The sequence below is a fragment of the Paraburkholderia sp. BR14320 genome (assembly GCF_040948665.1).
GTDB classification, from domain to species: Bacteria; Pseudomonadota; Gammaproteobacteria; order Burkholderiales; family Burkholderiaceae; genus Paraburkholderia; species Paraburkholderia youngii.
The window spans coordinates 1-114749 of sequence record NZ_JBFPKG010000017.1; the positions used below are offsets into that span (position 1 = coordinate 1).

General features: G+C 64.3%; 102 protein-coding genes, 1 tRNA gene and 2 pseudogenes (1 of these 105 running past the window's edge). 55 read left to right on the forward strand and 50 right to left on the reverse strand.

The features are described 5' to 3' along the window. The 3 genes and pseudogenes from AB3X89_RS17575 to AB3X89_RS17585 form a co-directional block, all read left to right on the forward strand. A partial coding sequence (locus AB3X89_RS17575) for a putative PEP-binding protein (RefSeq protein ID WP_368584404.1) occupies positions 1-805 on the forward strand: 805 nt, incomplete at its 5' end. 179 nt (positions 806-984) lie between these two features. Beyond that, positions 985-2243, forward strand: a pseudogene (locus AB3X89_RS17580) (PTS transporter subunit EIIC); the annotation flags it as partial. 87 nt (positions 2244-2330) lie between these two features. Next, positions 2331-2729 (forward strand): PTS transporter subunit EIIB, encoded by a 399-nt coding sequence (locus AB3X89_RS17585; protein WP_368584511.1) that lies wholly within the window; start codon positions 2331-2333, stop codon positions 2727-2729. A gap of 90 nt (positions 2730-2819) precedes the next feature. On the opposite strand, the gene cydX is transcribed toward AB3X89_RS17585, so the two are convergent. The 5 genes from cydX to rpoH form a co-directional block, all read right to left on the reverse strand. Next, entirely contained in the window at positions 2820-2936 is a 117-nt protein-coding gene (gene cydX / locus AB3X89_RS17590; protein WP_368584405.1) for a cytochrome bd-I oxidase subunit CydX, read from the reverse strand. Between the two features lie 37 nt (positions 2937-2973). Continuing rightward, positions 2974-4110 carry a cytochrome d ubiquinol oxidase subunit II gene (gene cydB / locus AB3X89_RS17595; RefSeq protein WP_368584406.1) on the reverse strand — a complete coding sequence of 379 codons (1137 nt, stop codon included), beginning with the start codon at positions 4108-4110 and terminating at the stop codon, positions 2974-2976. Positions 4111-4144: 34 nt separating this feature from the next. Beyond that, entirely contained in the window at positions 4145-5737 is a 1593-nt protein-coding gene (locus AB3X89_RS17600) for a cytochrome ubiquinol oxidase subunit I (protein ID WP_368584407.1), read from the reverse strand. Then, a complete protein-coding gene (gene cydP / locus AB3X89_RS17605) occupies positions 5727-5987 on the reverse strand; it encodes a cytochrome oxidase putative small subunit CydP (protein ID WP_368584408.1) in 261 nt (86 codons plus the stop codon). The genes AB3X89_RS17600 and cydP overlap by 11 nt, the downstream gene beginning before the upstream one ends. Positions 5988-6402: 415 nt before the next feature. Continuing rightward, on the reverse strand, positions 6403-7338 hold the full coding sequence (gene rpoH / locus AB3X89_RS17610) for an RNA polymerase sigma factor RpoH (protein ID WP_368584409.1): 936 nt from the start codon (positions 7336-7338) through the stop codon (positions 6403-6405). 354 nt (positions 7339-7692) lie between these two features. Between rpoH and AB3X89_RS17615 the strand changes: the two genes are divergently transcribed. Next, the gene (locus tag AB3X89_RS17615) at positions 7693-8256 is read left to right on the forward strand and encodes an acyloxyacyl hydrolase (protein WP_368584410.1); all 564 of its coding nucleotides are present in this window, start codon (positions 7693-7695) and stop codon (positions 8254-8256) included. 41 nt (positions 8257-8297) lie between these two features. Next, positions 8298-8681 carry a nuclear transport factor 2 family protein gene (locus AB3X89_RS17620; protein ID WP_013088304.1) on the forward strand — a complete coding sequence of 128 codons (384 nt, stop codon included), beginning with the start codon at positions 8298-8300 and terminating at the stop codon, positions 8679-8681. Between the two features lie 191 nt (positions 8682-8872). On the opposite strand, the pseudogene AB3X89_RS17625 reads toward AB3X89_RS17620, so the two are convergent. Continuing rightward, positions 8873-9859 (reverse strand): annotated as a pseudogene (locus AB3X89_RS17625) (2-isopropylmalate synthase); the annotation flags it as partial. Positions 9860-10236: 377 nt separating this feature from the next. After that, positions 10237-11208: a DNA-binding protein YbiB gene (ybiB, locus tag AB3X89_RS17630; protein WP_368584411.1), complete on the reverse strand. Its 972-nt coding sequence runs from the start codon at positions 11206-11208 to the stop codon at positions 10237-10239. 222 nt (positions 11209-11430) lie between these two features. Here ybiB and AB3X89_RS17635 point away from each other — a divergent pair, with 222 nt between their 5' ends. Next, entirely contained in the window at positions 11431-12129 is a 699-nt protein-coding gene (locus tag AB3X89_RS17635) for a fumarylacetoacetate hydrolase family protein (RefSeq protein ID WP_368584412.1), read from the forward strand. 34 nt (positions 12130-12163) lie between these two features. Then, positions 12164-12808 carry a maleylacetoacetate isomerase gene (gene maiA, locus AB3X89_RS17640; protein WP_368584413.1) on the forward strand — a complete coding sequence of 215 codons (645 nt, stop codon included), beginning with the start codon at positions 12164-12166 and terminating at the stop codon, positions 12806-12808. Positions 12809-12929: 121 nt separating this feature from the next. On the opposite strand, the gene ftsY is transcribed toward maiA, so the two are convergent. Beyond that, positions 12930-14072 carry a signal recognition particle-docking protein FtsY gene (gene ftsY / locus AB3X89_RS17645; protein WP_368584415.1) on the reverse strand — a complete coding sequence of 381 codons (1143 nt, stop codon included), beginning with the start codon at positions 14070-14072 and terminating at the stop codon, positions 12930-12932. Positions 14073-14321: 249 nt separating this feature from the next. On the opposite strand from ftsY, the gene rsmD reads away from it, so the two are divergent. Then, entirely contained in the window at positions 14322-14936 is a 615-nt protein-coding gene (gene rsmD / locus AB3X89_RS17650; protein ID WP_368584416.1) for a 16S rRNA (guanine(966)-N(2))-methyltransferase RsmD, read from the forward strand. Between the two features lie 100 nt (positions 14937-15036). Then, entirely contained in the window at positions 15037-15546 is a 510-nt protein-coding gene (gene coaD / locus AB3X89_RS17655) for a pantetheine-phosphate adenylyltransferase (protein WP_368584417.1), read from the forward strand. A gap of 57 nt (positions 15547-15603) precedes the next feature. Here the strand turns inward: coaD and AB3X89_RS17660 are convergent, their stop codons facing one another. Continuing rightward, on the reverse strand, positions 15604-15951 hold the full coding sequence (locus tag AB3X89_RS17660; protein WP_368584418.1) for a winged helix-turn-helix domain-containing protein: 348 nt from the start codon (positions 15949-15951) through the stop codon (positions 15604-15606). Between the two features lie 983 nt (positions 15952-16934). Between AB3X89_RS17660 and AB3X89_RS17665 the strand changes: the two genes are divergently transcribed. Further along, on the forward strand, positions 16935-17564 hold the full coding sequence (locus AB3X89_RS17665) for a hypothetical protein (RefSeq protein ID WP_368584419.1): 630 nt from the start codon (positions 16935-16937) through the stop codon (positions 17562-17564). Between the two features lie 102 nt (positions 17565-17666). Next, positions 17667-17924, forward strand: a complete 258-nt coding sequence (locus AB3X89_RS17670) for a YfhL family 4Fe-4S dicluster ferredoxin (protein ID WP_090802933.1) — start codon at positions 17667-17669, stop codon at positions 17922-17924. Positions 17925-17999: 75 nt separating this feature from the next. Here AB3X89_RS17670 and hisC read toward each other — a convergent pair whose 3' ends face one another. The 8 genes from hisC to AB3X89_RS17710 all read right to left on the reverse strand — a co-directional run bounded on the left by hisC (position 18000) and on the right by AB3X89_RS17710 (position 25264). Then, positions 18000-19079, reverse strand: coding sequence for a histidinol-phosphate transaminase (gene hisC, locus AB3X89_RS17675; protein ID WP_368584420.1), 1080 nt, complete (start codon positions 19077-19079; stop codon positions 18000-18002). Positions 19080-19123: 44 nt separating this feature from the next. After that, the gene (gene pth, locus AB3X89_RS17680; RefSeq protein ID WP_368584421.1) at positions 19124-19729 is read right to left on the reverse strand and encodes an aminoacyl-tRNA hydrolase; all 606 of its coding nucleotides are present in this window, start codon (positions 19727-19729) and stop codon (positions 19124-19126) included. A gap of 148 nt (positions 19730-19877) precedes the next feature. Then, positions 19878-20495, reverse strand: a complete 618-nt coding sequence (locus AB3X89_RS17685) for a 50S ribosomal protein L25/general stress protein Ctc (protein ID WP_013088318.1) — start codon at positions 20493-20495, stop codon at positions 19878-19880. 163 nt (positions 20496-20658) lie between these two features. Continuing rightward, positions 20659-21615: a ribose-phosphate pyrophosphokinase gene (locus AB3X89_RS17690; RefSeq protein WP_008921698.1), complete on the reverse strand. Its 957-nt coding sequence runs from the start codon at positions 21613-21615 to the stop codon at positions 20659-20661. Between the two features lie 75 nt (positions 21616-21690). Further along, positions 21691-21767, reverse strand: a tRNA-Gln gene (locus AB3X89_RS17695). 52 nt (positions 21768-21819) lie between these two features. Next, complete coding sequence (ispE, locus tag AB3X89_RS17700) at positions 21820-22701, reverse strand: 4-(cytidine 5'-diphospho)-2-C-methyl-D-erythritol kinase (protein WP_368584422.1); 882 nt, start codon at positions 22699-22701, stop codon at positions 21820-21822. An 89-nt stretch (positions 22702-22790) separates the two neighbouring features. Next, on the reverse strand, positions 22791-23423 hold the full coding sequence (gene lolB / locus AB3X89_RS17705) for a lipoprotein insertase outer membrane protein LolB (protein WP_368584423.1): 633 nt from the start codon (positions 23421-23423) through the stop codon (positions 22791-22793). Continuing rightward, positions 23423-25264 (reverse strand): tetratricopeptide repeat protein, encoded by a 1842-nt coding sequence (locus AB3X89_RS17710; protein WP_368584424.1) that lies wholly within the window; start codon positions 25262-25264, stop codon positions 23423-23425. The genes lolB and AB3X89_RS17710 overlap by 1 nt, the downstream gene beginning before the upstream one ends. A gap of 87 nt (positions 25265-25351) precedes the next feature. On the opposite strand from AB3X89_RS17710, the gene mutM reads away from it, so the two are divergent. Next, a complete protein-coding gene (gene mutM, locus AB3X89_RS17715; RefSeq protein ID WP_368584425.1) occupies positions 25352-26182 on the forward strand; it encodes a bifunctional DNA-formamidopyrimidine glycosylase/DNA-(apurinic or apyrimidinic site) lyase in 831 nt (276 codons plus the stop codon). Positions 26183-26189: 7 nt separating this feature from the next. Continuing rightward, positions 26190-27323, forward strand: coding sequence for an A/G-specific adenine glycosylase (gene mutY / locus AB3X89_RS17720; protein ID WP_368584426.1), 1134 nt, complete (start codon positions 26190-26192; stop codon positions 27321-27323). A gap of 21 nt (positions 27324-27344) precedes the next feature. Here the strand turns inward: mutY and AB3X89_RS17725 are convergent, their stop codons facing one another. From AB3X89_RS17725 to kdsD, 11 genes are all read right to left on the reverse strand, one after another. Next, a complete protein-coding gene (locus AB3X89_RS17725) occupies positions 27345-27980 on the reverse strand; it encodes an LON peptidase substrate-binding domain-containing protein (RefSeq protein ID WP_368584427.1) in 636 nt (211 codons plus the stop codon). 39 nt (positions 27981-28019) lie between these two features. Beyond that, a complete protein-coding gene (gene rapZ / locus AB3X89_RS17730) occupies positions 28020-28913 on the reverse strand; it encodes an RNase adapter RapZ (protein ID WP_041734268.1) in 894 nt (297 codons plus the stop codon). A 99-nt stretch (positions 28914-29012) separates the two neighbouring features. After that, entirely contained in the window at positions 29013-29981 is a 969-nt protein-coding gene (gene hprK / locus AB3X89_RS17735) for an HPr(Ser) kinase/phosphatase (protein ID WP_008921706.1), read from the reverse strand. Positions 29982-30061: 80 nt separating this feature from the next. Continuing rightward, a complete protein-coding gene (locus tag AB3X89_RS17740) occupies positions 30062-30577 on the reverse strand; it encodes a PTS sugar transporter subunit IIA (RefSeq protein WP_013088326.1) in 516 nt (171 codons plus the stop codon). 341 nt (positions 30578-30918) lie between these two features. Beyond that, entirely contained in the window at positions 30919-31275 is a 357-nt protein-coding gene (gene raiA, locus AB3X89_RS17745) for a ribosome-associated translation inhibitor RaiA (protein ID WP_008921708.1), read from the reverse strand. 170 nt (positions 31276-31445) lie between these two features. Next, positions 31446-32963 carry an RNA polymerase factor sigma-54 gene (locus tag AB3X89_RS17750; protein WP_368584512.1) on the reverse strand — a complete coding sequence of 506 codons (1518 nt, stop codon included), beginning with the start codon at positions 32961-32963 and terminating at the stop codon, positions 31446-31448. A 189-nt stretch (positions 32964-33152) separates the two neighbouring features. Next, positions 33153-33929, reverse strand: coding sequence for an LPS export ABC transporter ATP-binding protein (gene lptB / locus AB3X89_RS17755; protein WP_176110652.1), 777 nt, complete (start codon positions 33927-33929; stop codon positions 33153-33155). A gap of 17 nt (positions 33930-33946) precedes the next feature. Continuing rightward, entirely contained in the window at positions 33947-34618 is a 672-nt protein-coding gene (lptA, locus tag AB3X89_RS17760) for a lipopolysaccharide transport periplasmic protein LptA (RefSeq protein WP_176109615.1), read from the reverse strand. Positions 34619-34657: 39 nt separating this feature from the next. Then, the gene (gene lptC / locus AB3X89_RS17765) at positions 34658-35245 is read right to left on the reverse strand and encodes an LPS export ABC transporter periplasmic protein LptC (protein WP_368584428.1); all 588 of its coding nucleotides are present in this window, start codon (positions 35243-35245) and stop codon (positions 34658-34660) included. Further along, positions 35242-35802 (reverse strand): KdsC family phosphatase, encoded by a 561-nt coding sequence (locus AB3X89_RS17770; protein ID WP_368584430.1) that lies wholly within the window; start codon positions 35800-35802, stop codon positions 35242-35244. Before AB3X89_RS17770 ends, lptC begins: the two co-directional genes overlap by 4 nt. Next, a complete protein-coding gene (kdsD, locus tag AB3X89_RS17775) occupies positions 35802-36785 on the reverse strand; it encodes an arabinose 5-phosphate isomerase KdsD (protein WP_368584431.1) in 984 nt (327 codons plus the stop codon). The genes AB3X89_RS17770 and kdsD overlap by 1 nt, the downstream gene beginning before the upstream one ends. 205 nt (positions 36786-36990) lie before the next feature. Between kdsD and AB3X89_RS17780 the strand changes: the two genes are divergently transcribed. The 5 genes from AB3X89_RS17780 to purU all read left to right on the forward strand — a co-directional run bounded on the left by AB3X89_RS17780 (position 36991) and on the right by purU (position 42312). After that, positions 36991-38988: a cation:proton antiporter gene (locus tag AB3X89_RS17780; RefSeq protein ID WP_368584513.1), complete on the forward strand. Its 1998-nt coding sequence runs from the start codon at positions 36991-36993 to the stop codon at positions 38986-38988. Positions 38989-39069: 81 nt separating this feature from the next. Further along, positions 39070-39636, forward strand: a complete 567-nt coding sequence (locus AB3X89_RS17785; protein ID WP_368584432.1) for an adenine phosphoribosyltransferase — start codon at positions 39070-39072, stop codon at positions 39634-39636. 159 nt (positions 39637-39795) lie between these two features. Then, positions 39796-40410, forward strand: a complete 615-nt coding sequence (locus tag AB3X89_RS17790) for a LysE family translocator (RefSeq protein ID WP_368584434.1) — start codon at positions 39796-39798, stop codon at positions 40408-40410. A gap of 70 nt (positions 40411-40480) precedes the next feature. Then, entirely contained in the window at positions 40481-41359 is an 879-nt protein-coding gene (locus tag AB3X89_RS17795) for a DUF4743 domain-containing protein (RefSeq protein WP_368584435.1), read from the forward strand. Positions 41360-41442: 83 nt separating this feature from the next. Beyond that, positions 41443-42312, forward strand: a complete 870-nt coding sequence (gene purU, locus AB3X89_RS17800; RefSeq protein WP_368584436.1) for a formyltetrahydrofolate deformylase — start codon at positions 41443-41445, stop codon at positions 42310-42312. 58 nt (positions 42313-42370) lie between these two features. Here purU and AB3X89_RS17805 read toward each other — a convergent pair whose 3' ends face one another. The 3 genes from AB3X89_RS17805 to uvrA form a co-directional block, all read right to left on the reverse strand. After that, entirely contained in the window at positions 42371-43597 is a 1227-nt protein-coding gene (locus AB3X89_RS17805) for a PepSY-associated TM helix domain-containing protein (protein ID WP_368584437.1), read from the reverse strand. A gap of 267 nt (positions 43598-43864) precedes the next feature. Then, positions 43865-44950 carry an AI-2E family transporter gene (locus tag AB3X89_RS17810; protein WP_368584438.1) on the reverse strand — a complete coding sequence of 362 codons (1086 nt, stop codon included), beginning with the start codon at positions 44948-44950 and terminating at the stop codon, positions 43865-43867. 34 nt (positions 44951-44984) lie between these two features. Continuing rightward, on the reverse strand, positions 44985-47858 hold the full coding sequence (gene uvrA, locus AB3X89_RS17815) for an excinuclease ABC subunit UvrA (RefSeq protein WP_368584439.1): 2874 nt from the start codon (positions 47856-47858) through the stop codon (positions 44985-44987). Between the two features lie 314 nt (positions 47859-48172). Here uvrA and AB3X89_RS17820 point away from each other — a divergent pair, with 314 nt between their 5' ends. Both AB3X89_RS17820 and AB3X89_RS17825 read left to right on the forward strand, forming a co-directional pair. Then, a complete protein-coding gene (locus tag AB3X89_RS17820) occupies positions 48173-49360 on the forward strand; it encodes an MFS transporter (RefSeq protein WP_368584440.1) in 1188 nt (395 codons plus the stop codon). Positions 49361-49506: 146 nt separating this feature from the next. After that, positions 49507-50037 (forward strand): single-stranded DNA-binding protein, encoded by a 531-nt coding sequence (locus tag AB3X89_RS17825; RefSeq protein ID WP_368584441.1) that lies wholly within the window; start codon positions 49507-49509, stop codon positions 50035-50037. 142 nt (positions 50038-50179) lie between these two features. On the opposite strand, the gene AB3X89_RS17830 is transcribed toward AB3X89_RS17825, so the two are convergent. Continuing rightward, positions 50180-50980, reverse strand: a complete 801-nt coding sequence (locus AB3X89_RS17830) for a hypothetical protein (protein ID WP_368584442.1) — start codon at positions 50978-50980, stop codon at positions 50180-50182. Between the two features lie 261 nt (positions 50981-51241). Between AB3X89_RS17830 and AB3X89_RS17835 the strand changes: the two genes are divergently transcribed. After that, complete coding sequence (locus AB3X89_RS17835; protein ID WP_368584443.1) at positions 51242-52888, forward strand: methyl-accepting chemotaxis protein; 1647 nt, start codon at positions 51242-51244, stop codon at positions 52886-52888. Between the two features lie 173 nt (positions 52889-53061). Here AB3X89_RS17835 and AB3X89_RS17840 read toward each other — a convergent pair whose 3' ends face one another. The 8 genes from AB3X89_RS17840 to AB3X89_RS17875 all read right to left on the reverse strand — a co-directional run bounded on the left by AB3X89_RS17840 (position 53062) and on the right by AB3X89_RS17875 (position 60004). Continuing rightward, the gene (locus tag AB3X89_RS17840) at positions 53062-53211 is read right to left on the reverse strand and encodes a hypothetical protein (RefSeq protein ID WP_368584444.1); all 150 of its coding nucleotides are present in this window, start codon (positions 53209-53211) and stop codon (positions 53062-53064) included. A 42-nt stretch (positions 53212-53253) separates the two neighbouring features. Beyond that, positions 53254-54060: a cytochrome c gene (locus AB3X89_RS17845; protein ID WP_368584445.1), complete on the reverse strand. Its 807-nt coding sequence runs from the start codon at positions 54058-54060 to the stop codon at positions 53254-53256. Next, entirely contained in the window at positions 54057-55682 is a 1626-nt protein-coding gene (locus tag AB3X89_RS17850) for a b(o/a)3-type cytochrome-c oxidase subunit 1 (protein ID WP_368584446.1), read from the reverse strand. Before AB3X89_RS17850 ends, AB3X89_RS17845 begins: the two co-directional genes overlap by 4 nt. Then, positions 55669-56241 (reverse strand): cytochrome C oxidase subunit II, encoded by a 573-nt coding sequence (locus AB3X89_RS17855; protein WP_368584448.1) that lies wholly within the window; start codon positions 56239-56241, stop codon positions 55669-55671. Before AB3X89_RS17855 ends, AB3X89_RS17850 begins: the two co-directional genes overlap by 14 nt. Positions 56242-56243: 2 nt before the next feature. Further along, the gene (locus tag AB3X89_RS17860; protein WP_368584449.1) at positions 56244-56420 is read right to left on the reverse strand and encodes a hypothetical protein; all 177 of its coding nucleotides are present in this window, start codon (positions 56418-56420) and stop codon (positions 56244-56246) included. Between the two features lie 52 nt (positions 56421-56472). Beyond that, positions 56473-57813, reverse strand: a complete 1341-nt coding sequence (locus AB3X89_RS17865) for a cytochrome c (protein WP_368584450.1) — start codon at positions 57811-57813, stop codon at positions 56473-56475. Then, positions 57810-58535, reverse strand: coding sequence for a cytochrome c (locus tag AB3X89_RS17870; protein WP_368584451.1), 726 nt, complete (start codon positions 58533-58535; stop codon positions 57810-57812). The genes AB3X89_RS17865 and AB3X89_RS17870 overlap by 4 nt, the downstream gene beginning before the upstream one ends. Positions 58536-59086: 551 nt before the next feature. Beyond that, the gene (locus tag AB3X89_RS17875) at positions 59087-60004 is read right to left on the reverse strand and encodes a LysR family transcriptional regulator (RefSeq protein ID WP_368584452.1); all 918 of its coding nucleotides are present in this window, start codon (positions 60002-60004) and stop codon (positions 59087-59089) included. Between the two features lie 94 nt (positions 60005-60098). On the opposite strand from AB3X89_RS17875, the gene AB3X89_RS17880 reads away from it, so the two are divergent. The 8 genes from AB3X89_RS17880 to AB3X89_RS17915 all read left to right on the forward strand — a co-directional run bounded on the left by AB3X89_RS17880 (position 60099) and on the right by AB3X89_RS17915 (position 71413). After that, positions 60099-61430 carry an MFS transporter gene (locus tag AB3X89_RS17880; protein ID WP_368584453.1) on the forward strand — a complete coding sequence of 444 codons (1332 nt, stop codon included), beginning with the start codon at positions 60099-60101 and terminating at the stop codon, positions 61428-61430. A gap of 265 nt (positions 61431-61695) precedes the next feature. Further along, entirely contained in the window at positions 61696-62364 is a 669-nt protein-coding gene (locus AB3X89_RS17885; RefSeq protein ID WP_368584454.1) for a response regulator, read from the forward strand. A gap of 136 nt (positions 62365-62500) precedes the next feature. Beyond that, a complete protein-coding gene (locus AB3X89_RS17890) occupies positions 62501-63190 on the forward strand; it encodes a response regulator (RefSeq protein WP_368584457.1) in 690 nt (229 codons plus the stop codon). 108 nt (positions 63191-63298) lie between these two features. After that, complete coding sequence (locus tag AB3X89_RS17895; protein WP_368584514.1) at positions 63299-63943, forward strand: response regulator; 645 nt, start codon at positions 63299-63301, stop codon at positions 63941-63943. A 247-nt stretch (positions 63944-64190) separates the two neighbouring features. Continuing rightward, positions 64191-64937 carry an aquaporin Z gene (gene aqpZ / locus AB3X89_RS17900; protein ID WP_368584459.1) on the forward strand — a complete coding sequence of 249 codons (747 nt, stop codon included), beginning with the start codon at positions 64191-64193 and terminating at the stop codon, positions 64935-64937. Positions 64938-65053: 116 nt separating this feature from the next. Then, the gene (locus AB3X89_RS17905) at positions 65054-69517 is read left to right on the forward strand and encodes a transporter substrate-binding domain-containing protein (protein WP_368584461.1); all 4464 of its coding nucleotides are present in this window, start codon (positions 65054-65056) and stop codon (positions 69515-69517) included. A gap of 361 nt (positions 69518-69878) precedes the next feature. Further along, positions 69879-70313, forward strand: coding sequence for a CHRD domain-containing protein (locus tag AB3X89_RS17910; RefSeq protein WP_368584463.1), 435 nt, complete (start codon positions 69879-69881; stop codon positions 70311-70313). A gap of 131 nt (positions 70314-70444) precedes the next feature. Beyond that, positions 70445-71413 (forward strand): alpha/beta hydrolase, encoded by a 969-nt coding sequence (locus AB3X89_RS17915; protein ID WP_368584465.1) that lies wholly within the window; start codon positions 70445-70447, stop codon positions 71411-71413. On the opposite strand, the gene AB3X89_RS17920 is transcribed toward AB3X89_RS17915, so the two are convergent. Continuing rightward, on the reverse strand, positions 71380-72219 hold the full coding sequence (locus tag AB3X89_RS17920; protein ID WP_368584467.1) for an EcsC family protein: 840 nt from the start codon (positions 72217-72219) through the stop codon (positions 71380-71382). The genes AB3X89_RS17915 and AB3X89_RS17920 overlap by 34 nt on opposite strands. 137 nt (positions 72220-72356) lie before the next feature. Between AB3X89_RS17920 and AB3X89_RS17925 the strand changes: the two genes are divergently transcribed. Beyond that, positions 72357-73952 carry an MFS transporter gene (locus tag AB3X89_RS17925; RefSeq protein WP_368584468.1) on the forward strand — a complete coding sequence of 532 codons (1596 nt, stop codon included), beginning with the start codon at positions 72357-72359 and terminating at the stop codon, positions 73950-73952. A gap of 31 nt (positions 73953-73983) precedes the next feature. Further along, positions 73984-74487 carry a MarR family winged helix-turn-helix transcriptional regulator gene (locus tag AB3X89_RS17930; protein WP_176125033.1) on the forward strand — a complete coding sequence of 168 codons (504 nt, stop codon included), beginning with the start codon at positions 73984-73986 and terminating at the stop codon, positions 74485-74487. Between the two features lie 112 nt (positions 74488-74599). Here the strand turns inward: AB3X89_RS17930 and AB3X89_RS17935 are convergent, their stop codons facing one another. After that, positions 74600-75877 carry an amino acid deaminase gene (locus AB3X89_RS17935; RefSeq protein ID WP_368584469.1) on the reverse strand — a complete coding sequence of 426 codons (1278 nt, stop codon included), beginning with the start codon at positions 75875-75877 and terminating at the stop codon, positions 74600-74602. Positions 75878-76032: 155 nt separating this feature from the next. On the opposite strand from AB3X89_RS17935, the gene AB3X89_RS17940 reads away from it, so the two are divergent. The 3 genes from AB3X89_RS17940 (at position 76033) to AB3X89_RS17950 (ending at position 78867) form a co-directional block, all read left to right on the forward strand. Further along, complete coding sequence (locus AB3X89_RS17940) at positions 76033-76923, forward strand: MurR/RpiR family transcriptional regulator (RefSeq protein WP_368584470.1); 891 nt, start codon at positions 76033-76035, stop codon at positions 76921-76923. 3 nt (positions 76924-76926) lie between these two features. Next, entirely contained in the window at positions 76927-78408 is a 1482-nt protein-coding gene (locus AB3X89_RS17945; RefSeq protein WP_368584471.1) for an amidohydrolase family protein, read from the forward strand. A 72-nt stretch (positions 78409-78480) separates the two neighbouring features. Further along, entirely contained in the window at positions 78481-78867 is a 387-nt protein-coding gene (locus AB3X89_RS17950) for a RidA family protein (RefSeq protein ID WP_008923846.1), read from the forward strand. 86 nt (positions 78868-78953) lie between these two features. Here AB3X89_RS17950 and queF read toward each other — a convergent pair whose 3' ends face one another. The 3 genes from queF to ilvA are packed head-to-tail and all read right to left on the reverse strand — an operon-like array spanning position 78954 to position 82227. Beyond that, entirely contained in the window at positions 78954-79778 is an 825-nt protein-coding gene (gene queF, locus AB3X89_RS17955) for an NADPH-dependent 7-cyano-7-deazaguanine reductase QueF (RefSeq protein ID WP_368584472.1), read from the reverse strand. Next, the gene (locus tag AB3X89_RS17960; RefSeq protein WP_368584473.1) at positions 79775-80680 is read right to left on the reverse strand and encodes a 5'-nucleotidase; all 906 of its coding nucleotides are present in this window, start codon (positions 80678-80680) and stop codon (positions 79775-79777) included. The genes queF and AB3X89_RS17960 overlap by 4 nt, the downstream gene beginning before the upstream one ends. A gap of 23 nt (positions 80681-80703) precedes the next feature. Further along, on the reverse strand, positions 80704-82227 hold the full coding sequence (ilvA, locus tag AB3X89_RS17965; protein WP_368584474.1) for a threonine ammonia-lyase, biosynthetic: 1524 nt from the start codon (positions 82225-82227) through the stop codon (positions 80704-80706). 543 nt (positions 82228-82770) lie between these two features. On the opposite strand from ilvA, the gene AB3X89_RS17970 reads away from it, so the two are divergent. The 18 genes from AB3X89_RS17970 to AB3X89_RS18055 all read left to right on the forward strand — a co-directional run bounded on the left by AB3X89_RS17970 (position 82771) and on the right by AB3X89_RS18055 (position 105262). Further along, positions 82771-86877: a DUF3683 domain-containing protein gene (locus AB3X89_RS17970; protein WP_368584475.1), complete on the forward strand. Its 4107-nt coding sequence runs from the start codon at positions 82771-82773 to the stop codon at positions 86875-86877. 33 nt (positions 86878-86910) lie between these two features. After that, on the forward strand, positions 86911-87339 hold the full coding sequence (locus AB3X89_RS17975; protein WP_368584476.1) for an HIT family protein: 429 nt from the start codon (positions 86911-86913) through the stop codon (positions 87337-87339). 97 nt (positions 87340-87436) lie between these two features. Then, positions 87437-87850: a gamma-butyrobetaine hydroxylase-like domain-containing protein gene (locus tag AB3X89_RS17980; protein WP_013088372.1), complete on the forward strand. Its 414-nt coding sequence runs from the start codon at positions 87437-87439 to the stop codon at positions 87848-87850. Positions 87851-87916: 66 nt separating this feature from the next. Next, positions 87917-88648: a bifunctional demethylmenaquinone methyltransferase/2-methoxy-6-polyprenyl-1,4-benzoquinol methylase UbiE gene (gene ubiE / locus AB3X89_RS17985; RefSeq protein WP_368584477.1), complete on the forward strand. Its 732-nt coding sequence runs from the start codon at positions 87917-87919 to the stop codon at positions 88646-88648. A gap of 38 nt (positions 88649-88686) precedes the next feature. After that, positions 88687-89691 carry a TIM44-like domain-containing protein gene (locus tag AB3X89_RS17990; RefSeq protein WP_368584478.1) on the forward strand — a complete coding sequence of 335 codons (1005 nt, stop codon included), beginning with the start codon at positions 88687-88689 and terminating at the stop codon, positions 89689-89691. A 174-nt stretch (positions 89692-89865) separates the two neighbouring features. Beyond that, positions 89866-90510: an SCP2 domain-containing protein gene (locus tag AB3X89_RS17995; protein ID WP_176122427.1), complete on the forward strand. Its 645-nt coding sequence runs from the start codon at positions 89866-89868 to the stop codon at positions 90508-90510. Positions 90511-90525: 15 nt separating this feature from the next. Then, positions 90526-92103, forward strand: a complete 1578-nt coding sequence (ubiB, locus tag AB3X89_RS18000) for a ubiquinone biosynthesis regulatory protein kinase UbiB (RefSeq protein ID WP_176109573.1) — start codon at positions 90526-90528, stop codon at positions 92101-92103. A gap of 96 nt (positions 92104-92199) precedes the next feature. Continuing rightward, on the forward strand, positions 92200-92823 hold the full coding sequence (locus tag AB3X89_RS18005; protein WP_368584479.1) for a methyltransferase domain-containing protein: 624 nt from the start codon (positions 92200-92202) through the stop codon (positions 92821-92823). 171 nt (positions 92824-92994) lie between these two features. Then, positions 92995-93327, forward strand: coding sequence for an FmdB family zinc ribbon protein (locus tag AB3X89_RS18010; protein ID WP_368584480.1), 333 nt, complete (start codon positions 92995-92997; stop codon positions 93325-93327). A gap of 75 nt (positions 93328-93402) precedes the next feature. After that, positions 93403-94059: a DUF502 domain-containing protein gene (locus AB3X89_RS18015; RefSeq protein ID WP_368584481.1), complete on the forward strand. Its 657-nt coding sequence runs from the start codon at positions 93403-93405 to the stop codon at positions 94057-94059. Positions 94060-94134: 75 nt separating this feature from the next. Beyond that, positions 94135-95934, forward strand: a complete 1800-nt coding sequence (aspS, locus tag AB3X89_RS18020) for an aspartate--tRNA ligase (protein ID WP_176109570.1) — start codon at positions 94135-94137, stop codon at positions 95932-95934. A 179-nt stretch (positions 95935-96113) separates the two neighbouring features. Next, positions 96114-96629, forward strand: coding sequence for a dihydroneopterin triphosphate diphosphatase (gene nudB, locus AB3X89_RS18025; RefSeq protein WP_368584482.1), 516 nt, complete (start codon positions 96114-96116; stop codon positions 96627-96629). A 29-nt stretch (positions 96630-96658) separates the two neighbouring features. Further along, complete coding sequence (gene clsB, locus AB3X89_RS18030; protein ID WP_368584515.1) at positions 96659-97885, forward strand: cardiolipin synthase ClsB; 1227 nt, start codon at positions 96659-96661, stop codon at positions 97883-97885. Between the two features lie 213 nt (positions 97886-98098). Beyond that, entirely contained in the window at positions 98099-98698 is a 600-nt protein-coding gene (locus AB3X89_RS18035; RefSeq protein WP_368584483.1) for a TetR/AcrR family transcriptional regulator, read from the forward strand. A 98-nt stretch (positions 98699-98796) separates the two neighbouring features. Beyond that, complete coding sequence (locus tag AB3X89_RS18040) at positions 98797-100584, forward strand: acyl-CoA dehydrogenase C-terminal domain-containing protein (protein WP_368584484.1); 1788 nt, start codon at positions 98797-98799, stop codon at positions 100582-100584. Positions 100585-100707: 123 nt separating this feature from the next. Next, positions 100708-103143: a 3-hydroxyacyl-CoA dehydrogenase/enoyl-CoA hydratase family protein gene (locus tag AB3X89_RS18045; RefSeq protein ID WP_368584485.1), complete on the forward strand. Its 2436-nt coding sequence runs from the start codon at positions 100708-100710 to the stop codon at positions 103141-103143. Between the two features lie 31 nt (positions 103144-103174). Then, positions 103175-104374: an acetyl-CoA C-acyltransferase gene (locus AB3X89_RS18050; protein ID WP_368584486.1), complete on the forward strand. Its 1200-nt coding sequence runs from the start codon at positions 103175-103177 to the stop codon at positions 104372-104374. A gap of 117 nt (positions 104375-104491) precedes the next feature. Further along, positions 104492-105262, forward strand: coding sequence for an enoyl-CoA hydratase (locus AB3X89_RS18055; RefSeq protein ID WP_368584487.1), 771 nt, complete (start codon positions 104492-104494; stop codon positions 105260-105262). 68 nt (positions 105263-105330) lie between these two features. On the opposite strand, the gene fdhD is transcribed toward AB3X89_RS18055, so the two are convergent. Next, a complete protein-coding gene (gene fdhD / locus AB3X89_RS18060) occupies positions 105331-106215 on the reverse strand; it encodes a formate dehydrogenase accessory sulfurtransferase FdhD (RefSeq protein ID WP_368584488.1) in 885 nt (294 codons plus the stop codon). Between the two features lie 158 nt (positions 106216-106373). On the opposite strand from fdhD, the gene AB3X89_RS18065 reads away from it, so the two are divergent. Both AB3X89_RS18065 and AB3X89_RS18070 read left to right on the forward strand, forming a co-directional pair. Next, the gene (locus tag AB3X89_RS18065) at positions 106374-106850 is read left to right on the forward strand and encodes a nitrate reductase associated protein (protein ID WP_013088389.1); all 477 of its coding nucleotides are present in this window, start codon (positions 106374-106376) and stop codon (positions 106848-106850) included. A 208-nt stretch (positions 106851-107058) separates the two neighbouring features. After that, positions 107059-110226 carry an EAL domain-containing protein gene (locus AB3X89_RS18070; RefSeq protein ID WP_368584489.1) on the forward strand — a complete coding sequence of 1056 codons (3168 nt, stop codon included), beginning with the start codon at positions 107059-107061 and terminating at the stop codon, positions 110224-110226. 63 nt (positions 110227-110289) lie between these two features. On the opposite strand, the gene AB3X89_RS18075 is transcribed toward AB3X89_RS18070, so the two are convergent. Together AB3X89_RS18075 and AB3X89_RS18080 are read right to left on the reverse strand one after the other, a co-directional pair. After that, positions 110290-110901 (reverse strand): glutathione S-transferase family protein, encoded by a 612-nt coding sequence (locus AB3X89_RS18075; protein WP_368584490.1) that lies wholly within the window; start codon positions 110899-110901, stop codon positions 110290-110292. A gap of 122 nt (positions 110902-111023) precedes the next feature. Continuing rightward, on the reverse strand, positions 111024-111419 hold the full coding sequence (locus AB3X89_RS18080; RefSeq protein ID WP_013088392.1) for an acyl-CoA thioesterase: 396 nt from the start codon (positions 111417-111419) through the stop codon (positions 111024-111026). 205 nt (positions 111420-111624) lie between these two features. Between AB3X89_RS18080 and AB3X89_RS18085 the strand changes: the two genes are divergently transcribed. Then, entirely contained in the window at positions 111625-113523 is a 1899-nt protein-coding gene (locus AB3X89_RS18085) for an ABC transporter ATP-binding protein/permease (RefSeq protein ID WP_368584491.1), read from the forward strand. A 3-nt stretch (positions 113524-113526) separates the two neighbouring features. On the opposite strand, the gene murU is transcribed toward AB3X89_RS18085, so the two are convergent. Continuing rightward, the gene (gene murU / locus AB3X89_RS18090) at positions 113527-114240 is read right to left on the reverse strand and encodes an N-acetylmuramate alpha-1-phosphate uridylyltransferase MurU (protein WP_368584492.1); all 714 of its coding nucleotides are present in this window, start codon (positions 114238-114240) and stop codon (positions 113527-113529) included. A gap of 3 nt (positions 114241-114243) precedes the next feature. Then, positions 114244-114749, reverse strand: the end of a protein-coding gene (locus tag AB3X89_RS18095; protein WP_368584493.1) for an aminoglycoside phosphotransferase family protein. 562 nt of this gene lie beyond the right edge of the window; 506 of the gene's 1068 nt are visible here — the last part of the coding sequence; its start codon lies beyond the right edge, outside the window; the stop codon is at positions 114244-114246.

A 114749-nucleotide genomic window follows, 5' to 3' on the forward strand; every position in this document is an offset into this window, starting at 1 on the left:
GTTCATCCACCGCCCGGCCGCGCCGAGCGCGGACGAGCATCGCCACAGCTATCAGGCGATCGTCGATGCGTTGCGCGGCCGCACCGCGATCATCCGCACGCTCGATGTCGGCGCGGACAAGGAAGTCGACTATCTGACGCTGCCGCCCGAGCCGAACCCCGCGCTCGGCCTGCGCGGCGTGCGCCTCGCGCAGGTGCGCCCCGATCTGCTCGACGACCAGCTGCGTGGCCTGCTCGCGGTGCGTCCGATCGGCGCCGTGCGCATCCTGCTGCCGATGATCACCGACGCGGGCGAACTGATCCGCATCCGCAAGCGTATCGACGAACTCGCACGCGAAGCGGGCAGCACCGAGCCGGTCGAAGTGGGTGTGATGATCGAAGTGCCGTCGGCTGCATTGCTCGCCGATCAGCTCGCACAGCACGCCGATTTCCTGTCGATCGGCACCAACGACCTGACCCAATACACGCTCGCGATGGACCGCTGCCAGCCCGATCTCGCGGCGCAGGCGGACGGCCTGCATCCGGCGGTGCTGCGGCTGATCGCGGCGACCGTCGAAGGTGCAGCGAAGCACGGCAAATGGGTCGGCGTGTGCGGCGCGCTCGCCGGCGACCCGCTCGCGATGCCGCTGCTGGTGGGCCTGGGCGTGACCGAGCTATCGGTCGACCCGGTCTCGGTGCCCGGCATCAAGGCACGCGTGCGCACGCTCGACTATCAGTTGTGCCGTCAGCGTGCCCGCGATGCGCTCGCGCTCGACTCGGCGCTGTCGGTTCGAGCCGCAAGCCGCGCGACGTGGCCGCTCGATTGACAGACTAATCAATTGGAGAACCCGCACGCCGTGCGTCCGGCAGTACGGCTGCCTTCACGCGCGGCGCGCTTCTCCGCATCGCTGCACTACTCACCGAAGACGTACCCCCCGAGACAAAACTGGAGATACCGATGGATGCAAATCCGTTTCTGAAGATACAGCGCCTGGGACGCGCGCTGATGCTGCCGATCGCGGTGCTACCGGTCGCCGGCCTGCTGCTGCGGCTCGGCCAGCCCGACGTGTTCAACATCAAGATGATCGCCGATGCGGGCGGCGCGATCTTCGACAACCTGCCGCTGTTGTTCGCGATCGGCGTGGCGGTCGGCTTCGCGAAAGACAATAACGGCGTCGCGGGTCTGGCTGGCGCGATCGGCTATCTGGTGCAGATCGCGGTGATGAAGGACATCAACGACAAGCTCAACATGGGCGTGCTGTCGGGATCATCGCGGGGATCGTCGCGGGGCTGCTGTACAACCGCTACAAGGACATCAAGCTGCCCGACTACCTGGCGTTCTTCGGCGGCAAACGCTTCGTGCCGATCGTGACAGGGGTGGTCTGCGTGGTGCTAGGGATCATATTCGGCCACGTGTGGGCACCGGTGCAGAGCGCGATCGACCTGGCCGGCCACTGGCTCACGACGGCCGGCGCGCTCGGCGCCTTCGTGTTCGGTGTGCTGAACCGCTTGCTGCTCGTCACGGGCCTGCATCACATCCTGAACTCGCTGACGTGGTTCGTGTTCGGCAGCTTCACGCCGGCCGGTGGCGCGGCGGTCACGGGCGACCTGCACCGCTTCTTCGCCGGCGACCCGACCGCGGGCACCTTCATGACCGGCTTCTTCCCGGTGATGATGTTCGGCCTGCCGGCCGCGTGTCTGGCGATGTTCCACGAGGTGCCGAAGGAGCGTCGCGCGGTGGCCGGCGGCCTGCTGTTCTCGATGGCGCTCACGTCGTTCCTAACCGGTGTGACCGAGCCGATCGAGTTCAGCTTCATGTTCCTCGCGCCGGTGCTGTATGCGATCCACGCGCTGCTGACGGGGCTGTCGCTCGCGATCTGCTCGGCGCTCGGCATTCACCTCGGCTTCACGTTCTCGGCGGGCTTCATCGACTACGTGCTGAACTTCGGTCTGTCGACGAAGGGCTGGTGGGCGATTCCGCTCGGCCTCGTGTACTCGGTCGTGTACTACGGTCTGTTCCGCTTCTTCATCCGCAAGTTCAACATGGCGACGCCGGGTCGTGAGCCCGCCGCTGCGGAAGAGCAAGTCGAGTCGTTCGCGGCGGGTGGTTTCGTCGCGCCGGCGGCCGGTGCGGCCGTGCCGCGTGCGCAGCGTTATATCGCGGCGCTCGGCGGGGCGGCGAACCTGTCGGTCGTGGATGCATGCACTACGCGTCTGCGTCTGTCGGTCGTCGATGCGGACAAGGTCTCCGAAAGCGAACTGAAGTCGATCGGCGCGCGTGGCGTGCTCAAGCGCGGCGCGAACAACGTGCAGGTGATCATCGGACCGGAAGCGGACATCATCGCCGATGAGATGCGTACGGCGATCGCGCAGGGGCAGGGCGACGCAGTGAAGGTGGCTGCTTCTGTAGCGGCGCCGGCTGCTGCCGCGCCGGTCGCGCGAAACCTTGGGCACACCGATGGCGCGCAAGGCGGTCCGCTCGACCCCGATCCGCTGCGCTGGCTCGCCGTGTTCGGCGGCGCGGGCAACGTGGTATCGCTCGATGCGGTGGCGGCGACGCGTCTGCGCGTGGTCGTGCGCGATCCGTCGGCGGTCGATCGTCAGCGTCTCACGACGCTCGATACGGCATGGGTGTCGACCGACACGTTCCATATCGTCGTCGGCGAGGCCGCGCAGCGCTATGCGCAGAAGCTGGCCGAGCGCCTGTCGTCGCAAGGCGGTGGCGCGGGCGCGGCGCCGGTGCCGGCTTGATCGGTTGATGGCTGTCGGCGATTGTTGAGATAAGAAAGCGGCACCTTTTCCCAAGGTGCCGCTTTCGCGTTTACGACCAAAGCGTGCCGCCTAGCGAGTCACCTGTTTTGCCGAGCGCGCCAACTCGCGCGATTCGAGCCACATCACATTGACGACACCGAACGCCAGTGCGACGCCAACGCCGAGAATCCAGCTGAAATACCACATCACGAACTCCTGTTTTCCTGTTGGAGCATGGTGCCGCTCAATACATCGAATGGTGGTTTTCCTTGATCGCCGCGGCGGTCACCTTGCCGCGCATCACGCGATACACCCAGCCGGTATAGAGCAGGATGATCGGCAGGAACAGGATCACCGCGAACAGCATGATCTCGAGCGTCATCTGGCTCGACGTCGAATCCCACATGGTCAGGCTGCTGCGGCCGTCGAGTGATGAAGGCATGATGAATGGGAACATCGCGAAGCCCGCGGTCAGGATCACGCCAACGACCATCAGCGACGTCGACAGAAACGCCGTCGCCTCGAAGCGCGAGCGCGCGAGCAGCACGGCGAGCACCCCGCCGACGAGACCCGCGAGCGGCGCGATCGCCGTCCACGGATAGAGCGCGTAGTTGTTCAGCCACAAACCCGGCGCGCCGATCACGGTCTTCATCAACGGATTGGAGACCGCGTCGAGCGGCGGCATGTCGACGATCTGATAGCCGCCGATCATCGTCGCGACGAGCGCGCCCGCGACGAGAAACAGCACCAGCGTGCACAGCGCCGCGAGCCGCAGCGCCTTCGACGCGCGCTCGTGAACCTCGCCATCGGTCTTCCACTTGACGAACGCCGCGCCGTGCGCGGCCAGCATCGACACGCTGACGAGACCCGTCAGCAGCGCGAACGGATTGAGCAGGCCGAAGAAGCTGCCGTGATAGGTGACGCGCAGATCGGTATCGAACGAGAACGGCACGCCTTGCAGCAGATTGCCGAACGCGATGCCGAACACCAGCGCCGGCACGAAGCCGCCGATGAAGAGGCCCCAGTCCCACGCGTTGCGCCAGCGCGGATCCTCGCGCTTGCCGCGATAGTCGAAGCCGACCGGGCGGAAGAACAGCGCGAACAGCACCAGCAGCATCGCGAAGTAGAAGCCCGAGAACGATGCCGCATAGGCGAGCGGCCACGCCGCGAACATCGCGCCGCCCGCGGTCACGAACCAGACCTGGTTGCCTTCCCACGTCGCGCCGACCGTGTTCACGACGATGCGGCGCTCGGAGTCCGTTTTGGCGATGAACGGCAGCAGGATCGCCGCGCCCATGTCGAAGCCGTCGGTGAGCGCGAAGCCGATCAGCAGTACACCGATCAATACCCACCAGATCAGTTTGAGGGCTGCGTAGTCCATATGGCTTATTCCTCTGAGGCGGTGTGGCGGCGCGTCACGCGGCCGTGTTCGACAGCGGCTGCGACACCTGCTGCTCGATCTCGTGGTGATAGCGGCCCGTATGCAGCGACGAAGGGCCGAGCCGCGCGTACTTGAACATCAGCATGATCTCGATGACGAACAGCCCCGTGTAGAACAGCACGAAGCCGGCGATGCTCAGGTACAGATCGCGCGGCGTCAGCGTCGATGCGGCCAGGTTGGTCGGCAGAATGCCCGCGATGCTCCACGGCTGGCGGCCCATTTCCGCGACGATCCAGCCGAGTTCGGCGGCAAGCCACGGCAGCGGAATCGCGATGACCGCCCAGCGCAGGAACCAGCGACGCTTTTCGAGCAGCAGCGTGCGCTGCGCGCAGAACCAGAACGCGAGCACGAAGGTCGCGAGGAACAGCAGGCCCAGGCCGACCATCATGCGGAACGAGAAGAACAGCGGCAACACTGGCGGAATCGTGCTCTTTGCCGCGGCCGCGATCTGCTCTGGCGTCGCATCAGTGACGTTCGGCGTGAAGCGCTTGAGCAGCAGGCCGTAGCCGAGATCGTCCTTGTACTTGTCGAACGCGGCGTGCGCTTCGTCGCTCGAGTCGCCGCCTTTCAACTTCTGCAGCGCCGAGAAGGCGAGCATGCCGTTCTTGATGCGCCCCTCGTTTTCGGCGATCAGGTCGCGCAGGCCGACCACGGGTTCGCTCAGCGAGCGCGTCGCGATGATGCCGAGCGCGTACGGCACGCGGATCGCGTAGTCGGTGCGCTGCTCCTTTTGGTTGGGAATACCGAATACCGTGAACGGCGCCGGCGCGGGCGCGGTCTCCCATTCGGACTCGATCGCGGCGAGCTTGACCTGCTGCACTTCACCGGTGCGATAGCCGGATTCGTCGCCGAGCACGATCACGCACAGCGCCGACGCGAGGCCGAAACCGGCGGCGATCGCGAACGAGCGCAGCGCGAATTCGGTGTCGCGGCGCTTCAATAGATACCACGACGACACCCCGAGGACGAACATCGCCGCGGTCACGTAACCGGCCGACACCGTGTGCACGAACTTCACCTGTGCGACCGGGTTGAAGATCACCGCGCCGATGCTGTCGAGCTCCATGCGCATCGTCTGGTAGTTGAACTTCGCGCCGACCGGATTGTTCATCCAGCCGTTGGCAACCAGAATCCACAGCGCCGACAGGTTCGATCCGAGCGCGACACAGAACGTGACGATCAGATGCTGCACTTTCGACAATCTGTTCCAGCCGAAGAAGAACAGACCGACGAACGTCGATTCGAGGAAGAACGCCATCAGTCCTTCGACGGCGAGCGGCACGCCGAAAATGTCGCCGACGTAATGGGAGTAATAGGCCCAGTTGGTGCCGAACTGAAACTCGAGCGTGAGGCCGGTCGCGACGCCCATCGCAAAGTTGATGCCGAACAGCTTGCCCCAGAACTGCGTCATGTCCTTGTAGATCTGCTTGCCGGTCATCACGTAGACCGACTCCATGATGACGAGCAACCAGGCGAGGCCGAGCGTGAGCGGCACGAACAGAAAGTGATAAAGCGCCGTGATGGCGAACTGGAGCCGCGACAGTTCTACGACTTCGCTAACGGGCATGTTGATCACCTCCGGACGGATGCGGGGCGGGCACCGACAGCAGCGCCTGCGTGACCTGCTGAGGCGGCAGCATCATGTGCTCCGCCTGCGGATGACTAAAGAATGTGAACTTGAGCGCCAGCAGTAGAGCGAACTTGATGGCGAGGATGATGGCAATATCGCGCGCCAGCGTGGGACCGCGCACCCACCTGGTGAACCCGCCGCACAAGCGCGACCGGACAGTGCTGCTGCGATTGAGGGCTAGGGTCATGATCGGTCGAAAGACGACTTCACGCCGGAGAGTCCGGCCGGATCCAGACCGCCCTTGCCGTCAGGCAGTCTGGCGAATGCATGCCGATTGTAGGAGGGGAACCTCGCGCGCTCAGAGTTAGCCATGCGGCATCAGGTCGCGAAACTTGCTGCGTCTGTGCAGTATTGCTACCGGACTTGCGATACGTCAAGAAAGGCTTACCGGCCTCGACAGGCCGGCTTGGGGATAGGCCGACGCGAATGCGCGCCGGCCGGGGGGCGCACGAATGGGCGAAAGGAATGAAAAAGCCCCGCCGTCTTGCGAGGGCGGGGCTCGAGTGCGATGGCCGCTAAATAGTACGCGACCGGCTACCGTGCGTCGCTTTTACCGATCTCTTGGGCAGGACACATTCGACGCGCGCATGGCTTCGACGCATTTACGCGTATTCGGTCAGCGCGCCGCGCATCTTCTTCATCGCGCTGGCTTCGATCTGCCGGATACGCTCGGCCGACACGCCGAACTCGTCGGCCAGCTCGTGCAGCGTGGAGCCGCCCGAGCCGTCGTCGGCCACCTTCAGCCAGCGCGCTTCGATGATGCGGCGGCTGCGCGGATCGAGCGCGTCGAGCGCGCTTGCGATGCCGTCGCTTTGCAGCCGGTCGCGCTGACGCGAAGCCAGCACGGCGGTCGGCTCGCTATGCGAGTCGGCCAGGTAGGCGATCGGCGCGTACGACTCTTCACCGTCTTCGACCTGACCTTCGAGCGCGATATCGCCGCCCGACAGACGCGTTTCCATCTCCGCGACCTCTTCGCGCTTCACGTTCAGTTCCTTCGCGAGACCTTCGATCTCGTCCGGCGTGAACGCGCCGAGGCCCTGCTTGTGGCTGCGCAGGTTGAAGAACAGCTTGCGCTGCGCCTTGGTCGTGGCGACCTTCACCATGCGCCAGTTGCGCAGGATGTATTCGTGGATCTCTGCCTTGATCCAGTGCATCGCGTACGACACGAGGCGTACGTTTTGCTCGGGATCGAAGCGCTTGACCGCTTTCATCAGGCCGATGTTGCCTTCCTGGATCAGGTCGGCGTGCGGCAACCCGTAACCCAGGTAGTTACGCGCGATCGACACGACGAGTCGCAGGTGCGACAGCACGAGGCGGCGTGCGGCCTCCAGATTGTCGTGTTCGCGCAATTCGGTGGCGAACTGGCGTTCTTCCGCCGGCGTCAGCATTGGAATCCGGTTGACCGCCTGAATGTAGGCGTCGATGTTGCCCAGTTGACCGGACAGCAGCGAGGAATGCGAGAGCGCCAGTGCACCTGCCGGAGCGGCCTTAGCCGACGACGGGCTCAAAGTACTCGGAAGGGTCATTGCATGGCTCACGTGTGAAGCTCCTTTGGAATCAGACAATAGCGTACTCAGTAAACGACTCCAGCGATGGATGTTAGCACTCAGATCTGCCGAGTGCTAATACTTAGAGGTCGCAGGGGTATCCAAGTTCCCGAAAATCCTATTGAATCTTGACTTCTGATAGCCATCATACGCTCTATTTGCGCTGTGTGTTGAGCCTGTACAAATTACCGTTCGAGGCGGCTGCAGACTCATGATCGACTGACGTCGTCCGGTTTCAGGGAGAATAATTGCCGTTCGGGCGCATTAACTGGAACATACTTGCCCCGGAATCCATGCTTGGAATAAAGGGGGCGCTCGCTTAATAGTCATCAGTATGGGGGCCGAATGAACAAGAAGAATCTTGTGGTCCGTAGACTTACTCTAAAAAGTGCGTTGGCCGTTCTGCTGCTGGGTGCGGCGGGCGCGTCCCAGGCTGACCGGTTCGGCGTGCAAGTGGCCGCCGGCGTCGGTGATCGTCACGTCAAGAGGCTCGATCTCGGCGCGGTCTGGGACCCGAACCTCACCTGGTGGCAGATCGGCGACTGGCATTTCGCGCTGATCGGCGAGGCGCACGTCGCGTGGTGGCACACCAATGAAGGAAACGTTCACGACAACATCGGCGAGATCGGCGTGATGCCGGTGATCCGCTTCGTCAAGTCGTCGGGTTCAGTGCGGCCATTCATCGAGGTGGGTGCCGGTGTCGGATTGCTGACCAGTCCGCGCATTTCTTCCGACTTCACGTTGGGCACCGCGTTCCAGTTCACCGAGATGGCGGGCGTTGGGCTGCAGTTCGGCGCTCATCAGCAGTATGCCGCCGGCTACCGCTTCCAGCATGTTTCCAATGGCGGTATCAAAGAGCCGAATCCTGGTATAAATTTCAGCCAGCTATATTTGCAATATCACTTCTGACCGTGGCCCCTTGCGGCTCACGGTGTTCGAGGGGCTCTGCAATGGCGGCAAAGATGATCGAAGCGATTCGCGGGCTCGAGCGAGAGCGATTTCGCGCGATGGTCGACGGCGACGGGCAGTCGCTCGACACGCTGCTCGCGGACAACGTGAGCTACGTCCATACGAACGGCAAACGCGAGACGAAGCGACAGTTCATCGACGGGATCACCGCGGGGCGCCGTCGTTATCGGCAAATCGAAGTGCAGTCGCAGGAAGTTTTGCCGGCCGGGCGCGAAACCTACGTGGTCACGGGACGCGCGCTGATCGAGATGGAAGCGAACAACGGCGCGCTGCTGTTCCCGATTGCTTATACCGCGATCCACACGCACGAAGACGGCCAGTGGCGGCTGATCGCATGGCAGGCGACGCGTTGCGCGCTGGAGTGAGATTCTCATCGCGCGGGCGCGCCTCGTGAGCGCGCCCATCCTGGCGGCGGAATGCGGGGTGCGCACTCCTCCGCCGCAAGCTCAAGTCGGATTTACGCGATTACGCAATCGTCAGCTTTATCGCGGCTGTTTGCGCCGTATTCATCGCGCTCGGCATCTGCGTCGCGCGGCTCGCGTGTGCCGCGCATCGCCACTTCTCCCGCATATGGATGCCGCGCGGCCACGGGAAGCCCCGTGCAGTGCTCCGCCACACGCCGGATCGTCGCGAGATCCGAGAAATCCAGACCGCTGTCGATACCCATCGTGTCGAGATTCATCGCGAGCGTGACGAGATCGACGTTGCCGGTGCGTTCGCCATTGCCGAACAGACAGCCTTCGATGCGATCCGCGCCCGCCAGCAGCGCGAGCTGCGCCGCGGCCACCGCGGTGCCGCGATCGTTGTGCGGATGCACCGACAGCACAATGCTGTCGCGGTAGCCGAGGTTGCGGTGCATCCATTCGATCTGGTCGGCGAATATGTTCGGCGTGGCCGCTTCGACGCTCGCCGGCAGGTTGACGATCATCTTGTGATGGCGCGTCGGCCGCCACATTTGCGCGACCGCGTCGCACACCTCGCGTGCGAACGGCAGCTCGGTCGTGTTGAAGGTCTCGGGCGAGTACTGGAAGATCCAGTGTGTGCCCGGCCGCGCCTGCGCATGTTCCTTGATGACGCGCGTGCCTTCGACTGCGAGCGCCTTGATCTCGTCCTTCGATTGCTGAAACACGATGCGCCGGAACGACGGGCAGATCGCGTTATACAAATGCACGATCGCGCGCGGCGCGCCGTCGAGCGCATCGAACGTGCGTGTAATCAGCTCCGCGCGCGACGGCACGAAGACCTCGATCGTGACGTCGTCGGGAATGCGCCGCTCGTCGATCAGCTTGCGCACGAAGTCGAAATCGGTCTGCGACGCCGACGGAAAACCCACTTCGATTTCCTTGAAACCGATCGCGACCAGCATCTCGAAGTACTCGAGCTTCTGCGCGGCGTTCATCGGTTCGATCAGCGCCTGGTTGCCGTCGCGCAGGTCGGTGCTCATCCAGACGGGCGCGGCGTCGATCGTGCGACTCGGCCACTTGCGACCGGTCAGGCGCACGGCGGGAAAGGGGCGGTACTTTTCAGCGGGACTGCGCAACATGGTGAAGTGCCTCATTCGTGGTGTCGTCGGCGGAGGTTGGGACGTCGAGCGGTTGGCCGACTGTCACGCATGCACGATGCGGATGCCCGAGGCAACGTGCATTTGATCCTCTCGCTTCGTCCGCGCGGTAAACGGACGAATACAAACGACGACAAGGTTGTGGAGAACTACGACGGGGTGAAGCGAAACTGCGGGAACTACCGGGAGGACCGCCGACGGCAACCGGAGCTGCCAGCGCGCGGCGCTACGCGTGACTTACGCCAGGCGTAGCGATAGGGGCCGCGCTAGGCGGCCGGAGATAATTCGGAGGGTGTTCGGAAGGGAACGCATGGGGCCAAATGTATGACGGCGTGTGCCGGCCTGTCAACCCGCGACCGTCAGGCCGCCGTCTTCGCGATATCGACGATCAGCTCGACCTGCCGTCCGATCGCGCCCGGCGCCGGTGCTTCGCCGCGCAGCACGGCGTCGATCCAGGCGGCCGTGGTCGCGGCGTCGCGCGCTTCGGGCAGCTCGACTTCGGGCGCATCGGGCGACGAGCGCTCGTGCGGCAGCCGCGTCTCGCAGATGCCGTCATGCAGCCAGTCGACCTGCACCTGGCGGCGCGTATCTGCCACCGCCTCGCCTTCGGTGCCGCGCGCGAGCAGCGCACCGCCGACGGCCGCATCGGGATGCGTGATGAACAGCTGCGTAAGGCTGTCGCGATACGGCGGATGCGTGTAATTCACGAGCCGCAGCCCCGCGGGCGCGAATGGCTGCAGCAGCTTCACCAGCGTATGCGTCGAGTTGCGCACACCCATGCGCCGGCGCAGCGCGAGCAGGCGCGCGAGCTTGGGCGCGAGTACGTCGATCGACGCGAACGCGACGCGACGCTCGGCGAGACCCGCTTCTATCTGCGCGTGCGACTGCGCATGGGCGATGCGCAGATGCGTGAAGATTTCCGCGCTCGTCACGCGACCCGGATCTTCGGTGACGCCGTGCACGAGCACCGGCACGCCTTCGCGCGCGAGCAGCAGCGCAAGCAGCGGCACGAGGTTCGGCTGCTTGCGCGCGCCGTTGTACGACGGAATCGACACGGGCCGAAACGCGCCGTGCGGCAGCCGCACCGGCTCGAACGACATATGCGCTGCGGCCAGCATCGCGGCGAGTTCGTCGGCGGTTTCGCCTTTCACGCGATACGCGAGCAGCACCGCGCCGAGCTCGAGATCGTCGACGCGGCCGTCGAGCATCGCGGTGTAGAGCGCGCGGGTGTCGTCGGCGGTCAGCGCGCGGGCGCCGTTCGGGCCGCGGCCGATTTCCTTGATGAAGCGGGCGCAGGGGAAGGGAGAAGTCGTAGTGGTCGAGTCGGTCATCGTGCGCAGAGGGCGGGTGGCGTGCCGCGCTTGGGCGTCGGCTACGGCATTCGGGAAGCTATTCGGTGTGAGTATCGCATCTATGGCGAGCGGGCGAACAGCGGCGCAGCGGGCACGCGATGACGCGCGACCGCCCGTCTGACACGCACTCGCGCCGTGCCGCGCGTTACACTCGATGTTTCTCGCCGCCTCGGCGGCGCCCATCGAAAAACGGAGAACGGGATGAGTTACGTGTTTGCACCCGCACCGCAGGTCGCGGTGCCGGTCGTCGGGTCGAGCGAGCAGTTCGCGGTGCGCCGCATCTATTGCGTGGGGCGCAACTACGAAGCGCATGCGCGTGAAATGGGCCACGACCCGGACCGCGAACCGCCGTTCTTCTTCTCGAAGCCGGCCGATGCGGTCGTCTACGTCGCGCCGGGCACGACCGGCGAATTCCCGTATCCGTCGCAGACGAAGAACGTCCATTTCGAAATGGAAATGGTCGCGGCGATCGGCGAGGGCGGCAAAGACATCCCCGTCGAGCGCGCGCTCGACCACGTCTACGGCTATGCGCTCGGTCTCGACATGACGCGTCGCGACCTGCAAGGCGAAGCGAAGAAACTGGGCCGTCCCTGGGATACCGCCAAGGGCTTCGATCACTCGGCGCCGTTGGGCCCGATCCATCCGGCTTCAGCAGTTGGTCACATCGGCAAGGGCGCGATCTGGCTTTCGGTGAACGGCGAGGACAAGCAGCGCGCGGACGTGTCGCAACTGATCTGGTCGGTGGCCGAGACGATCGCATATCTGTCGACGCTGTTCGAACTGCGGCCCGGCGACCTGATTTTCACGGGCACGCCGGAAGGCGTCGGCGCGGTCGTGAAGGGTGACCTGATGAAGGGCGGCGTGGACGGACTCGGCGAGTTCAGCGTGCGCGTCGTCTGAGACGGCTTGCGAGCAGGTGGAGGAGGCAGACAACATGAAGCTCTACAGCTATTTCCGTAGCTCGGCGTCGTATCGTGTGCGCATTGCGCTGAACGTGAAGAACCTGTCGTACGACTATGTGCCCGTGCACCTCGTGCGCGAAGGTGGCGAGCAGCTGAAGCCCGAGTATCGCAAGATCAACCCGGACTGCATCGTGCCGACGCTCGCCGACGGCAGTCATTTGCTGCCGCAGTCGCTCGCGATCATCGAGTATCTCGAGGAGACGCATCCGGAGCCGCCGCTGCTGCCGAAGGCGCCGCTCGATCGCGCCTATGTGCGCTCGGTGGCGCTGCAGGTCGCGTGCGAGATTCATCCGCTGAACAATCTGCGCGTGCTGCGCTATCTGAAGCACACGCTGCGAGTCGACGACGACGCGAAGGACGCGTGGTACCGGCACTGGATCGATGCAGGCTTCGCGACGCTGGAGGCGCATCTCGCCGGCGAGGCGCGCACCGGCAAACTGTGTTTCGGCGACACACCGACACTTGCCGACGCGTGCCTGATTCCGCAGGTTTTCAACGCACAGCGCTTCAAGGTCGACACCGCAAAGTTTCCGACGATCCAGCGCATCTACGACTACGCGATGCAACTCGATGCGTTCGCGCGCGCCGCGCCGGGCGTGCAGCCGGATGCGGAGTGAGCGCGGGATCGCGTGACACGGCGACGGCCGCTCGAAACGAAAAAAGGGCACTCTCTGGAGTGCCCTTTTCCTTTTGTTCGCCGCAAGCGGCGAGCGCCGCAGCGCTCACACGTTCGCGCGATCAGCCGCCCAGCAGCGCGTCCGAAAACTCCTCCGCGCTGAACGGCTGCAGATCCTCGACCTTTTCGCCGACGCCGATGAAGTACACCGGAATCGGCCGCTGCCGCGCGATCGCCGCGAGGATACCACCCTTCGCCGTGCCGTCGAGCTTGGTGACGATCAGGCCGGTGAGGCCGAGCGCGTCGTCGAACGCCTTGACCTGCGTGAGCGCGTTCTGGCCGGTGTTGGCGTCGATCACGAGCAGCACTTCGTGCGGCGCGCCGTCCTGCGCCTTGCCGATCACGCGCTTCACCTTGCGCAGCTCTTCCATCAGATGCAGCTGCGTGGGCAGGCGGCCGGCCGTGTCGGCCATCATCACGTCGATCTTGCGCGCGCGCGCGGCGCCGACCGCATCGAAAATCACAGCGGCCGGATCGCCGCTTTCCTGCGCGACCACGGTCACGTTGTTGCGCTGGCCCCAGACGGCGAGCTGCTCGCGCGCGGCGGCGCGGAAGGTGTCGCCGGCGGCGAGCAACACCGACTGGTGAAAGCTCTGCAGATGCTTCGCGAGCTTGCCGATGCTGGTGGTTTTACCCGCGCCGTTGACGCCGGCGATCATCATCACGAGTGGCTGCGCGCGGCCGAGCATTAGCGATTTTTCGAGCGGCTTCAGCAACTCGACGAGCAGCGCGCGCAATGCGGTTTTGACCTGCTGCGGGTCCGTCAGGCGTTCGGTGCGCACTTTCTCGCGCAGCGATTCGAGCAGGAATTCGGTCGCCTCGACGCCGGCGTCCGACATCAGCAGCGCGGTTTCGAGTTCCTCGTACAAGTCCTCGTCGATCTTCGTGCCGACGAAGATGCCGGTCAGGTTCGAACTGGTTTTCGCGAGGCCGCTCTTCAGGCGCGTGAGCCACGAGCGCTTCGCGCCGGCGTCCTGCACGGGCGGCGGGACGATTTCGACGCTGTCGAGGTCGGCGTCTTGCGGTTCGGGCTGCGGCTCGATGATGGTCGTGACCACAGGCGGAGCGGGGGGCGCGGTAGGCGTGACGGGTTCGACGGGCGCAACCTCGGCCTCGTGCGTCGCGTCGTCTTGCGCCGCCAGCGTTTCGTCTGCGGCGGTATCGGACTCTTTCGAACCCTTGAATCGTTTGAAAAAGCTGAACATGATCTGACGTATGGGAGAGCGCGACGATGCGCGCAGCCGGCACGGGACCGGCGAAGCGGTGGGCAGCGCCGGGATGCGAAAGGGCGGGCGCTGGCAGCCGCACATTTTATCAGGCGTGCCGCGGCGCGTCGTATTGGCCGGTCGGCCAGGCTGGACGCGCGCCGCCCCTGTGGTAACGTGGGCGCTCCGGCCCGCGCGCATCGGCGTCGCGGGCATATTCACCACCTAGCTGAAACTGCACGATACTGCATGCCTCGTTTAGCACCTTCACGCGCCGCTGGCGCTTCGTCCAAAGGCGGCAAGCCGCATGCCATTCGCATCATCGGCGGCGACTGGAAACGCACGCCGCTGCCCGTGCTCGATCTGGACGGCTTGCGCCCGACGCCCGACCGCGTCCGCGAAACGCTGTTCAACTGGCTCGGCCAGCGCCTGGACGGCCAGCACTGTCTCGATCTGTTCGCCGGCAGCGGCGCGCTCGGCTTCGAGGCCGCGTCACGCGGCGCGGCGCGCGTGCTGATGGTGGAGCGTCATGCGCGCGCCGCCGGCCAATTGCGCGCGAACCAGCAGCGGCTCGATGCACACGTGATCGAAATTGCCGAGGCGGACGGCCTGCGTCTTGCGGCGAGCCTCGCGCCAGGCTCCTTCGACGTCGTGTTCCTCGATCCACCGTTCGATGCCGACCTGCTCGGCAAGGCGCTCGCGGTGGCCGTGCCGCTCGTGCGCGCCGACGGCTATCTTTATGTCGAGGCCGGCGAAGCGCTCGAACCGACCGCTCATCAGTCGCTCGCGGGCTGGGAGGTCGTGCGGCAGGGCAAGGCGGGCGCAGTGCACTTTCATTTGCTGCAGCGCGAAAATAAGGAATAATGCGCGTTCCAAAAAAGGGCCGGGCGGTTTATCGTCATCCGCGCCGGTGCCAAATGCGTCGCTTGGACGTGCCCTTTTGTCTGAAAAGAGGAGAAGTCTCATGGTAGTCGCCGTGTACCCGGGCACGTTCGACCCGCTGACGCGCGGTCACGAGGACCTCGTTCGGCGCGCGTCGAGCATTTTCGACACGCTGGTGGTGGGTGTGGCCGACAGCCGTGCCAAGAAGCCGTTTTTCACTCTCCAGGAGCGCCTCGCGATCGCGCACGAGGTGCTCGGCCACTACCCGAACGTCCAGGTGATGAGCTTCAAAGGGCTGCTTAAGGACTTCGTGCGGAGCAACAACGCACGGGTGATCGTCAGGGGTCTGCGCGCGGTATCGGACTTCGAGTACGAGTTCCAGATGGCGGGCATGAACCGCTATCTGCTGCCCGACGTCGAGACGATGTTCATGACGCCGTCCGATCAGTATCAGTTCATCTCGGGCACGATCGTGCGGGAGATCGCGCAACTGGGCGGCGACGTCAGCAAGTTCGTATTTCCGTCGGTCGAAAAATGGCTGAAGGAGAAGGTCGCGTCGCTGGATCCGCAGGGCGGTGCCCAGGGGGCGTGAGCCAGAGTCGCGCGAATGGCCGGTTTTGACGGATCATTTAACCGACGCAGTGCAATGTCAGCTACCCTTCGCGGCCTTGGCGAATGCCTCGGCAAGTTTGTCGAAGTGTCGGAGGGCGGCGGGCGTTAGCTCGACCTGTTTGCGGCGAGCATCTTCGGTGTCGTTGAGTAGGAGCCAGCCTTTTTCGCGCATTGACGTGATGCGGGCATGCAAGGTGGCCGGAGACCCGAGCGCGCTTTGGGCCATCATGTCTCGAACCGACAGGCGTTCGTTTTTTTGCCTCATGCGAGCTACGAACTCCAGGATCTTTTCTTCGAGCGGATCGAGCGCGGGAAGTGAGGGAAGACCTCGCAGTGCCTCGGTCAATTGAAGAAATCGAAGATAGATATCAGCAGGGCGGGTCATGACCATCGCTCCAACGAAAACGCCGCTCACCCGAGCGCGAAAAGCGAACCTTTGATACTGCCCAGCGGCAACCGGGCCTCTTTATTTTATCTCCATGTCTAGCTTGGGCGGGCGCTGACGGCACTTCAGGGGCGCGATGGCGACACGCTCATATCGCCTCTCTACGGAGTGCGTATGGCCCTATGGTCGTCGACCAGGGGGCGAAGGCCGTACGGTGCTACGTGCTCGTAGAGGATCGGCCAATCGACAGCGAGTAGCGGAATCGTCGGGTCTTTCCGGCACCAGTACGCGACAAACTGCGCCCAGCTCCCGAGGAATATTCCTTCGCCGGAACTCAGCAAACACGGAGGGCGCGCGACCGGCGGAACCAGCATCCGCGGCATTCCCGCCGCGAGGATTTCAAGGGCGTCCGACGATTCGCGTGACGCCAGCAGACTGTCCTCGGTGCCGGCCAAGTATCGACGTACTTCTTCCGCTACGCGTGTGCTGCGAAGCTCAAGGTAAGAAGCCCGGATTTCATCGAGAACGGAAGTGGGCACACGCGAATAATTGGAGTCCCCCAGTCTTTCCAATGCGGCGCGCCTGACGAAGTGAGGAAGCGCCCCCAACGTTGTTTCGCTGCCAAGCAACGCGTCCTGAAAGACGGAATAGCACGCGAGCCATGGAGCAGGCGCGAGGCCCACGGGGCGGCGTGCAGATGCCCACCGGTTCGACCGGCTAGCGCTTTCCGTTCCAGTCTGCTCTCTCAGGTTCATTGCTATAAAAAACATATCGATATGGACGTGACTCTACACTCTTGTCGAGCCCGGCATAAAGCTATACATGGGTTTTCGGTCGCATCGCGCCGAACTTAAGGGCTCCGCGAAATTTTTCCGTGAGCGTCGCGATGACGCTGACCTAAAGCCTGCTGCCTGTCCTCGCGAAATGCCATATATGCACGCTATGATGCCTTCGGCAAAAGCAACCGAGGATGGCTCACCGCAATGTCTAGCTTACGTTTGCATTTTTGGTCGATCGTTGGGACTGTGATTGCGTTCCTGGTGTCACTGTGGATCAATCAGGAGCTGTTCGCGCACACGTCTTTCGTGCGAGGAGTCAACTGGGTTTACCTGCCGTCTGGTGTTCGGCTTCTCAGCACGTTGCTGCTTGGATTCGATGGTGCGATTGGCCTGCTGCTTGCCGGACTGATTACCGACTTTCTCTACTGGTTTCCGCATGACCCGGTGCGTGCAACAGCAGGCGCTTTGCTTGGGTCTTTGGCGCCGTATCTGGTGTACCGATTTGCGCTCGAGTATTACGATCTGCGCGCATCGCTGACGAACCTGACGCCGAAGCGGCTTCTCGTTCTGGCTGTCGCCTATTCGGTGGCAAATCCGCTGTTTCATCACCTGTGGTTCGCGCTGACCGGTACGACGAAGAACTGGTTCGAGAGCTTCTTCACGATGTTCGTGGGCGATCTGACCGGCGCGCTGATCATGCTCTATGTGATGAAGTGGCTGCTGGCCTTGTTGCCGAAACAGCCCGGCAATTCCCGCATATCGAATGGCATGTTCAGCATCCAGTTGGCGTTGTACAGCGCATACGCGAACCAGTTGGCAACCAAATCGACCTAGCCAGGCAGCACAGTCGCCCATGATGCTGGCGCGGGATTGCACGACCGTGCGGAGGCGAAAAAGCTATAATGTATTGTTTTATCTAGCAAAGTTGGTGGCAGCATGGCCCTGATGATTACCGACGAGTGCATCAATTGCGACGTCTGCGAGCCCGAGTGCCCGAACGACGCGATTTCGATGGGTCCGGAAATCTATGTGATCGATCCGAAGAAGTGCACCGAGTGCGTCGGTCATTTCGACGAGCCACAGTGCATCCAGGTGTGCCCGGTCGAGTGCATCCCGCGTGACCCTAATCACCTGGAAACGCCCGAAGGTTTGATGGCGAAATATCACGCGTTGCAGGCCGCCAAGGGCACCTGACGTGCGCGGGTGACGCGCAAAAGAAAACGGCGAAGGCCTGCGGGCCTTCGCCGTTTTTTTCCGGCCGCGTTTCCCTTATCCGACGTAAGCGCTGAAAATACCCCGCAACGCGTCGAGCAGGATGTCGCATTCGGCGTCGGTGCCGACCGAGATCCGCAGATGCTGGTCAATCCGCGGTGCGTTGAAGTGCCGCACGAAAATTTCCTTTTCCCGCAGCCGCGACGCGAGCGTCGCTGCGTCGTACCCTTGATGCCGCGCAAACAGCAGATTCGCGGCCGACGGCACCACCTCGAAGCCGAGCGCGGTCAATTCCGCCGCGAGCCGTTCACGGCTCGCGATCACCTTCGCGCAGCATTCGCGAAACCACGCGTCGTCTTCGTACGCGGCGGTGGCGGCGGCTTGCGCGAGGCGATCGAGCGGGTACGAATTGAAGCTGTCCTTCACGCGATTGAGCGCATCGATCAGCGCCGCATCGCCGAACGCAAAGCCGACGCGCATGCCGGCGAGCGAACGTGACTTCGACACGGTCTGCACGACGAGCAGATTCGGATAGCGGTCGATCAGCGCAATCGCCGACTCGGCACCGAAGTCGACATAGGCTTCGTCGATCACCACGACCGAATCAGGACGGCTCGCGACGAGGCGTTCGATTTCCGCCAGCGGCAGCGGCCGGCCGGTCGGCGCGTTCGGATTCGGAAACAGGATGGCGCCATTGGGCACCGTGTAGTCGTCGACGTTGATCGCGAAGTTCCCGTCGAGCGGGACGGTGCGGTAGTCGACCTCGAACAGCTTCGCGTAGGTCGGATAGAAGCTGTACGTGATATCGGGAAACAGCAGCGGCTTGTCGTGCTTCAGCAAGGCCTGAAATGTCAGCGCGAGCACTTCGTCCGAGCCGTTGCCCGCGAATACCTGGTCGGCGCGGATACCGTGATACGCGGCGACCGTTTCGCGCAGCTTGCGTGCGCTCGGATCGGGATAGCGGCGCAGTGTGTCGGCCGTATCGCCAAGCTCGCGGCGGATCGCGTCGAGCACGCGCGGCGACGGCGGATACGGATTCTCATTGGTGTTCAGCTTCACCGGATGCGCGAGCGCGGGCTGCTCGCCCGGCACGTACGGCGTCAGACGGTGAACGATGTCGCTCCAGTAGCGGCTCAAGCGATTCTCCTCGCGGTTGCGGGTTTCGATGGATGTGGCGCGCGTCAGCTGTTGTTGCGATGCAGTTGCATCATTGCGCGTTCGAGCTCGCCTTTGATGATCTGCGGCATCACCGCGAGCGCGCGCTCGATCGACGCGTCGATGACCTCTTGCTCTTCTCGCCGCGGCGGCTTCAGCACATAGTTCGCGACGTCCGGCTTCGCGCCAGCGCGCGCGGTGTCGGGAATCAGGTCGCGCGGATGGCCGATGCCAATCCGCAGCCGCCAGTATTGCTGCGACGACAGATGCGCGCTGATGTCCTTCAGGCCATTATGCCCGCCGCTGCCGCCGCCGAGCTTCAGCTTGACGCTGCCGGGCGGCATGTCGAGCTCGTCGTGCGCGACGAGTATCTCGTCGGGAAGAATCTTGAAGAATTGCGCAAGCGCGACGACCGATTGACCAGAACGGTTCATGTAGGTCTGCGGCTCGAGCAGATGCACTTCCTCGCCATGCAACCGCGCCTTCGCGTAAAAGCCGTGAAAGCGCCGTTCGTCGCGCAGCGTTGTGCCAGCCTCGCGCGCGAGTTGATCGACCAGCCAGAAGCCGGCATTGTGACGCGTCGCGGTGTATTCGGCGCCCGGATTGCCGAGCCCGACGATCAGCTTGATCATGATTGCGTGAGTCCACCAGGTCCGGAAGTGAAACGCTCCGGACTAAAAAAGCCGAAAAAAAACCCGCCAGGGCGAACCTCGGCGGGTCACATCGACCGTTTCATCGGAAACGGATCGAGAGTATTGCTTGCTTCGAACCGAAAGGCTCTTAAGCAGCCGGCGTTTCGCCGCCTTCAGCAGCAGCAGCGTCTTCAGCGATGGCGCCAGCCGGGATCGTTGCAGCAGCGACCACCGGGTTTTCCGCGTCGACGTGGGCGACGAGCGCCACACCTGCCGGCAGCGGGATGTCCTTCGCGTGAACCGATTGACCGGCTTCGATCTTCGCGAGGTCGACTTCGATGAATTCCGGCAGTGCCGACGGCAGGCACTCGATTTCGATTTCGTTGATGACGTGCGAGATCACCGCGCTCGACAGCTTCACTGCCGGGTTGGTTTCCTGGTTCAGGAAGTGCAGCGGCACCTTGGTGTGCAGCTTCTTCGACGCGTCGACGCGCTGGAAGTCCACGTGCAGCACGAGCTGACGGAACGGGTGGTATTGCACGTCGCGCAGCAGAACCTGTTGCGACTTGCCTGCCACTTCCAGATCGAGGATCGACGAGTGGAAAACTTCTTTCTTCAGCGCGTGCCACAGGGCGTTGTGATCGAGTTCGATCAGTTGCGTGTCAGCACCAGCGCCATAAACGATACCCGGGGTCTTGCCCGAGTTACGCAGGCGGCGGCTCGCACCCGTACCTTGCTGGGAACGCTCGAAAGCGACTACTTTCATGTTGAATCTCCAATGCACTGCCCGCGACCAGGCAGTAAAAACAGGGCCTCGAAGCCGTAATGGCTGAGGCCCGGGACAGCGGCAAGAACCTTCGTCCGTTCATGCCGATTGTGCAAAAACGCCGCGTGTCGCATGAAGCGGTACGCGGCGTCTTCGCAAATGCTTAACTTTCAGCGAACAGCGACATCACCGAATCGCCGCGGCGGATGCGCGAGAACGTTTCGGCCAACAAACCGGCGCTCGTCAGCGAACGGATCTTCGCGCACGAACGGGCTTCTTCGCCGAGCGGGATCGTGTCCGTGACTACGAGTTCGTCGAGTGCGGAGGCGGCGATACGCTCGCCCGCGCCGCCCGACAGAACCGGGTGGGTGGCGTAAGCGAATACCTGCTTCGCGCCGCGTTCCTTCAGAACCTGCGCGGCCTTACACAGCGTGCCTGCGGTGTCGACCATGTCGTCCATGATCACGCAGGTGCGGCCTTCGACTTCACCGATGATGTTCATCACTTCGGCGACATTCGCCTTCGGACGACGCTTGTCAATGATCGCGAGATCGCAATTGAGTTGCTTCGCCAATGCACGGGCGCGAACCACACCGCCGACGTCCGGCGAAACAACCATCAGGTTGTCGTAGTTCTGCTTGCGCAGATCGCCAAGCAGCACGGGCGTTGCGTAGATGTTGTCGACCGGGATGTCGAAGAAGCCTTGAATCTGGTCGGCGTGCAGATCCATCGTGATGATCCGCTCGACGCCGGCGATTTCCAGCATGTTCGCCACGACCTTCGCCGAGATGGCGACACGCGCCGAACGCGGACGACGATCCTGGCGGGCATAACCGAAGTAGGGGATGGCTGCGGTGATCCGGCCAGCGGATGCGCGCTTGAGCGCATCGACCATGATCATCAGTTCCATCAGATTATCGTTAGTCGGCGCGCACGTGGATTGCAGGACGAAGACATCCTTGCCGCGCACGTTTTCCTGAATCTCGACCTGGATTTCACCGTCCGAGAAACGGCTAACCATTGCTTTGCCGAGGGGGATACCGAGGTTTTTGACGACTTCCTGTGCAAGCGCGGGATTTGCGTTGCCAGTAAAAACCATCAGGCCGTCATGGCTGCTCATCATGCACCTACTTCAGGCTGGGGGGCGGGAGAATGTGAATTACTGCGGCGAACTACAGCGAACTACGAGAATTTTTGGCAGGGGAGAAAGGATTCGAACCTTTGCATGCCGGAATCAAAATCCGGTGCCTTAACCAGCTTGGCGACTCCCCTACACTGACTTTGAGCTCCGCCGAACGTGGAGTTTCGTTCGACGATGCAAAACTTATGACGCGAAAGCAAAGAGTGGATGCTGATCCAAGCCCGCGGCTACTGCACTGTTCCATTCGCCGGGCAGCTTGGCTTGCGCCGCTTCTGCTTCAGCTTTGCTACGGAACGCTGCAAAAACACTGGCACCCGACCCGGACATCCGCGCTGGCGCGATGTTCTCAAACCACCGCAACACTTGCGCTACTTCCGCGTACTTTCCTACTACAACCTGCTGCATGTCATTCCGACCGAAGCTTTCTGGCCAATCGGTGTTGCAGCTGTGTTCTGCAGGAAAGTCCGTAATTATGAGAGGCTTTGTATCTCTTGTCAACGCTTTTTCGGAAAAAATCGCTGCAGTTGGAACCTGCACCCTCGGCGTCACTACCAGAAAGTGACGCGGCGGCAATTGTACAACGTCTAATGATTCTCCGACACCCTCTGCGAACGCATTTTTTCCAAATACAAAGAAGGGCACGTCCGCGCCGAGCTTCAACGCAAGATCCTGCAACTTCTGACGCCGCAGATCGAGCTTCCACAGACGATTGAGCGCGAGCAGCGTCGTCGCAGCGTCGGAACTGCCGCCACCGAGGCCCGCGCCCATCGGCAGGCGCTTGTCGATTTCGATATCGACACCTTCGCGAGAACCCGAATGCGACTTCAGCAACATCGCGGCCCGTACCGTCAGGTCATGCTCAGGTGGCACGTCGGCGATTTCGGTGCGGCGCGTGATGAGACCGTCATCGCGTCGTGTGAAGTGCAGCGTGTCACCCCAGTCGAGCAACTGGAAGACCGTTTGCAGCGTGTGATAACCATCCGGCCGACGGCCGGTGATGTGCAGGAAGAGATTGAGTTTCGCTGGCGCGAGACAGTCGCGCAGCGAATCGGTTGTTTCGATCATGAGTGAAGGCTACATGCGCCACGGTGGCGCCAAACGGGTAGCAAGGTTACGTGAGCGGATGCCGGGACAAAAGCCCCAGCAACGACGACTCACTGATCCAGCACGAGCTTGATGTCGAGCGGCGGCTCCGAGCGACTCAGATTGACGCGCTTCACGCCGGTGGCTGGTGCATCGGCATAGGCGACATAGTCGATCGTCCAGCCATCCTGGGTGATCTGCTTCAGGCGCGACGGTTGATCCGGATCCTTCTCGGTCTGCGCGCGCGAGGTCGGCGCCGGCGACGGCTGCAGCCAGTAGCGTAATCCTTCGACCGGCAGCGCGAAGCCGAGCGCGTTCTGCATCAGCGTCGACACGTTATCGGCGGTGAGCGGCTGGCGGTTCGGCAACTCGAGCGTCGCCGAAGCCGGCGACGAGGTCACGATGGCCAGCGTCTGGCCGAGCGGATTGCGCAATTGCAGCGTGACGGTGTCGCCGGTTTCCTGCCACGAGAAATTGCCGTAGGCGTTGCGCTGCTGGCCGTTCTGATCGTTGTACTGAACCGCGAAGCGGCCCTGATACGAGCGGCTCGTCTGCGCGGTGACTTCGGTCGCGGCGTTCGACGTGGACGGCCCCTGCGGCTTTACGGACGCGCAGCCGGCCAATGCGACGACCGCTGCCGCCGCGCAACCAAGCGCGATGCCGCGCGGCGCCATGGAAAAAGAAATCAAACGGGAAAGACGCATCAAAGATCGTTTACCTGAAGACGTTGCAACGTTTTGACGAGAGTCTCGTTGTTGGGTTCGAGCTTGCGCGCCTCGCGGAACGCGGCGCGCGCCTGTTCCTGTTCGCCGGCTTTCCACAGCACTTCGCCGAGGTGCGCGCCGATCTCTGCGTTCGGCTGGAGGCTGTATGCCTTGCGCAGCAGCTTGATCGCATCAGCCGTGTTACCCATCCGGTACTTGACCCAGCCGACGCTGTCCATGATGAACGCATCGTTCGGGGCAAGCGCCGAGGCCTTCTCGACCAGCATGTCTGCCTCCGGCAGGCGCTGGTTGCGATCGGCGAGCGAATAGCCGAGCGCGTTATATGCCTGCGGATTGTCCGGCTGCGTCTGGATCAGCTTGCGCAACTGCGCTTCCATGACGTCGTAATGGCCGGTTTTTTCGGCGGCCATCGCGTAGTCGTAGGTGAGGTCGGGGTCGTCGGGAAAGTTCGCCGTGGCTTGCTGCAGACGCGCTTCGGCCTCCGGGTAGCGCTTCGCGTCGAACAGGATCGCTGCATCGGTGCGTGCGATCAGCGCCACGTCACGCGGATCCGAGGTCTGCAAGTTGGCGAGCAACTGGCGCGCCTCTTCGGTCTTGCCCTGCTTCGCGAGCAGTTGGGCGCGCGTGATCTGCGCGGCCAGATATTGCTGACTCGCCGGCGAGATCTTGTTCAGCCAGTCGCTCGCGGCCGCCTCATTCTTCTGTTCGAGCGCTAGCTGCGCGAGATAGATGTAGGCTTGGCCCGCATCGGCGCCCGCCGTCTTCTCGGCCTGCTGCGCGTATTGGATCAGATAGGCCTGCGCGTCGGGGAGATTCTTCTGCTGGATCTTGATCAGTGCGAGCGCCATCAACGGCGTCAGGTCGTTGGCGTTTGCCTTGCGCATGATCTCGAACTGCTTCTGCGCGTCGTCGAGACGGTCGCTCGCGAGATACATCTGCGCGAGCGCGAGCCGCGCGTCATGCGATTTCGGATTCTGCTGCACGTACTTTTCGAGCGACGCGATGCCTTCCTTGCGCTCCTCCGGGCCCATTTGCGACAGCACCAACGCTGCGGGCAGATAGTCGGGCTTGATCGTGAGCGCCTGCTCGAGCGACTTTCGCGCACCCGGCGCGTCGTCGGCCAGCAGCTGCTGGCGCGCGACGGCCAGTTGCGCTTCCGGCCGCTTCATATCGTTCTTCAGCAGGTCCTGCAACACGTGCAGGCCACCGACGCGGTTCGGGCCGCGCGACAACAGCAATTGCAGCGCGAGGATCGCGCTGCCGCGATTTTCCTCAGGTACCTTCGCGAGTTCCTGCGACAGGATCGGCGACGCATCGTCGGGCCTGCCGGACAGCACGAGCAGCGACGCGTCGAGTTGCGCGGCGCGTTCCGAACCGGGCGCGTACTGTTGCCACAGTTGCGCGGCGGCGAGCGCGTCCGACGGGCTCTGCGCGGCCAGCGCGATTTCGGTGGCGCGTTGCGCCATGCGCGGGTCGTGCGTGTCGCGCGCGAGCGCGAGGTAGGTCTGATAGGCCGGCGCCGGCTGATCGCGCTGCAGCGCGATCTCGGCGGCCAGCACCTGGAAGACGATCTGGCTTGACAGCGGCACCCCGGGCAGCGACTTTTCGTCTTCCGGGGTTGACGGACCCAGCGGGTCCGGCATCGTGACCGACGTGTCGTCGGAATCTGGCGACTGGTCCTGCGCATGCGCGGGCACGGCGGCCAGCGCCCACAATGCGAGCGCACCTGCACCAAGGATCCGGCGCGCGGACACGGCGAGCGGCACGTTGGACACACGCGCGCGGCGCTTTGAAAGCAGCTTCACGAAGGACACGTTCATGGAAATCCGTTCAATGTTTCAGTCGATTGTAACGCGCTCGCTACAATACGCGCACAACCACTCACGCAAGTAGCAGACCAATCAGCCATGCCAGAGTTACCAGAAGTCGAGGTTACCCGACGAGGGATCGAACCGTATGTGTCCGGGCGCAAGGTTGAGCGCGTGGATGTGCGGACGACTGCGCTGCGCTGGCCGATTCCGGCCGACCTTGCGAAAACCTTGCGTGGCCATGTGGTGCGCAAAGTCGAGCGACGCGGCAAGTATCTGCTGTTCGAAATCGACGCAGGGTGGTTCATCGTGCACCTCGGCATGACGGGCACGTTGCGCGTTCTGCGTCATGTGCCGCATCCGCCGGCCGCGGCGAAGCACGATCATGTGGACTGGATCTTCGACGACTTCATCTTGCGCTATCGTGATCCGCGCCGCTTCGGCGCGGTGCTGTGGCATCCGCGCGAGGAAGGCGACATCCTCGAGCATCCGCTGCTCGCGAGCCTTGGCGTCGAGCCTTTCTCGCCGGCGTTTTCGGGCGCGCTGATGCATCGGTTGACGCGCGGGCGCAAGGTGTCGGTGAAGCAGGCTCTGCTGGCGGGCGACATCGTGGTGGGCGTGGGCAATATCTACGCGTCGGAAAGTCTCTTTCGCGCGGGCATCCGGCCGACCACCGCGGCGGGCCGCGTGTCGCTCGTGCGTTATGAACTGCTGGCCGATGCCGTGCGCGTGACGCTCGCCGCCGCGATCGACAAGGGCGGCAGCACACTGCGCGATTTCGTCGGCAGCAACGGCGAAAGCGGCTATTTCCAGCTCGACTACTTCGTCTATGATCGCGCGGGCCTGCCATGCCGTGTGTGTGGAACGCCAATCAAACAGATCGTGCAGGGACAACGCTCCACGTACTTCTGTCCCACTTGCCAGCGTTAAATTCTCGATGCCTTCCCGCCTGACTCCAACGACCGCCGCGCGCTCCAGCGCGTCCGGCGCCACGTCCGCTTTCACGCCGATGCCTGATTTTTCCGCGCGTCTGATCGCCTGGCAGCGCCAGCATGGCCGCCACGATCTCCCGTGGCAGAACACGCGTGACCCGTATCGGATCTGGCTGTCCGAAATCATGCTGCAGCAGACCCAGGTCTCGACGGTAATACCGTACTACGCGAAATTTCTCGCGCGATTCCAGGATGTCGCCGCGCTCGCCGCGGCGCCGTCCGATGACGTGATGGCACTGTGGGCCGGCCTCGGTTACTACACGCGCGCGCGCAATCTGCATCGCTGCGCGCAGGTCGTCGTCGAGCAGCATGGCGGCGCGTTTCCCGCGTCGGTCGATGAACTCGCCGAGTTGCCCGGCATTGGCCGCTCGACGGCCGCGGCGATCGCGTCATTCGCGTTCGGCGCGCGCGCGACGATTCTCGATGGCAACGTGAAGCGGGTGCTCGCGCGGGTGTTCGGCGTCGAAGGTTTTCCGGGCGAGAAGAAAGTCGAGAACGCGATGTGGACGCTCGCTGAATCACTATTGCCGCCGAATGCGTCGAACGCGGAGGTCAGCGCCTACACGCAGGGCTTGATGGATCTCGGCGCGACCTTGTGCGCGCGCGGCAAACCCGACTGCACGCGCTGTCCGTTCGCGCCGGACTGCGTCGCCAACGTCAGCGGACGTCAGCGGGAATTGCCGACCGCGCGCCCGAAAAAAGCGGTGCCGACGCGACGCACATGGATGCTGGTGCTGCGCGACGGCAATGCGGTGATGCTCGAGCGACGGCCGCCGTCGGGCATCTGGGGCGGTCTATGGAGTCTGCCCGAAGCCGCCGACGAAGCGACGCTCGCCGAGCGGGCGCGCGCGTTCGGCAGCGATGGCGAAGTGTCGGCGCTTGCGTCGTTCTCGCACGTGTTCACGCATTTCAAGCTCGACATCGAACCGCGGCTTGCCGAGCTCGATCGCGGTGTCGGCGCTCTCGCCGCGCTCAACGATGCGGACACCACCTGGGTTGCGCTCAGCGATCTGGATTCGTTCGGCGTGCCGGCGCCGGTGCGCAAGCTGCTCGCCAGCCTGCATGGTTCGTTGATCTAGCGGAAGGACGACTTCAGGATTTCACAGCAATTGATGCTGCTGCATGTAGTGATGCACGACGTCGATGCGCGCGCCGGCGTCGGTCAGTTCCATCAGCTTTTGCCGCGCGCGCAACGCGATTGGCAGCACCTCCGCGAGACGGTTGGACACCCACGACGGATCGTCCAGCCGGAACGGTTCCGCGAACGGCAGGCTGTCCGGATCGCGTTCGCGGATCGTCGCGATAATCCGCTCGAGCACTTCCGCGCACGCGCCGAATTTGGCCAATAGCTCATTGCCTTCGAGCGGCAGGTCGTCGGCGAGCGGCTCGGCCATGCCGACCAGCAGACCGCTCGCTTCGACGCGATGCGACAACAGGCGAAAGCGCTTCGTGCCGCGTGCGCGAATTAGCAACATGCCGAAAGCCTCGACGTCGCATTCGTCGATTTCGGCGAGACAGCCGATCGTTTCGGGCACCGAAGGTTCTTCCTCACGCGCGACTTCGGCGCCGCTTTTCAGCATACACACGCCGAACGGTGTTTTTCCGCGCAGGCAGTCACGCGCCATGTCGAGGTAGCGCGCTTCGAAGATCTTTAGCGGCAGCAAGCCATCGGGAAATAGCACCGTATGCAGCGGAAACAGCGGCAAATCGGCGTACACAGTAGGCGTAGAGGACATGGCGCAACGCTTCGGGTTAAGGCCGCGCGATGCGGCCGGTTAAGCCACCAGCTTCGATGATTCGCCGACGTCGACCGGCGCATCGCGGTGCCGCACGATCACATTCGCCGATGTTGCGAGACGCGCGGCGAGCGTCTCCGCGATGAATACCGAGCGGTGCTGGCCGCCCGTGCAACCGATTGCGACGGTCAGATAACTGCGATTGTCGTCGCGGAAATGCGGCAGCCACTTGGACAGATACTTCTCGATGTCGTCGATCATCTCGTGGACGACCGGCTGAGCATCGAGAAAGTCCATTACAGGTTTGTCGAGGCCGGTGAGCGGCCTCAATTCATGATCGTAGTATGGGTTCGGCAGCGTGCGTACGTCGAATACGAAATCCGCGTCGAGCGGTACGCCGCGCTTGAAGCCAAACGACTCGAACATCAGTACGAGCCCTGCGTCCTCCTGTTCGATGAAGCGCTTGACCCATGCGCGCAGCACGTTCGCGCGCAGATTGCTCGTGTCGATCTGATGGCCGAATTCGGCAAGTCCCGCGACCAGTTCACGCTCGCGTTCGATCGCTTCGGCGAGCGACGTGAGCAGGCCGACGTCCGCGTCGTGCGCGGGCGAGCCGGACAACGGATGGCGGCGACGCGTTTCGGAAAAGCGTTGAATCAGCGACTGCGTGCTCGCGCTCAGAAACAGCACGCGCACGTCATGCGAGCGCTTGAGGTCGCGGATCATTGCGGGCATTTCGTCGAGCGACGAACCGGAGCGCGCGTCGATCGCGACCGCGAGACGGTCCTGGCCGTCAGCGGCGAGGTAGGTGGCGAGTTGCTGCAGAAAACGCGGCGGCAGATTGTCGACGCAGTAATAACCCGCGTCTTCTAGCGCGTTCAGGGCAACCGATTTGCCGGAGCCGGAGATACCGGTGATCAGGATTATGCGCATGGAGTCGTCGAAAGCGTAGATTTCATCATAGCATCTGGCCTCCATGCGCGTGCCCGCGTCCTGCCTTCCGCCGGGCGCTTCATGGCGCTGTGATCGGCTTCAGATCAGCTTGCCGGGAAACTGGCTATCGGGATCCTGCATGGCGAGACGTTGCCGATCCATGAAATCGCGCAGCGTGTCGATACCGCGCAACTGCAGGATCGTATTGCGCACGGCCGCTTCAACCAGAACCGCGAGGTTGCGGCCTGCGGCCACCTGGATCGTCACCTTGCTGATCGGCAGGCCGAGCACGTCGACGGTCTGGCTTTCCAGCGGCAGTCGCTGGAATTCGCCGTCGGGGCGGCGCACCAGTTGCACGATCAGCTTCAGTTTCATTTTCCGGCGCACCGCCGTTTCGCCGAAGATCGTCTTGATGTCGAGCAGTCCGAGGCCGCGCACTTCCAGCAGGTTCTGCAGCAGCGGCGGGCAGCGTCCTTCGACGAAGTCCGGGCCGAGGCGTACGAAGTCGACTGCGTCGTCGGCGACGAGACCGTGGCCGCGGCTGATCAGTTCGAGCCCGAGCTCGCTCTTGCCGAGACCCGAGTCGCCGGTCAGCAGCACACCCATGCCGAGGATGTCGAGAAACACGCCGTGCAGCGTCGCGCGCGGCGCGAGAATGCGCGACATGTAAAGTCGCAGACTGTCGATCACCGCGGCCGCCGAGGTCGGAGTCGTGAACAGCGGCGTCGACGAGCGCGTGCAGCGCAGCACAAGCTCAGGCGGCGCAGCGACGCCGCCCGCGACGACGAGAAACGGTGGCTCGAGCGCAATCAGCTCGGCCATGTGGCGCGAGCGGTCTTCATCGGTCTGACGTTTGTAGTAGTCGATTTCCGCATCGCCGAGCACCTGGATCCGGTTCGGGTGGATCAGGTTCAGGTGGCCGACGAGGTCGGCGCTCGAGGTGGCATTGGCGACCGATTCCGAAGAGAAGCCGCGCTCCCAGCCTTCATGCCCCGTGAGCCAGCTGAGTTTCAGCATGGCGGCGTTGTCGTCGAAAATGCTCTGGGCGTTGATGCTGGACGTATCCATGAGTCAGTGACTCCAGTGTTAGCCGCTTGCCGGGCCTTACCTGCGTGTGTGCGCGCGTATCTACTACCGCCGCCGTTGCATCAAGGTTGCCACTGAGTAAGCAGGCGATGCAACGATTCGCGGTCTTCTTCGGTGTGCAGCCGCTCGCGGGCGTCGCGATCGGACAGCAATTGCGCGATCTCGGAAAGAATTTCGAGGTGCTGTTGAGTGGCCTGCTCGGGGACGAGCAGGAAGATCAGCAGCGAGACCGGCTGGCCGTCCGGCGCTTCGAAGGGGATGGGTTCCGCGAGTCTGACGAATGCGGCGAGCGGTTGCTTGAGGCCCTTGATCCGCCCGTGCGGAATCGCGACGCCTTCGCCGAGCCCTGTCGAGCCGAGTCGTTCTCGCGCAAAAAGATTGTCTGTGACGGTACTGCGGGCGATGCCGTTCTGGTTCTCGAAGATCAGGCCCGCTTGCTCGAACACGCGTTTCTTGCTGGTGACCGATAGTCCGATGACGACGTTCTCGAGGGGAAGAAATTTGGCTAAACGATTCATGTTGACAGGCGAAAACGTGGCCTGAGTTCTCCCCAACGGGGCGGTTGAGTGACGTTCCATTCGTTCGATGCTGGCGAAGACGGACGGTGGAGTCGATCGCGAAAGCGTGAGATTTCGACCGGCCGTACTTCATCAGAACTGGCTTGACCCCGATGGTAACCGGAACATTATAGAACAGGGTGACAGCCGATGGTGCGGCGCGCCATCTATGCATATCAGGTTTTTCACCGCTTGCGGTGCGGAATATGTCGCGCTGCGCAAACGTCTGCGGGAATGGTTGAGCCTGGCTGCGGCGACGGGGCGCCGGCGCAGTGCGCAAGCCGGGCGCTGAAACGAAAAACCGCCCGGTTGTGGGCGGCTTGACGAGTCCCAGAGAAATCAGCAATTCCCTCTAGTTTCTCCTATTGCGGCGGCACGTCCAGTTGCGGCGCCGGCTGATACTTGATCGCTTCGTGCTGATGGCCTTGCAGGCGATCCTTGTGGCGTATCACCTGTCTGTCGAGCTTGTCGATCATCAGATCGATTGCAGCGTACAAATCACTGTCACAACTCTCGACGAAAATATCCTTGCCCTTCAGGTGGAGGTTGATTTCCACCTTTTGGCGCTTCTCCTTTTCCTTATGGTTGTCGACCGAGAGGACCACACTGCCGTCGATGACCTGATCGAAATGTCTTAGCACCCTGTCCAGTTTGGTGATCACGTATTCGCGCAACGCAGGCGTTACTTCGAGGTGGTGTCCACTGATCTTGAGATTCATAGTGCTTCTCCAAGCTAATGGCCGCTTGGTCCGCACAATGACAAAGGTCCGGTCGATCTGACGGCTTGCCTGTGTCGCCCCCCGGTGACGGACATCTGGCAGGTCGCAGCGGCCGGCCTGTCCGCCAGGTGCGGAGCGGCCGGTAAATGCCCGCTGCAAAACGCGGCGGGCTACAGAGACTTGCGCAGGTTGACTGCCGGGATTTTGAGCGCCTCACGGTATTTCGCAACGGTACGACGTGCGACCACGAAGCCCTGTTCCGCCAGCAGTTCGGCTATGCGACTGTCTGAAAGTGGCGATTTCGGGTTTTCCGCTCCTATCAGTTGTTTGATCAGCGCGCGAATGGCCGTGGAGGAGGCCGCGCCGCCGGTGTCCGTCGAAACGTGTGAGCCGAAAAAGTACTTGAATTCCAGCGTCCCGAAAGGGGTCAGCATGTATTTACCGGTTGTCACACGCGAGACAGTCGACTCGTGTAGGCCCAGCGTATCAGCTATTTCCCGCAAAACCAAGGGGCGCATGGCGATTTCGCCGTGCACAAAAAAGCTCTTTTGACGCTCGACAATCGCCTGCGCAACTCGCAGGATCGTCTCGAAACGCTGCTGGATGTTTTTGATCAGCCAGCGTGCTTCCTGGAGTTGCTGGCGCAACGATCCGCTGCCCGGATCGCCCCGGTTGTTGCGCAGAATATTCGCGTACAGATGGTTGATGCGCAGCTTCGGCACCACCTCGGGATTCAGCTCCGCCTGCCAACCCTGTGCCGTTTTCCGCACCATGATGTCGGGCACCACGTAGTCCGCTTCGGCCTTGCCGTAGGCGGCGCCAGGAAATGGTTCAAGCGAGCGGATGAGCATGTGCGCGTCACGCAGCTCGTCGTCGCTGGCCTTTAGGTGCTTGCGCAGCCGCGTGAAATCGCGCGCGGCGAGCAGTTCCAGGTAATGGCCGACAATGTCTAGCGCGAGCGCGCGCGTGGGCGATGGATCGAGCCGCAGCAACTGCAGCTTCAGACATTCGGATGCCGAGCGCGCGCCGACGCCGGGCGGGTCGAAGCTATGCAGCAGCGCAAGCGCGGCGTTCAGTTCGTCGACATCGACCTCGAGTTCTTCGGGCAGGTCGGCCAGCACTTCTTCGAGCGTGGCGGCGAGATAGCCGTCGTCGTCGAGCGATTCGATCAGGAACGTGATGAGCGCGCGGTCTCGCGGGCTCGCCTGGGTGACGCGCAGTTGCGCCATCAGGTGGTCGCGCAGCGAAGTGCTCGATTCGTGGATTTGCAGCGGGGGCAGGTCGTCGTCATCCGACGCGGTGCCGGAGCGGCCGTAGTCGTCGAGGTTCCATTGCGACGAATCGCCGCCGCCGTCGCCCGAGAGACCGTTGTATTCGTCGACACCCTGCGGCTCGCCGCTTTCGGCGCGCTCGCCGTTGCCCTCGGAGGAGGCCGAACCGTTGCCGGCCATCGGGTCGGCTGGCGCCGAGGAGCCAGGCGTCTGGGCAATTACGGAACCGTCGGCCGCAACCCGCAACGGGCTCGCGATCCACTCGTCTTCGTTTTCGAGGAGCGGATTCTGCGAGATCGCCATGGCGACTTCCTGCTGCAATTCGAGCGTCGACAACTGCAGCAGCCGGATGGACTGTTGCAGTTGCGGCGTCAGCGCAAGATGCTGCGATAGGCGGAGTTGGAGGCTGGCTTTCATGGCAAGTTGAGATTCATTGTAGAGAGTTTGCCACGACCGCGATACCTTGCGGCACACGCAATTTTTGGGTACGCCGAAATGGCGCGCCGCGCGGCGCCAGCCTGCGCCGCCGGAAAACGGATGTGCGGGTGCCGCAAAAACGGCGTTCCCGGTCCCGCGAGCTCGCGAGACCGCGAACGCCGTGTGTGCTTACATGCGGAAGTGCTCGCCCAGATAGACGCGCCGCACGCTTTCGTTTTCGATGATGTCGCTGGGCGCGCCGGCGGCTAGCACGCTGCCGTCGCTGATGATGTACGCGTGATCGCAGATGCCGAGCGTTTCGCGCACGTTGTGGTCGGTAATCAGGACGCCGATATTGCGCTGCTTCAAGAACTTGACGATTTTCTGGATTTCCAGCACGGCGATCGGGTCGACGCCGGCGAACGGTTCGTCGAGCAGAATGAAGCTCGGATTGGTTGCCAGCGCGCGCGCAATTTCAACCCGACGACGCTCGCCGCCGGACAGCGACAGCGCTGGATTTTCGCGCAGATGCGCGATCTGAAGCTCGTCGAGCAGCGCTTCGGTGCGCGACGTGATCGCGTCTTTGCCGAGACGCTTGCCATTTTCGTCGTGCTGCAATTCCAGCACCGCGCGGATATTCTGCTCGACGGTCAACTTGCGGAACACCGACGCTTCCTGTGGCAGATACGACAGGCCGAGCGACGCGCGCTTGTGAATGGGCAGCAGGCTGATCGACTTGCCGTCCAGATCGATTTCGCCGGCGTCGAGCGGCACGAGTCCGACGATCATGTAGAACGACGTGGTCTTGCCGGCACCGTTCGGGCCGAGCAGGCCGACCACTTCGCCGCTCTTCACGTCGAGCGACACGTCCTTGACGACCGTGCGCGAGCCATAGCGCTTTTTCAGATTACGCACGACCAGCGAACTGCTGGTGCCGGCCGGCTTGCGATGGGGGAGCGGCGTGATTGTGCTGCTGACGGTGCTCACTGGTTCGGCGCTCCCTGGATCGAGTTGGACGGCGTGAGCGTGGCCGACGCGCCGGTCAGCGGCGCGGCGCCGGCGTTGCGCGGCGACAGCATCGCGCGCACGCGGCCGGTCGGGTTGCCCGGACCGGCGACGTCCTTGCCCGCCTTGGCGGTGTAAAAGTCGTTCTGGCCGTCGTAGGTGATCACGCTGCCGTGCACCTGGTCGAGCAGCGTCGTCATGCTCTGCAGGCGGCGCACCGTCGCGTTGGTGGTCAGCGTGGTCAGGTCCTGCTTGCCGTCGTAGTCGATGCGGATGGCCGTACCCTCGATGTATTCGTCGAGCCCTTCGCGCTTCTGGCGGAAATACGACAGATTGTTGCCGCTCGAGGTGCCGGTCGCGAACTGGTAGCCCTGCGGGTCTTGCGACACTTCGACGCGATCGGCCTTGATCAGGATCGTTCCTTTGGTCGCCACCACGTGGCCGGTAAAGATGCTGACCTGCCGCAGGTCGTCGTAAGTCATGTTGTCAGCTTCGATGTTCAGCGGCTTGTCCTTGTCGGCGCGGTCCGCGTGCGCGAGCGGCGCGAAGCCGACGAGCGGCAGCGCGACGACGAGCGCAGCAAGTGCGGCGCGGCACGCGGAAAGCGCGCGGGAACGGCCGGTATCAAAACGGGGGAGCGATTCGTTCATGCAGTCACGCCTGGAATGGATTACCCGGTATGCGTTGGCTTAGTGGCCGGAATCGGACGCGGCGATTGCGCCTCTTACATTGCCGAACAATTGCATAAACCGGGTGACATTGTTGTATTTCATGCCACTGGCAGTCATCACCGACATGCCGCGCTGAAGTTTAACTGGCTTTTCAGTCTCGATCACATCGTCGTTGACGAGGACCCTGAAATGCTCGGAGTCGGCCTGCATCTGCGGATCGCCGCCGCCGGGCGCGCGCAGGATGCGGGCGTTCTGGTACAGATTGACGATCGACGCATCCGCGTTGACCGTGCCGGTATCGCCGGTCGCGGTCACGATCGGCTTGCCGGGCTGGAACGCGCGCATCGCCGGCTTGACGAGGTCGCTCATTTCGTCGTCCTCGTAATGGATCAGCGACTGCGCGGTCAGCCGGTACTGCGTCGCGCCCGACTGGTCGAGCTCGGACACCGAGAAGTTGTCCGCGAAGTAGTCCGGCGTGTGCTCTTTCGGGCGCGCCTCGTTGTCGGTCTTGCGCGGCAACGTGGCTTGCAGCAGCCACCACGTGATGCCGGCGAGCGCCGCCATCGCGATGAGCGGGATCAGCGAGGTCAGGCGAAACTGGTTCATCCCACGAGGCCCCGTTGCTCGCCGCTGCACGCCGCCGCAAGCAGTGCTTCATATTTGTGCTGCGCGCGCAGCAGCGTGTCGACCACTTCGCGTGCCGCGCCGTGGCCGCCGCGCGCTTCGCTGACCCAATGCGCACGCGCGATCACTTCGGGATGCGAATTGGCCGGCGCAGCCGCGAAGCCGACGCGCAGCATTACCGCGAGATCGACCCAGTCGTCGCCCATGTAACCGCATTCCTCGGCGGTGAGGCCGGTTTTCCGCAGCAGGTCGGCGAACGCCTGCGGCTTGTCCTGCACGCCCTGATAGACGTGCGTGATGTTCAATTCTTTCACCCGCGCCGCCACGATGCCGGACTGGCGCCCCGTGATGATGGCCGTTTCGATGCCGGCCTGGCGCAGCAGCTTCATGCCGTGGCCGTCCATCGAGTTGAAGCCTTTCATCGTGTCGCCTTCCGCCGTGAACAGCAGGCCGCCGTCGGTCAGTACGCCGTCGACGTCGAAAATCATCAGCTTCACGCGGCTCGCGCGTTCGGTAGCGGTAGGGGGAGCAACTGCCATCAGATCACCTTCTTCGAAAACAGGTCGTGCATGTTGAGCGCGCCGATTAGCTTGCCCGATTCGTCGACGACCAGCATCTGATTGATGCGATAGCGCTCCATCAGTTCCACGGCTTCGACCGCGAGTTGATCCGGCCCGATCGTGCGCGGGCCCGCGGTCATCACCGAACCGATCGGCAACTGGCGAAAATCGCCGTCGCGTTCGAGCACGCGGCGCAGGTCGCCATCCGTGAAGATGCCCGTCACACGGCCTTCCTGGTCAACAACCGAGGTCATGCCCATGCGTTTCGCGGTCAGCTGGAAGAGGGCATCGCTGACGGTCGCCTCGGGTGTGACCTGCGGCAACTGGTCGCCGGTGCGCATGACGTCGCGCACATAGGTAAGCAGGCGTCGGCCGAGCGCGCCGCCCGGATGCGAGCGCGCGAAGTCGTCACGGCCGAAGCCGCGCGCGTCGAGCACCGCGACTGCCAGCGCGTCGCCGAGCGCGAGCGCGGCGGTGGTGCTGGCGGTGGGTGCGAGATTCATCGGACAGGCTTCCTTCGCGACGCCGGAATTCAGATGCACGTCCGCGAGTTGCGCGAGGCTGGAGCCCGGGCGGCCCGTCATCGCGATCAGCTTCGCGCCGATCCGCTTGATGAGCGGCAGGATTGCCATCAGCTCTTCGGTTTCGCCAGAATTGGAGAGCGCGAGGAACACGTCGTCGGCGGTGACCATGCCGAGGTCGCCGTGGCTCGCTTCCGCCGGATGCACGAAGAACGCGGGTGTGCCGGTGCTTGCCAGCGTGGCCGCCAGCTTGCGGGCTATGTGGCCTGATTTGCCGATGCCGGAGACGACCACGCGTCCACGGCAGCCCAGGATGAAATCGACCGCGCCGACAAAACTGCCGTCGAGCTGGTCGCGAAGCGCGCGCACGGCGTCCGCTTCGATGTCGAGTACGTCGCGAGCAAGCGTGAGTGCCCTGTCGCCATTGATTTTCGCTATCATGCGCGGAGTATAGCAAAGGCGCCTGTTCGCCGCGCCGGGCCTACTGTGCCGGGCCGCTGTCTTCGTCGGCCTGCCGATAGTCTCATTTGCAGCTGCTTTGGCGTTCGTTAGCAGCTTTTTGCCGGCCCTATCCATCATGTCGCACGGTGTTCTCGTGCGCGGTTCCGCTGACGAACGAGGACGCTTCACCCATGCGTTTTTGCCGATGATTTCCCCGCTCGAAATGACGCTGTTTCTGTTGCTGGCATCGGTGGCGGGCGTGGTGATCTTTCGCTTCCTGAATCTGCCGCCGATGCTCGGCTATCTGACGGTCGGCATCGTCGTCGGGCCGCATGCGTTCGGGTTGATTCCCGATTCGGCCGGCGCGCAGAACCTCGCGGAATTCGGCGTCGTGTTCCTGATGTTCTCGATCGGGCTGGAGTTTTCGCTGGCCAAGTTGCGCACGATGCGCCGGCTCGTGTTCGGACTCGGCTTGCTGCAGGTGATCGGCACGGTCGCGGTGGCGGTGTCGCTCGGCTTCGTGCTGGAGCGCTGGGTACATATCACGTGGCAGGCGTGCGTCGCGCTGGGCGGCGCGCTGGCGATGTCGTCGACGGCGATCGTCAGCAAGATGCTCGCGGAGCGGCTCGAGATCGAAACCGAGCACGGCCGCAATATTTTCGGCGTGCTGCTGTTCCAGGATCTCGCGGTGGTGCCGCTGTTGATCATCATTTCGGCGCTCGGCGGGCGCTCGGAGAATCTGGCCAGCGCGCTCGGCATCGCGGCGATCAAGATCGTCGTGGCCCTCGCGCTGCTGCTGATCGTCGGCCAGCGCTTCATGACGCGCTGGTTCAACGTGGTCGCGCGGCGCCGCTCGCAGGAACTGTTCATCCTCAATCTGCTGCTGGTGACGCTCGGCGCCGCGTTCATCACCGACAAATTCGGGCTGTCGCTCGCGCTCGGCGCGTTCATCGCCGGCATGCTGATCGCCGAGACGCCGTACCGGCATCAGGTGGAAGAGGACATCAAGCCGTTTCGCGACGTGCTGCTCGGGCTCTTCTTCGTGACCACCGGCATGCTGCTCAATCCGCGCGTGATCTGGGAGCATCCGCTCGTCGTGCTGGCGTTTTTCATCGGCCCCGTGTTGCTGAAGATGGTCATGATTACCGGCCTCGCGCGGCTTTTCGGCGCGACCCCGGGCGTGGCGATGCGCACCGGCATCGGTCTCGCGCAGGCGGGTGAGTTCGGTTTCGTGCTGTTGAACCTGATCCTCGACCGGCATCTGGTCGACGCGACCCTGTTGCAGACGATTCTCGCCGCGATGCTGCTGTCGATGCTCGCCGCGCCGTTCATGATCCAGAACGCGGACCGCGTCGTGCTGCGGCTGTCGTCGACCGAATGGATGATGCAGTCGTTGCAGATGACGCGCATCGCGACCCAGAGCCTGAAGCAGAGCGGCCACGTGATTATCTGCGGCTATGGGCGCGCCGGGCAGAACCTCGCGCGCATGCTCGAGCATGAAGGGCTCTCGTATGTCGCGCTCGACCTCGATCCCGACCGCGTCGCGGCGGCAGCGGCGGCTGGTGAATCGGTCGTGTTCGGCGACGCGGGGCGGCGCGAGTCGCTGCTGGCCGCGGGCCTGCATCGCGCGGCCGCGATCGCGATCACCTACGCGAACACGCCGTCGGCACTGCGCGTGCTGCACAACATTCACGAGATGGAGCCGACGCTGCCGGTCATCGTGCGTACCGTCGACGACGCCGATCTGGAGAAACTGCTCGCCGCCGGCGCGACCGAGGTGATTCCGGAGATCGTCGAGGGCAGCCTGATGCTCGCGTCGCATACGCTCGTCGTGATGGGCGTGCCGATGCGCCGCGTGGTGCGACGCGTCGAGGAGATGCGCGACGAACGCTACTCGCTGTTGCGCGGCTATTTCCACGGTGCCGACGACATCGACGACGACGACGGTCACGAGCAGGTGCGGCTACAATCGGTGCCGGTCGACGAGAGCTCCGACGCGGTGGGCCGTACGCTCGCCGAGGTGGGCCTGTACGAACTCGGTGTCGAAGTGACCGCGATCCGCCGGCACGGCATCCGCGGCGTCGAACCGGACCCGTCGACGAAACTGCGCGCGAGCGACATCGTGGTGCTGCGCGGTCTGCCCGAGCAACTGGCGCAAGCCGAGGAGCGGCTGTCGCAGCATCGCCGCGCCGCCGCGGCCTGAACCCGTGAACCCGGACCGTTCTGGCGGGCGACCCTGATTCAAGCTTTTCACCGGACCTGCCGAGGTCCATCCGGAGACATCATGTCCAACGCGCTCGCGAGCGCGCCGCTCGATGCGGCCGACTACCTCAGAAGTCACATTCGCACGGTGCCCGACTGGCCGCAGCCGGGCGTGCAGTTCCGCGACATCACGCCGCTCCTGCGCGAGCCGAAGTCGCTGCGCGTGCTGATCGACCTGTTCGTGCAGCGCTATATCGATGCGAAGCTCGATTACATCGCCGGGCTCGATGCGCGCGGCTTCATCATCGGGCCGATCGTCGCGCACGAACTGAGCCTTGGCTTCATCCCGATTCGCAAGGCGGGCAAGCTGCCGTACAAGCGGATCTCGCAATCGTATGAACTGGAATACGGCACCGCGACCGTGGAGATTCACGAGGATGCGTGCGAGCCGGGCGACCGCGTCGTGATCATCGACGACCTGATCGCGACCGGCGGCACGATGATGGCCGGCAAGCTGCTGCTCGAGCGGCTCGGCGCGGTCGTCGTGGAAGGCGCGGCGATCGTCGACCTGCCGGACCTGGGCGGTTCGAAGCTGCTGTGCGAGGGCGGTCTTGCCCTCTATACAGTGACGAGTTTCGGCGGTCACTGAGCCGGGAGGCCGTTACAGCGCGCGGTCGGGTTTTTCGCCCTACCAGCTGTTAAAGCCGTACGAGCCGCACAAGCTCCGTTGGCCGCACCAGGCCAACCGGGTTCCACGACATGGCTCACCGCCAGGGCTCATCAGCCGCCCAACCAGAAGGCCACCACGATGCCCAATTTCCTGCTGTTTCTCGCCACTTCGATTGCGATCACCGTGGCGCCCGGCCCCGACAATCTGCAGGTGCTCGCGCGCGGCATCTCCCAGGGCCGCGCGGCCGGCCTCGTCGCCGCGCTCGGCTTTGCCGCCGGCATCACCTTTCATACGACGCTCGCGGCGCTCGGCGTTGCCGCGCTGCTGCGTTCGTCGCCGCTCGCGTTCGAAGCGATCAAGCTCGCCGGCGCCGCGTATCTGGTGTGGATCGGCATCAAGGCGTTGCGCAGCCAGGGACTCGCGACCGCCCACGAGCGTGCGCCGCAGCCGCTTTCGGCAGTGTTTCGCCAGAGCGTGCTCGGCAATCTGATGAATCCGAAGGTCACGCTGTTCTTCGTCGTGTTTCTGCCGCAGTTTGTGCAACCCGACGGGGCGCAGAGCGTGACCGTGCAGATGCTGGAGCTCGGCGCGCTGTTCATGCTGCAGACCGTCGTGGTGTTTTCGCTGTTCGGCGTGTGCGCGGGGATCATCGGCAGCTGGCTCAGACGGCGGCCGCGTGTCGGCCTGTGGCTCGATCGCGTGGCTGGCGCGACGTTCATCGCGATCGGGATTCGCGTCGCGCTGCGCGACTGACGCGCGTCACGCGACCCCCTGTTTCCGCTTTGCCAGGTTCGCCACGACGGTGGACAGTTTGGAGTTTTCGATGACTTTGCCTTGCATCACCGCCGCGCGCCGCTTCGACGCGAACGCGCATCGGCCGTTTCTGATCGGCGCCGAACAGGTCGGCTGGATTCGCGAGCGCGACGTGCCGCTGCTCGCGCGCTGGCCCGACGTGTTCGAGATTACGAACAACGGCGTGACGCTCTGCGCGACCTTCGATACCGTCGATTTGCGCAGCGCGGCGCTCGCTTCCGTGATCGGCGCGCTCGCCGCCGATGGCCGCATCCCCGGCTGGCGCAACGAAACCTACGCGATCCGCAACGCGTTCGACGCGCCGCCGCTCGCGTATATCGAGCGCGCGGCGTCGCGCTTCTTCGGCACGATGACGTACGCGGTGCATCTGAACGGCGTCGTAGAATATGCGGATGGCGGTGCGCCCTCTGGCGGAGCGCCCCGTGGCGCGCCGCAATTGTGGATCGCCCGCCGCAGCGACACGAAGGCCACCGATCCCGGCATGCTCGACAACGTCGTCGCGGGCGGGATCGGCTGGGGCTTCGGCATCGCCGAAACGATCGTCAAGGAGTGCTGGGAAGAAGCGGGCATTCCAGCGGAGATCGCGGCGAGCGCGGTCGCGGGCCGCACCGCGCATGTGCTGCAATCGCTGCCGGAAGGCACGCAGGCCGAGCAGATTTTCATCTACGACCTCGCGCTGCCCGCCGACTTCGCGCCGCGCAACCAGGACGGCGAAGTGGGCGAACACCGGCTCGCGCGCATTGACGAAGTCGCGCGCTGGATCGAGGAAGGCGCGCTGACCGTCGATGCCAGCCTCGCGACGCTCGATTGCCTGCTGCGCCGCCGCTGGATCGACGAGGACGCGTGCGAGGGCATCGACGCGCTGTTCGCGCCGCCGTCGCTGGGCTAACTGACGCTCATCGGTCAGGCCCGCCCGCGCAGCCAGTACCCACTGAAACAAACCACGCATTGAAGAAGGGAGTCACCGAGGTCATGTCGACCGATCACAGCTTTATCCTCAAACTGTCGTGCGCCGACCGGCCCGGCATCGTTCACGCCGTGTCGGGCTTTCTGTTCGAGCGGGGCAGCAATATTCTCGACTCCGCGCAGTTCGGCGACAGCCGCACCGGCGAGTTCTTCATGCGCGTGCATTTTCAGCAGGTGGGCGGCGATCCGGGACTGGACGCGCTGCGCGCGTCGTTCGTGGCCCTCGCCGAGCAGTTCGGCATGAGCTGGGAGTTGCACGACGCGAACGTGAAGCCGCGCGTCGTGATCATGGTGTCGAAGATCGGCCACTGCCTGAACGATCTGCTGTTCCGCTACCGCACCGGTCAACTCAACATCGAGATCCCGGCGATCATCTCGAACCACAAGGAGTTCTACCAGCTCGCCGCGAGCTACGACATCCCGTTCCATCACTTCCCGCTGCTCGGCGGCACGCCCGAAGCGAAAACCGCGCAGGAAGCGCGCGTGCTCGAAGTGATCAACGAGCATCAGGCCGACCTCGTGGTGCTCGCGCGCTACATGCAGATCCTGTCGCCGAACCTGTGCGAGGCGCTCGCCGGCCGCGCGATCAACATCCACCATTCGTTCCTGCCGAGCTTCAAGGGCGCGAAGCCGTACTACCAGGCGTTCGACCGCGGCGTGAAGCTGATCGGCGCGACGGCTCACTATGTGACGACCGATCTCGACGAAGGTCCGATCATCGAGCAGGAAGTCGAGCGCGTCGACCACAGCATGACGCCGGAGCAACTGACGGCGATCGGCCGCGACGTCGAGTGCGTGACGCTCGCGCGCGCGGTGAAGTGGCACGTCGAGCACCGTGTCGTGCTGAACGGCAGCAAGACGGTGGTGTTCCGCTAAAAATTGCGCCGGTAACACCGCGCCGGTCGAGGCCGGCGTGGCGCTTTCCCCGCTTGTATTACGAACGCGCTGCCGCGCTGCCCGTGCTTTTCCCGGGATTCGCGTTTTGCGCGGAACGGCGGCGCGCGCTCAGTTTCTTCAGCCAGATCAGAAGGCCCGTGACGCTCAGCACGGCCACCGCTAACCCCACCGCGCTGATCAGAATCCGCCCGCCGAGTCCGAGAATGCGCCCAGAGTGCAGCGGATACTGCATCTGCAGGAAGATGTCGCCGGCCGTGCCGTGGCCGGGAATCCGCGTGGCGAGCCGCTTGCCGGTGGCGGCGTCCCAATACATCCACGGGTTGCCGAGGCCGGTGTCGCCGTGGTCGTTGCCGGCCGTGTAGAAGCCGACGCCGTACGTATGCATGAATTCGGCGTAGTAGAGCCCGCCCGGTGGCGCGGCGACATGCATCTCCTTGCCGGCTTGCTCGGCGAGCTCGACGATGCGCTCGCGGCTCAGCACCTGATCGCCCGGTTGCGGCGTGCGCAGGATTTCGGGGTCGCTGAACGGATCGGGCGTCACTGTCGACAGTCGTGACACGATCGGCCGCACCACCTGCGACGACAGATTCATCGAAATCGACGTCAGCGCGACGATCGCCAGCAGGCCCCAGAACCATACGCCGCCGGAGCGGTGCAGATCGAACGTCAACGCATAGCCGCCGCGTTTCAGGCGGAACGCGAACGACTTGCGCCAGGCCTTCAGGCTCGGAAACGACAGGCACAGCGCAATCACGCTATCGAACAGCCACACGATGCCGACGATCCCCATCAGCCACGTGCCGATGTCAATGCCGCCGATGAACGGCAGCTGCAGCGTGTAGTGCAGCTTGTAGATGAACGGAATCAGGTTGAGCCGCGCGAGCGACATGGCGCCCCACTCACGGCGTCCCTGGATCTCGCCGGTGACGGGATCGACGGCGATCTGGTTGAAGTCGAGCGGGTAGGGCTGCTTCGTCGCCGGGTCGGTGCGCGGCAGCACCATCATTTGCAGCGCGTGACCCGGTTCGACCTCGAGCGGCAGATAGGTCACCCGAAGACGCGGATCGGCGGCTTCGACGCGATTCGCCAGTTCGAGCCCGGACAGCGTCGGCCCGGCCGTGCGAGCCAGGTAGAACGACGAGTTCAGCGCGGCATCGAGCTCGTGGTCCCACGCGATGATCGCGCCCGTAAGTCCCGCGGCAAACAGAAACAGTGCGGTCGCGACGCCGAACCAGCGGTGCAGGCGGACGAGCTGGCGTCTCATGCGAGAGCCAGGCGGAATCGCGGGCGGGAAACCAGGTGAAACGTCACGATGCGGATTGGTTGTAAATAGGAATTGTTCGCATCTTAGGGTGTAGTGCCGTCGGCTGCAAGTTTTCTGTCAGCAGCAGGCGACGATGCCGTGTCGCGGGAAGCATAAAAAAAGCGGCACCGAAGTGCCGCTTCGCTTTCGTCGCCTGACTGGACTGCTGGGCGGTGCGTGCTGAGGAGCGTTAGTGAGTGCTGACTTTGAAGCTCACCCTAGTCTCGCTCACACCAACCGCAAATAAATCAGCTCCCGCTTGATGTACGCATAAAAAATCGGCGCGGCGATGACCCCGGCGATACCGAACGCTGCTTCCATCACCAGCATCGCGATCAGCAGTTCCCACGCGCGCGCCTCGATTTGACCGCCGACGATCCGCGCGTTCAGAAAGTACTCGAGCTTGTGAATCAGGATCAGGAACACGAGCGACATGATCGCCGCCGGAAAACTCACCGACAGCGCGACCGCGACGATGATGGTGTTCGAGATCAGATTGCCGATCACCGGCAGCAGACCCACGATGAACGTGACGAGCACCAGCGTTTTCGACAGCGGCAGCCGGTCGTGGAAGGTCGGCAGGATCACGAGCAGGAAGATCGCCGTGAATACCGCGTTGAGTGCGGAAATCTTCACCTGCGCGAACACGATGCGGCGAAACGCGTCGGCAAAACGCGTGACGCGCGTGACGAACGCGGTGGACAGCGGCAGCCGCTGCATATGCTTCTGGGCGCCGACCGCGATGATTGCGCCGATGATCATGCCGATCAGCACGTGCGTGAACGCGCGCGCCGCGGTCGTGCCGCTTTGCTGCAGCATGTTCGCGTGCGTGTGCATCAGTTCCGCGGCCTTCGTCTTCATCTGCTCGGTGTCGACCGGCAGATAGTTCGCGACGAATTGCGGAATCCTGCCGCGCGCCTGGTCGATCAGTTGCATGGCCTGATCGAGCAGCGCCTGCACGCTGGGCACGTCGTTCTCGAAATGCGAGATGATGCCGAGCGTGAGCCCCGTCAGCGCGCCGACGATCACCGTCGACAGGAGCACCACCGCGAGCCAGCGCGCCCGCCTGCTCGACATGTGACGTTCGATGCGCGGCGCGATCATTTGCACGAGCTGAAACACCAGCAGCCCGGCGAGCAGCGCGCCGAGCAGCTTCAGTTCGATGACCGCCCACATGCCGAACAGCATCACGACGTAGCTGCCGATCTCGACCGCCGACAGCTTCGGCAAACTCATGTCGCTGGTCAGCCTGACCGGGCGCGGGCGCAGGTCCTGCACCCGATCTTCTTCGCGCGCCTGATTACGCTTGGTCATGGCTTATCCCGTCTCCAACCTCGATAGTGCAGCGTTATTTTGTACTGGCGGCGCGCTTGAGCAGCGGCGCCAGATATTTTCCGGTAAAACTGGCCTTCGACTTCGCAACTTGCTCGGGCGTGCCTTGGGCGATGATCTGCCCGCCGCCGGCGCCGCCTTCGGGGCCAAGATCGATGACCCAGTCCGCGGTTTTGATTACATCGAGATTATGTTCGATGATCACGACGGTATTACCCTGGTCACGTAACCGGTGTATGACTTCCAGCAACAGCGCGATATCGTGAAAGTGCAGGCCGGTGGTCGGTTCGTCAAGGATGTATAGTGTGCGACCGGTATCGCGTTTGCTCAGTTCCAGCGACAGTTTCACCCGCTGTGCCTCGCCGCCCGACAGTGTGGTGGCCGACTGCCCAAGGCGAATATAGCCGAGACCGACGTCCAGCAGGGTTTTCAGCTTGCGCGCGACGACCGGCACGGCCTTGAAGAACTCGTACGCGTGCTCGACCGTCATGTCGAGCACTTCGCTGATGTTGCTGCCTTTGTACTCGATGTCGAGCGTTTCGCGGTTGTAACGCTTGCCGTGGCAGACGTCGCACGGCACGTACACGTCGGGCAGGAAGTGCATTTCGACCTTCAGCACGCCGTCGCCCTGGCACGATTCGCAGCGCCCGCCCTTGACGTTGAACGAGAAGCGGCCCGGATCGTAGCCGCGCTCCTTGGCGGCCGGCACGCCCGCGAACAGCTCGCGGATCGGCGTGAACAGGCCGGTGTAGGTTGCCGGATTCGAGCGCGGCGTGCGGCCGATCGGCGACTGGTCGACGTTGATCACCTTGTCGAAGTGTTCGAGGCCCTCGATCGACTCGTACGGCGCCGGCTCCGTGGCCGAGCCGTACAGATGATGCGCGACCGCCTGATACAGCGTGTCGTTGATCAGCGTCGACTTGCCCGAGCCGGACACGCCGGTCACGCAGGTCAGCAAACCGACCGGCAGATCGAGCGTCACGTTGTGCAGATTGTTGCCGTACGCTTCGACGATGCGCAGGTGCCGCTCGTCGGGTTCCTTGCGCTCGTCCGGGTATTCGATCGTGCGCGCGCCCGACATGTACTGGCCCGTCAGCGACGCCGCGTTCTTCTGTATCTCTTTGGGCGTGCCCTCTGCGATCACCATGCCGCCATGTTCGCCGGCACCCGGGCCCATGTCGACCACGTAGTCGGCCATGCGGATCATGTCCTCGTCGTGCTCGACGACGATCACCGAGTTGCCGAGGTCGCGCAGATGCTTGAGCGTCGAGATCAGCCGGTCGTTGTCGCGCTGATGCAGGCCGATCGACGGTTCATCGAGCACGTACATCACGCCGGTCAGCCCCGAGCCGATCTGCGAGGCGAGGCGAATGCGCTGCGCTTCACCGCCCGACAGCGTTTCCGCGCTGCGCTCGAGCGACAGGTAATCGAGCCCGACGTTGTTCAGGAACATCAGTCGCGCGACGATTTCCTTCACGACCTTGTCGGCAATCTCGCGCTTCGAGCCTTCGAGGCGCAGCGTCTGGAAGTAGCCGAGCGCATCGCGCAACGGCCAGCCGCTGATCTCGAAGATGCCGCGCGCGTCGCTGTCGGCGCCGATGCGCACGAACCGCGCCTCGCGACGCAGCCGGGTGCCCGCGCACGCCGGGCACGGCTGGTTGTTCTGATACTTGGCGAGTTCTTCGCGTACCGCGGACGAATCGGTTTCGCGGTAGCGCCGCTCCAGATTCGGGATGATTCCTTCGAACACGTGCTCGCGCACCGACGTGCGGCCGCGCTCGTTGATGTACGAGAACGGAATCTCCTGCTTGCCCGAACCGTACAGCAAGATCTTGCGGATTTTTTCCGGCAGGTCCTCGAATGCGGTGTCGATGTCGAAGTCGTAGAACGCCGCGAGGCTCTGCAGCATCTGGAAGTAGAACTGGTTGCGCCGGTCCCAACCTTTGACGGCCCCCGCCGCGAGCGACAGCGACGGATGCGCGACCACCCGCTTCGGATCGAAGAACGTGATCTGGCCGAGGCCGTCGCACTCGGGGCACGCACCCATCGGGTTGTTGAACGAGAACAGCCGCGGCTCGAGTTCCTGCAGCGAATACGAGCAGATCGGGCAGGCGAACTTCGAGCTGAACAGGTGCTCCTTGTCCGTGTCCATTTCGAGCGCGATCGCGCGGCCATCGGCGAGACGCAGCGCCGTTTCGAACGATTCGGCGAGACGCTGCTTCATGTCGGGACGCACGCGCAAACGGTCGATCACGACGTCGATCGTGTGCTTGTCGTTTTTCTTCAGCTTCGGCAGCGAGTCGACTTCGTAGATTTTCGCGCTGCCTTCGTTGGCGGTGCCGCCGCCCGAGCGCACGCGAAAGCGCACGAAGCCTTGCGCCTGCATGTCCTCGAACAGATCGGTGTGCTCGCCCTTGCGATCGCTGACGACGGGCGCGAGGATCATCACGCGCGTTTCTTCAGGCAGTGCGAGCGCCGCGTCGACCATCTGGGACACGCTTTGCGCTTCGAGCGGAATTTCGTGATCGGGGCAGTAGGGCGTGCCGACGCGCGCGAACAGCAGACGCAGATAATCGTGGATTTCGGTGACGGTGCCGACCGTCGAGCGCGGATTGTGCGAGGTCGCCTTCTGTTCGATCGAGATAGCCGGCGACAACCCTTCGATCAGGTCGACGTCGGGCTTTTCCATCAGTTGCAGGAACTGCCGTGCATAGGCGGACAGACTTTCGACGTAGCGCCGCTGCCCTTCCGCGTACAGCGTATCGAACGCCAGCGACGATTTGCCGGAGCCCGAAAGCCCCGTGATAACGACGAGCTTGTGACGCGGTAGGTCGAGATTGACGTTCTTCAGGTTGTGGGTGCGAGCCCCACGAATACGGATTTGTTCCACGGATTTATTCCATGAACTGCGGAAAGGGAAAGAGGCCAAACCTGCTACTATAACGACTTTTCCAGACCGCCGTTACGGCGTGCTGACAGCGGGAAAGAGGCGTAGCTGGGGCCGTTTTCCGCGAGTACAAGATGCCGCGAGCATCGGCGGGGACGGTAGGGCACGGGCTTTGCGCGTCGCTTTGCGACGTCTCCTCGGCGCGGACCTGCCGATATGCCGGAGCTAGCCGCCCGCCTGTTCGTCCTGCTCCACTGTGCTGGCGCTCAAGGCTGTCGCCACGGGCTCGCCGCCCGGTTCATTCAAACAACGCTTCGATGTCCAATCCGTCCGCCATCTCCACACGCATGAGCGCGCCCGAATTGCGCGCGACCGTGTCGCTTGCCGCCATCTTCGCGCTGCGCATGCTGGGTCTCTTCATGATCATGCCGGTGTTCTCGATCTACGCGAAGACCATCCCGGGTGGCGAGAACGTGCTGCTCGTCGGCATCGCGCTCGGCGCGTACGGCGTCACGCAGTCGATGCTCTACATCTTCTACGGCTGGATCTCCGACAAGATCGGCCGCAAGCCGGTGATCGCGACGGGCCTGCTGATCTTCGCGATCGGCAGCTTCGTCGCGGCGGCCGCGCACGACATGACGTGGATCATCGTCGGCCGGGTGATTCAGGGGATGGGCGCGGTGTCGTCGGCGGTGATCGCTTTCATCGCCGATCTGACCGCGGAGGAACATCGCACGAAGGCGATGGCGATGGTCGGCGGCAGCATCGGCGTGTCGTTCGCGGTCGCGATCGTCGGCGCGCCGATCGTGTTCCATTGGCTCGGCATGAGCGGACTCTTCACGCTGGTCGGCGTGTTCGCGATCCTCGCGATTGGGGTGGTGCTGTGGGTCGTGCCCGATGCGCCGAAGCCGGTGCACGTGCGCGCGCCGTTCGCCGAAGTGCTCCACAACGTCGAGCTGCTGCGCTTGAATTTCGGCGTGCTCGTGCTGCACGCGACGCAAACCGCGCTGTTCCTCGTCGTCCCGCGCATTCTCGAAGCAGGCGGGCTGCCGGTCGCGTCGCACTGGAAGGTGTATCTGCCGGTGATGGGGCTGTCGTTCGTGATGATGGTGCCGGCGATCATCGCCGCCGAGAAGCGCGGCAAGATGAAGATCGTGCTGTTGTCGGCGATCGCCCTTATCCTGATCGGCCAGTTGTTATTGGGCGTTGCTCCGCATACGATTCTGAGTGTGGCGGCGATCCTGTTCGTGTACTTCCTCGGCTTCAATATTCTCGAAGCCTCGCAGCCTTCGCTGGTGTCGAAGCTCGCGCCCGGTACCCGCAAGGGAGCCGCGGCCGGCGTGTACAACACCACGCAGTCGATCGGTCTTGCGCTGGGCGGGATGGTCGGCGGCTGGCTGCTGAAGATGAACGGCCAGAGCGCGGTTTTCTTCGCCTGCTCCGGGCTGGTATTTTGCTGGCTTATAATCGCCGCAAAGATGAAACAGCCGCCGCGCAAGGCATAACGCAGCGTACTCGGGGCACTTCCCGAATCATCCAGAACTCACCCGGCGGCGGGCAGAGGCGCTCTTCTGGTCTCGGGCCTGCCGGCCATGAGACGCGAACCGCGTAGTGCCGCGCCGCCTGCAACAGGAATCAACAGGAGAAATTCATGGCATCCGTGAACAAGGTCATTCTGGTCGGCAACCTCGGCGCCGATCCGGAAGTTCGCTATCTTCCGAGCGGCGACGCAGTGGCGAACATCCGCCTTGCGACGACGGACCGCTACAAGGACAAGGCGTCGGGCGAGATGAAGGAAGCCACCGAGTGGCACCGCGTCGCGTTCTTCGGCCGCCTCGCGGAAATCGTGGCGGAATATCTGAAGAAGGGCTCGTCGGTGTACCTCGAAGGGCGCATCCGCACGCGTAAGTGGCAAGCCCAGGACGGTACCGATCGTTACTCGACCGAAATCGTCGCGGAACAAATGCAGATGCTCGGCGGCCGTGGCGGCGCGTCGATGGGTGGCGGCGACGAAGGCGGTTATAGCCGCGGCGAGCCGTCGGAGCGTAGCGGCGGCGGTGGTGGCCGCGGCATGTCGTCGGGCGGCGGCTCGCGTGGCGGCAGCAGCGGTGGCGGCGCGAGCCGTCCGAGCGCGCCGGCTGGCGGCGGCTTCGACGAGATGGACGACGATATTCCGTTCTGACCGTTCCGGCTCCATGCCGACCCGACCAGCGTCCCGCTGATCGATACAACGAGAAAGGCCCGCTTTCTGTGAGGAAAGCGGGCCTTTCTGTTTGGCGGCATTTTTTACGTCACACGCGCGCACGGAGCCTTTCCGCCGAAAATCACCGGCTCAAATGCTCCAGTGCATCCCGCAACGGCAGACTCGAAATCACGATCGGCCCGGTGAACGGCGTATCCAGATCGACGATCACATAAACCGCCGAAGCAATCGACACCGCTCCCAGCGTGATCGTCACCAGCGCCAACGCATTGCGCGGCGCGATCAACCCGAAGCTCAGAAAGATCACGCCTAGCCAGAACGTCAGCGTCTTGAAGAACGGCTGCGAAATCGAGCTGTGCGCTTCCTCGATGATCTTCCAGCGCGCGTCGATGACGCGGCGGTACTGAATCAGCGCGTCATCGAGCGCGCGTTGCTGCAACGCATCCTGCGTGCGCAGTTGTCGCAATTGCCGCCCCACCGTGGTCAGCATGTCGCCCAGACGCACGTTTTCGAGTTGCTGCGAACTGTCGGGCGAACCGAGATCGCGCGGGTAGTCGCCGCTCGGCGCGGGCTCGCGCGGCCACGTCGACGCGATCGCCGCCGCTGTGTACTGGCGCAACAGGCGTCGCGACCCGTCGGCCGCGCTGCCGAGCTCGCGCAGCGTCGTGTCGAATTCGATCAGTTCGGCCGCATAGGTGCGCAGATCGTTCGACGCGGTGTCGAAGCTCGATTTCGCCGATGCCGTCATCAAACCCAGCACCAGCGCGGCGAACGTCACCAGCATGCCGATCACGAGCTGCACCAGCTGTACGGTCTCGTGCGCCTTGTGCTCCTCCGGCAGCAGCGGCCGCACCCCGACGCCGAGGCCGGTGGCGATCAGCAGCAGCGCGAACACGAGTACGGCCGAACCGATTTCCGACATAGGCGCGCTCCGGGCAGGAAGGGGCTTCGACAGAAGGGCTGCAGCAAACGGGCTTCGAGACTCCATTGATGTAACGCAAGCGGGGCGAGCGATCAACCATAAAGTTTTCCACCGATGCGCCGTTGTCCTCAATGTGCTGTTTGCTTAATTTTCAGACAAGTTGCGGACCGGGCCGAACGGCGTGGGCGCAGCCTGCGTGGCCATGCAGCTATCGTCAACGATACGGAACCATCGGCCGGGCAGCCCAAGGAGACCAGTCCGATGTTGAAAAAGCTGTCGATTCGCACCAGCCTCACCCTGATGATCGTGTTCTTCGGCATCGTGCTGCTGCTCGGCGCGGCCGCGGGATTGTTGTCGCTGCGCTCGTCGAACGCGTCGCTGCAGCAGATGTACACGGTCGACACGCCCGCCGTCGCCGACCTCGAAGGCAGCTCCGGCCAGCTGCTGCGGCTGCGTCTGGCGCTTGCGACCTACGCGTCGCTCGTCGCGCTGAACGATCAGGACGGCGCGAGCGCGGTGCTCAAGCGCTTCGATCAGTACCGCAAAGCCTCCGACGAGCGGCTTGCCCACTATTTGAGCCATGCGGGCACGGATGCCGATGAGCAGCGTCTGATCGCCGACATGCAGCAAAAGCGCGACGCGTTTCTGCGCGATGGCGTCGATCCGACGCTCGCCGCGCTGAGGTCGAGCGACACCAACGCCTTCCAGCAATTGCAGGCGCATAAGCTGCCATCGCTGTACAGCGCGTACGAGAAGGCAATGCTCGCGCTCGAGCAGTTGCAGCTCGATCATGGCGCCCAGCGCTATAAGGATGCTCAGGACTTGTTCTACGCGATCAGCACCGCGGTGGCGATCGGCATTGCGCTGTCGCTGGTCGGCGGCTTGCTCGCCCGCTTTGTGCTCGTGCGCGCGATCGTCACGCCGGTCGATGCGACGATCGCGCAGTTCCAGCGCATCGCCAATGGCGACCTGAGCGGCCGCGTCGAAGTGCTCGGCGGCAACGAAATGGGTCGTCTCGCGGCCGCGCTGCGCCAGATGCAGGAGTCGCTGATCGCGACCGTCAACGCGGTTCGTCAAGGCACCGAATCGATCGATACCGGCGTCAGCGAGATCGCAGCGGGCAACGCCGATCTGTCGCAACGTACCGAGGAGCAAGCCGCGGCGCTCGAGGAAACGGCCGCGAGCATCGAAGAGCTGACCTCGACGGTCAAACAGACGGCCGACAACGCGAAGCAGGCGAGCACGCTCGCGCAGGGCGCCTCGACGCTGGCCGCGCAGGGTGGCGAGTTGACCGACAAGGTGGTCGGCACGATGCACGGCATCGTCGACGATTCGCGACAGATTGCCGATATCGTCGGTGTGATCGAGGGGATCGCGTTTCAGACCAACATCCTCGCGCTGAACGCCGCGGTCGAGGCGGCGCGCGCCGGCGAGCAGGGACGCGGCTTCGCGGTCGTCGCGAGCGAAGTGCGCTCGCTCGCCCAGCGCAGCGCGGCGGCGGCCAAGGAGATCAAGGGCTTGATCGATGCGTCTACCGCGCGCGTGGAGCAGGGCTCGCAGCTCGTCGAACGCTCGGGTACGACGATGAACGACATCGTCGGCGCGATCGCGCGCGTCAGTTCGATCATGAACGAGATCGCGGCGGCGGCGCTCGAACAGAGCACCGGCATCGATCAGGTCAATCGCGCGGTCGGTCAGATGGACGAGGTCACGCAGCAGAACGCGGCGCTCGTCGAGCAGGCGGCCGCGGCGGCGAGTTCGCTGGAAGATCAGGCACGGCGCCTGTCGGCGGCGGTGGCGGTGTTCCAGACCGGCAGCGAGTCGCGCGGCGGTGTTGCGGCGCCGGGCGCGAAGCGGGCCGGAGTTGTCCGCGAGCGGAGCCTGGAGAGCGAATTCGTCGCGGCGTGATGCGAACCGTTGCGCGGGATTACCGCGCAACTTATCCAGTCTCTCTATTGGATGGCTTCGTAATACCTCACCACGGCGTCGACTTCCTCGAGCGCCATCGGCGGTGCGAGGTTGCGCATCTGCTAGTTGATGTTGTTGCGCCGCGCCCTTAGCGAACGCCTGCATCTGCGCGGTCAGATAAGCCGTTGATTGTCGCCGAGCCACGGCGCCGGGATCTTGAGATCGAGTTGGGCGTAACGCGCGGCGCACGGTCCGAGATTGCGTTGCGGATGGCCCTGCATCACGAGCCCGGTTGCGATAGCGAATAGCTCACGGCGTGACACGAGCCACTGCGCTGCGTCACCGCGCGACTTCCCACCTTCCCACTACTGCATGGCCGCGTAATACCTCGCCGCGGCGTCCATTTCCTCGGGCGTCATCTGCCGCGCGACGTTGCGCATCTGCTCGTTGATGTCGTTGGCCCGAGCGCCCGAAGCGAACGCCTGCAACTGCGCGGTCAGATAAGCCGCCGACAGTCCGCCGAGCCACGGTGCCGCGCCCTTGCGATCGAGCTGGCCATGGCACGCCGCGCACGGCGCGATATTGCGCTGCGGATCGCCCTGCATCACGAGCCTGACAGCAATCGGATCGGGGCCTTCGCCGGCCCGGGTTTTCTCGGCCGCCGGAGCGAGCGGGAGCGACGCGTAGTAGGCGGCCAGATCGTGCAGATCCTGGTCGCTGCGTCCGGCGATGATCGCCTGCATGACCGCGCTTGGCCGCTGGCCGCTCTGAAAGTCGCGCAGTTCCTTGTAGATCGCGTCGGCGTACTGTCCGGCTAGCGGCGGCGCGGTGACCTGCACGGTAGCGAGCACGCCGTGGCACATCGAGCAGTGCTGATTCGCAAGCGTCGCGCCGCGACCGATCGAATCCGCCAACGGGTGATTCGCGCCCGAAGGCGGCAATACGACGACGTCGCTCGGCACCTGGCTCTTCTCGTTGCCGCTGTACCAGCTCGACGGCACGCCGGCGGCGCCGCAAATCCTCGCCCACAGGCTGAGGTCGCCGAATGCGGTGCTCGCCGACGGCAGCCATACGAAGCCGATCAGGATCGCGACGATCGCGATCGCAACCGTGCCGCCGACGCTCCAGACGAACCACGGATTGCGCAGGGTGAACAGGCGTTCTTCGTTCATCGCGGCGCTCCGACGACGACTGCCGGCACCGAAGTCTGCGGCAGTTTGAGCAACTGGACGATCGGGAAGCTGTAGTTGACGACCGTGAGCCCGATCATCAGCGCGACCCACAGGCCGAAGCCGTTGAGCGCGACCGGCACGCGCTCGACCGGGTGCGCCGCGACCGCGAAGCGGAACGCCGGCGGTTCTTCCACGGGGCCGAACTGCGATTTCGCGAGGATATAAACGAACTGCAGGCCGGACACCAGCAGGATCAGGCCGCCCACCGCCGACATGACGACCCACACGCCCTGTCCCTGCACGCCGGGCATCGCGTAGTCGTAATAGGCCATGCGGCGCGGCGCGCCGAGCAGGCCGACCCAATGCCACGGTATCGTGACCACCATCATGCCGATGAACCACAGCCACAATTGCGTACGCATCAGTTTCACCGACACGATCGCGCGGCCGGTCAGATGCGGCCACAGTTCGTACGCGATCACGAAGTACATGATGACGATCGCGCCGCCGAAAATCAGGTGGAAGTGGCCGGTCACCCACTGCGTGTTGTGCACGGTCGAGTTCAACTGATAGCTCATGTTGATGAGGCCGCCCGCGCCGCCGAAGCCGAGCATCACGAACGAGAACGCGACTGCCAGCATGATCGGGTTGCTCCACGGCAACGCGGTCAGCCAGCCGAGCGCGCCCTTGCCGCCGCGCAGCCGACCGGCGATTTCCACCGACGCGCAGATCGTGAACACGGTCAGCAGCGTCGGCACCGACACCATGCCGGTGAACACCGCGTGCACGAACTTGAAGCCAGCGCCGACTTGCGGATCGACGAACAGGTGATGGATGCCGATCGGCATCGCGAACACGAGGAACAGGATGAACGACACCCGCGCCATCGAGTCGCTGTAGAGCCGTCCGCCGATCGATCGTGGCACCAGCGTGTAGAACGCGATGTAAGCCGGAAACAGCCAGAAGTAGACGATCGCGTGCAGCGTCCACGAGAACAGCACGCGGGCGAGGCCGGCGTCGATCGTATGGGCGAAGCCTAGCGCGACCGGCAGGATCTGGAACAGGATTTCGAGCGCCGCGCCGACCGCGGTCCAGGCCCACAGGTACGCGCCCGCGACGTTCGCGAACATCGCGAGCGGCACGGGCTTGCCCGGGTTCGCACGCTTCCAGATGCGCAGGTTCACATGCATCAGCGCGACCCAGATCCACGAGCCGACCACTACCAGCACGACGCCGAGGTAGTAGAACGGGCTGCCGATCATCGGCGGATAGAACGTGTAGAGCACTGAGGCGCGGCCGAGCGCGACCGGCACCATCGCCATCACCGCGCCGACCAGCAGCATGATGAGCGCGGCCCACGCCCATTTGAGGCCGACGAGGCGCTGCCCGAGCGAGAGTTCGACGATCGCGTAGCCGAAGGCCATCGCGACCAGCGTCGGCATCACGTAGGCCATCACGGTGCCGTGCGCGGTGACCGAACGGTAGTACAGCTCAGGATCGCCGATCCACGGCAACAGGGGACTGCGCACCAGCATCTGCCATGCGCCGAGGCAGAGCGCGATCGCGAACGTGATGAAGGCGAGCCAGAAATGCGCGAGTACGAGTCGCTTAGCGTGGAACACAGCTCAGTCTCCGTGATTGTCGTGCCTGCTCGAAGAAGGCGGCTTTGTCGATCACCTTCACGTGCGCCCACATGGTCTGATGGCCGAAGCCGCAGAATTCGTGGCACGGCATCGCGTGATCGGTGGGATGGTCGAACTGCGTGTTCAGCGTCGCGACGTAGCCGGGCACGATCATCGTGTTGATGTTGGTGTCGGTGACGAGCAGGCCGTGCACGACGTCGGCGCTGGTGGTGCGGATCGTGATCGGCGTATCGGCGGGCACCAGCAGACATTGCGGCGTGAACGAGTACTGCTGAGCGACGAAGCGCACGATCACCGAGCCGTCCGGCTGCACCGCGCTGCCTAGGTTGTCTTCGGCGAATTCGCCGGATAGCTGCAGGCGCGACGGATCGATCGTCTCGACGCGCGACGGCGGCATCATCGACCAATGCACGCCCACGAACACCATCACGGCGAGCATCAGCACGATCAGCGCGACCGCGAAGATCGCCCAGCGCCGCTCGGCGCGCAGTGCGACCGCGTGGCCGCTTCCGGGTTGATGAGAGGAGTCGGTCGACATGGTCAGTGGATGATGCCGCGCGGCAGAAACGCGAAAAAGTAGAAGGCGAACCAGATCAGCATCACGATGACCGCGGCGACGCCGGCCAGCGCGATCGCGCCGCGCGGACCGGACGCGACGACGTGCTCGACTTCGTCGTCGGTCGGCGGAGCGGCGCTGGGCGGGTCGTTCGCTTTCATGTCGATGGTTCTCCTATGCGACGCTTCGGTGTGGCCCTTTCGGGACGGCAACTCAATGCAGCGGTGCCTTGCGCAGCTCGTTGACCTCGCGGGCCGTCACCGGCAGCCCGTGATTGCCCCACGCGGTGCGGATGAAGGTGACGACGGCGGCCGCTTCGGCGTCGTTGAGCTCCTGGCCGAACGGCGGCATGCCGAACGGCTGCGGATTTCGTTTGGTGCCCGGCGGGAAGCCGCCGTTCAGCACGATGCGGATCGGATTGACCGCCGAGTCCATTTCGATCGACTGGTTTCCCGCCAGAGGCGGGTAGTGCGGCAGCTGTCCTTCGCCGTGGTCGCCGTGGCAGATCGCGCACTTGTCCGCATAGATCTGCTTGCCGAGCGCGAACACCTTCGGGTTCGGGTTCGCGCTCGGGCCGGTCTTGCGGCCGCCCTGGTCGGGCAGCGACTTCAGATAGACGGCCATTGCGCGGATGTCTTCCTCGCTCAGATGCTGCAGGCTGTGATAAGTGACCTCGGCCATCGGGCCGTAGACGGCGCCACGATTGGAGATGCCCGCCTGCAGCAGATCGACGATGTCCTGGATGCTCCAGTCGCCGAGGCCGCCGTCCTTGTCCGAAGTGAGCGACGGCGCGTACCAGTTCTGCACCGGAATCAGCCCGCCCGCGAACTGCTCGCGCGGCGACGAACCGCCCAGCATATTGATGCGCGTGTGACACATCGTGCAGTGCCCGAGCCCCTCGACCAGATACGCGCCGCGATTCCATTCGACCGATTTGGTCGGGTCGGGCTTGAATTCGCCCTCGTGGAAATACAGCGTGCGCCAGCCGTACAGCAGATCGCGCTGATTGAACGGGAAGCGCAGCGTGTGCGGGTGATTCGGCTGACGCACCGGCTCGACGGTCTTCAGGAACGCGAAGATCGCGTCCGAGTCCTCGCGCGTGACTTTCGTGTACTGGGCGACCGGCATTGCCGGATAGATCGGCGCGCCGTCCGGCTTGCGGCCGGTGCGCATCATCTTGAAGAACGCTTCCTCGCTCCACGTGCCGATGCCGTACTGCGGGTCCGGCGTGATGTTCGGCGAGTACAGCGTGCCGAACGGCGTTTCCATCGCGAGGCCGCCGGCGAACAGCCGGCCGCGCGGCGCGGTGTGGCACGCAATGCAGTCGCCCGCGCGCGCAAGATATTCGCCGCGTCTGACGATCTCGGGGCGAGTGTCGGGACTGGTTCCAGCCGTGGTAGTTGCTTCCGCGCCTTGGGGCGCCGCGGTCGCGGCATGCGCCGTCGTCGTGAGCGGTCCATGGACCAGCAACGCGAGCGCGAAGCTGCCGATCGCAAGGACGCTAGCCATGCTTGCCGGGCGCAGCCAACCGGACGGGCGGAGTGTCGGCTTCATTGCGGTTGGCTCCCGCAAGCGAGGGGCAGCCGTTCGGCGGATGCCGGTGCGGGCCGGGGATCGGCGGGACGCGGCTGGCGCGCGAGCCAGTTCGATACCGCGGCGATGTCGTTGTCGTTCAGCTTGAGCGCGATCGTGCGCATGCAGTCCGGCGCGAGCGCGTGGCGGGTGCCCGAGCGCCACGTGCCCATCTGTCCGGCGATATAGCTCGCGTGCAAGCCGAGCAGGCCCGGAATGCCCGGCTGCGTGCCGGTCATGCGCGCGCCGTGACAGGCGATGCACGCCGGTATGCCGCGCGCCGGGTCGCCATGCGTCACGAGCTTTTCACCGGCGGCAAGCAGCTTCGGCGACAGGGCGGCGCGCTCGGATTCGGGATAGGGCGGCTGCAGGGCCGCGAAGTACTCGCTGATCTGACGCAGGTAGTCGTCGGGCAGGAACGCTAGCAGATAGCCCATCGGCGGATAGGTGCGGCCGCCGTCGCGAAACGCGATCAGCTGATTGAACAGGTACTCGGCCGGCTTGCCGGCGATGCGCGGGAAGTAGTCGTTTTTGCGTCCCTGGCCCTGTTCGCCGTGACACGACGTGCAGGCTCGTACGCGCTGGTCCATCGATGGGGGCATCGCGACGGACGTGTCGGTGGCCGCTAACGCCGCGCCGCTCCATAGCGCATGAAGCGCGCACAGCACGGACAGGACCGCAGAGCCGATAGTTTTGCGATACACACCGGGCCTCGTCGTGGAACGTTCTTATCGCTCGATTTATATACCCGGCGCGAGTGTGCGGATTGACTCATGAATCCGGAAACGACGCATCTCGGGACTAGCTGCTTTTAATTGACTGCTATTAACCGCTATTCTGAACGGGCTTGTTCGGCAACGCGAACTACAGAAGCGCAATGATGATGCAATTGTCCGGCAAAAACTTTGATCTGCGACAATGATCCGCGCTGGATGCGCCTGGGACGGCGACTTTCGGGCTCCAATGAGCGACGCATGAGGCGCTGAAAAGCGCGTGATATCCGTTAGCAGCCTGCAACAATTTATCGGACTCGTCAATAGAGAATACAAAGGTAAACAGGCGCTTCGATAATCACGGAATGGCACGGATGCCGGCCCCAGCGCGGTGGATTTTGTTGCGCTGCGGTTTATCGATGTCAATGCATCAGGTGAATGTGATTAGCCGATGTCGATCCATAAATTTTGCTGTGAATTTTATTTGTGCCTGGCTCGTCTCATTCGTGTGGTTTCACGTTTTGCGCAAATGCCGGTGGGCTTCATGCGAAGAGCCGCACGAGCGCATCACGTGCATTGCTGACCAGTTCGCTTTCGCCCGTACGCCCCGGCAGCAGATGAAACTCGATGGCTGGCAGGGGCGGCAAGCCGATGTTCGCCGCGCACGCCACCACGCCGCCGCCGAGCGACGACTCGTTCAGACAGGAAATCCCGAGCCCCGCCTTCAAGGCGAGTTGCAGCCCCGCGACGCCCGACGCCGAATGCGACACCACGTACGCTACCTTGTGTTCGTTGAGCAGCTTGACGACGAAGCGCTGCAACTGACAGGTCGTCGGCAGCAGCACTAGTTGATACGGCGCGGCGGGGCGGGTGGGGGCATCGGCGCAACTGGCCCATAGCAGCTTTTCGCGCCGCACGACGATGCTCGCGCCACCGGCACCGGCACCGGCACCGGCACCGCCACCGGCACCGGCGCCGCGTGCGCGCGGCTGGCCTAGGACGAGCCGCGCCGACAAACCGATGTCGAACGACGCGTGATCGTCCGCGCCGCTGTCGATCACCGCGCTCGGCAGCACCGTCACGTGCAGCTTCAGCCGCGGATGCTGTTCCGAAAACGTCTTGAGGATGCGCGCGATGTCGTGCGGACGGTAGTAATCGGTGATCGCGATGCGCAATTCGCCGTCGAGCGAGCGGCCTTGCAGGTCGTCGAAGGCCGCTTCGCTCATCGCGATGATGCGGCGCGCGTGCTCGAGCAGACGCTCGCCCGCGGGCGTCGGGCTCACGCCCTGGCGGCGGCGCACGAGGAGCGGCTGGCCGGCGCGCTCCTCGAGCTTCTTCAACTGCTCGCTTACCGATGACTGCGACAGGAACACGCGCTCGGCGCCCGCCGACACCCCGCCCGATTCGGCGACGGCGACGAAGGTCCGCAACTGTGCAAGGTCGAAACCACGCTGGCTCATGATTCGGTTTTTCCGATGGAGGCGATCTAAATTTCCGGCTTTTCCGATGGAATGCCCAGCCGTAGCATACCCCCGAATACACACGGAGGGTGGGATGGAAAACGGATCTATGACAGCGTCGCGCGGCATCGGCCAGCGCGGCGCGCGGCATCGCTGGAAGGTGCTGGGCGTGGGCTTCGCCGCGAACGCGAGCTTTTCGGCGGCATTTTCGGGAATTCCGACGACGGCGGTGTTCCTGCGCTCGGACTACCACCTCTGCAACCACGGGCTCGGCCTCGTGCTGGGCATGCTCGGGCTCGGCATTGCGGTCAGCGAATTGCCGTGGGGACTGTTGACCGACCGCTGGGGCGATCGTCGCGTGCTGCTGCTCGGCTTGCTGTCGACCGCGGCCGCGCTCGCCGGTCTTGCGCTGTTCGTGTCGCCGGGCGACGCTCAGGTGCCCGGCATCGTCCCGCTCGCGCTCGGGCTGCTGCTGGTCGGATTGCTGGGCGGCAGCGTCAACGGATCGAGCGGCCGAGCGGTGATGGCGTGGTTTCGCGAAGGCGAGCGTGGCCTCGCGATGAGCATCCGGCAAACCGCGGTGCCGGCGGGCGGTGGACTCGGCGCATTGGTGCTGCCGGTGCTCGCCTCGCACTTCGGTTTTGCGAGCGCCTATGCGGTGCTGGCGTTGGCATGCGCGATCACCGCGTGGTTCGCGTGGCGCTGGCTGCACGAGCCCGCGCAGGCGGCTGCGACGGCCGGTGCAGGGGCGGCCAGTGGGCGGGGCGTAGACGCTTCGAACGCCGGCGCGCCTTTGCCGATGCGTTCACCATTGCGCGACATCGCGATCTGGCGCGTCGCGCTCGGCGCGGGCGCGCTGTGCGTGCCGCAGATTGCCGTGATTACGTTCGGCGCGGTGTTTCTGCACGACTTCGGGCGTGCCGGCGTGTTCGCGATCAGCGTGACGATGGCCGCGGTGCAGACCGGCGCCGCGGTCGCGCGGGTCTGGAGCGGTGCGTGGACCGACCGGCGCGGCAACCGTCGCGCGTATATGCGGGCCTGCAGTCTATTGACCGCCGTGCTGTTCGTGCTGCTCGCGCTCGCGACCGGGCTCGTCGGCATGCATCGCGCCGGAGCGGTTGCGCTGTTCGCGCTGATGATCGTGTTCGGCGGAGTTAGCGCGTCGGCGTGGCACGGCGTCGCGTTCACCGAACTCGCGTCCCTTGCCGGTACCCGCCGCGCGGGCACCGCGCTCGCGATGGGCAACACCTGCGTGTTCCTCACGCTGTTCGTGACGCCGCTCGCGATTCCCGCGCTGCTGTCCATCGGAGGATGGCCGCTGGTGTGGAGCGTGGCGAGCGCGTGCGCATTGCTCGCGTTGCCGGTGTTTCCGCGCGCCGCGTCGACGCGTGCGATGCGCGCGACGCGTGCCTGTGATGCGGCGTGAGACATGATTTGAACAGCGCGCGCTTTGCGTTTTCGAATGGATTTGATTCGATTCGAATAACGGTGCGCATTTTGCTCGGTAGGACTATAAATTATCCCGATCATTTAACCGGATTAGGAACGCTCCGATTGTCGTGAATTTGCGAGGGTGATCAGATGGCTTTTCCGGCACGTCGCGTGATTGACGCGGCGAAGGTCGACGCCCGCCGCCCGCACAGCCACCCCCGCACGCATTCCGACCATTCCGACAACGAGCGAGACTAATCGTGACAAATCTTCGAATCATTCTGGCGGACGATCATCCGTTCGTCCTGCTTGGCCTGAAATCGACGCTGGAGGCGCACGAAGGTCTGACTGTCGTCGGTCAGGCGCAGATGCCGACTGCGTTGATCGCGTTGCTTCAACACACACCGTGCGACGTGCTCGTCGTCGATCTGTCCATGCCGGAGCCCGCCGGCGAGATTAGCGACGGACTCGGCCTGATCCAGCGCATTCGCGGCGAGTGGCCGTCATTGCGCGTCGTCGTCGTGACCGGGCAGACGAATGCCGCGATGTTGCGCGTCGTCGCCGCCGATGCCGCAATCAGCGTGGTCGGCAAAGCCGATTCGCTCGAGGAACTGCCGCAAGCCGTCTGCGACAGTGTGCGCGGCGCGCGCTACCTGGGCCGCTCGGTGGTCGAAACGCTCGAGCGTTCGCAGCCGGACAACGGTCGGTTCGTGTCGGCCCTGATGCTGTCGAAGCGGCAGACCGACATCGTGCGCAGGCTCGTGAGCGGCGAGTCCATCGTGCAGATAGCGGCGGCGCTCGGCTGCCATCGCCGCACGGTGAGTCGGCAAAAGCGTGAAGCGATGGCACGACTGGGCGTGAGCGACGACCCCGCGCTCTTTTCCTGTGTACGCGCGTGCGGCTCGCTCCTCCTCGAAGCGGAAAACTAAGCATCGGGCACGCGGTCGTTCGGTCCATTTCAGAGCGCTCTGATGTTTGTCGCAAAAGAAATGCTCGACCATTGCGTGAGCGCCGGTCACGCATAACTAGGTGTCGAGAAATGAAAGTATCGAGGAGCGCCAGAAGATGAACCTCATGGCTGCATCAGGCACGCCTGTTCGAACGATCATTGCGGACGATCATCCGCTGGTTCTGCTGGCTATAGAAAATCTGATTGGCAACTATCCCAACCTGAAGGTGGTCGGCCGTGCGGCGGATGTCGCCGAACTGTTGATCGAAGTCGATCGCTGTCCTTGCGATCTCGTGCTGACGGATCTTTACATGCCAGGAGGGAGCAACGAAAACCGGTTCGACGTCGTCAGGCAGTTAAAGGAACGCTATCCCAACGTGGCGCTCGTCATCCTGACAATGGAAACGGAAGCGGCGACGCTGCGCAAGGTGATGTCGCTTGGCGTGGACGGGCTGCTGAGCAAACGTGATCGTATCGATCTGATCCACGTGGCGCTGGTCATGGCGCTGGCGCGCGAATGTTATGTCGGTCCGGCGGTGCGCGCCATGTTGGCCGACGTAACGCTGACGCAACGTCTCGACCTCGTGCGCGCCACCCTTTCTCGCCGCGAGCTCGAGGTATTTACGCAGTACGCGTCAGGGCTCGGCGTCACGGAAATCGCCACGCGCTTGGGACGTAGTGTGAAGACAATCAGCGCGCAGAAGTGCATGGCCATGCGCAAGCTCTCGCTGAATAGCGACGCCGAACTGTTTCGCTTCGCAGTCGAGCACGGGGTGGTTCCAGAACGACTTGATCAGGTCCGCTAACCGGGCGGCAACCTGCTGCGTATAGGCGCGGCGACTAGATCGGCATAACCGGGGAGACACATTTCGTGCGGTATGCCGATCGACACCATAAAAAAGTCACTGAACAGAATGACAAACAAGATTCACGTCGTCGTGGCGGACGATCACGACTCCATTCGCGCGGGCGTCCGAACGCTGCTGCGCGACAAGCCGAATATCGAGATTGTCGGCGAAGCTGCCGACACTCGCGGTCTCGCGAAGCTGCTCGAAGCTTGCGCATGCGACGTCGTTGTGTCGGACATCGGCATGCCGGGACTTGACGGGGACACCAGCGCGGTGCCGCTATTGCGTCGGCTGCTTCGGCGCACGCCGCATCCCCACGTGGTGGTGCTGACCATGATTGGGCGCGCGCATGTGTTGGCCGGCTTGCGCAATATCGGGGTGACGGGAATCGTCGACAAGCGCGACGCCGTGGACGCATTGATCGACGCGATCGAAGCCGTTGCCGCCGGGGGCACCCATCTATCGGAACAGGTTCGTGCCGCACTCGCTGCCGCGGAGCCTGCGCCGCCCCGGCGCGGCGGTGCGATGAGCGCACGCGAGTGGGAGGTGTTTCAACTCTATGTGCGAGGCCTCGCGGTGCACGAGATCGCCACACGTCTGCGACGGAGTGACAAAACGATCAGCACGCAAAAACGCAGCGCGATGCGCAAGCTCGGACTGGAAACAGAAGCCGACCTGATCAACTACGCCGCTCAGATTGGGCTGATATGAGGCGACGCGATGGTCATATTTTCTTGCTTTCGACGGCTTTGACGTAGCCCTTATCAGACTTATCTGATTGGCATGGCTCGGGGGGGCACCCAATAATCCTGGCCGCCGCCGGTCGTTGCGCGCCTTGCGCCGCAACTGCCGCTGTGGTTAGTTCGTGATCCGATTAGATGGATCAGGGGAATCCGGTGCAGACCTCTTCGCGCGATCGTTCGGTGTCTGTACCTCGTACTTGACGGATGGGGTAGAGATGGTGGCACTAGGCAAGCGATTATGGAGCGAGGGTGTGGGTACGGCATGGCTCGTGTTCGTCGGCTGCGGCAGTACGGTGTTGGACACCACGGGCATATTGCAGGCTAGTAGCGCGTTGCAGATGTCGTTGGCGTTCGGGCTTGCGCTCGCTACTGGCAGCTATGCGTTCGGCAAGATCTCCGGCGCGCATTTCAATCCTGCTGTCACCATCGGCTTGACCGTCGCGCAGCGCTTTCCCGTGCGTGATCTGTTGCCCTATATCTCCGTGCAAATCGGCGGCGCAATAGTCGCCGCGGCGCTTCTCGCTTACCTCGCTAGTGGCCGGCCAGGTTTCGAACTCGCCGCGAGCGAATTCGCGGCGAACGGCTTCGGTGCTCATTCGCCCGCCGACTATCCGTTGCATTCGGCGCTCGTCGTGGAAGTCGTGCTGTCGTTCGTGTTTGTCGGGACCTGCCTGCTGGTCGTCGTTCGAAAAGAGTTGGCAACGGTTGCGCCGTTCATCACCGGCGCATGTCTGATGCTCGTCTACCTGGTGTCGATTCCGGTCACCAATGGAGCGGTCAATCCGGCCCGCTCGACAGCGCAGGCAGTGTTCGTCGGCAACTGGGCGCTGGACCAGCTGTGGCTGTTCTGGGCAGCGCCGTTGGCCGGCGCAATTGCGGCTGGCGTCCTGTTTTCGTTTCTGCACGGTCGAGTTGATTCGTCCGCGGTGTCATTGGTGGACGGACAGGGTGACGTTTCGTGAGCGGGGGACGCTACTCATCACTTCCGATCGATACGAGTTCTCAATGCGAGGTGCCGCTGACGTTGGGGCTGCGGCGTTTGTTGCGGTGTCTTTGGCAGCGCTCGCCGCGGCACTCAATGATGCGCTGGCTGGTGTTATCTCTGCTGGCGGCTACGCAGGCGGTCTGCATGGCCGCGCCTGCCGGCGCTGCGTCAGAGTCGCCCGTCATCTCCACAGTGCGAGCCGATGTCTCCGCGTCGTCACCCAATGCATTTCCTTCCAGACTGACCGTGGGCATACTCGAAGGTGGCTGGCCGCCGTTCGACATCCAGCGGGGTGGCCAGCTCGCCGGCGTCAGCGGCGACCTGTTGCGCGCGCTCCTGGGGCCGAACGTCGTCATCGAGACGAAGAGCTTTCCCGACATGGCCAAACTGGTCGCCGCGGCTTGCGCCGGCGAGGTCGACCTGCTGACGAGCATAGCGCGCACGCCGGAGCGCGAGCGCTGCCTCGGCTTTACGGCTCCCTACTTCCACTCCTTCGCGTCGGCTGTCGTGCGTCGTGACGACGCCCGGTATGTGAAGCCCACTGATCTCGCCGGCGCGCGTATCGCGATCGAGCGCGGTTTTGCGCGTGAGCGTTTGTTGCGCGCCGGTTTTCCGCGCGCGAAGATCGTCTCGTTCGCGAGCACGCACGAAGCGCTGAACGCGCTAATGCATGGCGATGCCGACGTCTATTTCGGCTTCACACCGGTCGTTCAATACGAACTGGCGACCGACGCGTATCGCAATCTGCGCGTAGCGTTCGAGCAAGGCGGCAAAGCGCTCGACCTGCGCTTTGCGGTATCGCCCCGGCAGCTTGCCTTGCGCGATCAACTGAACCGCGCGCTCGTGTCGATGAATCCCGCCGAGGCCGCTGCGATACGCGCGCTCTGGCTGTCCGGCAACTTCAACGCGGCGCCCGCGACGGGTGCCCCACGCTTCGCGCTAACGCCGGAAGAGAAGAACTGGCTGCGTTCGCTGCCGCCGTTGCAGATCGGCTTCGACGACGATTGGGCGCCGTTCAGCTATGTCGACGCCGCGGGTCGCCCCGTCGGTCTGACCGCCGATTACCTCGCATACCTGAGCAGCACGCTCGGTGTCGTGTTCAACCGCGCGCGCACGGCCGACTGGGCCGCCACCATCGACGCATTCCAGCGCGGCGACCTCGCGATGCTGTCCTCCACATCGAGTCGCGGTGCGTTTCTCGTGGGCGCCGACCGTAGCCGCGTGTACGAGAGCGATCCGCTGGTGATCGTCGGACGCACCGGCGTGCCGCCTCCATGCTGGTTCAACGACATCACGTCGTGCCGCATCGTGATGTCGCCGCACGTAGCCGGTTCGGTGCCCCTCGCGTTGGAGGCGGTGCCGGTCGATCACATCGTCGTCGCGGCGAGCCTGGGCGAGGCGATGCGCATGGTCGCGAGTGGCGAGGCCGACGTGCTGGTCGGCAACGCTGCCGCGATCAACGTGCAACTCCGGCAGCGCTACGCCGGCGCGCTCAGGGTGCTCGACTCGCTCGGTGAATCCGACTCGTTGTATTTTGCTGTGCGCGAGGATTTGAGCCCGCTCGTCAAGCTGATCGATCGCGCGTTGCAGGCGATGCCGGCAGCCGAAAAGCAACGCATCCGGCGCAAGTGGGTGAGCCCCGCCGCGCCGGACAACGCGATGTGGAGCGTGACTGCGGTGCGGCTGCTGCCGGTGCTGATCGGCATCGGCGTGGTGCTGCTGGTGACGCTGCGCGCGTACGTGCTGCTGCAACGCGAAGTCCGGCTGCGCAAGCAGACCGAGCGCGAACTCGCGCTGCAATTGAACTTCCAGGAAACGATGATGAAGACGGTGCCGTATCCGCTCATCGCGAAAGGCCTGGACGGACGGTACATCGCGATCAACGAGGCATATGAGAAGGCGTGCGGGCTGCAGCGCAAGGACGTGCTCGGGCGCACAACGGCCGAGGTCGGCACATGGGGCGAGGCCAATAGCCGTGTGCTCGACGACATGACACACGAGCTCCTGCGCGGCGGCGGCATCGCCAAAGTCGAACTGCAGTTCGAGGACGGTGCTGGCGAGTCGCGGCATGGCATTTTTTGGACGAGCGTCTGCGAAGGCGGCGATGGGCAGCCGGCATACGTACTCGGTACGATGGTCGACATCACCGACATCCGGCGCGCCGAGATGCGCGCGCGCGAAACCGAACGGCGTCTGTTCGACGTCACGCGCTCGTTGCCGGCCGTCGTGTTCCAGATGCGGCGCTCGCCGGAAGGTGCGTATTCCTTCCCGTACATCGGCGGCGACGCGCGACATCTGCTCGGCGACAGCGATTCGCAGGGCGGGGCGCGAGTCGACTTTCAGCGCATATCGGAGCTGGATCGGCCAATCGTTCTTGCCGAGCTCGAGCGTTCCGCGATCTGTACCTCTGCGGTGCATATTGAGTTCCGTGTCGAAAGCGCCGGTCAACTGAAGTGGGTGCGGGCCGAGCTGGTGCCGCAGCGCGAAGCCGATGGCGGCGTCGTTTGGAGCGGCTATTGGGTCGACGCGAGCGTCGAGCGCGCGCGTTCTGAGGAACTCGCCCGAGCGCGCGATGTGGCCGAGGCGGCCTCGCGCGCGAAGGACAACTTCTTCGCGATGATGAGCCACGAAATCCGCACCCCGATGAACGGCGTGCTCGGTCTCGTCGAAGTGCTCGAGCGCACGCCGCTCAGTACCGATCAGAGCGAAATGCTCGGCATGATCCACGAGTCGGCGGGCGCGCTGCTGCAGATTCTCGATGATTTGCTCGACTATTCGAAGATCGAGGCGGGTCGGCTCACGCTCGAAGCGGAGCCGATCGATCTCCGTGAGCTCGTCGATAACGCGGTCGGCCTGCTCGCCGGGCGCGCCCACGAAAAGGGGCTGAAAGTGCGCGTCGACATAGCGAGCGACGCCGCTGCGACGCTCCGTGGCGACAGCGTGCGTCTGCGCCAGATCCTGTTCAACCTGCTCGGCAATGCGATCAAGTTCACGCCGAAGGGGGAGGTGGCTGTCAGCGTAGCGGTCGTCGAAGATTGCGCGGACTCGCAGACGCTGGAGCTGACCGTTCGGGACACTGGCATCGGCATCGCGCCGGATCTGCAGGCGGGGCTGTTCGAGCCGTTCGTGCAGGCCGAGTCGTCCACCACGCGGCGCTTCGGCGGCACAGGCCTCGGGCTGACGATCTGTCGCAAGCTGATCGACCTGATGAACGGCACGCTCACGCTGCACAGCGAACCCGGCCGCGGCACGAGCATGATCGTGCGGCTGACGATGCCGATCGTCGAACAGCGTTATTCGATCAATGGTCTGCACGGCAAACTCGGCGTAGTGATCACGCGAGATCGACGCATCGGCCGGGCTCTCGCACACTTCGGCGAGGCGCTGGGGCTCGAACTGCGCAGCCTCTCGGGCGATGCGGCGACGCTTGCCAAAAGCGACGTACTGAGCCGCGTGGATCTGCTGTTCGTCGGCGAGGACGTCACGTTGCCGGCACATATCGGCACAAATGCGTGCATCGTCACGCTGACCGAAAAACCGAAGCCAACGGGTTACCGCATCCTCGACGACAAGGTGCGCGTCAGCATCAATCCGATTTCGTGGCGCGGCCTCGGCGCCGCTTGTGCGGCCGCGATGACGGAGCTGCCGTCGATCGCCCGGATGGCATCGAGCGTGGTAGGCGCGCCGTTCACGACCGATGGCATCGCGCCGCCGCCCGATCGCGAACGCGCGCTCGCGAAAGGGCGGCTGATTCTTGTCGCGGAAGATCATCCAGTCAATCAGGAGTTGATCCGTCATCAGCTCGCCCTGCTGGGGTTCGCGTGCGACGTCACCAACGACGGCGCCGAAGCGCTCACCGCGCTAGAGCGCACCAGCTATGGCTGCCTGATTACGGACTGCCACATGCCGAACCTGTCCGGCTATGAACTGACCCGTCGTATCCGCGAAGCGGAGGCACTGCACGGCGGCGCGCGGCGTCTGCCGATACTCGGCATCACGGCCAATACCGCGCCCGACGACCTGAGTCTGTGCCGCGAAGCCGGCATGGACGACAGTCTGATCAAGCCGACCCGGCTCGCCACGTTGCGCGACCACCTGAGCCGCTGGTTTGGCACTGAGGTCGAGTGGCACCCCGCCCCGGCGGAAACAACCGATCGCGTTTCGACCGCGTCGGCCGGCGAGCCGCAGGCCACCCAACGTGCCGGTGCCGAACCGTTCGTGCCCGTCGACCTCGCGCGCATGACGCAGTTATGGGGAAGCGAGTCGACGGTCAAGGCGTTGCTAGATTCATTCGTCTCGTCGATGCGCGACGACATCGACGCGCTGGCGACGTTACTCGAACGCGCGGACATGGGGCGGGTGCACGAGTGGCTGCACCGGGTGATGGGGGCGGCGAGCGTGCTGCAGTATCCGCCGCTCCTAAAGGCGCTCGAAGCCTATCGCCGCGTCATTGTCGCGAAGTCGCCGGAGCAGTTGCGTAACGAGGGGCATGCGCTAATTCGACAATGCGAGGCAATACTCGATGGCATCGAACAGCAGGCCGCATTGCTCGCGTAGCGAGCGGCGCGCCGTAGACTCGCGCAAATACACGGGCGGTTCAATCGGCCGCAACCAAAATCAGGACGAAAAAAACGCGGCCGAAGCCGCGTTAAAGATTTGGAGACGTCCTTCGATGAAGGAGTCACTTCTCGCGAGTCGAAGCATACCAGGAATGACGTGATTTATTCATTACAAATCGCGCAATTAACTTTTTGATCAAATCGATTAAAACGATTTCGCGCTACGTTTTTCGCTCAAAGCGGCCCCCAAGCAAACCACCATCCCAGCCTCACCGGCTTCAAATGATTTGCACTAGTATGTGGATGCTCCGCACGGCCGACACAATGCCGCCGCGGCGCGTCAATGTCCGGAGAAGACCATGATTTCGCAGCGAAAATTGAATCTGGCAGTACTGCTGTGCGCGCTTGCATCGAGCGCTGCATTTGCGGATACGGTTGCGCTGAAGGCGAATCTCCAGCCGTCGAGCGAAGTGCCGCCGCGTGTGAGTCACGGGCATGGCATGCTGAATGCGAGCTTCGACACGTCCACTCAATCGCTGCAGTGGACTGTTACTTACGAGGGCTTGAGCGGTCCGGTCACCGCCGCGCATTTCCACGGTCCCGCGCCGGTCGGCCAGAATGCGAAGGTCCAGGTGCCGATCGAGAAGAATGGGCTCGCGAGTCCGATCAAAGGCACGGTGAAACTTACCGAGCAGCAGGTCATGGATCTGATGGCGGGGCAGTGGTACTTCAATGTTCATACCGCGCAGAATCCGACGGGCGAAATTCGCGGACAGGTGTTGCCGGCGAACTAGGCATGGACCTCGCGTTGGCCCGGCGCGCGTGCCGCGGCGACCATCACCGTCACGCGATTGGAACCCGCCAAACCAACGGCCCCTGCCAACCCACGTACCATGACGGGACTTCAACGAAGGAGCATGTCCCGATGAGCTGGCAAAGCGCGCTCGCGTGCTGGTATTTGCGCAGGCAGTTCCGGCCCGAAACCCTCAAACCGTTTATCAACGTCGAACGGGCGCGCGCGCTGACGTCGAAGCGCGTGTGGTCGCCACGCGTGCCGCGCGGCTGGCATCTGCGCGAAACGTACGGCGCAGGCAACGCGCCGCTCGTCGGCGAATGGCTGGAGCGCGTGGACGGCGGCACGGCCGGCGGCGCGGAGCCTACGGTGCTGTATTGCCATGGCGGCGGTTACTACTTCTGCTCGCCGCGCACGCATCGGTCGCTGACGTTCGCTCTCGCGACCCGCGCCGACGCGCGGCTTTTCTCCCTCGACTACCGCCTCGCCCCCGAGCATCGCTTCCCAGCGGCGCTCGACGACGCCACCGCCGCCTACCGACAGTTGCTCGCGATGGGCATCGCACCCAGCTCGATCGTGATCGCCGGCGACTCGGCCGGCGGCGGTCTCGCGCTCGCCACGCTGGTCGCGCTGCGCGACGCGGGTGCGCCGATGCCCGCGGGCGGTCTGCTGTTCTCGCCGTGGACCGATCTGGCGACGACCGGCGCGAGCCTGCGCACCAACGACAGCATCGATCCGATGTTCTGCGGCGCCTCGATCGAGCGCGCGGCCAAGGTCTATCTGGGCGATGCGCCGCCCATCCATCCGTACGCGTCGCCGGTCTACGCGGACCTGCACGGTCTGCCGCCGCTGTTCCTGCAGGCGGGCAGCACCGAAGTGCTGCTCGACGACACGCGCCGCGTCGCCGACAACGCGCACGCGGCAGGCGTCGATTGCGAATGCGAGGTGTGGAACAAGCTGCCGCACGTGTGGCCGCTGTTCGCGCCGTTCATGCCGGAGGCGAACCGCGCGCTCGATCGCGCGGCCGCCTTCGTGCGACGCGCGACGAGCCGCGCCGCGAACAGGGCTCACGCGTCGAGTGTGATGTCGAGCGTCCGATAGACGGCTTCGATCGTTTGCTGGCCGTATTGCCGCTCGAGCCGCCGCACGGTGAAGTGCCCGTGCGCGACCTGCTGGAAGTGATCGATAAACACGGTATTGACCATCGCGCCGAGCACCGCGCCGATCGCCGGAATCGATTTGGCCGCGATCTGCTCGCTGACCTGCACCGAAAAGCGCGCGGCGATCGCGTTGATGAGCCGCAGCAGCGCCGCCGAGCCGTGGGCCGTGAAGCCCTTGCTGGCCACCTCGGACGACGCCTTCGACACCGCCTGCGCGAGCGCGCCGCGCATGAAGAAGTAGCCGAGGTCGGCGTCGTCGTCCTCGCTCGAGGTGCCGCCCATGCCGAGCACGGTCAGGCATTGCAGCTGTGTGTCGACCGAGGTCAGGTCCTCGCCCTCGCTGCGCGCGATGTCGCAGATGGATCGAAACATCAGCGTGGTCGTGACGGGCAGTTCGACCGGCAGCGCGAGCAATCCAAACGCGCCGCCAGCCGCGCCGGTCGTCGCGACCGCGAACTTGTGCAGCAGGTTGTTCGGCTTGTCCGGCGCGAGCAGCCTGGCGTCGTCGCGCCGGCCGAGCGTGCGCAGCGCGATCGACAGACATTTGCGCAACGCGGCCTGCGTCGCATCGGACACTTTTTCGTTGGCGAACACCGGAATGCGCGACAGCAGCTTTTCGATCGGCGCGCCGACGACGCTGGCGAGCTTCATCGCGAGCGCGGGGCTTTCGAGCTGGTGTTTGGCGCGCCGCAGCGCGGCGAGGTCTTGCTCCGATAAGGATGGTGCTGCGAGCGAACTCGGCTGCATGAGCCTCCCTGGCATGTCATGGCGCGGGTACTGCAAGTGAGTCTACCGCGTTGCAAGGCGTGTTCCGTCCCGCGCGGAGCGGTGCAGCGTGGTATGATTTTCAATCTTTTGACACGTCAACTTTTGCTCCATCAAAAATGGCTGTCCATACCGCCGCCCACCATTCGAGTGGGCAAGTCTTACCGTTCCGCGAATCCCTGCTGGCCATGCTCGGCATCTCGTTCGTCACGATGCTGGTCGCGCTCGACCAGACCGTGGTCGGCACCGCGCTGCCCACCATCGTGTCCGAACTGCGGGGCTTCGAGCTGTACGCATGGGTCGCCACCTCGTATCTGCTGAGCTCGGTGATCACCGTGCCGATCTTCGGCCGGCTCGGCGATTACTACGGGCGCAAGCCGTTCGTGATCGCATCGATCGTCGTGTTTACCAGCGCCTCGGTGTTGTGCGGCGCCGCCAACGACATGCTGTTTCTCGTGCTCGCCCGCGGCTTGCAGGGCATTGGCGGCGGCATGCTGGTCGGCACCGCGTTCGCGTGCATTCCCGATCTGTTCCCCGATTCCGTCGTGCGGTTGCGCTGGCAGGTGCTGATGAGCTCGGCGTTCGGCATCGCGAATGCGGTCGGGCCTTCGCTTGGCGGTTTTCTGACGCAGTACTGCGGCTGGCGTTCGGTGTTTTATGTGAATCTGCCGGTTGGGCTGCTGTCGCTGTTTTTCGTCTGGCGTTTCCTGCCGCATCTACGGCACGTCGAGCATGAAGGCAAGATGCGGCTCGATTGGCCCGGCGCGCTGTTGATCGCGATCGCGCTCGGCTCGCTGCAACTGTTCGTCGAGTTGCTGCCGAAGCACGGCATCACGCTGAGCGCGTTCGCGCTGCTCGGGCTGAGCGTCGCGTCGGCCATCGCGCTGTGGAAATGGGAAAAGCGCTGCCCGACCGCGATCCTGCCAGTCGACATGTTCCGCAACCGTAGCCTCGCCGCGCTGTTCACGCTGGCCGTGCTCGGCGGCTTCACGATGTTCTCGCTGTTGTTCTACGCACCGCTGCTGTTCCAGGGCGGCTTCGGCATGTCGCCGAAAGAAGCGGGCCTCGTTATCACGCCGCTCGTCGTGTTCATCACGATCGGCAGTATCACGAACGGGCGCGTCGTGTCGCGGATCCGAAATCCGAACCTGATGCTGTACATCGGCTTTGCGATGGTCGCGCTGTCATGCCTCGGCATCGTCGTCGCGACCCGATCGATGCAGCAATGGGTGCTGATGTCGTTCATGGTCGTCGGCGGCCTCGGGCTCGGTTTCGTGATGCCGAATCTGACGATTTTCGCGCAGCAGACCGCGGGCCGCGAACACCTCGGCATCGCGACCGCGCTGCTGCAGTCGCTGCGGATGATCGGCGGCATGATCGGCACCGCGCTGACCGGCACCCTCGTGACCCACATGTACAAGAGCGGCGTGCGCAGTGCGCTCGAAGGCGCGGGCGCTTCGCACTGGTTCGGCGATCTCGGCGATCCGCAGATCCTGATCAACCGCGATGCGCAGACCACGCTCGTCGATCAGCTGACGCACGCGGGCCACAACGGCGCGATGCTGCTCGAAAGCGCGCGCGAGTCGCTGGTCGGCGCGATTCATCTTGGTCTCGCGATGGCCGCGCTGATCGCCGTCGTGTCGGTGTGGCAAAGCCGCCGCGTGCCGCCGGTCAAGCTCCAGCGCAAGCTCGAGCCGGTGATTCACGCAGACTGATTTTTTGGACTTGGTGTTGGACAGGCAGATTATGGAAGAACAGGACCGCGTCGCCGTCATGCAGCAATTTGGTCGCACGTATCGGGCCTTCATGTCGGCATTCGAGACCCAGGTGGGTCATCCGCTGCCACGCTGGCGCATTCTGCTCGCGCTGCACGAGCAGGCCGGCGAGTCGTCGCAGAAGCGGCTCGTCGAGCGGCTGCGCGTCGATCCGGGCGCGCTGACGCGGCAGTTGAAGGCGCTCGAAAGCCTGGGCTGGATCGCGCGCAGCATGGATGCGCGCGATAACCGCGTGACCAACGTGCGCCTGACCGAGGCGGGTCGCGACGCGACCGAAGCGAGCCTGCCGCGTCGCCAGGCGTTCTTGCACGACACGATGGCCGGGTTGCCGGATGAGGCGCTCGCGGCGTTGTCGAGCGCGCTGAAAATGCTGGAGACGCGCATCGGCGAAGTGGCGGCCAATGCGAGCGCAGCGGCCGGCGCCGCTGGAGCAGCCCAGGAAACCGCCGGCGACGAGGCGGCCCAACGCGTGTGATTTTTTCTCCGCGTGCGACGACAAAAAAAGGCTGTGCGCCCTTGGGCTCACAGCCTTTTTTCTATCGTCGAAAAGCCCGCGCTTCAGCGCGGCGCAATCCACTCCAATCCAATCAGAAAAACGTCTCGATCACTTCCTTCACGCGATACTGTGGATCGACCAGCAGCACCTGCTTCCACTTGTCGAACGTCAGGCACGGATGCGAGATGTCGAACGCGATCATGTCGCCCACTTTCAGATCGGCGCCCGGGGGAATGCGCAGATACGCGTGCTGATCCATCAGACCGAAGATTTCCCAGCCCTCGCTCGCGGCGATGTCGCGCGGCGCTTGCTGGCCCGGACGATAGTGGCGCGCCGGCTCCGGCATGCCCGCGTCGAACGCGGAGTCGCGTTTGCCGAGGCCGATGATCGCGCGATCCGGCTCGGGAATCGACTGCACGTACGCCCACAATTGCAGCGCCGGCAGCAAGCCTTCGCCCATTTTCTTCGCGACCGGATTGCGCTTGAAGATGTCGGTCTGCGCCTTTCGATAGATGCCGACGTCATGCGTCAGGTAGCAGCCGGGCCGCAGCACGACCTCGACCTTGCCGGTTTGCGTCGCCTGCGCGAACTCTTCGGCGACCACGTCGTACCACGCCGATCCCGCGCCCGATAGCACCGCCGGCGAGCGCGCGAAACGCCCCTGCTCGACGAGCTCGCGCGTGACCGCAACCGCGCCTTGCAGGAACGCGCGCACCTCGGGTTCTTCCTTCAGCACGCCCTCGTACAGTTCGACGCCCGCGAGCTTCAGCACGTCCGGATAGCGCGCGATCGCGTCCAGCACCGCGTTGCGCTGCGCTTCATCGCGCACGCCGGTGCGCCCGCCCGGCACGCCGAGTTCGAGTAGCACCTGCAGCGGCTTCTTCACCGAGGTGAAGAATTCGCCGAGTTGCTCGACACCTTCGGCCGAATCGACGAGGCAGAAGAATTCGAAATCCGGATCGCTGAGCAACTCGGCGATCATCATCATGTTGTGGCGGCCGACCAGCTGATTCGCCATCAGGACGCGCGACACACCGCCGTGATACGCCGCGCGCACCTGATGAGCGGTGGCGAGCGTGATGCCCCACGCGCCGGTTTCGAGCTGACGGCGAAACAGTTGCGGCGCCATCGTGGTCTTACCGTGCGGCGCGAGCTTGACGCCGTATTCGGCGACGAACGCCTGCATCCACTTCAGGTTGTGCTCGACGCGGTCCTCGTACAGCACGGCGGCCGGCAGGCTGACGTCCTCGGCAAGCAGGTTCCACTCGAGGCGCGCAGCATCCTTCAGCTGGACGCTCGTGCCCGGAACCATGCCCAAGCCCTTGCTATAAGGATCAATCGTCGCGCCCTGATAGTTTGTAACTTTCATGTCTCCGTGCTCCATCGTCCGGTTAAATTGAATCAAATTTGACTTTACCATGTTACCGAAAGTACGATGTCCGGAGAAATGTTATTTAGTACCACGGGTTTCGAAGGCCGCCGGAAAGGGGCGCGAAAGCCGTGCCGCGAACCCCGTCGCCCGCCATGAACAGTAGCGCCGAACCGCTCGCTTTCGACATCGTCGCGCGCATCGCCGAATGCGCGCCGGAGTTGCGCTCGGCCGAACGCAAGGTCGCCGCCCTGATTCTCGACGATCTGACCGGCGCGTCGCGCGCGAGCATCGGCGCGCTCGCGCAGCAGGCCGAGGTCAGCATCGCGACCGTCACGCGTTTCGCGAAGGCGGTCGGCTGCCGCGACGTGCGCGAACTGAAGCTGCGGCTCGCGCAGGCGGCCGCGGTCGGTCAGCGTTTTCTCGAGCGCGACGCAGCAAGTGACGCACCCGAGCCGATCGCCACGCGCGTGTTCGACGAACTGCAAACCGCGCTCGCGCACAATCACCAACTGCTGCGCCAGGCGCCGCTCGCCGAAGCGGCGGCCGCGCTGCGCAATGCGCGCATGACCTACGTGTTCGGCATGGGCGGCGGTTCGACCGCGCTCGCCGACGAAATGCGTTTCAGGCTCGTGCGCCTCGGCCGCCCGGTCGCGACCTATCAGGACGGGCTGTTGCAGCGCATGGTCGCGAGCACGGTGTCGCGCGACTGCGTGGTGATCGCGCTGTCCACCACGGGGCGCGTGCCGGAGATGGTCGAGAACTGCAAGATCGCGCGCAGCTATGGCGCGACGGTGGTCGCGGTGACCGCGCCCGCGTCGCCGCTGGCGAAGCTCGCCGACTGGCTGATCCCGATCGTCGCGTTCGAAACCGACTTCATTTACAAGCCGTCGTCATCCCGTTACGCGATGATGATGGCGCTCGATGTGCTCGTCACCGAACTTGCCGTCAGCCAGGGCGACGAGAGCCGCGAATTGCTGCGCCGCATGAAGCACGCGCTCGACGCGCACCGCGGCGGCGGCGATCGACAACCGTTAGGAGATTGATCCATGCATTCGCATCCCGAAGCCGCCGACACGCTGATCGTCGGCGCGCAACTGTATGACGGCACGGGCGCACCGCCCGTCGAGCGCGATGTGGCGATCCGCGACGGGCGCATCGCCGCGATCGGCAATCTGTCGAACTGGCTTGCCGAAGAGGTGATCGAGGCCGAGGGGCGCGCGCTCGCGCCGGGCTTCATCGACGTGCACACGCACGACGACACACACGTGATCCGCTCGCCGCAAATGCTGCCGAAGATCACCCAAGGGGTGACGACGGTGATCGTCGGCAATTGCGGCATCAGCGCGTCGCCGGTGTCGCTGAAGGGCGATCCGCCCGATCCGATGAACCTGCTCGGCGAGCGCGATGCGTTCCAGTATCCGACCTTCGCCGACTACGTGAGCGCGGTGAACGCCGCGCGGCCGGCGGTGAACGTCGGCGCGCTGATCGGCCACACGGCGTTGCGCAATAACCAGATGGACCGGCTCGATCGCGCGGCGACCGCCGAGGAAATCGAGCGCATGTGCGCGCAGCTCGAGGAAGCGCTCGCGCACGGCGCGCTGGGTCTCAGCTCGGGGCTCGCATACGGCTCGGCGTTCGCCGCGCCGACCGAGGAAGTGATGGCGCTCGCCGAGCCGCTCGCGGCCGCGGGCGCGCTGTACACGACCCACATGCGCACCGAGTTCGACGCGATTCTCGACGCGATGGACGAGGCCTACCGCGTCGGCCGTCATGCGCGCGTGCCGGTCGTGATCTCGCATCTGAAGTGCGCGGGGCCGTCGAACTGGGGGCGCAGCGTCGAGGTGCTGAAATCGCTCGAAGGCGCGCGCGGCGGGCAGCCGGTCGGTTGCGACTGCTATCCGTACAACCGCAGTTCGTCGACGCTCGATCTCAAGCAGGTGACGGGCGACATCGACATCACGATCACGTGGTCCGAGCCGCATCCCGAGATGGCGGGCAAGCTGATCAAGGACGTCGCCGCCGAATGGGGCGTGTCGCAGCAGGAAGCGGGCAAGCGCCTGCAGCCGGCGGGCGCGGTCTATCACAACATGTCCGAAGACGACGTGCGGCGCATCCTGTCGCATCCGGCGACGATGGTCGGCTCGGACGGCTTGCCGAACGATCCGCTGCCGCATCCGCGGCTGTGGGGCGCGTTTCCGCGCGTGCTCGGCCACTATGCGCGCGATGCCGCGCTGCTGCCGCTCGAGGAAGCGGTGCGCAAGATGACGAGCCTGTCCGCGCGCCGCTTCGGTCTCGCGCAGCGCGGCGAAGTGCATATCGGCTATCACGCCGACCTCGTGCTGTTCGATCCGGCGAAAGTGCACGACGTGGCGACCTTCGACAAGCCGCAGCAGCCCGCTGCCGGCATCGACGCGGTGTGGGTCAACGGCGTGCTGTCGTATCGCGACGGCGCGGTGACGGGCGAGCGGGCCGGCCGGTTCGTCACGCGCGGTGCGCCGTCGAAGGGCGATGCTCAGGGCGCGTTCTGATTTTTATCGATTGATGGCGGCACGCGCGGCGAGGGCGCCGCGTACGTGCCCGACTTTTTAAGGAGTGTGACGATGAAGCGATATGGCGTGGAAGGCGGAAAGGGAACGGGCGGTCAGGTAATGCCGTTCGCGCGCGCGGTCGAAGCGGACGGCTGGCTGTTCGTGTCGGGCCAGACGCCGATGGAAAACGGCGAAGTGATCAACGGCGGCATCGTCGAGCAATCGCACAAAGCGATCCAGAACGTGTTCGCGATCCTGAAGGAAGCGGGCTACGGCGCCGAGCACGTCGTGCGTTGCGGCGTGTGGCTCGACGATCCGCGCGACTTCGCGTCGTTCAACAAGGTGTTTCGCGAGTATTTTGGCGAGAATCCGCCGGCGCGCGCGTGCGTGGTGTCGTCGATGGTGATCGACTGCAAGGTCGAGGTGGATTGCGTCGCTTACAAGAAGCCGGCGGCCTGAGCGCTTTGACGGCTTCGATGTGATGAGGGCGCCGCAGGCTGTGATGGCCTGCGGCGCCCTCGTTGCGTTTGCCGCGGTGCTTACCGTTACTGCCGCGCAAGCCGCATGTTGTCCGGCATCGGCAGGTTGTAGTTGGTGCGGAACGGGTTGATGTCGAGCCCGCCGCGGCGCGTGTAGCGCGCATAGACCGCGAGCTTCAGCGGTTTGCACATCTTCATGATGTCGACGAAGATCCGCTCGACGCATTGCTCGTGAAAGCCGGTGTGATTACGGTACGAGATGATGTAGCGCAACAGACCCGCGTGATCGATCTGCGGCCCGGCATAGTGGATCTGCACGCTGCCCCAGTCCGGCTGGCCGGTCACCGGGCAGTTCGACTTCAGCAGGTTCGAGAACAGCGTTTCCTCGACCGGCGCCTCGCCGTGCGCCGCGCTCAGGAGCGACGCATCCGGCTGATAGACGCTCGCCTCGAGTTCGAGCCGGTCGAGCGACAGGCCGTCGAATTCTTCCATTTTCAGCTTGCCGAATTCGTGCGGCGTGTACAGATGCACCGACACGGTCGCGCCGCACGACGCGGACACGTCGCGCCTGATCGTGTCGCGCACGGCCTCGGTCGATTCGAAGGCGGTCTGCGCGAACGAGCCCAGGTACAGCTTGAACGATTTCGATTCGACGATGTTCGGCGAGTCGGCCGGTACGAAGAACGTGGCGACCGCGATTTGCGGTTTGCCGCGCGCGTTCAGCCACGACAGCTCGTAGGCGTTCCAGATGTCGGTGCCGAAAAACGGCAGTCGCGCGGTAATGCCGATCGCCTCGCGCGCATGGCTGCGCGCAATCGGAAACAGCAGCGTCGGATCGTATTGTTCGGTGTAAGTCGAGGACTTGCCGAGCGGAGATTGTTCGGGTGTCATGATGCGTTCACGATGCCACTCAGCACGTGCCCGGTCGCCGTTACGACGCGGGCCGATTCGCAGTGGCCGATCTGGTCGTCGAAGAAAAAGTCGGGCTCGAACTCGCGCAAAAATGCGCTTTTGTCGAGGCCGCCGAGGAACATCGCTTCGTCGATTTCGATGTTCCACGCCATCAGGGTGCGGATCGCGCGCTCATGCGCGGGGGCCGAGCGTGCTGTTACCAGTGCCGTGCGAATGCGCATCGGCGCGGCCGCGTCCGCGAGTTTTTGCAACCGGTGCAGTGCTTCGAGCAGCGGCTTGAGCGGTCCGTCCGCGAGCGGCAGATGCTTGTTGTCGATCTCGTGACCGACGAACGCGCGCAGGCCGTCCTTCTGGAAGATGCGCTCCGCTTCGTCGGAAAACAAGACCGCGTCGCCGTCGAACGCAATGCGGATTTCGTCCGGGTACTTGCTCGCCATTTTCGCCGATTCCGGCAACACGCGTGCGGCAGGGAAGCCAGCGGCGAGCGCATCGCGCACGTCCTGCTGATTCGCCGACAGAAACAGCGACGCGCTCAGCGGCTTCAGATAACCGAACGGTGCGCGGCCGCGCGTGAACACGCCGCGCTCGATCGCGAGCCCGTGTTCGCGGCACGAATGAAACGCGCGCAGGCCGCTGATCGGATCGCTGCGCGACAGGATCACCACTTCGACGCGATGACCGCCGGCGGCGTTCAGCGCGAGCAGCTTGCGGATCAAAGGAAAGGCGACGCCCGGTTTCGCGGGCACGTTCAGGCGCTCGCGCTGCAACGCTTCGTAGGCCTTCAGGTCGCCGGCCTCGTAGACGCGGTTCTCTTCCTCGAAGTCGAACAGCGCGCGCGACGAGATTGCGACCACCAGTTTGTCGACAAGCGAAAGCGCCATCGGTGAGTTCCGGTCCGAAGAGATCAGGCGAGGAAGAGGCGATAGACCGGGTTTTTCGTTTCTTCCCAGCACGGATAGCCGAGCGTTTCGATGAAGCGCTCGAACGCTGCATGGTCGCTCTCGGGTACCTGAATGCCGACCAGAATCGAGCTGTAGTCCGCACCCTGGTTGCGATAGTGGAACAGGCTGATGTTCCAGTTCGGCGCCATCGACGACAGGAATTTCATCAGCGCACCCGGACGCTCGGGAAACTCGAAGCGGAACAGACGTTCGTCGCGCGCGAGCGGCGAACGGCCGCCAACCATATAGCGGATGTGCTGCTTCGACAGTTCGTCGAAGGTCAGATCGACCGTCGCGAAGCCGTGCGCTTCGAATGCGCCGGCGATCTGCGCCGGTTCGCTGCGATTGCGGATCTGCACGCCGACGAAGATATGCGCCGAGTTCGCGTCGGCGATCCGGTAGTTGAATTCGGTGACGCTGCGCGTGCCGACCAGCTCGCAGAAGCGCTTGAAGCTGCCGCGCTCTTCGGGGATCGTCACCGCGAAAACGGCTTCACGTGCTTCGCCCACTTCCGCGCGTTCGGCGACGAAGCGCATGCGGTCGAAGTTCATGTTCGCGCCCGACGTGATCGCGATCAGCGTCTGGTTCTCGATGCCTTCCCGTTCGGCGTACTGCTTCGCGCCCGCCACCGCCAATGAACCCGCCGGTTCGAGCACGCTGCGCGTGTCCTGGAACACGTCCTTGATCGCCGCGCACAGCGCATCGGTGTTCACGAGCAGCACTTCGTCGAGATATTCGCTGCACAGACGGAAGGTTTCCTCGCCGACGAGCTTCACCGCGGTGCCGTCGGAGAACAGGCCCACTTCGTTCAGCGTCACGCGCTCGCCCGCCTTCAGCGACGCGGCCATCGCGCACGAATCATCGGTCTGCACGCCGATCACCTTGATCTCCGGACGCACCGATTTCACGTATGCGGCGACACCGGCCGCGAGACCGCCGCCGCCGATCGGCACGAAGATCGCGTGAATCGGCCCCTGGTGCTGGCTCAAAATTTCCATCGCGACGGTGCCCTGGCCGGCGATCACGTATGGATCATCGAACGGATGCACGAAGGTCAGGCCGCGATCTTCCTGCAGCTTGACCGCGTGACCATAGGCATCGCTATACGATTCGCCGAACTGCACGACCTCGACGGTCGGCCCGCCATGCGTGCGGATGGCGTCGACCTTGACCTGCGGCGTCGTCACCGGCACGACGATGATCGCCTTCACGCCCATGCGTGCGGCCGACAACGCGACGCCCTGCGCATGATTGCCCGCCGACGCGGTGATCACGCCGCGACTGAGCGCTTCGGCCGGAATGTGCGCCATCTTGTTGTACGCGCCGCGCAGTTTGAACGAGAACACCGGCTGGTTGTCCTCGCGCTTCAGATAGACCGGATTGCGCAGCCGTGCCGACAGGTTCGGCGCGCGTTCGAGTTCGGTCTCGCGCGCCACGTCGTAGACGCGCGCGGTCAGGGTCTTTTTCAGGTAGTCGTGGGAAGCCATGCGGGTCGCGCGGTGCGCTATGTGAGACGGGAAAACGTCAATGATAGCGCCAACGGTGCCCCCTCTGGCCGTTCCGCGCGCGGCGGGGAGGGGTGGCACGCCCTTGGTGGGGCCGTTTCGGCACTGCAAAGCGAAGTTTGCCAAACCGTCCGGCCGGTCAATGGGGCGCATGCGAAACGCCGCGGGATTCGCCGCCAAATCCCCCGAAGCACCGTCACCGCCCAGGTTCCCGCCGTCAACGCGTGGCTGGATGATGCGGTAGAATTCCATTTTGGAATAAGGATCGGAAGATGCACTGGCAGCCTCGGATCGCCCATTTAATGCCCGTTCCGCGCGAATCCTGCCCCGCGGCGGAGCGGCATGTCCGCCACGCGCGATCGTGTAGCTGTCTCTGAGTGCCGCGAAGCGACCGCCGTGAGTTGGCCGCCGGTCGTGTTCGCTCCCCTGGAAGCCCTAGAAGATTTCAAGCATTGCGCCCCACGCGCATTGTCGGCCGACGCCTCGTGACGAGCGCGCCAGGCCGACCTACCGAGTCGTCCAAACATGAACGCACCTCAAGTTTTCGATCCGCACGGCGCCGCCGCTGCGGTGGCCGCCGATCCCGAAGCGCGTCTGCGCGAAATTCCCTACAACTACACGTCGTTCTCCGACCGCGAAATCGTCATCCGCCTGCTCGGCAACGATGCCTGGGACGCGCTCGCCGAACTGCGCGCCGAACGCCGCACCGGCCGCTCGGCGCGCATGCTGTATGAAGTGCTCGGCGATATCTGGGTCGTGCGCCGCAATCCGTATCTGCAGGATGACCTGCTCGACAATCCGAAGCGCCGCGCGCTGCTGATCGAGGCGCTCAATCACCGCCTCGCCGAAATCGAGAAGCGCCGCCGCGCCGATCTGCGCGAGCACGGGGACGAAGCCGGCGTCGAGCGCGCCGCGCGCGTCGAAAAGCTGGTGCAGGCCGCGCGCCGCGCGATCGACCAATTCGCCAGCGAATTCCAGCAGACCTACGACCTGCGCCGCCGCACCACGCGCGTGCTCGGCAAGGTCACGCAGAGAGACAACATCAAGTTCGACGGCCTGTCGCGCGTCTCGCACGTGACCGACGCGACCGACTGGCGCGTCGAATATCCGTTCGTCGTGCTGACGCCGGACTCCGAGGCCGAAATCGCCGGCATGATCAAGGCCTGCTTCGAACTCGGCCTGACCGTGATTCCGCGCGGCGGCGGCACCGGCTACACGGGCGGCGCGGTGCCGCTCACGCCGTTCTCGGCCGTCATCAACACCGAAAAGCTCGAGCAGCTCGGCCCGGTCGAAATGACCCAACTGCCGGGCGTCGATCGCAAGGTCGCGACGATTTTCTCGGGCGCGGGCGTCGTCACGCGGCGCGTGACCGAAGCGGCCGAGCAAGCCGGCTTCGTGTTCGCGGTCGACCCGACCTCGCTCGACGCGTCCTGCGTCGGCGGCAACGTCGCGATGAACGCGGGCGGCAAGAAGGCGGTGCTGTGGGGCACGGCGCTCGATAACCTCGCGTGGTGGCGCATGGTCGACCCGGAAGGGAACTGGCTCGAAGTCACGCGTCTCGAGCACAACATGGGCAAGATCCACGACATCGAAGTCGCGCGTTTCGAGCTCAAGTGGTTCGACGGCAACTACGCGCCGGGCGAGAAGCTGCTGCGCACCGAATCGCTCGACATCAAGGGCCGCGTATTTCGCAAGGAAGGCCTCGGCAAGGACGTCACCGACAAATTCCTCGCCGGGCTGCCGGGCGTGCAGAAGGAAGGTTGCGACGGTCTCATCACGTCGGCGCGCTGGGTGCTGCACAAGATGCCCGCGCATACACGCACCGTCTGTCTCGAGTTCTTCGGCCAGGCGCGCGAGGCGATTCCGAGCATCGTCGAAATCAAGGACTACCTGTTCGAAACGTCGCGCCAGGGCGGCGCGATTCTCGCGGGCCTCGAGCATCTCGACGAGCGCTATCTGCGCGCGGTCGGCTATGCGACCAAGAGCAAGCGCAACGCGTTTCCGAAGATGGTGCTGATCGGCGATATTGTCGGTGACGATGCGGATGCGGTCGCGCAGGCTACGTCCGAAGTCGTGCGCATGGCCAACGGCAAGAGCGGCGAAGGTTTCGTCGCGGTGAGCGCCGAGGCCCGCAAGCGCTTCTGGCTCGATCGCAGCCGCACCGCCGCGATCGCGAAGCACACCAACGCGTTCAAGATCAACGAAGACGTCGTGATTCCGCTCGACCGCATGGGCGAGTACACGGACGGCATCGAGCGCATCAACATCGAGCTGTCGCTGAAGAACAAGCTGCAACTGGTCGACGCGCTCGAAGCGTTCTTCAAGGGCGGCAAGCTGCCGCTCGGCAAGAGCGACGACGCGAACGAAATCCCGAGCGCCGAGCTGCTCGAAGACCGCGTGCAGCAGGCGCTCGATCTGCTCGCGCGTGTGCGCACGCGCTGGGAATTCGTGCGCGACAAGCTCGACTTGTCGCTGCGCGAGGCGCAGCACTATCTGGTCGGCCTCGGCTACGAATCGCTCGCCGAGAAGTTCGCCGATCGCGTCGACGCGCAACCGGACGCAGCCGTCTTCCACCTCGCGCAGGACCGCACGATCCGCGTGTCGTGGAAGCAGGAAATCCGCGCCGAATTGCGGCAGATTTTCAACGGCGGCGAGTTCAAGCCGATCCTCGACGAAGCCCAGGCGATCCACAAGCAGGTGCTGCGCGGCCGCGTGTTCGTTGCGCTGCACATGCACGCGGGCGACGGCAACGTGCACACGAACATCCCGGTCAACTCCGACAACTACGAGATGCTGCAGGACGCGCACACCGCGGTCGCGCGCATCATGAAGCTCGCGCGTTCGCTTGACGGCGTGATCTCCGGCGAGCACGGCATCGGGATTACCAAGCTCGAATTCCTGACCGACGACGAGATCGGCGAATTCCGCAAGTACAAGCAGCGTGTCGATCCGCACGGCCGCTTCAACGCGGGCAAGCTGCTCGAAGGCGCGGACCTGCGCAACGCGTACACGCCGAGCTTCGGCCTGATGGGCTACGAGTCGCTGATCATGCAGCAGTCCGATATCGGCGCGATTTCCGAGTCGATCAAGGACTGCCTGCGTTGCGGCAAGTGCAAGCCGGTCTGCGCGACGCACGTGCCGCGCGCGAACCTGCTGTACAGCCCGCGCAACAAGATTCTCGCCACCTCTTTGCTGGTCGAGGCATTCCTGTACGAAGAGCAGACGCGCCGCGGCGTGTCGATCAAGCACTGGGACGAGTTCAACGACGTCGCCGATCACTGCACTGTCTGCCACAAGTGCGTGACGCCGTGCCCGGTGAAGATCGACTTCGGCGACGTGTCGATGAACATGCGCAACCTGTTGCGCAAGATGGGCAAGAAGAAGTTCAACCCGGGCAACGCGGCGGGCATGTTCTTCCTGAACGCGACGAATCCGCAGACCATCAACCTCGCGCGCACCGCGATGATGGGCGTCGGCTACAAGGCGCAACGCCTCGGCAACGAGGTGTTGAAGAAGTTCACGAAGAAGCAGACCGCGCATCCGCCCGCCACGGTCGGCAAGCCGGCGATCACGCAGCAGGTGATCCACTTCATGAACAAGAAGATGCCGGGCAACCTGCCGAAGAAGACCGCGCGCGCGTTGCTCGATATCGAGGACAACAAGATCGTCCCGATCATCCGCAATCCGAAGACGACCACCGTCGATACCGAAGCGGTGTTCTACTTCCCGGGCTGCGGCTCCGAGCGGCTGTTCTCGCAGGTCGGTCTCGCGACCCAGGCCATGCTGTGGGAGGCGGGCGTGCAGACCGTGCTGCCGCCGGGCTACCTGTGCTGCGGCTATCCGCAGCGCGGCTCGGGCCAGTACGACAAGGCCGAGCAGATCGTCACCGACAACCGCGTGCTGTTCCACCGCGTAGCCAATACGCTGAACTACCTCGACATCAAGACGGTGGTGGTGTCGTGCGGCACGTGCTACGACCAGCTCGCCGGTTACGAATTCGAAAAGATCTTCCCCGGCTGCCGGATCATCGACATCCACGAGTACCTGCTGGAAAAAGGCATCAAGCTCGATGGCGTGAACGGCGTGCGCTACATGTACCACGACCCGTGCCACTCGCCGATCAAGACGATGGACCCGGTCAAGCTCGTCAACCAGCTGATGGGTTCGGAGCAGGACGGCTACAAGATCGAGAAGAACGACCGCTGCTGCGGCGAGTCGGGCACGCTCGCGGTCACGCGTCCCGACATCTCGACCCAGGTGCGCTTCCGCAAGGAAGAGGAAATCCGCAAGGGCGCGGCGAAACTGCGCGGCATCCCGCTCGTTGCCGAAGCGGGCGCGAACGCGATCAATCCGGCCAATGCATCGGCCGGATCCGCCGGTGCGCCGAACGGTTCGGTGCTGAAGGCCGGCGACGGTCCGCAGCCGGGTAACGGCACCGCGGCTTCGACCGACGTCAAGATCCTCACGAGCTGCCCGTCGTGCCTGCAAGGGCTGTCGCGCTACAACGAAGACGCGGGTACCGAGGCCGATTACATCGTGGTCGAGATGGCACGTCACGTGCTCGGCGAAAACTGGATGGCGGACTACGTGCAACGGGCGAACAATGGCGGAATCGAGCGCGTGCTGGTTTAATGGCACGACCGACGATATTTGCCGAGGACGACGATGGACTGCGTTTTTTGCCGTGAAGACGGCGGCGATGTGCTATGGCAGGACGACGCGTTGCGAGTCGTCCTCGCCGACGAACACGACTACCCGGGCTTTTGCCGGGTCATCTGGAATGCTCACGTAGCCGAGTTTTCGGATCTTTCCGCCGACGAGCGCGATCACGTGATGAAGGTCGTCTACGCGGTCGAGCGTGCGCAGCGGCGCGTGATGCAGCCGGCGAAGGTCAATCTCGCGAGCCTCGGCAACCAGGTGCCGCACATGCACTGGCACGTGATTCCGCGTTTCTCGAACGACGCGCATTTCCCCCTGCCGATCTGGGCGCCGCGCCAGCGCACGGTGTCCGAAGCGATGCTGTCGTCGCGTCGGGCGCACGCCACGCTGCTGCGCGAAGCCGTGCGGCAGGAAATCGAACAGGCGCTGGGCTGAGCATCGCTGAATCCGCCGCCGCGCACCGCCGGGCGTCGGTCGGTGCGCAGGGCGGCCGATGCGTCGTTATCACCCGCCGTTATCTGATGAGGCCAACATGAGCGGATTGACTCCCGAGACGCCGGTGCCGACCGGCGTGGTCGTGCATTCTAAGTCCCGCGTGCTCGAACTGCAGTACGCGAACGGCGAAGCGTACCGGCTGCCGTTCGAACTGCTGCGCGTGTATTCGCCGTCGGCGGAAGTGCAGGGCCACGGGCCCGGCCAGGAAACGCTGCAGACGGGCAAGCGCGACGTGACGATCACGATGATCGAAGGCGTCGGCAATTACGCGCTGCAGCCGACTTTCTCCGATGGACACTCCACCGGTATCTACTCGTGGGACCTGCTGTACGACATGGCCGTGCGTCAGGATGAACTCTGGCGCGCGTATCTCGCCAAACTGGCAGCGGCCGGCATCGACCGCGACACGCCGATGGTGCCCGCCGCTGCTGCGCACGGGCACTGTCACTGATACGATTCGCTCCCGAACGCCGCTCGAGCGGCGCAACATTCAAGAACACGCGAAAGGACGAGCGCGATGAGCAAAACCCACTTCGGCTTTCAATCGGTCGACGAACAGGACAAGGCGCAGAAAGTGGCGGGGGTGTTCCACTCGGTGGCCGCCAACTACGACCTGATGAACGACCTGATGTCGGGCGGATTGCACCGGGCGTGGAAGGTGTTCACGATCGCCCAGGCGAACGTGCGGCCGGGCTACAAGGTGCTCGACATCGCGGGCGGCACGGGCGATCTGTCGAAAGCGTTCGCCAAACAGGCGGGTGAGACGGGCGAGGTCTGGCATACCGACATCAATGAATCGATGCTGCGCGTCGGCCGCGACCGGCTGCTCGACAAAGGCATCATTACGCCGACGCTGCTTTGCGATGCCGAAAAAATCCCGTTTCCGGATAACTATTTCGACATCGTGACGGTCGCGTTCGGCTTGCGCAACATGACGCATAAAGACATCGCGCTCGCCGAGATGCGGCGTGTGCTGAAACCGGCCGGGCGGCTGCTCGTGCTCGAGTTCTCGAAGGTATGGGACCCGCTGAAGAAGGTCTACGATCTGTATTCGTTCAAGGTGTTGCCGTGGCTCGGCGAGCGCTTCGCCAAGGACGCGGAAAGCTACCAGTACCTGGCGGAATCGATCCGCATGCATCCTGACCAGGAAACTTTGAAAACTATGATGGAGCAAGCTGGTCTCGACGGCGTCAAATATTACAATTTGTCAGCTGGCGTGGTAGCGTTGCATGTGGGGACCAAATACTAGGGTCCTCTAACCCATCGATTTTTAAAGGAAAGTGCGAAATGTCCGATTCGAATTTGTTATCTGCTCGTAAGGTTAAGGGGTCGCTGGCGAGAAGAATCGGACTGATCGCGATGGTCGGTCTGCTGACGGTCGGCACCCTTGCCTCTCTCGACGCCGAAGCACGCCGCATGGGCGGAGGCCGCAGCTTCGGCCGTCAATCGAACAGTCTGCAGCAGCAGCGCCAGACACCGCCGCCGTCCCAGCCGGCGCAGAACAATCAGGCCACGCAGCAGAGCGCCCAACCGGCGGCTCCCGCAACCAAGCCCACGCCGCCCGCCGCGCCGAACCGCAATCGCTGGCTCGGCCCGATCGCCGGTCTCGCGGCCGGTCTCGGCATCGCCGCGTTGTTGTCGCATTTCGGGCTCGGCGAGGCGTTCGCCGGCATGTTCGCCAACGTGATCGTGATTGCGTTGATCGCGATGGTCGTGATCTGGCTGATCCGCCGCTTCACCGGTCGCAAGCGCGATGCGGCGCAACCGGCTTACGCGGGCACGGCGCCGTCGCTGAACATCAAAGGCACCGACTATATTCAGGAGCCGCGTTACACCGCGCCGCCGACCGGCTCGTACCTCGAACCGCAAGGCAACCCGTTGACCACGCCATCGGTCGGCGCGACGCCGTCAGTGCCGGCCGGCTTCGATTCCGAAGCGTTTCTGCGTAACGCGAAGGTGTACTTCGTGCGCCTGCAGGCCGCGTGGGACGTCGGCAACATCGATGACATCCGCGAATTCACAACACCGGAAATGTTCGCCGAAGTGCGCGTCGATCTCACCGCGCGCGGCACGCAGCCGAACCAGACCGACGTCGTGCAGTTGAACGCCGAGCTGCTCGGCGTCGAGGAGCGCGCGACCGAATACTTCGCGAGCGTGCGCTTCTCCGGTTTGATCCGCGAGGCGCCGGGCGCGGCGGCCGAGCCGTTCGTCGAAGTCTGGAATCTGACGAAGGCGAACCGCGCCGGCGAAGGCTGGCTGCTTGCCGGCATCCAGCAGGTCGAGCAACACTGACATGCCGAAGCGTCGAGTCGCGTTTGCCTCGCAAAAAGCCGGCCACGGCACAGCGATTCCTCGCCTCGCGCATCGCTTAGGCCGTTCGGTATAGCAGGCCGCGAAGCGAACGGACGTTACAATGGGAGCCCGCGCAAGCACCTCGCTCGCGCGGGTTTTTTCTTGCCACCTTCGATGACCCTCGCCGCCAAGCCCTTCGCTGCCGCTGTCAATCATCTGCTCGCCCGCGAATCGTGGGCCCGCGAGCGCCTCGCCCCGTACGCGGGCAAGACCGCACGCCTGTCATGTCCACCGGTGGTGCTTGCACTGCTCGTGCAGCCCGACGGCTATCTCGGCACGCTCGACGAAGCCGATGCGCACCAGTTCGACGTGACGATCTCGGTGCCATCGGACGCACTGCCGGCCTTCCTGCAAGGTGGCCAGGCCGCGGTGATGAAGCACGTGAAGATCGAGGGCGACGCCGAGTTCGCGACCGTGATCGCGAAGCTCGCCGAGCATCTGCGCTGGGAGCCGGAGGAAGATCTCGCGAAGCTGATCGGCGATGGGCCCGCGTGGCGCATTACGTCGCTCGTGCGTTCGGTCGGTGAGCATGTGCAACGCACCGGCCGCAACCTGCTCGACACGGCAGCCGAATATCTGCTCGACGAGAATCCGCAGCTGGTGCGCCGCACCGCGCTCGCGGACTTCAACGTCGAGCTGGCGCGTGCGCGTGATTCGCTCGCGCGCGTCGAAAAGCGCATCGAGCGTCTCGAACAGAAGGTCGAAGCCCGCGGCGCGCAAGCGTCGGGCGGCGCCGCCACGTCGCGCGGCACGCGCTAGTCAACGGGCCCAGCCATGCGTTTTCTGCGTTTTCTCAAGATTTTTTTCACGGTCATCCGCTTCGGCCTCGACGAAATGATGTTGAGCCGCATCAACGATCGGCGCGTGCGTCTGCTGTTGCGTATCACGACGCTCGGTCGCAAGTTCGATGCGCCGCCGGGCGTGCGTCTGCGGCTCGCGCTCGAAAGCCTCGGGCCGATCTTCGTCAAGTTCGGGCAGGTGCTGTCGACCCGTCGCGATCTGCTGCCGGTCGACATCGCCAACGAACTCGCGAAGCTGCAGGACCAGGTGCCGCCGTTCGATTCGGCGGTCGCGATCGCACTCGTCGAGAAGTCGCTCGGCGCGCCGGTCGACGTGTTGTTCGACGATTTCGAGCGGGTCCCGGTCGCGAGCGCGTCGATCGCGCAGGTCCACTTCGCGACGGTGAAGGCCGGCCAGCACGCAGGCAAGGCGGTCGCGGTGAAAGTGCTGCGCCCCAACATGCTGCCGGTGATCGATTCCGACCTTGCGCTGTTGCGCGACATCGCCGTGTGGGCCGAGCGTCTGTGGGCCGATGGCAAACGCCTGAAGCCGCGCGAAGTGGTCGCCGAATTCGACAAGTACCTGCACGACGAACTCGACCTGATGCGCGAGGCCGCCAACGGTAGCCAGTTGCGGCGCAACTTCCAGGGGCTCGACCTGCTGCTCGTGCCCGAGATGTACTGGGAATTCTGCACGCCCACGGTGCTCGTGATGGAGCGCATGGTCGGCGTGCCGATCAGCCAGGTCGATACGTTGCGCGCGGCGGGCGTCGATATCCCGAAGCTCGCGCGCGAGGGCGTCGAGATTTTCTTCACGCAGGTGTTCCGCGACGGCTTTTTCCACGCCGACATGCACCCCGGCAACATCCAGGTGAGCCTCGATCCCGCGCACTTCGGCCGCTATATCGCGCTCGACTTCGGCATCATCGGCGCGCTGTCGGACTTCGATAAAAACTACCTCGCGCAAAACTTCCTCGCTTTCTTCAAGCGCGACTACCATCGCGTCGCGACGCTGCATCTGGAGTCGGGTTGGGTGCCGCCGACCACGCGTGTCGAGGAACTCGAAAGCGCGATCCGCGCGGTCTGCGAACCGTACTTCGATCGCGCGCTGAAGGACATTTCGCTCGGCCAGGTGCTGATGCGCCTGTTCTCGACGTCGCGGCGCTTTAACGTCGAGATCCAGCCGCAGCTCGTGTTGCTGCAAAAGACGATGCTGAACGTGGAAGGCCTCGGCCGTTCGCTCGATCCCGAACTGGATCTCTGGAAGACCGCGAAGCCTTACCTCGAGCGCTGGATGAACGAGCAGATCGGCTTGCGCGGCTGGTATGAACGCCTGAAGATCGAGGCGCCGCAGTGGAGCAAGACGCTGCCGCAGTTGCCGCGCCTCGTTCACAACATGCTGGCCGAACGCCATCATCCGGTGGGCGGCGCGAACGACGACGTGATTCGCCAGATACTGCTTGAGCAGAAGCGCACCAACCGTCTGCTGCAAGGCCTGCTGCTGTTCGGCGTGGCGGTCGGCGTCGGCGCGATGCTGGCACGGGCGTTCCTGGCGCTCGCTTACGGCGGTTGAGCGCGGCTGGCGGCCCATTGGCCGCACTGTGTTTCAGCGGCGGTGTCGGCCGCGGCTGGCGGTGACGACCGGGCGCAAACCTGAACGAGGCATCCGATGAGCGATCCGACCCAACCCCCCATGCCCGATTTCGCGAATCGCGATCCCAACTCGCCGGAGTTCTGGGACGAACGTTTCGAGCGCCATTACACGCCGTGGGACAAGGCGGGCGTGCCGTCCGCGTTTCGCGCGTTTGCCGAACGGCACCGCAACGCCGCCGTGCTGATTCCAGGCTGCGGCAGTGCCCACGAAGCGGTATGGCTCGCCCGTCAGGGCAACCCGGTGCGCGCGATCGACTTCTCGGCCGCCGCCGTCGCGGCGGCCCGCGAGCAACTCGGCGCGCAGCACGCATCGCTGGTCGAGCAGGCGGACTTTTTCACCTATGCGCCGCCGTTCAAGCCCGGATGGATCTATGAGCGCGCGTTCTTCTGCGCGCTGCCGCCGACGCGCCGCGCCGACTACGCGCAACGTATGGCCGAACTGCTGCCGACCGGCGGGTTGCTCGCGGGGTACTTTTTTATCGGCGCGACGCCGAAGGGGCCGCCGTTCGGCATCGCACGCGATGAGCTCGACGCGCTGTTCACGCCACATTTCGAGCTGATCGAAGACGAAGCGGTCGACGACTCGATCGCCGTATTCGCCGGACACGAGCGCTGGCTCACCTGGCGGCGTCGCGGCTAGCCCCGCGCGCCGCTCTTGAGAGCTTCGCGGGACGCCCCCATCTTGCGCGGTGGCGGGCGCATCACGCGTCCGCCACCCGAAATCCGGGGAACGGACATCGTTTGCGGCTATAATTCAAGGCTTTGCAAGCGTTTACAAGATTTCAGTAGGGATTTGGAGTAGGAAAGGATCATGCCGATCTACGCTTATCGTTGCGGGTCATGCGGCTTTGGGAAGGACGTGCTCCAGAAGATGAGCGACCCCCAGTTGACGCAGTGCCCCGAGTGCGGGAAAGACACATTTAGCAAGCAACTCACCGCCGCCGGCTTCCAGTTGAAGGGCTCCGGCTGGTACGTGACAGATTTCCGCGGCGGCAGCGGCGGCGCGAGCGCGCCGGCCACGTCGGAAGCGAAGTCCGAGCCGTCCGCGGCCGCAGCCCCGGCTGAACAGGCTGCCCCGGCCGCGCCCGCGGCCCCCGCCGCAGCGGCGGCCGCCGCAAGCCCGAGCGGTTCCGGCAGCGCCTAGTGGGACCGCCGCCCCGCGCGGGCGGCGTATCTACCGCGCATGGGCTTCGGCCCGCGCAGCTTTCTGGCGGTACACATGACGACGAAGAAATTCACGCTCAAATCGGTGTTTCTGACCGGCCTGCTGGTGCTGGTGCCTCTGGCTATCACACTGTGGGTGCTCGGTCTGATCATCGGCACGATGGACCAGACGCTGTTGCTGCTGCCTACCTCGTGGCAGCCGGAACGCGCGATCGGCTATCGCTTGCCGGGCCTCGGCGCGGTGCTCACGCTCGCATTCATCTTCGTCGTCGGGCTGTTGACGCAAAACTTCATTGGGCAGAAGCTCGTGAAGTGGTGGGAACTGCTGGTCGCGCACATTCCGGTGGTCGGCCCGCTCTACACCAGCGTCAAGCAGGTGTCCGACACGCTGCTGTCGAGCAGCGGCAATGCATTCCGCAAGGCGCTGCTGATCGAGTACCCGCGCCGCGGTTCCTATACGATTGCGTTTCTGACCGGCATCCCGGGCGGCGACGTGGCCAACCACCTGAAGGAAGATTACGTCAGCGTGTACGTGCCGACCACGCCGAACCCGACGTCCGGCTTCTTCCTGATGGTGCCGAAAAGCGAAGTGATCGAGCTCGACATGACCGTCGACGCTGCGCTCAAGTACATCGTCTCGATGGGCGTCGTGGCGCCGTCCGCGCCACCGCCGGCGCCGGTGCGCCGCACGGCCGTCGAGCCTCCGCTGTAATGCCGGCGCGCAACGCTTCATGCAGGATCGTCTGCGGCGCGCCGTTCAACCAATGCAAAACGAAAGACAAACATCATGTCGATGAGATCTGAATACTGCGGTCTGGTGACCGAAGAACTGCTGGGCCAATCCGTCTCGCTGTGCGGCTGGGTAAGCCGCCGCCGCGACCATGGCGGCGTCATCTTCATCGACCTGCGCGATCGCGAAGGGCTCGTTCAGGTCGTCTGCGATCCGGATCGCGCGGACATGTTCAAGATCGCCGAAGGCGTGCGCAACGAGTTCTGCGTGCAGGTCAAGGGCGTCGTGCGCGGTCGTCCGGAAGGCACGACCAACGCGTCGCTGAAGAGCGGCAAGATCGAAGTGCTGTGCCACGAGCTGATCGTGCTGAACGCGTCGGTCACGCCGCCGTTCCAGCTCGACGACGATAATCTGTCGGAAACCACGCGTCTCACGCATCGCGTGCTCGACCTGCGCCGTCCGCAGATGCAGCACAACCTGCGTCTGCGCTATCGCGTCGCGATCGAAGTGCGCAAGTACCTCGACGAGCAGGGCTTCATCGACATCGAAACGCCGATGCTGACGAAGAGCACGCCGGAAGGCGCGCGCGACTACCTCGTGCCGTCGCGTACGAACCCGGGCCAGTTCTTCGCACTGCCGCAGTCGCCGCAGCTGTTCAAACAGCTGCTGATGGTCGCGAACTTCGACCGTTACTACCAGATCACCAAGTGCTTCCGCGACGAAGACCTGCGCGCCGACCGTCAGCCGGAATTCACGCAGATCGACTGCGAAACCTCGTTCCTGTCGGAACAGGAAATCCGCGATCTGTTCGAGGCGATGATCCGTCACGTGTTCAAGACGACGATCGGCGTTGCGCTCGACGAGAAATTCCCGGTCATGGAATACGCGGAAGCGATGCGCCGCTTCGGTTCGGACAAGCCGGACCTGCGCGTGAAGCTCGAATTCACCGAGCTGACCGATGCGATGCGCGACGTCGACTTCAAGGTGTTCAGCACGCCGGCCAACACGAAGGACGGCCGCGTCGCGGCGCTGCGCGTGCCGAAGGGCGGCGAGCTGTCGCGTGGCGACATCGACAGCTACACGGAATTCGTGCGCATCTACGGCGCGAAGGGTCTCGCGTGGATCAAGGTCAACGAAGCGGCGAAGGGCCGTGACGGTCTGCAAAGCCCGATCGTCAAGAACCTGCACGATGAAGCGCTGAAGGCGATCATCGAGCGCACCGGCGCGCAAGACGGCGACATCATCTTCTTCGCGGCGGATCGCGCGAAGGTCGTCAACGACAGCCTCGGCGCCCTGCGCCTGAAGATCGGTCATTCGGAATTCGGCAAGGCCAACGGTCTCGTCGAGTCCGGCTGGAAGCCGCTGTGGGTGGTCGACTTCCCGATGTTCGAATACGACGAGGAAGACAACCGCTACGTCGCCGCGCATCACCCGTTCACGAGCCCGAAGGACGAGCACCTCGAGTACCTCGAAACGGACCCGGCGCGCTGCCTCGCGAAGGCCTACGACATGGTGCTGAACGGCTGGGAAATCGGCGGCGGCTCGGTGCGTATCTATCGTGAGGAAGTGCAGAGCAAGGTGTTCCGCGCGCTGAAGATCAACGCGGAAGAAGCGCAGGCCAAGTTCGGCTTCCTGCTCGACGCGCTGCAATACGGCGCGCCGCCGCACGGCGGTATCGCGTTCGGTCTGGACCGCATCGTCACGATGATGGCCGGCGCCGACTCGATCCGCGACGTGATCGCATTCCCGAAGACGCAACGCGCGCAGGATCTGCTCACGCAGGCGCCGAGCGAAGTCGACGAGCGTCAGCTGCGCGAGCTGCACATCCGTCTGCGTTCGCCGGAACCGAAGGCGTAAACCGTGGCCGCTTGGCGCGGCCGCAAAATAGCCACACGAGCTAAACGAAAAGGCGCTGAGGTGTACTTCACCTCAGCGCCTTTTTCATTTTTTGCGTTACAGTGAAGCCACCGCTTTCCCGACCCTTTCGACCGTCATCCGACATGTACCGCGCGTCGCGTCGCGCCCAGTTTTGAGCCATGCCGAAACCGCCGAAAATTCCGCAGTCCGTCCTCGTCATCATTCATACGCCCGCGCTCGACGTGTTGCTGCTCGAACGCGCCGACCATGCCGAGTTCTGGCAGTCGGTCACCGGTTCGAAAGACCGGCTCGACGAACCGCTCGCCGACACGGCGGTGCGTGAAGTCGCCGAGGAAACCGGCATCATGATCGGCGGCGCGCTGGTGCCGCGCAGCGCGTTGTTCGACTGGCAGTACTCGATCGACTACGAGATCTACCCGGAATATCGCTACCGCTACGAACCAGGCGTGCTCTATAACACCGAACACTGGTTCAGCTTGCAGGTGCCCGAGCGTATCGAGGTGTCGCTCGCGCCGCGCGAACACACCGCGTATATGTGGCTGCCGTATGAAGAGGCCGCATCGCGCTGCTTTTCGTCGTCGAATGCCGATGCGATCCTGCAGTTGCCGCGCCGCCTCGCCGCACGCCCGATCGACCCCCAATCCGGCCCGCTGGCCGGGGAGCGTGGCCAGTGAGCGCAGGCGGTTCGGGCCGTTTCGCGCGTCTGCGGCACACGTTGCTCGGCCGTCGTTACTGGCAGCGCTACCGCTTCACCAGCAACAACCAGGTCGAGCTTCTGCGCTCCGGTGACGACTTCTTCGACGCGCTGATCGAGCGCATCGACGCCGCCGAGCACAGCGTCGCGCTCGAAACCTACATCTTTTGCGACGACGAAGCCGGCCACGCGGTCAGCGAGGCGTTGCTGCGCGCGGCCGCGCGCGGCGTCAGGGTGCGCGTGATCACCGACGGCATCGGCACCGCGCGCCTGAAAATGTTCGATCAATGGCCGGCGGGCGGCATCGAGCATCGCATCTACAACCCGCATCTGTTCGGCCGCTTCGGCTTTTCGCGCACGCACCGCAAGCTCGCGGTGATCGACGATCGGATCGCGTATTGCGGCGGCATCAATATCGTCGACGATTACGAGAACAACGGCGAGAAGCTGCCGTACCGCCGCTGGGACTTCGCGGTCGAGCTGCGCGGGCCGGTGGTCGCCGACGTGCGCGACGCGATCGAGGTGCAGTGGCGGCGGATTCGCCTCGGCCATCGGCCGCTCGATTCGATCAGGCCAGACGTGTCGTCGCAGGACGCCAACTCGCTTGGCAGTCTGCGCCGGCGCCGGCGGCGCCGCAACGAGGAACTGTGGGCCGGCGGCGAGCCGTGCGTCGCGTTCGTCGCGCGCGATAACCTGATCAACCGCCGCGCGATCGAAAAGGCCTATCTGGCCGCGATCGGCCAGGCACGCCATGAAATTCTGCTGGCGAATCCGTACTTCATGCCGGGGCGCAAGCTGCGTCGCGCGCTGGTGTTCGCGGCGCGGCGCGGCGTGGTCGTGAAGCTGATCATCGGGCGCAAGGAATTCAAGGCGCTCGATTACGCGGTGCCGTTCCTGTACCACGCGCTGCTGCGCGCGGGCGTGCAGATCGCCGAATACGAGAAGACGCTGCTGCACGGCAAGGTCGCGGTGGTCGATTCGAACTGGGGCACAGTCGGTTCGTCGAATCTCGATGCGCTCAGCCTGATGCTCAATAACGAAGCGAACGTCGTGCTCGTGAACGATCCGTCGATCGCGAAACTTCGCGATGCGATTCTCGATGCATTCACGGACGCGCGCCGGATCGATGAAGCGCACTACGAATCGCGACCGGCGCGTGTGCGCGCGCTGAGCTGGATCGCGTACACGAGCTACCGCGTCGCGATGAAACTGCTGACGGTCGGCGGCTACGATTGACACCAATAAAACCACGCACGCACCCGTCGGCAACCATCGATTCAAGGCAAACGCCTCTAAAAATCTGATTGATCTGATGGTCGAAAGCCGCAAAATTAGAGGCCGGTTAGAAACCGGTTTCTAATAAAGTCCTTGTTTCGCGGACGGCAAGCACTCAATAATAGTACGGCCGTTCGATTTTCAATTCGGTCACATTGGAACGGTAGAACAGCTATGCGAAAAGGCGAACAAACCCGAGCCGCGATTCTCGACGCAGCACTCGATCTGGCAGGCCGAGACGGACTGGAAGGTCTGACGATTGGCCTGCTGGCCGAGCGCATGCAGATGAGCAAGAGCGGCGTGTTCGCGCATTTCGGGTCGCGCGAGGATCTGCAGGTCGAGGTCGTGCGCGAATATCACCGCCGTTTCGAAGACGAGGTGTTTTTCCCGAGTCTGCGCGAGCCGCGTGGTCTGCCGCGCTTGCGCGCGATGATTTCCCGCTGGTTCGAGAAGCGCATTCAGGAAGTCACGACCGGATGCATTTACATCAGCGGCGCCGTCGAATACGACGATCGCGCGGACAGCCAGGTGCGCGAGCAACTGGTGTCGAGCGTGACGACGTGGCGCGCGGCGCTCACGCGCGCGATTTCGCAAGCGATGGAAGAAGGGCATCTGCGTGCCGATACCGATCCGGAGCTGATGCTGTTCGAACTGTATAGCGTCACGCTCGGCCTGCATCATGACGCGCGCTTCCTGCATTTGCCGGATGCGGTGCGTCTCACGTGTGCCGCGCTCGAAAAACTGATTAATTCGTATCAGAGCGAAAGCCGTTAGCGGCGTCGCCGGAACTTACCGGAAACGCGCGGCGCACAAGGTCCGTACACGGACCCGGCCAACGGCCTGGCTTTTTGTCAATCTAGGGAGAGGAAGTCATGGGACAGTACGCCGCGCCGCTGCGCGACATGCAATTCGTGTTGCACGAACTGCTCAACGTCGAAGCCGAACTTCGGCACATGCCGAAGCACGCCGATCTCGACGCCGACACGATCAACGCGGTGCTCGAGGAAGCCGGCAAGTTCTGCTCCGAGGTGCTGTTCCCGCTCAACCACAGCGGCGATCAGGAAGGCTGCACGTATGCCGGCGACGGCGTCGTGACCACGCCAAAGGGCTTCAAGGAAGCCTATCAACAATACGTCGAAGCCGGCTGGCCGGCGCTTGGCTGCGACCCGGAATACGGCGGTCAGGGGCTGCCCGCGTTCGTCAACAACGCGCTCTATGAAATGCTGAACTCGGCGAATCAGGCGTGGACGATGTATCCGGGCCTGTCGCACGGCGCGTACGAATGCCTGCACGCGCATGGCACGCCGGAACTGCAGCAGCGCTATCTGCCGAAGCTCGTCGCGGGCGTCTGGACCGGCACGATGTGTCTGACCGAGCCGCATTGCGGCACCGACCTCGGCATTCTGCGCACCAAGGCCGAGCCGAACGGCGACGGCTCGTACTCGATCAGCGGCACCAAGATTTTCATCTCGAGCGGTGAACACGATCTGGCGGAGAACATCGTTCACCTCGTGCTCGCGCGTCTGCCGGATGCGCCGAAGGGCACCAAGGGCATTTCGCTGTTCATCGTGCCGAAGTTCGTGCCGAACGAAGCGGGCGAGCCCGGCGGGCGCAATGGCGTGAAGTGCGGCTCGATCGAGCACAAGATGGGCATTCACGGCAACGCGACCTGCGTGATCAATCTCGACAACGCGAAGGGCTGGATAGTCGGCGAGCCGAACAAAGGCCTGAATGCAATGTTCGTGATGATGAATGCCGCGCGTCTCGGCGTCGGCATGCAGAGCCTCGGCCTCACCGAAGTCGCCTATCAGAACTCGCTCACGTACGCGAAAGAGCGTCTGCAGATGCGTTCGCTGACGGGCCCGAAGGCACCGGAGAAGGCCGCCGATCCGATCATCGTGCATCCGGACGTGCGTCGCATGCTGCTCACGCAGAAGGCCTACGCCGAAGCCGGCCGCGCGTTCTCGTACTGGTCGGCGCTGCAGATCGACAAGGAGCTGTCGCACGCCGACGAAGCCGAGCGCAAGGAAGCCGCCGACCTCGTCGCGCTGCTCACGCCGATCCTGAAGGCGTTCCTGTCGGACAACGCGTTCGAAGGCACCAATCACGCGATGCAGATCTACGGCGGCCACGGCTTCATCGCCGAATGGGGCATGGAGCAGTACGTGCGCGACGCGCGCATCAACATGATCTACGAAGGTACCAACGGCATCCAGTCGCTCGATCTGCTCGGCCGCAAGGTGCTCGGCGACATGGGCGCGAAGCTGAAAAAGTTCGGCAAGCTCGTCGCCGAGTTCGTCGAAGCCGAAGGCATCAAGCCGGAAATGCAGGAGTTCGTGAACCCGCTCGCCGACATCGGCGAGAAGGTGCAGAAGCTGACGATGGAAATCGGCATGAAGGCGATGCAGAACCCGGACGAAGTCGGCGCCGCGGCGGTGCCGTATCTGCGCACGGTCGGCCACCTGGTGTTCTCGTACTTCTGGGCGCGCATGGCGCGTATCGCGCTGGACAAAGAGGCATCTGGCGATCCGTTCTACAAGGCGAAGCTCGCGACCGCGCGGTTCTACTTCGCGAAGCTGCTGCCCGAAACGGCAATGACGATCCGCCAGGCGCGGGCCGGTTCGAAGCCGATGATGGACGTCGAAGAAGCGTTGTTCTAACGCTCAAAGAGAGAGCGAGGCGCCGGCGCGCAGCGAACCCGCGCTGCCTCGCTCCAGACCACACACCTCGCGCGAAGCATGGCTGACGCTTCGCGCCACCGCACAACTCTCCGGAGAAACGACGTGAGCAATCTGATCATTCGCAAGGTAGCCGTACTCGGCGCCGGCGTGATGGGCGCGCAGATCGCCGCGCACCTGATCAACGCCAAGGTGCCCGTGCTGCTGTTCGATCTGCCCGCCAAGGAAGGCCCGAAAAACGGCATCGCGCTGAAGGCGATCGAGAATCTGAAGAAGCTGTCGCCGGCGCCATTCGGCGTGAAGGACGACGCGCAATACATCCAGCCCGCGAACTACGACGACGACATCGAAAAGCTCGCCGAGTGCGACGTCGTGATCGAAGCGATCGCCGAGCGCATGGACTGGAAGCACGACCTGTACAAGAAGGTCGCGCCGCACATCGGTCCGAACGCGATCTTCGCGACCAATACGTCGGGGCTGTCGATCACCGCGTTGTCCGAAGGTTTCTCGGACGAACTGAAGGCGCGCTTCTGCGGCGTGCACTTCTTCAATCCGCCGCGCTACATGCATCTGGTCGAACTGATCCCGACCGCGACGACGCGTCCGGAAATTCTCGATCAGCTCGAAACCTTCCTGACCAGCGTGGTCGGCAAAGGCGTCGTGCGCGCGAAGGACACGCCGAACTTCATCGCCAATCGCGTCGGCGTTTTCTCGATCCTCGCGGTTATCGCCGAAGCCGGGAAGTTCGGTCTGCGTTTCGACGAAGTGGATGACCTGACCGGCGCGCGCCTCGGCCGCGCGAAGTCGGCGACGTTCCGCACCGCCGACGTGGTCGGTCTCGACACGATGGCGCACGTCATCAAGACGATGCAGGACACGCTGCCGGACGATCCCTTCTTGCCGGTCTACGAAACGCCTGCCGTGCTCGCTGAACTGGTGAAGAAAGGCGCGCTCGGCCAGAAGAGCGGCGCCGGCTTCTACCGCAAGGAAGGCAAGGCGATCAAGGTGCTCGATCCGAAGACCGGCAACTACGTCGACGGCGGCGGCAAGGCGGACGAAATCGTCGGCCGCATCCTGAAGCGTCCGGCTGCCGAGCGCCTCAAGCTGTTGCGCGAAACGCAGCATCCGCAGGCGCAGTTCCTGTGGTCGATCTTCCGCGACGTCTATCACTACATCGCCGTGCATCTGAAGTCGATCGCCGACAATGCGCGCGACGTCGACCTCGCGATCCGCTGGGGCTTCGGCTGGAACGAAGGTCCGTTCGAAGGCTGGCAGACGGCCGGCTGGAAGCAGGTCGCCCAGTGGGTGCAGGAAGACATCGCGGCAGGCAAGGCGCTCGCCAACGTGCCGCTGCCTTCGTGGGTGCTCGAAGGCGCGGTCGCCGACAAGGGCGGCGTGCACACAGCTGAAGGTTCGTGGTCGCCGGCCACGCAGACCTTCGTGCCGCGCTCGTCGCTCGACGTGTACAAGAAGCAGGTGTTCCGTGCGCCGCTCGTCGGCGAAACCGGCGCCGATCCGAAGACCTTCGGCAAGACGCTGTTCGAGACCGATGCGGTGCGCGCATGGGTCGACGATCGCGCGGGCGAGGACGACGTGCTGATCGTGTCGTTCAAGAGCAAGATGAACACGATCGGACCGGCGGTGATCGAAGGTCTGACGCGGGCGATCGAACTGGCCGAGAAGGACTACAAGGGCCTCGTCGTGTGGCAGCCCACGTCGCTGAAGCTCGGCACGCCGGGCGGTCCGTTCTCGGCGGGCGCGAACCTCGAGGAAGCGATGCCCGCGTTCATGATGGGCGGCGCGAAGGGCATCGAGCCGTTCGTGAAGAGTTTCCAGCAGGGCATGCTGCGCGTGAAGTACGCGAACGTGCCGGTGGTTGCGGCGATCTCGGGTATCGCGCTCGGCGGCGGCTGCGAGCTCGCGCTGCACAGCGCGAAGCGCGTCGCGCACATCGAGAGCTATCTGGGTCTCGTCGAAGTCGGCGTGGGTCTGGTGCCGGCGGGCGGCGGCCTGAAGGAAGCGGCACTGCGCGCGGCGGAAGCGGCAAGCCAGGTTGGCGCGACCAACGATCTGCTGAAGTTCCTGCAGAAGTCGTTCGAGAACGCGGCAATGGCGAAGGTGTCGTCCTCCGCGCTCGATGCTCGCGCGATGGGCTATCTGAAGCCGTCCGACACGATCGTCTTCAACGTGTTCGAACTGCTCGACGTCGCGAAGAAGGAAGCGCGCGCGCTTGCCGCTGCGGGCTATCGTGCGCCGCTGCGCGCGACGCAGGTGCCGGTCGCGGGCCGCTCGGCGATCTCGACGATCAAGGCGTCGCTCGTCAACATGCGTGACGGCCGCTTCATCAGCGATCACGACTTCCTGATCGCGAGCCGCATCGCGGAAGCGGTGTGCGGCGGCGACGTCGAAGCGGGCAGCCTCGTCGACGAAGAATGGCTGCTGCAACTCGAGCGTCGTGCGTTCGTCGAGCTGCTCGGCACGCAGAAGACGCAGGAACGGATCATGGGCATGCTGCAGACCGGCAAGCCGGTGCGCAACTAAGCGGCGACTTGCGCCGACAGAGGAACTCGAAATGGCAAAGCAATTGCAAGACGCATATATCGTCGCCGCGAGCCGCACGCCGATCGGCAAGGCGCCGCGCGGCATGTTCAGGAACACGCGCCCGGATGAACTGCTGGTTCACGCGATCAAGTCGGCCGTCGCTCAGGTGCCCGGACTCGACACCGGCGTGATCGAAGACGCGATCGTCGGCTGCGCGATTCCGGAAGCGGAGCAGGGCCTGAACGTCGCGCGGATCGGCGCGCTGCTCGCCGGTCTGCCGAACACGGTCGGCGGCGTCACGGTGAACCGCTTCTGCGCGTCGGGTCTGACCGCGCTCGCGATGGCCGCGGACCGCATCCGCGTCGGCGAAGCGGACGCGATGATCGCGGGCGGCTGCGAATCGATGAGCATGGTGCCGATGATGGGCAACAAGCCGTCGCTGTCGCCGCATATCTTCGATCGCAACGAAGACGTCGGCATCGCATACGGCATGGGCCTGACCGCGGAGAAAGTCGCCGAGCGCTGGAAGATCAGCCGCGAAGCGCAGGACGCGTTCTCGGTCGAATCACACCGCCGCGCGATCGAGGCGCAACGGTCCGGCGAATTCAACGACGAAATCGCCGCGTACACGATCACCGACCGCGTGCCCGATCTCGCGACCGGCGAGATCAGCGTGAAAACGCGCGAGGTGAAGCTCGACGAAGGTCCGCGCGCGGACACGTCGATGGAAGGCCTGGCGAAGCTGCGCGCGGTGTTCGCGAACAAGGGCTCGGTCACGGCCGGCAACAGCTCGCAGACGTCGGACGGCGCGGGTGCGCTGATCGTCGTGTCGGAAAAGATCCTCAAGCAGTTCAACCTGACGCCGCTCGCGCGCTTCGTCAGCTTCGCGGTGCGCGGCGTGCCGCCGGAAATCATGGGCATCGGCCCGAAGGAAGCGATTCCGGCCGCGCTGAAGGCCGCCGGCCTGAAGCAGGACGACCTCGACTGGATCGAGCTTAATGAGGCGTTTGCCGCGCAGTCGCTCGCGGTGATTCAGGACCTCGGCCTCGATGCGTCGAAGATCAACCCGCTCGGCGGCGCGATCGCACTGGGCCATCCGCTCGGCGCGACGGGCGCGATTCGTGCGGCGACCGTGGTGCACGGCCTGCGCCGCCGCAACTACAAGTACGGCATGGTGACGATGTGCGTCGGTACCGGCATGGGCGCGGCGGGCATCATCGAGCGTCTGTGAGCCGCTGATCGAACGGGGGATCCTTCGGTGATCCACTAAGGACCGCGCAACGGTTCGCAGGCCGCCCGGCTTGCGAACCGTTTTTACATTCAGCAGGAGCACAAGGAGATGAGCGGGATGACGACGGATATTCTGGTCGAGCGCGCCGATGCGGTGCTGACCATCAGCTTCAACCGGCCCGGCAGGAAAAACGCGATCACGGCCGCGATGTATCAGACGATGGCCGACACGCTCGTAGAAGCGCAGGGCGACACGTCGGTGCGCGCGATCCTGATTCGCGGCAGCGCGGGCATTTTCAGCGCCGGCAATGATCTCGAAGACTTCATGAAGACGCCGCAGGTCAGCGGCAACCCGCCGGTGATCCAGTTCCTGCGCGCGATCAGCGCGGCGGAGAAGCCGCTCGTGGCGGCGGTCGCGGGGCCGGCGGTTGGCGTCGGCACGACGCTGCTGCTGCATTGCGATCTGGTCTACGCGGCCGACACCGCGAGCTTTTCGCTACCGTTCACGCAGCTCGGGCTGTGCCCGGAGGCGGCGTCGAGCCTGCTGCTGCAACGCGTAGCCGGCTATCAGGCGGCGGCGGAAAAACTGCTGCTCGGCGAGGCGTTCGACGCGGCGGAAGCGCTCCGCATGGGCTTGGTGAATCGCGTGCTGCCGGCGGGCGAAGTCGATGCGTTCGCGGCGTCGCAGGCTGCGAAGCTGGCAGCGCTGCCGGCGTCGTCATTGCGCGCGACGAAGAGCCTGATGAAACGCGCGAGCCAACAGGAAGTGCAGACGCAGATGAGCGAGGAATTCGTGCACTTCGGCAAGATGCTGCTCGCGCCCGAGGCGCGCGAGGCTTTCAAGGCGTTCTTCGAAAAGCGCAAGCCGGATTTCCGGCAGTTCGACTGAGGGACGTACGGTGCAGCCCTGCTTCGTGGCGGGTTAGCCGCGAGTCGCCGCTGCGCCGCTTCAATCGCTCAAACCCGCGGCTGCCACGTGTCGTAATCGACGTAGCTGCCTTCGCGGCAGAAGCTCACGAGCCGCACACCCGCCTCGCGCGCAATCGCAATCGCGAGCGACGACGGCGCCGAGATCGTCGCGACCATCGGCACGTCGACGCGCGCGGCCTTGCGCACCAGTTCGTAGCTCGCGCGGCTCGACAAAAACACGAAACCGTCGCGCGTATCGGCGCGCTCGAGCACGAGCTGGCCGATCAGCTTGTCGAGCGCGTTGTGGCGGCCGACGTCCTCGAACGCATAGCGGATCGCGCCTTGCGCATCACACCACGCGGCCGCGTGCAGGCCGCCCGTCAAACGCGTGAGCGCCTGGTGCTCGGGCAGCGCGCGCGCGGCGCGCGCGATCGCATCGGCCGCGAGCCGTTGCAGAAAACCGGTGTCCGCTACACGCTGCGGTTTCAGATCGAGCAGATCGATGCTTTCGATGCCGCACACGCCGCAGCCGGTGCGCCCGGCGAGCGCGCGGCGCTTTTCCTTCAAACCGGCGAACGCCTGTTGCACGACCTGCAACCGCACCTCGGCATGCGGCAGTTCGCCATGCCCGTGCAGTTCGACCTCGATGTCCTGAATATCGCTGCCGCGCTCGACGATCCCCTCGGAAATCGCGAAGCCGACCGCGAACGCTTCGAGATCGCGCGGCGTGCACATCATCACCGCGTGCGAGATGCCGTTGAACACCAGCGCGACCGGCCACTCCTGGCCGACGTGATCGGTGGCGGTTTCGATCGCCGTGCCCCGATGGCGGCGCACCTCGAGTTGCACCGCGCCGGGTTGTTCGTCGCTGTCGAGGTCGTGGGGCTGCCCGTTTGCCGCCTCGGTTGCGCGTCCGTTTTCCTGTCCGTTCAAGCTGCTTCACTCCTGTAGCATGCCGTGCATTCAAATGCCCGCCCGGCTCGCCGTATGCTTCACGGCCGCCGCCGCGCGGGCCGCCGTCGCGCGAATAAGGTTCTAAAATACCTCAAGCGACGCCCGCATGCTGTCCGCCACCGACAAGGAGCACTGACATGGGACTCAACGAAGCACCGCTTCTGTTCGACTTCGAAGTCGCGTCTTCGGAGAATTTCACTTATATCCCGATGTCGGTGCGCTTCAATCTCGACCGTTTCGGGCTGCGCATCACGCTCGCGCAGTGGCAGCAACTGCCGCTCGAAGACCGCAAGCTGCTCGCGCGTTTCCCGGTCGAAGAGGACACGCAGATCGAACCGAACTTCGATCACGCGCTGTTCGAGATGCTGCGCACGCACGCGAACATCGAACCGGAGTGGTTCACGCCGGAGGAGTCGCCGGCCTGGCGGCAAACCGACAGTGTGCCCGACGGCGTCGCGCATCAGGCGGGGCTGGCGGGGCTCGCCGCGCCGAGCGTCGCGCGCTGGGCGGAGCTCGATCCATTCAAGCGCTACGTGCTCGCGAAGCTGTCGCGCAAGCCCGAGGCGAACCACGATTTCGTCCCGGCGATGAAGGAGTTTGGAGCGGCCGGCTAGGTGCGGCCGGCTAGGCGCGGCCGGCCAGGAGCGGGCCGCTCCGCAACCTCCCCCCAATCCTCAGATTTTTTTCACGCCGACCCTCAACCTGCTTCCGATCGCTGCCGATATCCAAAGGTTGGCGCGTAAAAGATTTGCATCGATGCGGCCCGACGCACCGGTAGCGAGCGCGCTCTCCCGCCCTCGGAACGATTGACGTTCGGAACCCATGAATCCTTTTTTGTCGAAGCGACTGCTGATCAATATTGCGGTCGTGGTCGTCGCGGTCGGTGCAAACGCGTTCGTCGCGTACACGCAGATTCGCGGGCAGCGAGACGCCGATGCGCGCCTCGCGCGCTCGACCAGCGTGCGCCAGAACCTCGATGCGTATCACGCCGCGCTCGGTAAAGCGCTCGCCGCGGTGCACCGCCTGAAGGAATCGGGCGATCCGGTCCCGCCGGACGCGGCCGCTTCGATGACGAGCACACTCGCGAGCCGCGAGGATGCATTGCGCGACGAGCTCGCGACCGAGCCGCCCATGTCGGCGGCGCTCGCCAGCCTGAGCGCGGCGCGGCACGCGCTGCAGCACGATCTAGATGAGACGCTGCGCAACCACGCGAGCGACTTACCCGGCGCGGCCAGCGTGACGTCGGGCGCCGCATCGACCGAAGCACCGATCTCGGCCTCCCCCGACGCATCCGTCGACTCCGCGCCGTCCAACCCGCAGCTTGCCCCCTCGCTAGAGCGTGTCGAAGCCGCGCTCGCCACGTTGCGCAGCGAGGAAAACCGCTCGTTGCAAGCCGCGCTCGCGGCATCGGCGAGCGACAGCCAGCGCGCGATGTTCGTACTGCTCGTGACGATGCTCTCCGGCAGCGTGCTGCTGATGCTTACGTTCGGCGTGCGCGAGAACAGCGCGCGTGAAAAGCTGCGCAGCGCCCGCGCGCTGGCGCGCAACGACGAGCGTTTTCGCAGCCTGTTCGACGATCACCGGGTGCCGATGTACATCTTCGATCGCGATACGCTGCGCTTTCTCGCCGTCAACACTGCCGCGATCGAGCAATACGGCTACACGGAAAGCGAGTTTCTGCGCATGACGATCCGCGCGATTCACCCGAATTCCGAAGTTGCGCGCCTCGAGAGGCATCTGGCGCGCAGCGCGGATTTGCGCCAGAGCCACACGATGGCAGGCATCTGGCGGCATCGGCGCAAGGACGGTTCGATCGTCAGCGTCAACATGTCGTATCACGCGCTCAGCTTCATGAGCCGCGACGCGTCGTTCGTGCTGGCGGACGACGTGACCGATCAGATCAACGCCGAAGCCGAAGCGCTGCGCTCGAATCAGATGCTCGAAGCGGTGATCGACAACATTCCGCAGCGGATCTTCTGGAAGGATCTGAACTCGCGCTATCTGGGCTGCAACATGGCGTTCGCGCGCGACGCGGGGCTCGCGTATCCCGAGCAGGTGATCGGCAAGAGCGACACCGATTTGCCGTGGCGCGCGTTCGCCGACCTGCTGAACGAGCACGATCGAGAAGTCGCCAGCACCGGGGTGCCGAAGATGAACTTCGAGGTCGACTTCGTGATCGACGGCGTGCATCGCACGAGGGTCACGAGCAAGCTGCCGTTCACCGACGGCGACGGCCAGGTGATCGGCGTGCTCGGCTCGTACACCGACATCACCGAGCAAAAGCGCGCCGATCTCGCGCTGCGTCTGCAAAGCCGTGCGCTCGACGCGAGTGTCAACGCGATCCTGATTACCGCGCCGTCACCGTCGGGCAATCTGATCGAATACGTGAATCCGGCGTTCATGCGCATCACCGGCTACGATCTCGATGAGGTGATCGGTCACGACTGCCGCGTGCTGCAGCGCGACGACCGTGATCAGGAAGGCGTCGCGTTGATCCGCGAGGCGCTCGCGGCGAATCGCGAGGTCAGCGCGGTGGTGCGCAACTATCGCAAGGACGGCGCGCTGTTCTGGAATCAGCTGTTCATCGCGCCTGTGCCGAACGCGGAAGGCGTGATCACCCATCATATCGGCGTGATCAACGACGTCACCGAGCTGATCCGCTATCAGGAACAACTCGAATACCAGGCCAACTACGACGGCCTCACGCGGCTGCCGAACCGCAACCTGCTGCGCGACCGGCTCGAACATGCGCTCGTCGTCGCGCAGCGGCATCACACGGGCGTGGCAGTCGTGTTCCTCGATCTCGACGGCTTCAAGAACGTCAACGACAGCCTCGGTCATAGCGTCGGCGACCGGCTGCTCGGCGTGGTCGCCGAGCGGCTCGCGCGCTGCTCGCGCACCAGCGACACGGTCGCGCGCCATGGCGGCGACGAGTTCGTGATCGTGATGACCGACACCGTCGACGAGCAATCGCTGATCACGTGGATGGAGCGCGTGCGCGCCTCGATCGCCGAGCCCGTGTGGCTCGACGGCACGGAGCTGTACGTCGGCTGCAGCATGGGTGCGAGCCTGTTCCCGCAAGACGGCGAGGACGCCGAAACGCTGATGAAGAAGGCCGACGTCGCGATGTACCGCGCGAAGGACATGGGCCGCAACACGTTCCAGTTCTACCAGCCGGAGATGAACGCGAGCGCGGGCGCGCGCCTGAATCTCGAACGGCGCCTGCGCCGCGCGCTGCGCGACAACGAGTTCCTGCTGCACTATCAGCCGCAGGTCGATATCGTCAGCGGCCAGATCGTCGGCATCGAGGCGCTGGTGCGCTGGCGCGATCCGGAGGCCGGGCTCGTGCCGCCGTCGTCGTTCATTCCGCTCGCCGAGGAAAGCGGGCTGATCGGGCCGCTGTCGGAGTGGGTGCTGCGCGAGGCATGTCGGCAGAACAAGGCGTGGCAGGATCAGGGCTTGCCGCCCGCGCGCGTGTCGGTGAATCTGTCGGCGCGGGTATTCCAGCAGCGCGACATCGCGAAGCTCGTGATGCAGGTGCTCGCCGAGACCGGGCTCGAACCGAAGTATCTCGAACTCGAGCTGACCGAGAGCACGATCATGCGCAACGCGGAAGAAGCGGTGTTGATGCTCAACGAGCTGCACGCGCTCGGCATCGGTCTCGCGATAGACGACTTCGGCACCGGCTATTCGAGCCTCAGCTATCTGAAACGTTTCCCGGTGGACCGCCTCAAGATCGACCGCTCGTTCGTATCGGATATCGGCGTGTCGGGCGACGACGAGACGATCACGTCGGCGATCATCGCGCTCGCGCATTCGCTGAAGCTGCAGGTGATCGCCGAGGGCGTCGAAACGTCCGCGCAACTCAACTTCCTGAAAGAACGCGCGTGCGACGAGATGCAGGGCTTCTATTTCGCGAAGCCGCTATCGACCGAGGGGATTTCCGAGCTGCTGCATGGCGGGTTGGTGCCAGAGCTGGAGCCGGCGTGAAGGGAGCGTGACCCGCGGCGCCCAGGGTCGCCGCGGGTCGCCGCGGGCCGTGTCAAACGCCGGTCACTCCGCTGGCGTGTCCTTGAATACCGGCAGGCTTTCCGCGAACGCGGAAAATTTCTCGAGCCGCGGATGATCGGCCTTGCTGACCGCCTCCGGCAGCAGCATGTGCGTGAACTGCCATGCGACGGCGACGGCCACGTCCGCCGCGCTGAACTGCTGCTGCGTGTCGGGCAGCGGCCCTTCGCCCAACTCGCGTTCGAGTTCGGCATAGGCGGCGAGCAGTTGCGCTCTTACGCGCTCCACCCACGGTTCATGCTGCTTCTCCTGCGGCCGCAGATTGCGCTCGTAGACGATCTGCACGCTCTTTTCGCACGCGGCGAGCGCGAGACCCGTCAGACGCGCGGCGCGCAACGCCGCGTCGGCTTGAGTCGGGAACAGCGGAGTGGGACCGGCGAGCGTCGCCAGATACTGGAGGATCACCGTCGAATCCATCACGACCGCGCCGTTGTCGGCGACGAGCGTCGGCGCTTTGACGACCGGGTTGATCTTTGCGAACTGGTCGTAGGTGCGGAATACCGAAATCGACTCGTGTTCGAAGTCGAGCGCGAGCAGCTTCATGCAGATGGCGACGCGCCGCACGTACGGCGAGTCGAGCATTCCGATCAGTTTCATCACGTATCCATTAGAAGAGCGACTATGGGGCGCCCGGGCCTCGTGCGCTGATCGGCTGCAACGGCTAGCGGGTGGCGCGGCGCGTGACGCGGGGAACCGCTAGCTTAAGCATCCTTGCTGGCTCAGTCCAGCACGGGCAGTGCGCGCGGACGGCGGTCGCTATCGGTGGCGACGTAGGTGAGGATCGCTTCCGTGACCTTGACGACTTCCTGCGACAGGCTCATCCGCTGCGCGTAGACCTCGACCGACACCGTCACCGACGTATTGCCGGTCTTCACGATATCCGCGTAAAAGCTCAGCAGGTCGCCGACGAACACTGGCTGCTTGAACAGGAACGAATTGACCGCGATCGTCGCGACTCGTCCATTCGCGCGACGGCTTGCCGGAATCGAGCCGGCGATGTCGACCTGCGCCATGATCCAGCCGCCGAACACGTCGCCGTGAATGTTCGCGTCCGACGGCTGCGGCATCACGCGCAGCGCGCAAGGCTTGGAAGGAAGTTGAAGAAGATCGGTCATCGGGACATCCTTGGGAAACGTGTTCGAGTGTATTGACGCGCACGGACGCAACGGCTGGGCCAGCCCGACCATAGGCTGCGGAAAGCGCCGCCAGCTGGCTTCTGCGACAATACGGGGGATCACGAATTGTACGGGAAAGCGCCCAGCCAGGCGCGCGAGCCGCGCCGCTGCGAACTCCGGCAGTTCCACACTCTCTCCACGATTTATGCGCCGCGCCCCTTCGTCAGAACCTTCGCCGATTTCCACCGGACCCCGCAACGACTGGCAAACGATCCTGTCGCTGCTGCCATATCTTGCAACCTACAAATGGCGAGTCGGCATCGCGCTCGGCTGCCTGATCGGCGCGAAGGTCGCGAACCTCGGCGTGCCGATCGTGATGAAGCACATCGTCGACAGTCTCGCGTCGATCCGGCATCTGACCGCGCTCGGCCGCGCGCAGGACGCCCCCGGCATCGTGCTGCTCGGCGGTGTCGGTTTGCTGGTGGTCGCGTATGCGGTGGTGCGGCTGTCCACGTCGTTCTTCACCGAGCTGCGCGAAATGCTGTTTTCGAAAGTGACGGAAAGCGCGGTGCGCCAGCTCGCGCTGAAAGTGTTTCGTCATCTGCACGGGCTGTCGCTGCGTTTCCATCTGGAGCGGCAGACGGGCGGCATGTCGCGCGATATCGAACGCGGCACGCGCGGCATCACGCAGCTGATTTCCTATTCGCTGTACAGCATCCTGCCGACGCTCGTCGAAGTGGGGCTCGTGCTCGGCTTTTTCGTCGTCAAGTACGAGGCCTATTACGCGATCGTCACGTTCATCGCGCTCGCGGCCTACATCGCGTTCACGGTGAAGGTCACCGAGTGGCGCACTCACTTTCGCCGCACGATGAACGAGCTCGATTCGAAGGCGAATTCGCTCGCGATCGACTCGCTGCTCAACTACGAGACCGTCAAGTACTTCGGCAACGAGGAGTGGGAGGCGAGCCGCTACGACGAAAACCTGAAGCGCTATCGCGCGGCGGCGATCAAGTCGCAGCGTTCGCTGTCGGCGCTGAACTTCGGGCAGCAGGCGATCATCGGCACGGGGCTCGTGTTCATCCTGTGGCGCGCGACCCAGGGCGTGATGGCCGGGCGCCTGACGCTCGGCGACCTGGTGCTGATCAACACGTTCATGCTGCAGCTGTATATCCCGCTGAATTTTCTCGGCGTGGTCTATCGTGAGCTGAAGCAAAGCCTGACCGACATGGACCGCATGTTCACGCTGCTCGGCGCGCCGCAGGAAGTGCCCGATGCGCCCAATGCGGTGGCCTTGCAGGTCAGCGGCGCGCAGGTGCGTTTCGACAACGTGAGCTTCGCGTACGAGTCTTCGCGACCGATTCTGCACGACGTGAGCTTTACCATCGCGGCCGGCACGACGACCGCGGTGGTCGGCCACAGCGGCTCGGGCAAGTCGACGCTCGCGCGGCTCCTGTTCCGCTTCTACGATATCGACCGCGCGACGGGCGGCGCGATCCGGATCGACGGGCAGGATATTCGCGACGTCACGCAGGATTCGTTGCGCGCGTCGATCGGCATCGTGCCGCAGGACACGGTGCTATTCAACGACTCGATCTACTACAACATCGCGTACGGGCGGCCGTCGGCGACGCGCGACGAAGTGATCGCGGCGGCGCGCGCCGCGCACATCCACGAGTTCATCGAGAGTCTGCCGAAGGGCTACGACACGCCGGTCGGCGAGCGCGGGCTCAAGCTGTCCGGCGGCGAAAAGCAGCGCGTCGCGATCGCGCGGACCATCCTGAAGAATCCGCCGATCCTGCTGTTCGACGAAGCGACGTCCGCACTGGATTCACGCTCGGAGCGCGCGATCCAGCACGAACTCGACCTGATCGCGCGCGAACGCACGACGCTGATCATCGCGCACCGGTTATCGACGGTCGTGCACGCGCAGCAGATCATCGTGATGGACAAGGGGCGCATCGTCGAGCGCGGCACGCACGCCGAGCTATTGCGAGCGAACGGCCTGTTCGCGCAGATGTGGGCGTTGCAGCAGCGCGCCGCGCAGACCACGGACGCGGTGGAAAGGGCGGAAGCGGTCGGCGCGGGCGAGAGCGCGGCGAAGTAAAGCTCAGCGCGAGCGCAACAGCCGATCGAGCGCTTCCAGCTGCGCCTGCGTGCCGACGTTCTCCCACACGCCTTCGTACAGCTCGCCGCTCGCGAGCCCACGCGCGATCGTCGCGCGGTAATACGGGCTCAGCGCGCGCCGCGTGCCGCGCGGCAGATCGCGGAACATGCGCGTGTCGTACAGCCCGAAACTGCCGAACGTGAGGCGCGGCTGCGTGTCGAGCGACAGTACGCCGTCGACGAGGCCAAAGTCGCCGTTCGGGTGAAACGGCGGATTCGGCACCATCACCAGATGCATGCCGGGCTCGGGCAGCGCCTGCAGCGCGCCGGCGTGCGCGTGCAGTGCGGCATAGTCGTAATCGGTGTAGACGTCGCCGGCCACCGCGACGAACACGTGATCCGCGCCGTCGTCGGTCAGTAGCGGGAGCGCCTGCGCGATGCCGCCCGCGGTCTCCAGCGCCTCGTGCTCGGGCGAGTAGCGCAATTCGACCTGCCAGCGCGAACCGTCGCCGAGCGCGGCTTCGAGCTGCGCGCCGAGCCACGCATGATTGATCACGATGCTACGGATGCCGGCCCGCGCGAGCCGTTCGATCTGCCACACGATCAGCGGCTTGCCGCCCACTTCGAGCAAGGGCTTCGGGCACGCGTCGGTCAGCGGACGCATGCGCTCGCCGCGGCCCGCGGCGAAAATCATCGCTTTATTCACGGACATCGTCATCGGTCAGAAGGTGTAGCCGATTTCCTGGGCGCGGCCTTCGAGGTCGTCGAGCAGTTTCGCGAACCCGCGCAGCGGCGCGTAACGCTCGGCCACCTTGCGCGCATAGCCGATGAAGCGCGGCAGGTCTTTCATGTAATGCGCCTTGCCGTCGCGGTAGTTGATGCGGCAGAACAGGCCGAGCACCTTGATGTGCCGCTGCAGCCCCATCCATTCGAGCTGGCGATAGAACTCGCCAAAATCGGCATCGACCGGCAGGCCGGCTTTTTTCGCGCGCTCCCAGTAGTACACGAAGCAGTCGAGCTCGAACTCCTCGTCCCAGCTGAGGAACGCATCGCGCAGCAGCGACACGACGTCGTACGTGATCGGCCCGTACACCGCGTCCTGGAAGTCGATCACGCCGGGGTTCGGCTCGGCGATCATCAGATTGCGCGGCATGAAATCGCGCAGCATGAAGCTTTGCGGCTGCGCGCGCGCGCTCGCGATCAGCAGCGCGAACGTGCGATCGAGCT

What these genes read in the sequence shown, in the direction of transcription:
- AB3X89_RS17585 (WP_368584511.1), top strand. Translation starts at nt 2,331, where the DNA reads ATGCGTACGGCGATCGCGCAGGGGCAGGGCGACGCAGTGAAGGTGGCT.
- cydX (WP_368584405.1), bottom strand. Translation starts at nt 2,936, where the DNA reads ATGTGGTATTTCAGCTGGATTCTCGGCGTTGGCGTCGCACTGGCGTTC.
- cydB (WP_368584406.1), bottom strand. Translation starts at nt 4,110, where the DNA reads ATGGACTACGCAGCCCTCAAACTGATCTGGTGGGTATTGATCGGTGTA.
- AB3X89_RS17600 (WP_368584407.1), bottom strand. Translation starts at nt 5,737, where the DNA reads ATGCCCGTTAGCGAAGTCGTAGAACTGTCGCGGCTCCAGTTCGCCATC.
- cydP (WP_368584408.1), bottom strand. Translation starts at nt 5,987, where the DNA reads ATGACCCTAGCCCTCAATCGCAGCAGCACTGTCCGGTCGCGCTTGTGC.
- AB3X89_RS17615 (WP_368584410.1), top strand. Translation starts at nt 7,693, where the DNA reads ATGAACAAGAAGAATCTTGTGGTCCGTAGACTTACTCTAAAAAGTGCG.
- AB3X89_RS17620 (WP_013088304.1), top strand. Translation starts at nt 8,298, where the DNA reads ATGGCGGCAAAGATGATCGAAGCGATTCGCGGGCTCGAGCGAGAGCGA.
- ybiB (WP_368584411.1), bottom strand. Translation starts at nt 11,208, where the DNA reads ATGACCGACTCGACCACTACGACTTCTCCCTTCCCCTGCGCCCGCTTC.
- AB3X89_RS17635 (WP_368584412.1), top strand. Translation starts at nt 11,431, where the DNA reads ATGAGTTACGTGTTTGCACCCGCACCGCAGGTCGCGGTGCCGGTCGTC.
- maiA (WP_368584413.1), top strand. Translation starts at nt 12,164, where the DNA reads ATGAAGCTCTACAGCTATTTCCGTAGCTCGGCGTCGTATCGTGTGCGC.
- ftsY (WP_368584415.1), bottom strand. Translation starts at nt 14,072, where the DNA reads ATGTTCAGCTTTTTCAAACGATTCAAGGGTTCGAAAGAGTCCGATACC.
- rsmD (WP_368584416.1), top strand. Translation starts at nt 14,322, where the DNA reads ATGCCTCGTTTAGCACCTTCACGCGCCGCTGGCGCTTCGTCCAAAGGC.
- coaD (WP_368584417.1), top strand. Translation starts at nt 15,037, where the DNA reads ATGGTAGTCGCCGTGTACCCGGGCACGTTCGACCCGCTGACGCGCGGT.
- AB3X89_RS17660 (WP_368584418.1), bottom strand. Translation starts at nt 15,951, where the DNA reads ATGACCCGCCCTGCTGATATCTATCTTCGATTTCTTCAATTGACCGAG.
- AB3X89_RS17665 (WP_368584419.1), top strand. Translation starts at nt 16,935, where the DNA reads ATGTCTAGCTTACGTTTGCATTTTTGGTCGATCGTTGGGACTGTGATT.
- AB3X89_RS17670 (WP_090802933.1), top strand. Translation starts at nt 17,667, where the DNA reads ATGGCCCTGATGATTACCGACGAGTGCATCAATTGCGACGTCTGCGAG.
- pth (WP_368584421.1), bottom strand. Translation starts at nt 19,729, where the DNA reads ATGATCAAGCTGATCGTCGGGCTCGGCAATCCGGGCGCCGAATACACC.
- AB3X89_RS17685 (WP_013088318.1), bottom strand. Translation starts at nt 20,495, where the DNA reads ATGAAAGTAGTCGCTTTCGAGCGTTCCCAGCAAGGTACGGGTGCGAGC.
- AB3X89_RS17690 (WP_008921698.1), bottom strand. Translation starts at nt 21,615, where the DNA reads ATGAGCAGCCATGACGGCCTGATGGTTTTTACTGGCAACGCAAATCCC.
- ispE (WP_368584422.1), bottom strand. Translation starts at nt 22,701, where the DNA reads ATGATCGAAACAACCGATTCGCTGCGCGACTGTCTCGCGCCAGCGAAA.
- lolB (WP_368584423.1), bottom strand. Translation starts at nt 23,423, where the DNA reads ATGCGTCTTTCCCGTTTGATTTCTTTTTCCATGGCGCCGCGCGGCATC.
- AB3X89_RS17710 (WP_368584424.1), bottom strand. Translation starts at nt 25,264, where the DNA reads ATGAACGTGTCCTTCGTGAAGCTGCTTTCAAAGCGCCGCGCGCGTGTG.
- mutM (WP_368584425.1), top strand. Translation starts at nt 25,352, where the DNA reads ATGCCAGAGTTACCAGAAGTCGAGGTTACCCGACGAGGGATCGAACCG.
- mutY (WP_368584426.1), top strand. Translation starts at nt 26,190, where the DNA reads ATGCCTTCCCGCCTGACTCCAACGACCGCCGCGCGCTCCAGCGCGTCC.
- AB3X89_RS17725 (WP_368584427.1), bottom strand. Translation starts at nt 27,980, where the DNA reads ATGTCCTCTACGCCTACTGTGTACGCCGATTTGCCGCTGTTTCCGCTG.
- rapZ (WP_041734268.1), bottom strand. Translation starts at nt 28,913, where the DNA reads ATGCGCATAATCCTGATCACCGGTATCTCCGGCTCCGGCAAATCGGTT.
- hprK (WP_008921706.1), bottom strand. Translation starts at nt 29,981, where the DNA reads ATGGATACGTCCAGCATCAACGCCCAGAGCATTTTCGACGACAACGCC.
- AB3X89_RS17740 (WP_013088326.1), bottom strand. Translation starts at nt 30,577, where the DNA reads ATGGAACGTCACTCAACCGCCCCGTTGGGGAGAACTCAGGCCACGTTT.
- raiA (WP_008921708.1), bottom strand. Translation starts at nt 31,275, where the DNA reads ATGAATCTCAAGATCAGTGGACACCACCTCGAAGTAACGCCTGCGTTG.
- AB3X89_RS17750 (WP_368584512.1), bottom strand. Translation starts at nt 32,963, where the DNA reads ATGAAAGCCAGCCTCCAACTCCGCCTATCGCAGCATCTTGCGCTGACG.
- lptA (WP_176109615.1), bottom strand. Translation starts at nt 34,618, where the DNA reads ATGAACGAATCGCTCCCCCGTTTTGATACCGGCCGTTCCCGCGCGCTT.
- lptC (WP_368584428.1), bottom strand. Translation starts at nt 35,245, where the DNA reads ATGAACCAGTTTCGCCTGACCTCGCTGATCCCGCTCATCGCGATGGCG.
- AB3X89_RS17770 (WP_368584430.1), bottom strand. Translation starts at nt 35,802, where the DNA reads ATGGCAGTTGCTCCCCCTACCGCTACCGAACGCGCGAGCCGCGTGAAG.
- kdsD (WP_368584431.1), bottom strand. Translation starts at nt 36,785, where the DNA reads ATGATAGCGAAAATCAATGGCGACAGGGCACTCACGCTTGCTCGCGAC.
- AB3X89_RS17780 (WP_368584513.1), top strand. Translation starts at nt 36,991, where the DNA reads ATGATTTCCCCGCTCGAAATGACGCTGTTTCTGTTGCTGGCATCGGTG.
- AB3X89_RS17785 (WP_368584432.1), top strand. Translation starts at nt 39,070, where the DNA reads ATGTCCAACGCGCTCGCGAGCGCGCCGCTCGATGCGGCCGACTACCTC.
- AB3X89_RS17790 (WP_368584434.1), top strand. Translation starts at nt 39,796, where the DNA reads ATGCCCAATTTCCTGCTGTTTCTCGCCACTTCGATTGCGATCACCGTG.
- AB3X89_RS17795 (WP_368584435.1), top strand. Translation starts at nt 40,481, where the DNA reads ATGACTTTGCCTTGCATCACCGCCGCGCGCCGCTTCGACGCGAACGCG.
- purU (WP_368584436.1), top strand. Translation starts at nt 41,443, where the DNA reads ATGTCGACCGATCACAGCTTTATCCTCAAACTGTCGTGCGCCGACCGG.
- AB3X89_RS17805 (WP_368584437.1), bottom strand. Translation starts at nt 43,597, where the DNA reads ATGAGACGCCAGCTCGTCCGCCTGCACCGCTGGTTCGGCGTCGCGACC.
- AB3X89_RS17810 (WP_368584438.1), bottom strand. Translation starts at nt 44,950, where the DNA reads ATGACCAAGCGTAATCAGGCGCGCGAAGAAGATCGGGTGCAGGACCTG.
- AB3X89_RS17820 (WP_368584440.1), top strand. Translation starts at nt 48,173, where the DNA reads ATGTCCAATCCGTCCGCCATCTCCACACGCATGAGCGCGCCCGAATTG.
- AB3X89_RS17825 (WP_368584441.1), top strand. Translation starts at nt 49,507, where the DNA reads ATGGCATCCGTGAACAAGGTCATTCTGGTCGGCAACCTCGGCGCCGAT.
- AB3X89_RS17830 (WP_368584442.1), bottom strand. Translation starts at nt 50,980, where the DNA reads ATGTCGGAAATCGGTTCGGCCGTACTCGTGTTCGCGCTGCTGCTGATC.
- AB3X89_RS17835 (WP_368584443.1), top strand. Translation starts at nt 51,242, where the DNA reads ATGTTGAAAAAGCTGTCGATTCGCACCAGCCTCACCCTGATGATCGTG.
- AB3X89_RS17845 (WP_368584445.1), bottom strand. Translation starts at nt 54,060, where the DNA reads ATGAACGAAGAACGCCTGTTCACCCTGCGCAATCCGTGGTTCGTCTGG.
- AB3X89_RS17855 (WP_368584448.1), bottom strand. Translation starts at nt 56,241, where the DNA reads ATGTCGACCGACTCCTCTCATCAACCCGGAAGCGGCCACGCGGTCGCA.
- AB3X89_RS17860 (WP_368584449.1), bottom strand. Translation starts at nt 56,420, where the DNA reads ATGAAAGCGAACGACCCGCCCAGCGCCGCTCCGCCGACCGACGACGAA.
- AB3X89_RS17865 (WP_368584450.1), bottom strand. Translation starts at nt 57,813, where the DNA reads ATGAAGCCGACACTCCGCCCGTCCGGTTGGCTGCGCCCGGCAAGCATG.
- AB3X89_RS17875 (WP_368584452.1), bottom strand. Translation starts at nt 60,004, where the DNA reads ATGAGCCAGCGTGGTTTCGACCTTGCACAGTTGCGGACCTTCGTCGCC.
- AB3X89_RS17880 (WP_368584453.1), top strand. Translation starts at nt 60,099, where the DNA reads ATGGAAAACGGATCTATGACAGCGTCGCGCGGCATCGGCCAGCGCGGC.
- AB3X89_RS17890 (WP_368584457.1), top strand. Translation starts at nt 62,501, where the DNA reads ATGAACCTCATGGCTGCATCAGGCACGCCTGTTCGAACGATCATTGCG.
- AB3X89_RS17895 (WP_368584514.1), top strand. Translation starts at nt 63,299, where the DNA reads ATGACAAACAAGATTCACGTCGTCGTGGCGGACGATCACGACTCCATT.
- aqpZ (WP_368584459.1), top strand. Translation starts at nt 64,191, where the DNA reads ATGGTGGCACTAGGCAAGCGATTATGGAGCGAGGGTGTGGGTACGGCA.
- AB3X89_RS17905 (WP_368584461.1), top strand. Translation starts at nt 65,054, where the DNA reads ATGATGCGCTGGCTGGTGTTATCTCTGCTGGCGGCTACGCAGGCGGTC.
- AB3X89_RS17910 (WP_368584463.1), top strand. Translation starts at nt 69,879, where the DNA reads ATGATTTCGCAGCGAAAATTGAATCTGGCAGTACTGCTGTGCGCGCTT.
- AB3X89_RS17915 (WP_368584465.1), top strand. Translation starts at nt 70,445, where the DNA reads ATGAGCTGGCAAAGCGCGCTCGCGTGCTGGTATTTGCGCAGGCAGTTC.
- AB3X89_RS17920 (WP_368584467.1), bottom strand. Translation starts at nt 72,219, where the DNA reads ATGCAGCCGAGTTCGCTCGCAGCACCATCCTTATCGGAGCAAGACCTC.
- AB3X89_RS17925 (WP_368584468.1), top strand. Translation starts at nt 72,357, where the DNA reads ATGGCTGTCCATACCGCCGCCCACCATTCGAGTGGGCAAGTCTTACCG.
- AB3X89_RS17930 (WP_176125033.1), top strand. Translation starts at nt 73,984, where the DNA reads ATGGAAGAACAGGACCGCGTCGCCGTCATGCAGCAATTTGGTCGCACG.
- AB3X89_RS17935 (WP_368584469.1), bottom strand. Translation starts at nt 75,877, where the DNA reads ATGAAAGTTACAAACTATCAGGGCGCGACGATTGATCCTTATAGCAAG.
- AB3X89_RS17940 (WP_368584470.1), top strand. Translation starts at nt 76,033, where the DNA reads ATGAACAGTAGCGCCGAACCGCTCGCTTTCGACATCGTCGCGCGCATC.
- AB3X89_RS17945 (WP_368584471.1), top strand. Translation starts at nt 76,927, where the DNA reads ATGCATTCGCATCCCGAAGCCGCCGACACGCTGATCGTCGGCGCGCAA.
- AB3X89_RS17950 (WP_008923846.1), top strand. Translation starts at nt 78,481, where the DNA reads ATGAAGCGATATGGCGTGGAAGGCGGAAAGGGAACGGGCGGTCAGGTA.
- queF (WP_368584472.1), bottom strand. Translation starts at nt 79,778, where the DNA reads ATGACACCCGAACAATCTCCGCTCGGCAAGTCCTCGACTTACACCGAA.
- AB3X89_RS17960 (WP_368584473.1), bottom strand. Translation starts at nt 80,680, where the DNA reads ATGGCGCTTTCGCTTGTCGACAAACTGGTGGTCGCAATCTCGTCGCGC.
- ilvA (WP_368584474.1), bottom strand. Translation starts at nt 82,227, where the DNA reads ATGGCTTCCCACGACTACCTGAAAAAGACCCTGACCGCGCGCGTCTAC.
- AB3X89_RS17970 (WP_368584475.1), top strand. Translation starts at nt 82,771, where the DNA reads ATGAACGCACCTCAAGTTTTCGATCCGCACGGCGCCGCCGCTGCGGTG.
- AB3X89_RS17975 (WP_368584476.1), top strand. Translation starts at nt 86,911, where the DNA reads ATGGACTGCGTTTTTTGCCGTGAAGACGGCGGCGATGTGCTATGGCAG.
- AB3X89_RS17980 (WP_013088372.1), top strand. Translation starts at nt 87,437, where the DNA reads ATGAGCGGATTGACTCCCGAGACGCCGGTGCCGACCGGCGTGGTCGTG.
- ubiE (WP_368584477.1), top strand. Translation starts at nt 87,917, where the DNA reads ATGAGCAAAACCCACTTCGGCTTTCAATCGGTCGACGAACAGGACAAG.
- AB3X89_RS17990 (WP_368584478.1), top strand. Translation starts at nt 88,687, where the DNA reads ATGTCCGATTCGAATTTGTTATCTGCTCGTAAGGTTAAGGGGTCGCTG.
- AB3X89_RS17995 (WP_176122427.1), top strand. Translation starts at nt 89,866, where the DNA reads ATGACCCTCGCCGCCAAGCCCTTCGCTGCCGCTGTCAATCATCTGCTC.
- ubiB (WP_176109573.1), top strand. Translation starts at nt 90,526, where the DNA reads ATGCGTTTTCTGCGTTTTCTCAAGATTTTTTTCACGGTCATCCGCTTC.
- AB3X89_RS18005 (WP_368584479.1), top strand. Translation starts at nt 92,200, where the DNA reads ATGAGCGATCCGACCCAACCCCCCATGCCCGATTTCGCGAATCGCGAT.
- AB3X89_RS18010 (WP_368584480.1), top strand. Translation starts at nt 92,995, where the DNA reads ATGCCGATCTACGCTTATCGTTGCGGGTCATGCGGCTTTGGGAAGGAC.
- AB3X89_RS18015 (WP_368584481.1), top strand. Translation starts at nt 93,403, where the DNA reads ATGACGACGAAGAAATTCACGCTCAAATCGGTGTTTCTGACCGGCCTG.
- aspS (WP_176109570.1), top strand. Translation starts at nt 94,135, where the DNA reads ATGTCGATGAGATCTGAATACTGCGGTCTGGTGACCGAAGAACTGCTG.
- nudB (WP_368584482.1), top strand. Translation starts at nt 96,114, where the DNA reads ATGCCGAAACCGCCGAAAATTCCGCAGTCCGTCCTCGTCATCATTCAT.
- AB3X89_RS18035 (WP_368584483.1), top strand. Translation starts at nt 98,099, where the DNA reads ATGCGAAAAGGCGAACAAACCCGAGCCGCGATTCTCGACGCAGCACTC.
- AB3X89_RS18040 (WP_368584484.1), top strand. Translation starts at nt 98,797, where the DNA reads ATGGGACAGTACGCCGCGCCGCTGCGCGACATGCAATTCGTGTTGCAC.
- AB3X89_RS18050 (WP_368584486.1), top strand. Translation starts at nt 103,175, where the DNA reads ATGGCAAAGCAATTGCAAGACGCATATATCGTCGCCGCGAGCCGCACG.
- AB3X89_RS18055 (WP_368584487.1), top strand. Translation starts at nt 104,492, where the DNA reads ATGACGACGGATATTCTGGTCGAGCGCGCCGATGCGGTGCTGACCATC.
- AB3X89_RS18065 (WP_013088389.1), top strand. Translation starts at nt 106,374, where the DNA reads ATGGGACTCAACGAAGCACCGCTTCTGTTCGACTTCGAAGTCGCGTCT.
- AB3X89_RS18070 (WP_368584489.1), top strand. Translation starts at nt 107,059, where the DNA reads ATGAATCCTTTTTTGTCGAAGCGACTGCTGATCAATATTGCGGTCGTG.
- AB3X89_RS18075 (WP_368584490.1), bottom strand. Translation starts at nt 110,901, where the DNA reads ATGAAACTGATCGGAATGCTCGACTCGCCGTACGTGCGGCGCGTCGCC.
- AB3X89_RS18080 (WP_013088392.1), bottom strand. Translation starts at nt 111,419, where the DNA reads ATGACCGATCTTCTTCAACTTCCTTCCAAGCCTTGCGCGCTGCGCGTG.
- AB3X89_RS18085 (WP_368584491.1), top strand. Translation starts at nt 111,625, where the DNA reads ATGCGCCGCGCCCCTTCGTCAGAACCTTCGCCGATTTCCACCGGACCC.
- murU (WP_368584492.1), bottom strand. Translation starts at nt 114,240, where the DNA reads ATGACGATGTCCGTGAATAAAGCGATGATTTTCGCCGCGGGCCGCGGC.